Origin of the sequence: Paenibacillus sp. EKM10P, from assembly GCF_011800655.1 — a bacterium.
In the GTDB taxonomy this organism is placed as follows: Bacteria; Bacillota; Bacilli; order Paenibacillales; family Paenibacillaceae; genus Paenibacillus; species Paenibacillus polymyxa.
The window spans coordinates 1-115343 of sequence record NZ_JAALET010000014.1; the positions used below are offsets into that span (position 1 = coordinate 1).

Sequence of the window (115343 nt, forward strand, 5' to 3'; positions counted from 1 at the left end):
GTCAACCTGTTTCATCTTCATCCACTCCAAGGAGAAGAACCGAAGATAAAACAATATAGAAAGAGCGATTAGCTCATGTTGAAACTGACGAGATAAAATATCTCTCATTTCTGCTTCCATTTTATATAGCCAGATGGCATGTACCAAAATTTCAGCATTGGATTTTATAAACAAAATCCGTACTCACTCGTTGTTCAGTTTTCAAAGATCAACTCAACAGCCGTTTAACTGGCTGGATATATAATTTATCACGTGTATACCCATCAGGCAAGTTGTAATATTTACCAGTAAATGATTTGTGTTTCTACACAGTGTAATTTTTTACTGAACCACGCCTACACATAATGATTTGTCTATAACAACCGAAGGTATAAACGTTATAAATCATAAAACCAGAAGCTCTTTATTGATGGAACTGCTGCTTTCGCTTTTTTTACATAAAATCCTGAAATGATCGCTTAGCTTAAAGCTGTAGCTAGATCTTCTATTAAAAGTTCAGCAGGTTCATGCCCCACAGCCAAGCGTATTAGGGATTCAGGCATGTGTTGTTTTTTTAGACTCTGCTTATTGAACCCGTAGTTCGGTGAGATCACCTGGCTCTCCATAGCCCCCCACGATACACCGATCCGAATCAGTCTCAGTTTATTGATCACTCTGCATATATCCTCATAACCCGAATCTTTTAGTTCAAAGCTGAATAATCCGGCATACCCTTTAAGCTGTCTACATGCCAGCTCATGCTGTGGGTGAGAAGGAAGTCCAGGATGATTTACTTTAGAAATGGCCGGATGATCTGATAGAAAACGGGCAACCAACAGAGCATTCCTTTGATGGGCTTCCATACGGAGCGGGAGTGTTCTTAGCCCCCGTATGAGTAACCAGGCTTCAAAAGGGGCTAACGAACCGCCAATCAATTCATATTCTTCAGCATACATACGATTTATTATCTCTTTAGAAGCGATTACTGCCCCTGCAATTAAATCATTATGTCCCCCCAAGTACTTGGATGCGGAGTGAACGACGATATCAACGCCCCATTCTAATGGTTTTTGGAAAAGGGGTGTAGCCCATGAATTATCTATGATTGTGCGTATACCCTTCGCTTTGGAAAGTGAAGTTACCTCCTGAATATTTACCATATCGAATGTAAACGAGGTAGGAGACTCCATAAGAATAGCACGAGTCTGCGGTTGGATGGCATTAGCAACCGCTTCCGTAGAAGTCGAATGTACAATGGTGTAGTTTAAATCGAACTTCGTTAAGTATTTGGCTAGGCTGACGGAAGTTTCATATATATGTCCGACCAGAATCAGATGATCCCCTGCGGATAAGCTACACATTAGAGCGGCACTGATAGCAGCCATTCCAGAGGCAAAGCACTTACAGTCCTCCCCACCTTCTAGCGCAGCAATCATTTGTTCTGCAATCCGAACGGTAGGATTGGTTCCTCTCGAATAGACATAATGCTCCTTCTCATGATTAGCCGCTTCAGCATAGTCTTCGTAGGTATCAAAGAAAAATGGAGCAGTCTCATAAATAGGAGGAACAGCAGACTTAGCAAAACACCCTAGTTCGTCCTCAAATCGGAGACAGATAAGCTGATCATCCGAGAAACTCAAATCTGATCACCACTTTCTGAAATTTCAAAACCATAAGAGATAGTTTCCTCAATCCGGGACTCAAATATTCTATAAGTCAAATTGCTTTGGACCTGTGCTGTTTAATTTTCGAAGGAGTTATGAGGCTTCCAAATGTCTTTCACTAAGTATCCAATTCATAAAAATAGCGTATATTTTTGGGTTGCAGGGCAAAGATATGCTTTATCAATATAGAGGGGGTTTACTTGTGTTAACACGTTGGATTAGAAATGTTCTGAAGCCTGGAAAAAGATACACACAGGATATCGAAAAATCCAAACAGCAGGCCTCTTCAGAACCCATAAATCCATCATTAACACATACTCTATCTTTACTTAAATTAAAACTCGGGCAAAGCTCTGACTTTATTATTCGTGATTTCCCCGAAAATCCTGCTCATGCTGGCCATCTCGCCGTTTGTTATATTGAAGGACTGATTGACCAAAACTTGCTTTCCGATTTAATGGAGAGCTTGATTACAGAGATGGGCTCCGCAGATAATTTTATGTTTAAGGAAAATACTGCAGCTTCTTTGTTAAAAAACACAATTCCGTCTGGAAATATTCAAATGATACATTCGCAAAATGAAGTATATCAAGCCATCCTCTCCGGGAATGCCGTCATTGTCATCGACGGAAACAACTATGCTTTGGTAGTTTCCATCGCAGGCGGAGTAAGACGAGCTATTCAGGAACCCAGTACTCAAACCGTAGTGCGGGGTCCTAAAGAAGGATTTACGGAGGATATCTCAACCAACATCACACTGATCAGAAGAAAATTGCGGACACCTGACCTTAAATTTGATAGTCATATTATTGGGCGATATACACAAACCAAAGTCATGTTAGCTTACATTGAAAATGTCGCTAATCCAGAAGTAATACAGGAAATTACAAAACGGCTTCAATTTATTGATACAGACAGCATACTTGAAAGTGGCTATATCGAAGAATTTATACAGGATGAACCACTTAGTCTCTTTCCCACCATGCTAAACTCAGAGCGTCCGGATGCAGTCGCAGGTAGCCTTTTAGACGGACAAGTAGCTGTTCTGGTTGATGGGACACCATTCGCTCTGATTGCACCTGTAACCTTCTTTAATTTCTTTCAAACGGCCGAAGACTACTACCAGAGATATGACATTTCAACTTTTTTAAGGGCTCTTCGTGTGGTATCTTTTCTAGTCTCATTGTTGCTTCCCTCTCTATTTATAGCCTTGACGACTTTCCAACAGGAAATGATCCCCACCACGCTGTTAATTACGTTGATGGCTCAACGGGAAGGAACTCCTTTTCCTGCATTATTGGAAGCTTTAATGATGGAATTGATGTTTGAAGTGATTCGTGAAGCAGGTGTGCGAATGCCACGGGTCATCGGACCAGCCGTTTCCATTGTAGGAGCTTTGGTTATCGGGCAGGCAGCGGTGCAAGCCGGACTGGTCTCAGGTGCAATGGTTATCGTTGTTGCCTTCACTGCTATATCGAACTTTGTCATCCCGTATTTTGGTATGGCTTCAGCAGTCAGGTTGTTGCGTTTTGCACTTATGCTACTGGCAGGGGCTCTGGGCTTATTCGGTATTCTAATAGGAATTATCCCCCTTCTTGTTCATCTTGTATCTCTCAAATCATTCGGAGTTGATTATTTTGTGCCCTACAGCCCCACCTTTAAATCTAATATGAAGGACCTTATCATCAGAGCTCCGTGGTGGGCTATGAAAACCAGACCTAGCGAAAAAACGGGACATAACCAGACAAGACAGGCAGCTCACCAATACCCTGCTAGTTCGGATGAAATCAAAAATAATGACAAGTCTGATACCCAAAAATAGGAGAGATCAATGGTGCGGCAATTAAGAGTTAGTTATGTTCTGTTTATTGCAGGATTATTACTTACAGGGTGCGTAGATCGTACAGAATTGAACGAATTAGCCATCACAACAGCAACTGGAATTGATGGACATAAAGGCGACTGGATCAATACCTATCAAATTATAATTCCATCAGCCATGACGACTGGATCAGGTGGTTCTTCCACCGGGGCATCGCAAAGCGCTGTACATACCTTTTCTACACATGGAAAAACATTGAGAGAGACCGTTATGAAGAGTAGCCTGGAATACCCACGTAAACTATATTTCGCCCAAAATAATATACTCGTTATTGGAAAAAAAACAGCAGAACAAGGCATTGAAGAGATTATTGATATTTACCTCCGCAACCTTGATTCACGAGAAACTGTAAAAGTATTCATTGCCAACGGAGAGGCTCGTGATTTTTTGAGAAAGCTTGTACCACCAGAGAAAATTCCTGGTCAAGCTTTAGAAAAGATTATAGAAAGAGATAGCAAATTAGGATCAATTTACCCCGCAATATCCATGTATGAATTTATTTCGAAAATTAGCTCCGATAGTGCAGCCGGAGTTCCAGAAATATCTCTTGTGGGTTCCGAGCCGGAGAAACTAGATTCTGTTGATGTTTTCAAGGAAACCTCCGCCAAAAATAAACTCAAGTTATCGGGCTTAAGTATTTTTCAGAAAGACAAGAGAGTCGGCTTCCTAAATGAAAAGGAAAGTATGGGGGTTTCATGGTTAAACAACCAGATTAAAAACACTACTGTAAACTATGTGGATGGAAATGTTATGTCCGCTTTCCTCATCCGGAAAGCCAAGGTTAAGGTTACGCCAATCAAGAATTTAAATCATTATTACCTCAACGTTGACGTTAAAGCTACTGGTGATCTTCTGTCAGCCTCTTCGCAAAGAGAAATGAAAGATATGCAAAGTATACATCAATTGCAGATGCAAGCAGCGGAAATAATCAAATTACAAATTCAGGAAGGCTGGAAAGCCTTACAGCAAAAGAATATCGACCTTATTGGTGTTGGAAATAAAATTCATCACAAGTATCCAAAAGACTGGAAAAAAATAAAAGAGACATGGCCTGAAGAGTTCGCAAACATGGATATAAAAATAGGTGTGAAAATGAAGCTTGCACGTCCGGGATTATTCGAAAAATCTTTTAACGAACTGTTGAAAAATGAATAAGCAGGGAGAGGTGAATTGAAGCAATGCGTAAAAATACAATCCGAGTATCCGAGCTGATCATTTGTATGTCTTTGTTTGAGGTTGGAAGTACAACTTTGTTTTTAATGGGAGCTGAAGCAAAGCAAGATGCTTGGTTAGTTATGTTGGTAGGAGCTTTAGCAGGACTTCTTCTGCTAAAGCTCCATCTTGCTATTCACCATCAAGATCCTGATTTGGATTTGTTCATGTTGTTTCGCCGTTACACAGGGAAATATGTGGGTACAATCATTAACTTACTTTTTGTGATGTATTTTACATATGAAGCATCTCGAAACATACGCGATTTAGGCGAGGTAACAGTAATGACTTTGCTCCGCCAAACCCCTTTGTGGATCATCATCTTGATCACAATCGTGGTCGTATCCAACACGGTTCGTTACGGCTACAAAGCATTGTTCTTATTTTGCTTGTTCCTTTTCCCTTTTTTTGTACTTGGATACGCCATAATTAGTATATTAATTCCGGCAACTGGTCTCTTTCACTTGGAAAATTCTCTTCCGGTTTTAGAGGAAGGATGGAGACCCATATTTAAAGCCGCTATTCCTGAGCTTATCTCCTTTCCATTCGGACAAACTGTGTTATTTCTTGTATTTTATCCGCTTGTACATAAAGGCCGGAATCTCACAAAACCCGTTTTCTTTGCCTATATAATGACCGCACTTGCTCTAACATTTGTTAATCAATTGGATATTTTTGTTCTCGGACCCAAGATCGCCGCAAATAGCACACTTCCTCTTTTGGAGACCGTTCAGTTGATTGAATTAGCAGATCTGTTCGAACGAATGGATGCCCTTTTCACCTTGCTTCTTTTTCTTGGCTTGATCATCAAAATGTCTTTATTTTTTAATGGTGCTGTGATAGGACTAGAAAAAATAACTGGAGTCGGATTTAAAAAATGGATTCTTCCCCTGGCAGCACTTATTTATGGTCTTTCTTTTTTGTCCCCTAACTATATTCATCACATGGTAATCGGTCGAAAATTTGTTCTTAATTCCTGGTTTCCTATTTTTCAAATTTTCCTCCCTTTGTTACTATTTACCGTTATTGTTATTAAAAAAAGAAAAAAGACAAATAAACAGTCCTCTTCATAAGGATACGGTAGTTCAATACTCCGAAGTTATGCCTCTATCTCAGCAGCTACACCATACACGGTAAGAAGAGCAGAACTATAGTATGCCTATCATTCAAGTATTCAGCCTCTTTTATTGTGCTTTTTCTATTTCATCGGCACGATGTGAAGTGTCCCATCCTCGCTAAACTCTGCATAGGCAATCTCGTCGATACTATCATATCCCTGCTCTCGCACCCTTACTTTAATCTGTTCAATATCGATTGACTTCCCACGCATAGATTCGTTTAGCAACCTTCCCTTATCAATGACAGTAACAGAAAAAAGGTCAGGCTGTGCATCGATTCCCATATCCTGAGCAGCAGGTGGCTCGTATTCGGGTTTGCGCATGACTGACAATGAGCCGTTCGTCTCTAGAGTGGCGTACCAGACCTCACGCAGAGAAAAAATATTTTGCTGGCGTAGCATGGAGAGTAGCTGTGTAAATTCTATATCATATTTCTCCAGCATTTTTTGATTAACCTGTCCTTTATCTACGAGCAGCACTGTTCGACCTTCTGCCATATATCCAAATTTCACAAAATGGGTCGTCGCTTTCTCGAAAAAGTAGGCCAGCGCGCACCATAGTGCTAGAGCAAACAAAAGATGCCAGATCGTCACTTTATCGTCATATAACGTATTTCCTACAATTTCGCTTAATACCAATGATGTCAGAAAATCGAGCGGTGTTAACTGACTGAGTGTTTTCCGGCCTGTAATAAAAGTAATGATCCACAAGCCAAAAAAGCTGATGATCAATTTGACACCAATCGTAACAAATACCTCCATAAATAGACCTCCCGGAAGAAGTTGTTTTCCTTATGTGTTATTTACACCTGTCTATCTCAGCATAAACAGAGGGGTTATTCCCAAAAATTGTCCGATTAAAAAAGCCCGCTACCAACTAGAGGCAGCGAACTTTTTAATTACGGCTATTATATATTCTTTGTTTTCGTGTATTCACATAATTATCTACTTTTCACCAGTAGCTGAATTGCTTCTTTAACCAGCTTATCTGTATCTCCTCCAGCTTCTCGCTCTTCCAATATACAACGTTGCAGATTTTCTGCTACAATTTGGGCTATTGCTTTATCTGATGCGTTGCGTACAGCTGATAGCTGGCTGACTACATCCTTGCACGACTTTCCCTCATCCATTAAACGAAGCACCCCACGCACCTGGCCCTCAATCCTTCTCAAGCGCGTTTTCAGTTCATCACTGTAATTGTAATCCATAAGCAATGCACTCCTTTTCTGACTTACCATATACACGTATAGGTATATTATAAACCAAAAAAGTAAATAGAATACCCTAAATAAATAGATTCACCTTCCCCTGTGAAGCATCCCCCAAGTAGGCGGCCACTCCAGCATACTCCAGACCATCTATTAGCTCTGCTTGCTGCAGTCCTAATAGATCCATTGTCATGGTACAAGCAACGAGCTTGATGCCCTGCTCTCGTGCCAACTCTATAAGCTGCGGCAAGGAAAGCGCATTGTGCTTTTTCATGACATGCCTGATCATCTGTGGTCCCAGTCCGACGAAATTCATTTTGGAAAGTGCTAGCTTTTTCGGTCCACGAGGCATGATCCAGCCAAAGGCTTTTTCGAGCATTCCTTTATTGGAGCGTATGAGTTCATCCTTACGCAATATATTTAGTCCCCAAAATGTAAAGAAAATAGTTACTTCATGATCATATGCCGCCGCTCCATTCGCAATAATGAATGCAGCAAGTGCCTTATCCAGCTCGCCGCTGAATAATATAATCGTTGTTTTGGGCTGAGCTTGCTCTTGATTCTCTGCATAAGTTCCTGCTGCTGTACTCATATAGAATCGCTCCCCATTGTTTCTCCTGCCCAGTCGGATATGCCTGAAAGCACAGATTTGACGTTTTTAGCTCCTTTGTCTGCCAACAAGCGGCAGGCCCTTTCACTGCGTGCTCCAGCTTGGCAGATCACTGCGATCTCTTCTTCCAAGTTAAGTTCAGAAAGTCTGTTCTCCAGTTCGCCAAGAGGGATATGTTTAGATCCAGGGATATGTTTAAGCGCGAATTCGGCGGGTTCACGAACATCGAGCAAAATGAAGTTCTCTTTTAAAGAACATTTTGCTTGTAGCTCTTCATGGCTTATCGTAGAAGAAAATATTTGCTCCTTCATCACTTCAGCCGGATTTGCTTTGCGTAAATAATGTCGCATTACATCTCCTTCTTGGAGAGTGCCCAAATATTGATGTCCAGTGTTTTTAGCCCAGCTCTGAAAATCGGCTAATGAACCTTTGTCAGTCGCTTGAACCTCCATAATCTTTCCGGGAACGAGGTCATTCATAGCCTTTTTTGTTTTTACAATAGGCATAGGACAAGCTAGCCCTTTGCAATCAAGAATATGATCTGCTTGGATATTGTTAATTGATGACATTCTATAACCTCCGCCTTTTTTTGTGGGTTAGTCTAGCACTATTTTCTTTATACATATACCCCTATGGGTATAAGAATAACGAGACTCGCTTCCCTTGTCAACCTAGTTAGCTCCTTTCGCTCAGAAACTAACGAATTTATGCCTTGTACTAACTAAAAGCAAACAAAAAAAGCCGCACAAAAGCGCGACTCTACTGCATACATAAAATTAATCGTCTATTTTCATCAGTTCTGGTAGATCCAGCGACATCGAGATATTACATAGCATGCCTCTGGCGAGAAAAAGCATCGTTTTTTCCATGGCTTGTTCAATATCTGCCTGCCGGAAAGCATTATAGACCGTCGTATGGATCTCACGTAGCCCCTGTTGCATCACGGTTACAACCAGATCCTCACGGATCGTCTGCGCCTGCATTTGTAAGAGTATTTCATTGCGATAGTCCATCATAATTTGCGAATAGGCTGCAATCAGTTCTTGCTCTAACTGCTCAGACGAAGCCGAATGAATGACCTGGTGAAAAGAGTTTATGATGCGTGCAAATGAAACCTTCAACGCTTCAATAAGCAAAGCTTCCTTGGTAGCAAAAAAGCGGAAAACATAGGGCTGAGAAATATTGGCCCGTTCCGCAACTTTGGCCGTTGTAGCTCGATAGTAGCCCATCTCTGCAAAGACTTCGATAGCAGCAGATATGATTTCCTTTTGGCGATTTATTGATGTTGATGTAGCTTTAGCCATATTTTCTCATCCTTTGTTTGTTACATTTTCCTAGTAGTGATTAATCAATTACTAATTAGTATAAATGTCACACTCTAAAAATGCAATCGACCAAAAAAGTCGCCTCCCTAATCATGATGGAACGACTCCTTTGGCACACTCCATTATGGCGTCATCGTGTTAAAGTATAACCGAACATAATTGACCTTTTGCGTTTTGATTTGATAAGAAAATACTAAATAATAACTAAGATCTGACGTGTTGTTGATCGTATAATTAGCTTCTGCTGTGCCGGATGTGTCTTTAGAGGTGTCAATTGTTTCTGTGGGCTGGCCTAGTTCGCTAATAACTTGATTAATAAGCAACTTTTTATATTGTGGGTCGAAAGAAGTAATTTCTGTAACTTTGTCACTTCCATCCAGTATGAGATCTGTATGATATTTGGCGTAACTTCTCATAGGGCCTGTAGAACCAGAATCGGATTTCCCCCATAGCTCGAACAACAGATCGCTGCTCGTTCCTAGACCAAGACCTTTAGGCAGATGAGGCAACGTCCCCTGCTTGGCTGCGCTCATTATAGCAGTCGCGGAGCCGTGTTTACTGTCAGGTGTGGCTGTACTACTAGCAGGTTTCTGCTGTGTCGAGGTTAAACCTTGATCAGACTTTTTTCCAGGTTTCTTGGAATTTTCTGCATCCGCACTAGGCTTACTGATATCTGTATTCGTCTTGTTATTGGGAGTATCTTGCTCATTTGTATTGATGTCTGTGTTCTGATCTGTTGAATTACTGGCAGATGGTGTGGCTGATTTTGTTGTAGATGGAGCAATTGAGCTTGCTTCTCCACTATTGCCGCATCCTGTCATTACAGCAAAACCGATTGCTAATAAAGCGCTGGTAGTAACTAGCTTGCAAGCTAACTTTTTACGATTGCGAGACTGATGTATAGGTTTCATTATGAGATCACTCTTTCCTTGTTCTTGAGTACAAACCAAGTGTAACCGCACCTCGTTTCGAGAATACCTCTACTTGTATCCAACTTGTAAACAATAGCGTTATAAATTTCTAATACATCCTACCTGCGATCGTAAGCGCCTAGCTGTTGTTTAGAAAAGGCGTAAGGGGAGTCACTCTTCTTCAACCATATATTCCCTTTCACAATAAAAATGTATATAGCAAAAACAAAGTAGATTGTGCCTGCAATCCAGTCTATTGCCGTAGGAATGTCTCGCTTTACAATTTCATGGATATACCAGATTCCGACAGGGACATGCAGGAGAACTGCCGTACACAAACCGGGATTATATACAGTTTTTGCTTTGAGATTGACAACAATTCCGTGCCAGATGACCTGAAAAAATCCCATCAAAACAGGTGCGAGTCCAAGCCAGATTACGTGGGGAAACCAGACGGGGAGTAGATAAAATACATAGGCAATTGCCACATTAATGATCATCGCTGATTGAGTGTTCAAGGGGTAATGATCCGGGGCTTCACTTTTAAACAAAACATTGTTAAATAAACCCGCAAAATATCCGGGCCAGCGGTATTCTTCAAATTGGTGAAACAAAATTGCCACAAAGCTTAACCACAGTTTGCCTGATAGATCCGATAAGATGGCTGAATTCATAAGCAAAACAATACATACAGCCACTCCAATGATGCCTCCTGCATCTTGCCAATATTTTCTCAAAAATTCCATGGTATTCACCCCTGAGATTTATTTTTGATCAAAATATCTTTCAAACAGCAGGTTTAATTGTTCCTCTATTGTAGGCATTTCCACAACTGCTCCAGATTCAAGAATCGGACTCATCAGTGCAGGCAGAAAAATGGCTCCGAATACTTGCAGCATCATAGCTAACAACCGCTCTGGCTGTTGCTCACCTGTTAGCTCCTTGATTGTGTTCTGGACCTTTGGAAACCCCATCATGTTTAAAAATCTTCCGTATTCCTGTTGAGATGTAAAGGGCGTGCTGCCCATCACAATAATTCGTGACAGTAGCTCTGGATATTGGCGAATGACCTGTAAATAGTTAAGTAAAAATTGTTTCAGTCTATCTTGCGGGGGCATCGCTGTATTGTCCAAAACAGAAAATGTGTGCTGAAAGCTGTTTAGGATCACTTCGATAGCTTCGCTGAGCAAATTTTCTTTGGAGCCAAAATAATAATTAACTAGAGAAATATTAGTACCAGACAGGTCAGCAATTTTTCGGATTGTAACCGCCTCGAAACCTTTCTTTTGGATAAACTCCAGCGTAGACTGTAGAATTTTTTCTTTGGTCTGTTGTTTTTTGTCTGGGTGACTCATCTTTTTCCTCCTCCTGTTTAGTTTAATCCTAAAGGACAAATGAAACGGACTACTTTAAGCAAAACAACAATTTAAGCAAAAATTAAAACGATATTTAAAACACTGTTTAAATTATTGTTTGAACTTAGCTTAGCACTTTACATTTCACAAAACAAGTAAAGATATGAGAATTAGGCTATGAAAAAACCCGCAAAACGAATCAGATCGTTTGCGGGTTGAGTGAAGTGAGATTAAGAAAAGACTAAACTAAATTGCCCAATTTCCTTTGCGGAACACAGCCTCTGTGCTTCCGTCTTGCAGTTCACCATCAATATCCAGCTCGGCTGAGCCGATCATAAAGTCAACATGAGTCAGGCTGACATTGGCACCGTTCTCGAGTAACTCCTCCCGGTTCATTTGTGTCCCATTTTCGATATTAAATGGATACGCACTGCCTAGGGCCAAGTGACAGGAGGCATTTTCGTCGATACCTGTATTATAAAAGATGCGATTGAGATTGGAAATCGGTGAATCGTGCGGCACCAGGGCAACTTCTCCCAGATAGCAGGCCCCTTCATCTGTAGCGAGCAAATGAGTGAGATGCTGCTCGCCGGATTCTGCTGTATATTCGGTGACCTTACCGTCCTTAAAGGTAAACGTAATGCGATCTACCAGTTGCCCATTTAAATTAAGTGGCATGGTACTTGTGATGTGGCCGTTGACACCTGTACGCTTAGGCATTGTGAACACTTCTTCTGTCGGCATATTTGCCACGGTATAAATTCCTTGGGCGTTTTCGCCGCCGCCACCACGCCAAATATGTCTTTCGGCCAATTCAATTTTCAAATCTGTTCCTGGTGCACGATAATGGAGGCTTTTATAGTTTTTATGATTCAGCTTGTTTTGTAGCTGTTCGAGATTGTTTAAATGTCCCTGCCAATTTTGAATTGGATCGGAGCCGTCTACACGATTCATTTGGAAAATCGTATCCCACATGACACGAATTCGGTCCTCTTCTGCTATATCGGCAAATACTTTATCTGCCCAAGCCTTCGTCGGCGCTTTAATCAGGCACCAGCTAATCTTAGCATTCCGCGTATAGTGAGCATAGCCTTCTCTCGCCGTAGCCGCCGCCTTTGTTGCGCGTGAAACGTGTTCCGGGTCAATACCTTGATATAAATCCGGGTTCGGCACTTTAATCGTTAGCGTAGCTCCACCCTCTTCGGCGAATTTCTCCATCATCTCTGCCTTCCAAGCAGGGTAGTAATCAAAGCTGGCTTCGTCACCATGTTCAAAACGACTGCGTGTAATGGAATCGTCCTCAAACTCTACCTGTACATATTTAGCGCCTGCTTCATAGGCTTTGCTGACAATCAGACGTGTAAACTCAACAGTTTCCAGTGGTGCAGTTACCAACAACGCCTGTCCTGGCTGAATGTTGACCCCTACTCTTACGACCAGTTCTGCGTATTGCTCCAACAATGATTCAAATGTACTCATTTTTCCACGCTCCTGTTTCGTTTTAATAATATTGAATGGCTTCATCACTACAGTGCAGATTGCTTCTCCAAATCACGCAGCTCCACTCTCCGTATTTTTCCTGAGCTGGTTTTAGGGAGTTCCTGAATAAATTCTATTTTTCGTGGATATTTGTAAGGTGCCGTCCATGTTTTCACATGATGTTGCAGTTCCTTTACTAACTCCGGTGATCCTTCTACCCCGGCTTTGAGCACGATGAAAGCTTTCACAACATGTCCACGGATTTCATCCGGGCTGGCTACCGCTGCACATTCCTGCACAGAATCATGCTTCATCAGCGCTTCTTCTACTTCAAAAGGACCAATGGTATAGCCAGAACTGATAATGATATCATCACCGCGTCCTTCAAACCAAAAATATCCATCCTCATCCTTTCGAGCCCGGTCTCCTGTAACAAAATAATCTCCATGCACACTAGCTAATTTGCGTTCTGGATCATGATAATACGTATGAAACAATGCCGGCAGATCAGCACGCACTGCAATATCGCCCACTTGCCCTGGAGCCAGCGGAATACCATCCTCGTCTACGACCTCAACAAGTCCCGGTGCAATGGATTTGCCCATCGAGCCTGTGCGCAGAGGTGTGTCTCTTAGATTTCCAATAATTAACGTACTCTCGGTTTGGCCGTAGCCATCACGAATCGTAATGTTGAACTGCTCCTGAAACTTGTTGATAACCTCCTGATTGAGCGGCTCCCCCGCAGAAACTGCGCTGCGCAATAGGGATAGATCGTATTGATCCAAACCATCCATTTTTGCCATAATTCGATATTCAGTTGGCGTACAACATAACACTTGGACTCCGTATTGCTGCAGCAACTGCAAATAACGACCCGGACGGAACGAACCATTATATACGAATCCAGTCGCCCCATTTCCCAGTACCGATAAAAACGGACTCCAAATCCATTTTTGCCAGCCAGGTGCGGCTGTGGCCCATACTATGTCTGAAGCTTGAATGTCCAACCATGGTGATGTTATCCGCAGATGGGCATATCCCCAGCCATGGCTATGTACAACAGCTTTAGGATTTCCTGTGGTACCCGAAGTATAGGCCAGAATGGCCATGTCGTCACGGTGTGTCTTCACAGCTTCAAAAATATCTTCTTGTCCTTCCATCAGCTCATCCAGCACAAGCCAACCAGGTGCATTTGCTGTGTGGTCCCCGGGGACTACAATGCGGTGAGCCAAAGCAGGCAAATCATCACTTATTTTATCTACTTCACCTGTTACTCCGGTCCAGGCAATGACTGCACGCGCTTCCGAATGGCGAAGGCGATATGCAATATCCTTGGCCCGCAGCATTTCTGAAGATGGGATGACAGCAAGCCCCAGCTTCAAGCATGCCAGATAAATGACATATGCAATAATACGCCGTGGTACTACGACCAGAACTCTATCTCCTTTGTTAAATCCCAGACTTGCAAGTCCACCAGCCAGCCGATTTGCCTTTTTCAACAGCTCTCCGTAGGTGATTTCTTCGTATTCCCCTGTCTCACTTAACCACTTGAGTGCGGTCTTACCAGCCTCATGGTGTTCCATTTCCGAAGTCATATTGTAATATTCAGGCGCAAGCCATTGTTGCTGATCAGTCAAGTTATACCTTCCCCTTTATACATAAGATAAGAGCAACTTCCTTTATGTAGTATAACACGTCTTAGTACCAGGTTCTAATACCAGAATTAATTTATTTGGAAAAAAATAAAATTTGTAAAACAAACGACAAAAAGAAAGAGCCTGAATACAGACTCTTTTCTTTACTATTATTGTAATCTACAACTCAATGTCTACCACTGTAGAAGCCGCTTCCTGCCCGTTTACGAGCAGCACAATTCGGTGCGCTCCCGCATAATGACGACGAGTTGTCAGGTCTGCGAACCGGTGTGTTCGTGTACCCGTTAGACGGGTTCCTCCAGGGACCGTTTTGTCAGAAAGCAAAAACAGTTTGCGTGAAACTTGTCCTCTCGCCTTTACAAAGTCGATGCCATATTCGATGCGAACTCGTAAAGGTTCACCTTCTCGAAGCTGAAGCACATAGCTCAGTTCACTGTGATCCCCGATCTTTAATACGGCAGGGTCTGTGGTGAAAGAGGCTGCTGTGACCAGCGGCACCCCATCCGTATCATCCGCATAGCCGAACATGGCCATCACTTCAGGGATGGATTTGCGAATCAGGGATCGACAGCCATGACGCACAATCCAGTCGGTATCAGGATGTGCGCCCTTCCACCGTTGAGCCGTTGCGATGACAATATCGGGATGATCCTTGGCAATATCGTTCAGGTTGTTGGCTACACTTTTACGTACATACAATGATGGATCGGCCTTCAGCAGTTCCAATACGGCCAATACCGGAGCAGGATCACGTTTGAAGACAGGCAGCGCCTGTCCCCAAGGCAGCCGTGGACGACAACCTTCGCTGGCAAGACGGCGGACGTGTTCACTGGGGTGTCCCGCCCAGGTCATCATCTGCCGCATCATCCGTTCTGGTTCACGCAGGAGGAAGGGTCTCACAGCGAACTCCGCAGAGGATTTTAATGTAAATCGCTCCAGTGCATTCATGGACAGGTCCCAATGCTCTTCTCCCTGCCCATATACCTCTACGAAATCAGGGAAAAACAAGTACGGAAATCCGCTACAGTACTCATCAATGGCAAATAATATAGAAAGAGCTTCTTCATAACTACTGGGCAAAAACGCCCCTAATGTTAACGAAATACGCCGTATTCGTTCTTTTAGCTCCAGCTCTCCCCATTTTTTATCCATAACTTGATGGATAAATCCGTCAATGTCGAACGGACTGTATGCAGCCTGTACTCTTTCACCGAATAGACGAAGGAATTCCTCCGTGTACATATTTTTTAAGGGTTCAGCCATTGTATATCTCCTTTTAAATATGAATGTAAGCAAGAAGCGATGAACGAACAATATCTTCGTATATGATAACCGTAAATCGTGACCCAGCACCAGCACTAAATGGGGTTAAGAGAATGGATATAAGACACATTAAAAAATGCCAAGTCCTAAGATTAGGACCTGACATTTTTCCATAATCACTACAAATCGAATGAGACTTATATTTTGTGTTGGACAAACCAGTCGGTAATACGTTGCAGTCGTTCCACGCGAAGCTGTGGGTGCCCTTTACGTGAAAGCTCGTGACTCGAAGCTGGGAAACGGACAAATTGGGTGGGCTTTCCCAAACGACGCAATGCTGTAAACAGCTGCTCTCCCTGCTCAATAGGGCAACGTAGATCCTGCTCTCCATGTAATAAGAGCAGCGGTGTATTGATTTGCTGTACATAAGCCAACGGGGACTGCCTCCACAAAAGCTCAAAATCATCCCATGGATTCCCGCCAACTTCATCTTCCGTAAACGAGTACCCTATGTCACTCACCCCATACATTGACAGCCAGTTAGATATGGAACGCTGGGTCACAGCTGCGCGGAAACGATCCGTATGCCCGACAATCCAGTTTGTCATAAAGCCACCATAGCTGCCTCCCGTGACACCCAGTCTTTCTGGATCGATGAATGGGAATTTGCGTATAGCCTCGTCCACGGCGCTCAGTAGATCGGTGTAATCACGTCCGCCGTAATCTCCAAGGACAACATTGGTAAAAGACTGTCCATACCCTCGACTTCCTCCCGGGTTCGTATAGATGACTACATACCCCCGAGCCGCCAGCAACTGAAACTCATGAAAAAAGGAATTGGAATACATGGCATGGGGACCGCCGTGAATTTCCAAAATGGCAGGATAAGCCTCCCCCTCCTTAAAACCAGCAGGCTTCATCACCCATCCCTGCACGCGTCGACCATCCTCGACCTCCGTCCAGAAGCTCTCAGGTGCACTAATCTCAATCTCATCAAGCAGAGCATCATTCACTCGTGTTAGCCGTTCCTCGGTCCCTGAATGGATCGCAATCCGAAACAAATCGCCTGGTAAAGCGACATTGGTGGAAGCAGCAATGATATGCTGCTCATCCGAAGTAAGCTCGAATTGGTAAATTTCCCGTTCTCCTTGGGTTAAAATTTTAAAAGTTCCATCAAGCGCAAACTGATATACGTGCACATTTCCTTCAATGGTTACCAGCGTATACAGGGATTGACTGTCCGCACTGAAGCGTGGTGGTCCTACATGAAGATGTGAACGCATGTCGCTCATACCCGCATTACCGAGGTGAGCATCAAGTGTCTCACTAACGCATACTGCCGTCCCGCCACTGGAGGGAACCGTATACAGTCGAGTCTGAGTAGCGCCTTTGGCATGACGATCATGACCGTAAAAGGCAATCAATGTACCATCGGGAGAGAATGCAGCGCTCTCGATTTGAAGCTCGGAATGAGTCAGCTTAAACGGTACTGTCGCATTGCTATTAGAAGTCGCAGGAGCTACCGTAAACAAATCACTTTGCTTGCGTAAATCCGTATCCTCTTTGGAATGCTCCGCTATTCTAGCGACAAATAAAATCTGTTGGCCATTCGGTGACCAGACAGGCTCCGCGACATCATAAGCGCCGGATGTCAATTGAACCGTGTGCCCTGAAGTCACATCAGTTACATACAAGTGATCACGAGTATCATCCCACAGCCCATAGCCGTCGGATTTAGCTTTTGTTCGATTAACTACTCGTCCCTCAAGCTGTGTCTCCTGCTTTCCTGCGTCGCATGTAGGAGTTGGCTGGTTCTCAGCAGTTTTAGCTACAAACGATATGTAGGCTCCATCCGGCGACCAGGCTAATGAACGAACATTGTTCCCTACGTGCGTAAGTTGTCGAGCTTCCCCCCCGCGTGCTGGAATAATCCATACCTGACGCTTGCCGTCTGTCGAACGGAGAAAAGCAAGTTGTGACCCGTCCGGTGACCAGACAGGTGTTTCATCTTTCGGTCCATATGTAAAGGGTATTGGAGTTTTACCTTCGAACGGCAACAGCCAAATAGCCGAGTTGTAGTCTGTCCGTTCTTTATTAATATACTGCTCTACGTAAGCAATTTCGCCACTCGTGGGATGAACAGCTGGATCGCTAACCCAGTGAAATCGATATAAATCCTCAGCTGTTATACGGCGTTTGGTTGTGCCAGATTGCGAGTTGCTCAAATAAATCCCTCCTTAATATTGTCAGATTTGTACAACTTCACATTCAATTAATCCGATTAATTTTATATGAATTTAAATATACAATTACGTTACTCTTTTTATGTATCTCTGTCAATTTGTCCAAAACTCAAAGAACCCTCTCTCCGTCACAATGACTCGAAAACACCGCTGCTTCGGTTGCTTTCTTGAGAGAAGGTCATATTTGTTATCGTTCTTCTGTACCGTACGCATTAAAGCCTAGCTCCTCTGCAAGCACAGCCTGCCTGACGACATTTTGGAATTTTTGCTGTGAATAACTCAGGCTTCCCCAGTGATCGTGTCTAATTTCGGTTAGCAGTCTCGGCTTCATTCTTTTCATCGATGTAGGTGGAGAATAATTCAGGATTCACTACTTTACGCAGTAAATGCATCGTCCCGTCTCCTGTTCCATGGTCAAAAGCATGGATACGTTCATATCCCCAACGCTCGTACATAGATAATAAATAGGGATGTTTTTCCGCAGTGGCTAATGTCACTGCAGGAGCTCCAACCTGATCACGAATAATCGTTTGTTCTACCCAGTTCAGCAGTTTTTTTCCATATCCTTTGCCCTGAGCAGCCGGATCTACGGCAAACCACATCACAAACGGAAGATCGGTTATAAAATTAAGGGCTCTATTTTTTAGATGACTAACGGTAGCCTGGATGACACCATCGACTTCCAGCACATAGCAATCATTATTTTTAATGTTTTCTTGAATGAGAGCGACGTCTGCCTGAGCGGCAGGCCATTTAAGCTCCAACTGCCGAATTGTTTCATATGCCTCATACGTTATATACTGCAATCTTTCTGCATCCTCTTGACGTGCCAGACGATAGATCTCGCTCATAGTTCCCCGCCTCCCTATAGTATTGTAATAATGCGCATAATTTTTTTTAACTAATCCTATCTTTTTAATAAGAAATAAAAGTTAACATAACTGTAGCATGCTCACCATTCAGCGACAAATTAATTTTTTCTATACCTTCATTTAAAATAACAATATCCCTTGAGGGTTGGAAAGTCCGCAATTCAAATAAAAGCAAAAAAGCCCGAAAGCCGGGCTCCTTTACTTTCTAGACCAATAGAATGCTGTCCCTGTCTCTGGGGCATTCAAACCAACCTGTACGCTGTGTTATTCCGCAGGGGCAACAAAGCTGCGTTTGGCAAACTCGCTGTCCAGCATATAAAAGGCATTGCTGTCTCTTTCAATGCGCTTAAGCTTCTGGATAACACTATCGAACAGAGCTTCCTCTTCGACTTGCTCATCAATAAACCATTTCAAGAAATGGATCGTTGCATGCTCTCGTGCATCAAGGGCCAAGTCAGCCAAATGATAAAATTTTTGTGTGTTTTGCTGCTCATGCTTGTAGCCATGCTCAAATACGTCCAGCATGGAATCGTAGCTATTTTTGGGCTCCGGTAATGCTGCCAATGTAGCGCGTCCTCGACGGTCGTTAATGTATCTATACAGTTTCATGGCATGAAACCGTTCCTCCTCTGCTTGTACCAGGAAGAAGTTTGCAAACCCATCCAGACTTTCACTGGAGCAATAAGCAGCCATTGCCAGATATACGTGAGCGGAGTAAAATTCGAAGTTCATTTGCTCATTCAGAGCCTGTGCCAAATTGTCATTCATGTCTTAGGTCACCTCGGTCAGATATGTAATGATGTAACGTTCTTAGTGTACCATGAATTTGATCACAAAAAAACGGACGGAAGTGAATTCAGACACACTCACGTTCCGCCCGCCTTGCTCAACATTTAGTTCACAATCAAGGCTCCAGACCCCAGACACGTTTGTCGTTTATATACAAAGGTGTTTTGTCCCAATCTGTATAAGAGGTCTTGGTGGCATCATAGGAAAAATCGTCACTTTCGTTATAGTTGCTCCAATCCGTCTTGTTCATGCGAATCTGAATATCCCCCGTGTTTTCCCCTGCTGCCAGACTTCCCGCACCGGCTCCAAAGTAGATCTCCAAATAATAATCTGCCCCAGTTACGGCCTTATCCAGTTTCACAAACCGTCCCTGAACATTGCCGCTGCCCAATTGTGCATAATCACAGTGAAACTCCTGCCCCTTATCGCCATCTACAGTATAGTAGTATCTCAGCTTTACGTTTTTCAGATCAAGAGCCTCTTTACCCTTGTTTACGACACGGAAGAGTGGTCGAATCTGGTTATCTCCCGGGTTGGTGTCGCCCACACGGTATTGGGCAATTACATCTCCCTTCGCCGGAATCGGGGCTGCTGTTGGCTTGGCGCTGACCTCAGCAGAATCCGGGCTGGTTCCTAAGGAATTTGTTGCACTTGCTACATAATAATAAGTGGTTTCATTCACCACCCCTGTATCCTTGTAAGTGGCGTCAGTTACCGTTGCTATCGTGGTATACGGGCCACCACTGGCTGTGGAGCGCTTAACCGTGTAGCTATCAGCACCTGTCGCTTTGCTCCAGGTTAGTGTAACTTGTGCATCTCCTGCACTCGCCTTTACATTTGCCGGAGCTTTGGGAGCTGTAGGTTCGGCTGGTCCACTACCATTAATCAGACGGTCATACTCTGCATAAGCAGTTGCCATATCTACTTGGGACCAGAAACGGTGATACGTAAATTCTGGCGCACCTTTATCCCATTTTTTGGTCTGTTTGTTCCATGAAGTCGTGTATTTGTCTTTAAGATAAGACCATTGCGGATCTTTAGTGATATTAGGGCGGATGTCGCTATAGCTGGAATACGTACCATTCCCTCCCTTGGACGGATCAGACGGTGTAGCGTCTGTGCCTGGAATCGTGTTGCCTTGCCCAGTCTTACCACTCCATCCGCTCGGGATATATACTTCTTTAGTAAAATAACGATAATAATCCTCACGTGCTTCCTTCGTTGTAATTCCTATGCCGTCGTTATAGCCCCATGCTGCATCAAGCAAGGCTTTGGACAGATCTTTGGCTTCCTTGCCTAACTCGGTGTAGTCTCCTTTTTCAGCTTTTGTTCCGGCAGCAAAGAAGGTAAGCGCCTTCACATAACTGCCCAGCACTCCTGCATCCTGTCCTGGATTTTTGGTTACGACATGAAGATTGGCATTTCCTTTATGATTGGCAAATCCGCTCCAGGTTTCAGGCTTTCCACTCCATTCCAGATTGCTCGGCAGCCAGAACTCACCTTTAGCCGCTGTAGTGGCTACCTTCGGATTTTTGCCACCCAGAATACGCTTGCCTTGTGCATCCAAATAGTAACCCTCCGCATCAGTTACAGGCCGTTCGTTGGCAAATACATAGCTCTTGGACCAAGCGATCCAGTTTTCCGTCACTTGTTTAGCCATTTTAAACTGCTCAGACGAAGTGTCACCTTTCTTGGCCAAAATATAGTACAGCTCCGCAATCCGCTCGACAGGCCAAGCCTGCATGCCAAACCAGTTGTTGGACGGTGGATCTTGATATACAGGAGCCCCTGTATAAGCCATGCCATAAAAAGTGCTCGTACCAGATGGATACGCCTTGTAGGCACCATCCCAGCTATTCGTTGCTCCACCTGCAATGGCCCCCTCATCAGATTGCAGCCAAGTGTAAAATTCCAATTGGCGCTTGAGCGAGGTCGCCCAATCCTGTCCTGCCGTAGGTGAATTTGGTATCAATCCGCTATCCTTATCGGATAATGCATATGCAGCAACGACATTCTGGTAGCCCTGATGCGCATGGCTGGCACCAATCCGCCAAGCCCAGTTGCCGCTTTGGCCCAGTCCGCCGCCCCAAGCCGTATACCATGCCATTAGATAAAGACTGGCATCCTTGCCCATGCCAGCAATCGGACTTCCATTGGAAGCGCTTCCTACTTTCTGGAAGTATTTATCGTACATGCCGTAACGCAAGAAATCTCCCATCTTTTTCGCTTTGTCCAAATATACCTGGTTGTCATAACCGAGTTCTTTTGCCCAGTACATGGCTTGAACCGCCCGTGCGTCCGCATCCGTGGCATTCGTGTAGCGCCATTGCTGTGCAGGAGCATTATTTTCCTTGGTGAACAGGCTCATGAAACCTTCATTAGGCTTGCCAAACTTGTGATTATCCTGCGATGGATGCGGTACGGCCTCCCAGACCGATTCCTGTTCCCCGCGCTGGAAGGTGTTCACATAGGTCGCCGTATGTGACGGATTCAGCAGATTGCCAAAACCGTACCAATTGTCTACATCCAGCAACCAATGCATCAGGTAGGTCTGATTGTTGCCATAGGTTGCCTTCAGCTCAGAGTCCAGCGGGTCCTTGCCAGCACCATACTGACCACTCAGACGGCTTGGGTACTGATCCGGCTGTGGATATTCTGCGGCATAAGTGGCAGGGCTGTTCGGATTATAGTTACTCATTGTAGGCTGCTCTTCCTTACCGTCACCCTCATTAACAGGAATGATATATTTCTCCATGTTGTCCCATGCCGATTCCAAATGACCCCAATCCCCGGTATAATGACCATAGAGAACTTCTAGCCACATCCAATAGCTGTATGCTTCCGAGGTCGTTAAGTGTCCATAGTCAGGCGCCTCACTCATAAGAGTTTCAACGGAATGATAAGGGATACCTTCTTTAGAAAAGTAACCGCTAGCTGGGTCCTTCAGTTGTTTATACATTTGCAAAAAGCGTGTTGATTCAGGGGTTGCGGCTGATGCACGGTCGGGTTCGGCCTGAAATAAACCCAAGCTTAACGGAAGTACCAAAATGGCTGACATGACCATAGAGACAGATTTTCTGAACACAGATTTTCTACTGATCACTTTTGCATTCATCCTCTCCATTATCAATATTGGCTTTACTCAAAATTTGGTTCCGAAAAACGACAGCACAAAAAGACAGCGCCATCACCTCACTTTCCCGTTATAAAGGTGGAGGACACGCTGTCCATAGCTCCAAATGCTTCACATTGGCCCTGGCAAGAATATACCACACTAGTCGCCAAATGAGAGTCGAAAAATTCTATATGTTTAGAGTTGCACAAGGAAAATTGACGAAATCGATAGGAATCGGTACTATTTCACAAGGAGGCGTTAAAACATGAAAGTGTTGCTGTTGCTTGGCTGTATTGTGATGTTTTTAGCTGTAGCTCTGGGAGCATTCGGGGCGCATGCGTTGAAAAAAAGACTTTCCGCAGACATGATGAGCATATTCCAGACAGGAATTCAATATCAAATTGCTCACGGTTTGGGTTTGTTGCTGCTGGGAGTTCTTGCAGGCAACCTTGCCCATTCTTCTCTTATTGTAACCGCAGGTTGGGTTATGCTGGTAGGCATTCTTCTGTTTTCCGGCAGTCTGTATGTTCTTAGTGTGTCTGGTGTGAAAAAGCTTGGAGCCGTCACCCCGATTGGCGGGCTGGCTTTTTTGGCAAGCTGGGTCATTGTGATTGTGGCGGTAATACAAGGCTAAACAAATAAACAGAGACTTGGAAAAGTAGGCGCTTCCAAGTCTCCTGTATCATGGCCGATTTATTGATGAAGATGAACGCGTCTATGATTTCGTTTACACTTGCTGTGCTTTCTGAGCCGCGATCCGATGACCTTCGATATAGCGTTTGGATTGAGCCATTTCATGCTCCTGAGCAGCTTCCATAATAATATGGACCCCTGGCTTGTACTGCTCCAGCAGTTCCATATATAGAGCATAGTTCATGTCACCAAAACCCGGCGGTACGGTCTCGATCTCACCTGATGATGACAAACGTCGGTCTTTGGCATGTGCTGCGATAATCCGAGGTCCTAGCAGCTGAAAAGCTTCGCGGATGATCTCATCCTGTCGCGCCAGGTTTTCCGTTTTTAGCAAATTACCCGGATCAATCACAACACCAATGTGTGAAGACGGTACTTCCTCCAGAAAGGTAGCTAGCTCTGCTGCTGTTCCGACCAAATGATCGTTAGCAGCCTCTAATCCTACAAATACGCCCCACTTCTCCGCCTCATCTGCTAATTCTCGCACAACTTCTTTTACAACTCTCCAGTCTCGCTCCGAATAAGGGGTCCCATCCTCATTGCGTCCGACTTCAGCTGCAACCATTGGTGCTCCTAACAGACTTGCGTATCGGATCAGCTCTTTGAACCGCTCTACATTTTCACGTAACAATTCCTCATCCTGTACAAAAAAATGCAAATAGCACCCGAGCACTGATATGGATACTCCGTGCTTACGAAATTCCTCAGCGATAGACAATGCCAATCCAGGATTGAACTTGCCTGGTTTATTAAAATCGACATCACTGATCGCTCTCCACGGAGCGAGCTGAACATGAGTAAAGCCCGCTTCACCTACCTTTGCAGCCAACTCGCGATAAGGCAACTTGCCAAACAAATGTGCCAATACACCTACTGTCACTAAAAATCACCTCTTTTTATTTTTGTATTCTACTAATCGCCGTACTCAGCTCCAAGGACTCATTGATGATTTCTGTAATTCGTTCTACTTCATCATGAATAAAGAAGTGTCCTCCCTCAAAGGTAAACACACGAAATTGCTGATCCGTATGCTGTGCCCACGCCTCTGCATCTTGTAGGGCCACCGTGTTATCAGTCAGTCCTGTCAAGGCGGTGATAGGGCAATGTAAAGGCGTGGCTTTGCTCATATACTTATACATCTCGACTGCTTTGAAATCTGCTCTTAATACTGGCATAAAATAGTCATACAATTCCTGATTGTCAAAAATGGCTTCCGAAAGTTGACCATACCTCTGCAAATGCGTTCTGAATTGATCTGCAGGCAGATCATGTAACCACGGGAGATTTCTTGGGATATGCGGTGCCCGTCCACCCGAAACAAATAGATGAGCCGGCTGGCCATATCCTCCAGCCACCAGCTTATAATACAGCTCGAATGCAATCATCGTACCCATGCTGTGACCGTATATGGCATAAGGATCACCAGGGGCTAACTCATGGCTGATTTGATGCAGCAGATCCTCGCTCATCTCCTCAATACTATCCTTAAGCGGTTCCCCAGAACGAATACCTCTGCCCGCCAATTCCAAAGGGACAAGTTTAATCTGTGGAAGCAGCAGCTTTTTCCATTTGAAGCTGACTGATGCCGATCCGCCTGCATATGGGATGAAAAATAATGTGATAGGTACCATTCTTGCAACCTCCTGTGTTGCGGAATTCTAACTTTTTTATTTTAGCACAAAAAGGTATATTTACCCATTTCAAATATTTTGCAAATTCGAAAAAGAGGGTTGACGAATTCAAGCACATTTTGCATAAAGCAGGAAATGTATTTCTTAAGGAAGAACTGCTGTATGTTTGAATATAATCATGTGTTGGGTCTTTTATTTTTCCAATTTGAGAGGAGTCCTGCGCCATGAAGTATGGTTTCTTCGATGATGCCAACCAAGAATATGTCATCACCACCCCTCAAACTCCGTATCCCTGGATTAATTATTTAGGTAATGAACGATTTTTTGGACTCATCTCCAATACAGGCGGCGGCTATGCATTTTATCGAGATGCTCGCTTACGTCGCTTAACACGTTACCGGTACAACAATATTCCTGTCGATAGCGGTGGTCGCTATTTTTATATTTATGCTGATGGAGATTATTGGACTCCGGGCTGGATGCCGGTTAAAAGGGACCTGGAGCAGTATGAATGTCGTCATGGACTTGGATATACCTCAATTATGGGGGAACGCAGAGGGATTCGGGCTACGCAACTAGCTTTTGTGCCCCTATCTTTTGACGGCGAGGTCCACCAGGTCAAGCTTCAGAACACATCGTTACAAACTAAAAAGATCAAACTCTTTTCATTCGTCGAATTTTGCCTGTGGAACGCCTATGACGATATGACCAATTTTCAGCGTAACTTGAACACAGGCGAAGTTGAAATACAGGACTCTGTCATTTATCACAAGACAGAATACCGTGAGCGCCGCAATCATTATGCTTTTTTCTCTGCGAATCGTCCGCTGGCGGGCTATGACACAGACCGTGAAGCTTTTTTGGGTCTCTACAACGGACTGGATCAGCCCCACACCATCACCGCAGGGCAAGCGTCTAACTCGATAGCCAGCGGCTGGTCCCCTATCGGATCGCATTGCATTGAGATTACACTGGAGCCGGGCGAAGAAACAAGCTGTAACTTTGTACTCGGATATGTGGAAAACCCAGAGGAAGAAAAATGGGAGTCCCCCGGTATTATTAACAAAAAACAGGCTCATGCTATGATCGCGCAATTTGGGGATGAAACCGATGTGGAACGTGCGTTAAGTGAGCTGCGAAGTTATTGGAACAATCTGCTGTCCAAGTACACCCTTCAAAGTCACGATGATAAGCTGAACCGAATGGTGAACATATGGAACCCGTATCAATGTATGGTTACATTCAATATGTCACGTTCGGCTTCGTATTTTGAATCCGGTATTGGACGTGGTATGGGTTTTCGGGATTCAAATCAAGACTTGCTCGGCTTCGTCCACCAAATACCGGAGCGGGCAAGGGAACGGATTATCGACATCGCTTCTACTCAATTTGAAAATGGCTGGGCATATCATCAGTACCAACCGTTAACCAAAAAAGGAAATCACGAGGTTGGCGGTGGCTTTAACGACGATCCGCTGTGGCTTATTGTCGGTACCTCAGCATATATCAAAGAAACCGGAGACTTTGGCATACTGGATGAACAAGTTCCCTTTGACGGGAATATAGATCGTACCGCTTCGCTGTTTGAACATTTGAAGCGTTCTTTTTATCATGTTGTAGACAATCTCGGTCCGCATGGTCTTCCGCTCATTGGCCGGGCTGACTGGAACGACTGTCTGAATCTCAACTGTTTTTCTGCTACACCAGATGAGTCCTATCAGACGACACAGAATTTGGAGGGCCGCATAGCCGAATCTGTGTTTATCGCCGGACTATTCGTGTATACTGGACCGGATTTTATTGAGCTTTGCAAGCGCAGAGGTTTGAATGAAGAAGCAGTCACCGCTCAAGGACATGTGGATCGTATGCGGACAGCCACATTGGAGCATGGGTTTGACGGGGAATGGTTCTTGCGTGCGTACGACCATTATGGTAACAAAATAGGGAGCAAGGATTGTGAGGAAGGGCAAATTTTCATAGAGCCTCAAGGCTTCTGTGTAATGGCAGGAATTGGAATTGAAGAAGGCCTGGCTCATAAAGCTCTCGACTCTACACGTGATCGGCTGGAAACTCCCTACGGCATTGTACTACAACATCCGCCTTATTCCCGCTACTATATTAATCTGGGTGAAATCTCTTCTTACCCTCCTGGGTATAAGGAAAATGCAGGTATTTTCTGTCACAATAACCCCTGGATTATGATGGCAGAAGCTGTCATAGGACGCGGTGATCGCGCTTTCGAGCTGTATAGCAAAATTGCTCCCGCTTATCTAGAGGACATCAGCGACATTCATCGTACCGAGCCATATGTGTATGCTCAAATGATTGCGGGCAAGGATGCGGTTCGTGAAGGTGAAGCCAAAAATTCCTGGCTAACGGGTACTGCGGCTTGGAATTTTATAGCTATTACTCAATCCATCCTCGGTATTCAGCCGGAATGGGAGGGTCTGCGTATTGATCCGTGCATCCCCAAATCCTGGGGAGAATTCACAGTCACCCGTGTCTTCCGAGGCGACACCTATGTGATTCATATCACGAATCCACAGCACGTCTCCAAAGGTGTAGCTACAGTTACCGTAGATGGCACTGTTCTAACGAATAATATTCTGCCGGTTGCAGGAGATGGAACTATTCACCAGGTAAAAGTGTTACTGGGCTAACGAGTTCGTGCCCTTCAAAAAAATTAGCTTCAACTTCACCACATAGTATCTTATAATACGAGAATGGCTATAGATACATTAAGTGTGGTGACATCATGAACAAGACAAAACGGCTTACTCAAACCATGGATTACAGAACAAAGCAAGCCCGCTGGGTGCGCAAAATGTTATTACTTTACTGGATGATTATAACCGTACATTTTATCGTCCAGCTGGGCAGCTACTTATTCCTTGATTATTCCGCTTCGCCTTATGAATTTTACGTTGGGGTCCTTATTGTTCCCACACTAATCATGAGTGGATCCAACTTACTTGCAGAACTGGCACATTTTAAATTTAACAGGTATTCTTTTGTGATTCTGTTTATGGCAAGCACCGTCATTTGTTGGATGATTATTCGCCTTAACTATGACATTCGGATTATTCCAGCGTTGTGCTTGTTGCCTATTTTCTCTTCAATCTTGTTCTTCAATCGTCGCTTAATATGGCTTTCTTTTGTATTGCAAGTGATCGTCTTCTTTCTATTGCTAGCAATAGATGGATCATTCCGCAGCTATTTGTCAGACTTTGATATCGTGGCGATTCCGACATTTTTGATTATGTCCACCTTTATTGCCCTCATTATTCAGGCCAGCGGCCGCGATTTGTTAGTGGATTTATACAAAACAAAGCGTGCTCAGCAGGAATTAATGATCAGTAACGCGATTATTAGTAAAATGTCCATGACTGATGGTTTAACGAAGCTATACAATCATTTGTCTTTCCAAAACTTTTATGAAAAAGCACTGGAATATGCCGAACAAGGCGCGATCATCCATCTGGCGTTAGTGGATATTGATAATTTCAAGAAGATCAATGACACTTACGGGCATCAGTTTGGAGATAAAATTTTGGAAGGCATCTCGCAAATTATTACAGAGCAGATTACAGCAAATGACATTCCGGCCCGCTATGGCGGTGAGGAGTTTGCTATTTTGATGTTTGAGCATACTTTTGAGGAAGCTTATCAGATTGTAGAGAACATTCGGCGTGAAGTGGAGAAAATGACCTTTCAGGAGAAAATGCAAATCGTTTCTGTAACCGTAAGCATTGGATTAAAAAGCTATACCGAGGATATGAACAAAGACAAAGATGTATTTTTCCAGGAGACAGACGACTATTTGTATCAAGCCAAGCGCTCCGGTAAAAATAAAATTGTTGCTCTTAACCATATCGCTTAATGTAAAAATGCATTTAATGCAACTCCGGCATATAGTTGTCGGAGTTTTTTTGTATGTAGAAACTTAAAATTGAGAAGAGTTGACAATTTTATGGATTGCAAACTAAAATGGTTACACGCGGAATGGTTATTTACTTACGAAAAATAAGCTTTAAGGAGATGGTTTTACATGTCAACACTCGTTATTGTTGTTCACCCTGATCTTGCAGAGTCTCGCGTTAACAAAAGATGGATGCAAGAACTCAAGAAGCAATCCAGTGTGACCGTTCACAACCTGTATGAAATATATCCGGATGAGCAAATCAACGTTGCCCATGAGCAAAAACTGCTAGAGCAGCATGATCGTATCGTTCTGCAATTCCCTTTTTACTGGTATAGCAGTCCTCCCCTGCTGAAAAAATGGCTGGATAAGGTTTTAACCTACGGCTGGGCTTATGGAAGCGAAGGTGACAAGCTACAGGGCAAAGAGCTGTTGATCGCCTTGTCTGCTGCCAGCGTGGAGGAAAACTATCAACATGACGGACGAAACAGATATACGATCGAAGAGCTATTGAGACCTTTTGAAGCTACAGGCCTTCTGATTGGTGTCAAATTGCTCCCTTATTTCGTGCAGTATGGTGCCGGAGTTTTGACAGATGAGCAGTTGGAGCAATCTGCACAAAAATACGTACAGGCGGTTATTTCTTAATTTACACAAAATACCCCTTGGAAGGTGCCCACACCTGCTTGCCCTACAGCAGACGTTGGCTCCAACCAAGGGGCTTTGCTGATAGAATTACATTTACAGCGTAACCAAGTTACTCGTTACCTGAGCCATGCTTTCTTTAATAATATTGCAGCCCTTGCTCAAGTTCTCCATACTTATCGTCAACGCTGGCATAATTTTAAGTACCGTATCGTTACGCCCAGCTCGCTCAATAATAAGCCCCTTACTAAAGCAGAGAGTTGCAACCTCCTTGGCGAAAGCTTCTCCCAGATGGGTCACATCAATTCCCCAGATCAGTCCCAAGCCGCGGATTTCAATAAGTGGATCCATTGTTTGGATATGTTCACGCAAGAACTGCTGAACAAAAGCTTCTTTTTCCTTCACTTGGGCTTCCAACCCAACCGTGTCTCTGAACTCCAGCGCCGCCTTTGCTCCGACAAACGCTAGCTGATTTCCACGGAAGGTGCCGTTATGTTCACCAGGACTCCAAATATCCAGTTCTGGCTTAAGCAGCAACAAGGACATTGGCAGACCGTATCCACTGATCGACTTGGACAAGACAACCATATCAGGCACGATGCCTGCTCGCTCAAACGAGAAGAACGAACCAACTCGGCCGCAGCCGACCTGAATATCGTCAACAATGAGCAAAATATCATGATCATCGCAAAGCTGTCGCAAATCACGCAGCCATTCGTTATCTGCAATATTAATACCGCCTTCAGCCTGTATCGTTTCCAAAATAATCGCAGCAGGCTTCTCCACACCGGAATGAGTGTCTGTTAAAAGCTGTTCCATGTACAAAATGGTATCCATTCCGTTAAATGTGCTGTTATAAGGTATAAAGGTAACATTATTCAGTGGGACTCCTGCGCTCTCTCGCATGGAGTTATTGCTGGTAATCGATAAGCTACCGAGCGACATACCGTGGAACGCGCCCATAAAAGCAAAAACACCATTTCTTTTTTTTACCTTACGCGCAAGTTTCAGTGCTGCTTCCACCGCATTGGTTCCCGTCGGTCCGCAAAATTGAAGCTTATAATTCAAGCCCTTAGGCCGGAGAATACGCTCGGAAAAAGACTCTATAAACTCTTGCTTGGCCGTGGTGTACATATCCAGACCATGCATGATCCGATCGGAGGTTAAATAATCTAGTAACCGGTTTTTCATAAAGTCATTATTGTGCCCATAATTTAAAGCCCCTGCACCGGCGAAAAAGTCAATATATCCCTCTCCTGCCTCCGTGTACATAACATCGTTTTTTGCTTTGTTGAAAACAACTGGAAAACTCCTGCAATAAGACCTTACATTGGACTCCAGTGTTTCGAATGTGTTCATAAATATTCGTCCTCCCGCTGACCTGATTTTTGAAAAATACAAGCATGGAAAGCAAAAAAAGTGTAAATATGTAATCTAAAATGAGTAGACAGTCTGAATTCACAATGGGATATCCACACCATAAAATCTTGAGTACGATCACAAGAACATATAGAGTACAAAAGAATACAACAGAGATGCACATTGAGAGTAAGATGAATAGAAGATTAAATAGTGGGGTTTTCTAAGAGGTCTGTCAGAGGATGTCAACTCCTATGTAATAAAATACCATAATTTTCATTAAAGTCAATGCATGTTTCTGAGATCTTTTGTTAATTTATTGTAATTTTAGGACATTTCCTTGCAGTATATTGTTAAATAAATATGAAATATGACGTAATATAGTAATAAATCTCAAAAATAGTACATTTTCATATCAAATAGATATATATCTAGATCGTCCGGAGACTGGATTTCCATAATAAAGCTGAGCTTTTGACAGACTGACCAAAGGAGTTTACTCTATCAAAAGAACTTGCTAAATTTAAAAATAGATAAGGAAACACATCATGTCTAATGTTTTAATTATTGAAGATGATAATATGCTGGGTGACACTCTCTCCTTATATTTAACAGGGGAAGGCTACCACGTTACACGAGTGGAACAAGCGACTGAGGGTATTGCCCGACTCGATAGGGTACAGCCCGATATTATTTTACTAGATCTGTTGCTTCCAGATTTGGATGGCGTGAATCCCTGCCCACTGATACGCAAGCATACGGACGTACCAATCATCGTGATTTCTACAGAAAACGACATTTCAGAGCGCATTCGTACACTTACGTTGGGAGCAGATGATTATATTTGCAAGCCTTTTAGTATGCAAGAGCTAAAAGCACGGATCGAAGCTCTTTTCCGTCGGATCAAAATCACACGCTTGCAAGGAAGAGGCATTTCACCTGTAGCTGAACCTGAAACAGGCATTACTTTGGATCTGGCGAGAAGAATGGTTACCGTTAATGGTCAGATGGTAGAGATGACCTATTCGGAATTTGAGCTAATGAAACTTTTTTATACGAACCGAGGAATTGTATTTAGTAGATATGCCTTGATTCAGGCTCTCCGTGGCACAGACTCTTTTATTAATGAGAGGGCAGTGGACGTACATATTAACCATTTACGTAGAAAGATCGAAAAAGACCCCAAGAAACCGCAATTGATTAAGACCATTTGGGGAGTCGGTTACAAATTTATGCATTAACGCAGCTAGATCCAGGGAATGGATGATTTAATTTGATTAATCTCCTTTTGAACCCTACTCAGTTGCTCTCTCCAGTCTGGATACAGCTCTCCCCCTGAGGTTTCATTGCTGCGCTTCAATGCTTTCTCCAGCATTATCACCTTTGCCAGCAGATCAGTCGCACACAGATTCCCCGTTCCTCCCTTCAGCGAGTGAATTAATCGAAGAGCAGAAGACAACTGACCATTGTCCATTTTTCTCACAACTCTATTATCAAGATACTGGTATTCCTGTATCCATTTATGTAGGGCAAATTGAAAAATATACACCTTGCCATCCATACCGGCTATCGCTTTTTCCGCGTGAATACCATGTAATTCTTGCAGCCACGCTAAATGAATCCAGCTATTTAACATTCTTGTTGCGGTTAATTCATGTACAGGCTTGAGCAGCACATCATTAATGCCTGCACGAAGACAAACCTCCTGCTCAGGCTGCACAGCATCCGCGGTAAAAGCGATAATGGGGAGTCTGTTAAAAGCTCTGTTTCTTCGAATATGTCTGGCCGTCTCAAAACCATCCATTTCCGGCATATGCAGATCAAGCAGCACCATATCCCATGAGCACCGCTCCAGTAATTCTATAACTTCTCTTCCATTTGTGACTATCGTTACCTCAAAACCACGCTCTGCCAAAAACTCAGTGATCACTACTTGGCTAATCTCGTTATCCTCTGCTATGAGGATTTGATATTTTTGTGTTGAGACCCCAACTTCATATTGAAGGTCCATTGTTGCAACAGCTTCCAGACTATGATTATCTACAGACACTGGCTTTTCCTGCTCGGGTCTCAAGCGGAGCACCTCCAGAAGAGCGTTCCGGGTTACTGGCTTATACAAAAAGGCATCTACCCCCTGCTCTGTAGCTTCAGCGGCTACTTCTTCCAATTGGAACACGGTTGTAAGCCCAATGACCTGAGTCATTTGCTTATCCAGTATATGAAGCCAATGCCTGCGTGATTCAAGCTCTCTAAAGTCTTCCATCCCCATATCAATCATAACCAAATCAAAATGTTCACCCTTTTGAAAAGCGTCTGAATATTCCTGTAAGGATGAAACGGTGAGTGTTTGTAGCCCCAAATCTTGCAGTAGTTCGTTCAGGCTGTGGCTCACCAGTTCATGCTGTGCAATGATTAAGGCTTTGCCGTTGACTGGTTTTTCCAGCTGTGTGCTTCTCGCATTAAAATCCCCTATTTCAAGCTCCAGATTAAAGTAAAATTGACTATACTCTCCTAAACAGCTTTGCACTTCTACACTACCGCCCATAGCTTCAGCCAATTGTTTGCTAATAGCCAAACCCAGCCCGGAACCCCCATATCTGTGGGTTGATGTACTCACTTGCGTAAAAGGGACGAATAGCTTGTCCATTCCGGTCTTGGAAATGCCTATGCCCGTATCTTCTACCATAAAAGAGACACTCACTCGTCCGTCCTGCTGGCCTACCATTTTTACCTGTAACAATACATGTCCCTGGTCCGTGAACTTAATGGCGTTGGTCAGAAGATTTAAAAGCACCTGTTCCATTCGAAGCGGATCTCCCTTGAACCTTTTAGGTAATTTCGGGTCCACTATGAAAACGATCTCTACTTTTTTATGTTCCAGCAAAATCCCAACGGTATCTGCGAGATGCCGAAGCATGTTTTCCAGCTCAAATTCCGCCTTTTCCAGTTCTACCCTACGGGCCTCCATTTTAGAAAAATCCAAGACATTATTGAGCATGGACAAAAGAGTACGCGAGGAGGCGAGCAGCTTATGGAGGTAATCATGTTGAACGTCAGTCAGTTGAGTCTTACTCAACAGCTTTGAGAGGCCAATGATGCCATTCAGCGGCGTTCGAATTTCGTGGCTCATATGAGCTAGAAAAATACTTTTTGCATGGTTAGATTCACTCATCTCCTTTCTTTTCTGCTCGGAAGCTTTATACTCCGTAATATCCAATACATGACCGATGACATATCTGGTGAGCCCCTCGTCCCTGACAGGATGCAAGGTAATTAAAGCTGAATATTCCCAAAACTCCAATTCAAATACGGTCCGATCACCGAACCAAGCCTGTTTGTAGTATTCGGTAAGCTGCTCCAGTGTTTCAAAGGAAAGCTCCAAAATATCCCCGATACGCTTCACATGCTCCCATTTATTGAAATTGACTTGCAGATTCAGACCCATGCGCTCCAGCAATTCACCATCAAGCAGCATATAATAAAATTCATCCCCCCTTTTCTCCAACCTGAAGGTAAAGCCAGGTTGAACTCGAAGTAAAGTTAGCAGATCATGATTTTTGTCAATCGAACGCTGTCCATTTGTATACCTGGCGGGGATTAGTGCCTGCCCAAACAGAGTTATGAACAATAGACCAACCCCTATTTCCAACCCGCAGGTCAGCAGTGTTCCATCACTTATGCCAAAATATAAGAACAGAACTCCTGCCAGCCCGTATAAGACGCCCGTGAACGCCTGACGAATGAGCTGACGCTGAAAAATCAAAACTAATAATAATATCACGATCGTATATAGCAACAAATCTCGAACCAAGTGTTCGTCCTCCTTGTAATCTCCCATACGTTGCGAGAAGCTGTATCGGAAATATAAAAAAACTCAGGACAGATTCCTTATGCCATTAGGCTTAAAGAACTGTCCCGAGCATTCATTGTACTATAGATTCCATAAGGTTCAAGCTCGTTTTAATATTTGAAACGACTGATCATCACCTTCAAATCAGCAGCCATATTGGAAAGCAATTGAGCAGAGGCTGAAATTTCCTCCATGGAAGCCAATTGCTCTTCTGAGGAGGCGGCCACTTCTTCAGATGTAGCGGCATTACCGGTTGCAATCGTCGCCAGCTCATTGGCTGTCGCTGCAATCTCTTGTACACTGGCTGAGATTTGCTGGGCTATCGAAGCAACCTCCTCTACCTGAGGCGTGGTCTCTCGAATGCCTTCCATCGCATGATTCAGCTTCACAATGGTCGCTTTGGAAATCTGTAGCCCGTCCTTCACCTCAGTCGTAACCCTATCCATCGTCTCCACCGTAGTTTCGGTTTCATGTTGAATTTCGCCAATCAAGTTGGCAATCTGGGTGGCAGAACTCTGAGACTGTTCTGCCAGCTTACGCACCTCATCCGCGACGATGGCAAAGCCTTTACCATGATCACCTGCTCTGGCTGCCTCAATAGCTGCATTCAACGCCAACAGGTTCGTCTGATTGGAGATATCGCCAATGACCTTCGTAATTTCTCCAATTTCATGAGAGCGGGCTTGCAAGGTTTGAATCATCCGGTTGGAACGCTCTACTGACTCGTGAATGGAATTCATCTGCTCGCCTGTCTGCTCTACAGATTTTCGTCCTTCCTCAGCTTGCAAGGCAGATTGTCTGGCCAGATCCGCTACTGAAGTCGAGCGTTCAGCGATTCGAGTGATTCCATGTGCTATTTCATCCAGTGCCACCGAGTTATTTTCCAGCCCCATAGTCTGCTTCTCCGCACCGCTAGCAATTTCTTGCACGGCTTGGGACACCTGCTCGCTTGCAGCGCTGGTTTGTTCCGCGCTTACCGTCAGCTCATTCGAAGAAAGAGCGACGTGATCTGCACTGTTTCCTACATTCTGAATAACAGATCGCAAGTTGTTCTGCATATTCTGAAAAGCTACTCCTAATAGTCCAATTTCGTCTTTGCTCATGACTTGAATGTCCTGTGTCAGATCCCCGGCGCTCACATTTTCCGCCTGTTCTTTAAGTTTTATAATCGGTTTAATGATGGAACGGATCAGGAAATAAACGATGATAGCACCAATCACAAGACAACCAACAATGGTAAGCAAAGTGCTGATCAAAATCGGCTGAGCTGCTTCATCGACTTCAGATAAATAAAGCGTTCCGCCTATCTTCCAGCCTGTCAGCTTATTGGTCGCATAGTTCATATACTTGAGCTGACCTTCATATTCATATTCGTATTCACCAGTATCGCTTTGAAACATACGTGATTCAATATCTGTAATTTTGGTGCCTGCTGTCTTCGTTGGATGAACAATGTAAGTATGGTTGCTATCCAGCAATATGGCATAACCCTCGTGGCCTACTTTAATATTGTTCAATGTATCTTTAATACCACTAATTTTCAGGTCAATGCCAATAACACCCGATCCATCTGTCGTTGCTCTCGACACCGTAACCGTCATCTGCTTTGAATCTGCCGAAAGATAAGGTGAACTAATCGCTGTCTTTGTTGGTCCCTTTATCGCTTCATCATACCAAGGTCTGATACGTGGATCATAATTATCGGGTAATTGCTTTTGTGGATAGGTTGTAATTTTAGCATCTTTCGTACCATAATAGATGGATTCTGCTTCTGGGTGAAGTGCAGCATATTGCTTAAACAACTCTTCCAGTTTAGCTGCTTGTTCCTCCGTCTCGATCCGATTGCCTTTTAGTCTTTCTGCAAAATATTCTGCATCATGTATCTTGGGCTCAATGGCACTATCAATGATAAAATTTGTACGAATTATAGCCTGCTCGGCGCTCTCTTCAATCTGGTTTCGAATCTGCTGACTAGCGCTCACAAACGACAGAGCACCCACGATCATGGATGGTATGATCAAAAATGCAATAAAGGCCACCATTAGCTTTGTTTTGAAATTTTTACTGAGCATCCTCGACACCTTCCGTTTTTTTTCTGAAAACTTCTTCATTACTAAGCATCTCCATTTCATCGCCAGAATTTTGTAACCTATGGTGAACCGCTTCGTCTTATCGATGATGACAGGTCACCTGACAGATTCTCTCTCACGTTTTTTCACATCTCTTGCTGAAATGCTTCGATATAAAAAGATATAAACACGCTAGTTGAATAGGTATATGTACTTATTTTTGAGCGCCACAAGGCTGAACGGAACCGGTTCTTTGATATAATATACCTAAAAATTATTAAATAAAATGCAATGTAGATGTTAAGAAAATGTTAGTTTCCCCACACTATACCTACCTCTTTACATAAAATAATCCCCTTGAAGGTGGCACACATAGGCTCATTGATCGAAATCACCATATGCTACACCCGCAAGGGGATTAAATATGATTTATTCCATTCTATCCAGCAAAACCTTAAAATCGTCGAGATGGGTGACCGGTGCCTGACAAGCAAAATGCTCACACACATATACGGCTGGTTTGCCATTCACAAGATCGTAATCATGGATATAAGGAGCTATTTCTGCAATCTCTGGCTGTCCTTTATCCTTCAAAACAACAACCATATCCGGCCTAAAACCAGCTTGAACCACCTGAACGAACTGAGCAGTCTGCGGATCATCCCTTTGACCCACAATCACAATCTCTTTCGTCTTTCCCGTCGCATACAACAACGCGCTGAGCAGCGCTGAGTAGCCTGAGGGGTAATGAGCAACCATCCCGCCAAAAGCCTTAAACTGCTTGGCTGCATAGTCTTCCAATCGAGTTTCCCCCGTTAGCCGCGCAAGCCGCACAAAATTATGGGCCGCAATGCTGTTACCCGACGGAATCGCACCATCATAAATTTCTTTGGGTCTGGATATCAATTGTTCACTATCTGAACCGGTAAAGAATAATCCGTCCCGTTCTTCATCCCAAAACAGATCAATCATATCCTGATTAAGCGTCAGTGCCCGCCGCAGATACTGTACATCGAAGGTCGCCTGGTACAACTCAATCAAGCCCCACACATAAAAAGCATAATCATCTACATAGCCGGGGTAAGCTGCCTGACCATCCCGGTGCCGTGCCAATAGGCGTCCATCCTCCCGTCTCAAATGGTTCCACAAGAACGTCTCTGCCTTTCGAGCTTGCTCAGTATATCTGGTATCTCCAAAAGCTTGCCCCGCCTTGGCCAAAGCAGCAATCATCAACCCGTTCCACGAGGTCAAAATCTTGTCATCCTTTTGAGGATGAACCCGCTGCTCCCTAGCAGTAAACAGCTTGGCCCGTAGCTCACTGACCCGCTGCTCCAGCTCTGGCTCGGTCAAATCATGCTTGTTCGCATAGGCTTCCAGATTGATATCAATCAGGTTTGGAATATTGTGGCCTTCAAAATTACCGTAAGGTGTGATCCCGTACAAATCGTTGAAAAAAGCGGCATCCTCATCGCCCAGTACAGTCTTAATCTCGGAGTCGCTCCAAACGTAAAATCTACCCTCTTCTCCTTCAGAATCCGCGTCCTCTGCCGAATAAAAGGCACCTCCTGCATCCGTCATGTCTCTTGCAATATATGTAAAAATTTGTTCAGTGATTTGTCGATACAGTCTCTTGCCTGTCACCTGCCAAGCCTCTGTATACGTGATGGCCAACAAAGCGTTGTCATACAGCATTTTTTCAAAATGCGGCACCAACCATTTCTCGTCCACTGAGTACCTTGAGAATCCCATGCCTACATGGTCGTAGATTCCGCCCCGTGACATCGCATCCAGTGTCTTCTCTACCATTTCCAATGCCTTCTGATTCCCCGTATGTTGTGCATATCGCAGCAGAAAAGACAAGTTATGTGAAGAAGGAAACTTCGGTGCTTCTCCGAAGCCACCATATTCATGATCGAAGGTGTGGCTGTATTCATGGAAAGCTTTATTCAAGCACTGCTCATCCAGTTCTCCGCGATAACCTGCAAGCAAATCCTGTCGTTCATGCTCGGTAAGCACCTGCTCACTCAGCTCCATCAGCTCATCCGGCTGTTCTTTCCACCGGATTCCCACCTTACTTAGCAAATCCAAAAGTCCGACACGCCCAAACTTCTGCTCCTTGGGCAAATACGTACCCGCAAAAAAAGGTCTCTGATCCGGCGTCATCAAAATCGTCAGCGGCCAACCCCCATGCCCGGTCATCGTCTCGCAGATGGACATATAGATATGATCCACATCCGGACGTTCCTCTCGATCCACTTTAATGGATATGTAATCCCGGTTTAATACCTCAGCTACCTCTTCATCCTCGAAAGATTCTCTCTCCATTACATGGCACCAATGACAAGTCGAATAGCCAATCGACAAGAAAATAGGCTTGTTATCACGCTTAGCAATTTCAAAAGCTTCATCTGACCAAGGGAACCAGTTTACCGGATTGTAAGCATGTTGCAATAGATACGGTGACTTTTCCTTGGCTAATCTATTCGGTTTGCTGCTCGTTGACATGGGGCATCACCACTTCCGTAGTTGGATTTTATGCTCGGTATTATTTTACCCTAAATGGTTGGTAAAAGTCGGAAGAACAGAAAAAAGATAATGACCTTTTATCGAATCTATCAATTAATTGTTTATTCAGGTCATAAGTAGGTATGAAAAAGCACTGATGGGTATTCTCCAACAGTGCTTTGTTTACTGCAATCGTACCTTATTAGCCTTTAGCATTATACTCATTAGCGTTTATATCAAATATGTTCAGAGCTTTCAGTAAGGCGTATTCACTTGTTCTGGTCCCTTCTTTTGAAAAATGCGCATCTGGAAAAGCGGGGGACATATGATGGTACCCGGGATAAACATGTAATTCCACTAAGACACCATCAAAGACCAGTTGTTTAGCAAAAAATAAGGCTTCATCAATGAATAAATCAATGGTACCTATATTTATATAAGTCGGTGGTAACCCGGCCAATGACTTTGCACGGGCTGGCACATAATACTCACTTACCTCCTCAGAACCCGGTTCAATCCCCAATACAGATTTCCAGCCAAAATAATTACTTTGTTTTGTCCAAATAAACTCTCCTGCGTATGGATGCTCCGGTGCGATACTTGTGCGGTCATCTAGCATTGGCCTCATTAATCTTAGATGATGGATTTCGAATTCCTTCTGATCGCGAATGTACAAAGCTAAGCCAGCCGCCAAACCACCACCAGCGCTACTGCCCCCGACGGCAACTTTCTGAGTATCTATCTCTAACTCTTCCGCATGTTCAATACACCATTTTAGGCCCGAATAACAATCCTGTAACTGACTTGGCTGTACATGCTCTGGCGCTAGGCGATAGTACACAGATACACAACAGAAACCATGTTCTGCAGCAAGAGCTGCATTAGCAGGACGATCCACGACTGGACTTCCTAAGACCATTCCGCCTCCGTGTATAGAATAATATAGAGGCAACTTATTATGCTTTGATTGTTTAGGCTTAATGATTTCTATTTGAATATCTGGACCACTAAAATAACTTGGCACAATCTTTTTTTCTAATGTAACAGGGAACATCTGCGTTACATCTAATGGTTGCATCATTTGAGATTGGTTTTTACGTGCTTCCATTAGTGTAGATTTGGTAAGATCGGTTGTTGGTATTAAATCAACTGCACTGATAATTTCTGGATCAATCAGATGTCTACTTCTACTTTTTTGTTCCCCCATGGTAGTCGTTTCCCCACTTTCTTGTTTCAATGACAATAAATCAATACATGTTTCCTTTCATTTATTCAGAATCGGCACCGTTCCAAATCCGCTGTTGCTGTCGTTTATATTCATATTTTAAAGATTAAAATAAGCTTTATAAATGAAAACAACGAGTTAGAATCATTTTTGACATAAAAACAATAATGAAAAAATGAGGTGCAATCCAATCTTTTGCCAAACAAAAAAACGTGACCGGATTGGTTTTTCACCGCGATCATCCAGTCACGCCCTAATCTCACCATGTTATGAGCCAAAACTAAATTTATTGACGCGAGTATAGCACCACGCCACTTTGCAAATAGGTGTTTTTTATGTCCACTTCATGGGGTATCGATCGATATTCGCTGGCGTATCCCCCTACTTTTTATGTGAATACACAATTTTTTTAATGGTTTCGGTAGAGAGAAAAAACTCCTTAGCTAATTGCTCAATACTGCTACGATTTTGAAAAGCATTTCTGATCGCGGCATTTCGCTGTTCAAGCAACCTTCTCCCGCCACTCAAACTGCCCCAATCCATATATTCCGTTTTTGGCTTAGGAATATACAGAGTCTCCCCTTGAACATATTTTTGAATTTCCATAATTAGTTTTTGAGGTAAAACTTTTGTAGCATTCGTATATCTCAATTTTGCTCGCTCCTTATTTTGATTTTTTAAAATAAGGTGCAAAGCCAAAAATATTAAAAAAGCTTGTTCAGCGTTAAAAAATTGTTTCGCCCCATACAAAGTAACGCTTTCTCAATAATTGGCTTTGCATGAGTGTAAGAAGTCACAGACAATCCCAATAGATTCTCCATCAGTAGGCACCCCCTTTTACTTCGCAAGTATAGCATAACTCTGCTCACCTGATCTTCATCCATTTACGAGGTGCTGTCGGGACGCTTTTTTTGCTCGACTCTTGTTATTCGTAAGCCGATGTTTTATATTGACATAAGAGTAGGTCAAAAACAAAAGAGGTGAACGGACGAGATGTCTCCACGAACGAAGGAACAAAACGAAGAGATCCGGCTGCGGCGACTGGCACAAATCCGGAAAGCCGCTGCCGATGTGTTTTTGAATAAAGGGCCTTTACTGGAAATCCGCGATGTGGCCGTGCAGGCGGGACTCGGCTATGGCACGGTATACCATTATTACGGCAATAAGGGTGATCTGCTCCACGATCTGCTATGGGACGCGTTGGAGCGGTCCGGGGGATGGTTGGAGGCCCCGCGTGCTTCGGCTTCGGGGCAGGCGCCGGCGCGCGGGCATTTCGGCTTGGCTGTGGCGGCAGATATCGGGAACACGTCTGCCGCGGATTCCCAAAGCAAAAGCCGCGAAACGGCCGCTACCGCAGAGCTTGGCCCCGTCGCCGCCGCTGGCGTCCGGCTACTGCAGCTTTGGGCGGAGGACCACGCCCTGTACCTGCTGCATAAGCTGGCCGGTGAGGGCTTTGCCTCGCTGCCTGAAGCGCGCTCGGCCCCACTCTCGGCCGCTTTTCGCCGGGAGGTGCTCGCGCCGCTTGCCGCTTTGCTGGAGACTGGGCGTGCGGTGGACGAGGTTGCCGCTTCCGGCGAAAATACGGCAGAGTCGCCGTATCGGCTACACCACGCGGAAATGCTGCTGGCCGCCTTGGTCGGCTGCGCCTCGCTTTCGCTTCGTCGCGGAAAGCTGCACGAGGAGGCCAGGGATATCGCCCGGTTTTTAAAATTATAGAATGGATAAGGAGCGAATCATCAAAGATGATCATCTTAAAATCACCTAGAGAAATCGAAGAAATGAAACCGGCAAGCCAGATCGTTGCGGGCTGCTACCGAGAGGTGGTCAAACTGATCGAGCCTGGGATTACCACTCGGGAAATCAATGACTTTGTTGCCAGACACATCACCAAGCTAGGCGGCAAGCAGTTTACGAAAGGGTACAACGGTTTCCCCGCCGAAACCTGCATTTCGGTCAACGATGTGGTCGCCCACGGCATTCCTTCGAACCAGGTGCTTATGGACGGCGACTTGCTGAAGCTCGACATCGTCGTGGAATACGGCGGATGGTTCGGCGATTCGTGCTGGTGCTATGCGGTGGGCAATATCCGGCCGGAGGCGCAAAAATTAATGAAGGTGACAAAGGAATGCTTGGATTTAGGGATTGCCCGTGCACTCCCCGGGGGCCGGCTCGGCGACATAACGTCGGCGATTCAACAGCATGCGGAAGCAAACGGGTTTTCGGTCGTACGCGATTTGCTCGCGCACGGGATCGGACGGAGCCTGCACGAGGAGCCGAGCTACGAGCATATCGGCATCGCGGGTAAAGGCATTCGGTTAAAGGAAGGCATGGTGTTTACCATTGAACCGATGATCAACGAAGGTACATTTCGTATTACGATCGACGACGATCAATGGACGGCGAGAACGGCCGACGGCAAGTTGTCGGCACAATATGAGCATACGATCGCAGTTACACAGGACGGCCCACTGATTTTAACGGCCCAGTAAGAATAAAGACAAACAGTCGGGAATGCGTCATTTTAGGAATAAGTCGCCAAACCGGCCTGCTTGGTCCGGCGAAAGTTCGTAATCCGAAACGTGAAAAAGCGCTGGTCCTAGGCTGGAACCAGCGCCTTTTTACATGGTTTGTATCTTTACCGATTTACGAAAAACCATATTGTTATGCGGTTTTTTATTATGACTTTGGTATCATGTTACGGATTTACACTCTCTCTTGGCTAGCCTATCTTGCATGTATGTTTTTCATTGCATATCTTGCTATTGGCTGAGCAATCAATAGCTCAATCCAAAATGCTACACCAAAATTTCTAAACCAGCTGTGAAAGAAGTTCTGGAAAGGTTCTAGGCTTATTTGTTTCGTACCAACCAAGTTCCTATAATTGTGGTAGGCTACACGAGTCATGCTAATAATAGTAAAGTATAATCAAGCATAAAACTCATAAAGGAGTATATGAACAGTTGAGCAATTTTCTGAGTGAATTTGAGGAAAGATTTAGAGCAGGATTTTTGGAAGATCTCAAAAGCATACTGGAAGAAGTGAAGGATGAAAAAGTTTACGCTTGCGCGTTTGGCACAGACAGCGATTTTGTCACCTTATTTCTAGCTGTTAATACGGAGGAATCACTTGTTAGACATATCACAAACATGAAAGCCCAAGACCTGTGCAACAGCAAGGAAGATGAAATTTATTACAGATGGGGATTAAGCGAATATCAATATGGCGATACAACACACCTCAATCATATTAGCAAATTTCTGTATGCAACCGACAATGTGTTGGACTATAAAGATGAAATGATAAAAATTATGGCCAAGGTAGTTAAAGAAACCGACGATGTACTTTTTACTCAATTCGGCCAATCCAAAGAAGATATTATTTTTTTCGTGTCCATGACAGATGATGATATGGCCGAGGAACTGGAAGATCAGTCTGTAATTCAGATGACAAATGCCAAATTAGTTGATGGCTTCTTGCATCGTTATCAATAATACTAAATCATTCTCTTTCACATGGTTTAACTTTTTTCCAATCTCAAACACTCACTTACCAGCTACTTATTTGTAACCTTTTGAAGATAAATACGGCGCTGGAAGGTACGTTAAATGGGAAGCAGCGAGATAAACTCCTTGCTTCCCATATGCTTATTTTGCGGTTAAATGTTCTTTCAACCACTGTCTATAAAACTGTAGTTGCTCTTTGGTGTGAAAATAATGCTTTCCACGTTCCATCACTTTTAGCTGGCAATGAAATCGGCTTGCAAACGTAGATATGACGTCATATTCACACAAGTCATCTTCAGAGCCATAAAGTATGGCAGTTGGCTTATTCCATGTATCAATTGGATGCGATTTAACATAGCAGTAATAATCCCAATAAAGTGTTCGCCCAATGGGTGTAGATATTTCTTTTTCAACTTTTAATCTATCCTCACTTACACTGAACCATGTCATCATATTTTTGATTATTCTATCCATATCTAGCACCGGAGAAAGAAACAGACATTGTCTAAGTGGGAAATGATTATAAGCAAGCAAACTAAAATACGCACCCATGCTACAAGCGAAAGCACTAATGTCATACCATTGTCACCACCCCACAAAATTGCCGGGATGCCCTCGATTTTCAATTTTTGCTTTATCATTACTTTATCCTCGCTTAAAACAGCTTGTTGTTGTCTTCCTTATCATAATATTCTTTGTGATTCTATCCTATGATACTACGATGATAAGAAAACTACGCCGCCATCATACTTATGGTATCGAAATTCGCTTGTTTTGCTGAGATGTGACTCCAGAGCAACTTATTATTGACGATACTGATCATAACTTCTGGTTCTATTACATCCTGGTAGGAAAGCATAACCAAAGTTGCAATATCTCCCATCTGATATGCAGCCGTTAATGCCCTTAGAAAAGTTTTCGATTTTTCACTTTCTGGTAAGGATAATTCGCCTTTTAAGAGTTCCTCCTGAACTGCTCCTAGCGATTTTCGTGCCCGATGAAGTGCAACTTTTATCGCTCCCTCCGTTGTTTCAAGCATGTCGGATGTCTCACGAATCGAATATCCAAACACATCTCGCAGCAGGAAGACAGTTCTCTGAAGCGGTGATAGATGATTCATTAAGGACTGCAACGCTATCTCAATTTCATAAGTTCCATGATCCGGTTCAGTCACTTTCGCTTGTTCCCTATTCAATATCCGAGTGAAGACTGCTTTTCTCCGTATCTCATCAATCCAGGTGTTTTTAGCAATCCGCAGCAGAAGCGCTTTGGGATTGGTATGTTCGAAATTGTTTAACTTTCCTAATGCTTTTACCCAAGTATTCTGAGCCAATTCTTCCGCATCCCAATTTGATTTCGTAAGTGACAGACAGTAACGCTTCAGGACCGCCTGTAATTCGTCAAAGTTGTGGATGTTCACTGAATTGTCTGTCATCTGTATAGAATCATCTATGTTCATAGGCCTTCTCCTCTACGGTCATATTCTGCCCTCTGCTAAAGCAAAGCCATTTGCTACCTTCATTGTAAACGAACAAGGGGTTATAGAAGTTACACCATAACGCAAATCATTTTTCCCATTAAAACTCCGTATCTTTTTACGGTCTCGGTTCGTTTACAAGAAGAAATCAACTGAACCAAGAAAATGGGGGTATGAAAAATGAGTGTTTATGTTCCTTATGTTGTGGAGCAAACTGCTCAAGGTGAAAGATCGTACGATATCTATTCCAGATTGTTAAAGGATCGTATTGTGTTTGTAGGGGCAGCCATCGACGATCAATTGGCTAACAGTATTATTGCTCAATTGTTGTTCCTGGCGGCAGAAGATCCGGAAAAAGATATTTACATGTATATCAACAGCCCAGGTGGCTCTACTTCCGCAGGATTTGCCATTTATGATACGATGCAGTACATCAAGCCCGAGGTGCATACGATATGTACGGGATTTGCTGCTTCGTTTGGCGCGATCCTCTTGCTGGCTGGCACCAAAGGGAAACGTTCGGCACTACCGAATAGTGAAATTATGATCCATCAGCCGCACGGCGGCGCACAAGGGCAGGCCAGCGATATTGCGATCAGCGCCAAAAGAATTTTATTAACTCGTGAAAAGGCAACCCATGTCACAGCTGAACGGACTGGGCAACCTTTGGAAAAAGTCGAGAAAGACATGGACCGGGATTTTTTCATGTCTGCTCAGGAAGCACTGGAGTATGGCATCATCGATCAAGTGATAACTTCTTTGTAGAGTATGCACAAGACTTAATGATCCCCTGCTCTGGCCAAGAAACTACAAGAAAAATACGAGGTGATTTCATGTTAGCAAGTTTGCAAGGCAAGGAAGTAACTATTCATTTCATTGACGGAACATGTGCAAGCGACGGGGTATTGGACCAGATTGACGACAAGTATGTTAAATACCTTACGCAATATCAGACGCTTGTTATTCCAATTACGTCCATTCGCACCGTGACCATCGATATTAAAGAAAGACAACCTTACAGAGTTGGATTCGCCCCATAAATCTACCATAGTATCACAGGTAATCGCCGATCCCACAAGTTTAAGCCATCCTTCCATAGTTTGTGGAATCGGCAAGCCGCATGGGTGAAATTTCATTTTACGGAGGCATGGTATTATGGAAATCTCAAAGGGAGTGGAAATACTTCAACTAGATTTTCATGGGAACAGGATTCATCCCATTCTGTTGTGGGATCGAGAAATGGCAGTGTTAGTAGATACAGGATTTCCAGGACAAATTGAAGATTTACGTTCGGCTATGGAAAAGGTAGGCGTGTCGTTTGGCAAGCTAAAAGCTGTGATTTTGACACATCAGGATGTGGATCATATAGGTTGTCTTCCTGAGATTTTGCAGGAGTATGGCAACAATATTAAAGTATATGCGCACGAACTGGATAGGCCGTATATTCAAGGGGAACTCCCTCTTTTAAAAGAGGGACACCTTGAGAATCCTCCAAAGGGCCAAGTGGATGTTACCTTAATAGATGGTCAGGAGCTGCCGTTTTGCGTAACAGTTCGAGTCATCCATACTCCTGGGCATACCCCTGGTCATATCAGCCTTTATTTGAAGCAAAGTAAGATTCTCATTGCTGGTGATTCGATGTACAGCGAAAACGGGATTCTCAGAGGAATTCATGCTCCTACCACACCTAATATAAGTGAAGCTCGTCTCTCATTGAAAAAGTACTTGGATCTCGACATTGCATCGGTGGTTTGTTATCACGGGGGATTAAGTAATACTAATGTTAATGAGCAGATATTAGGACTTAGCAAAGGATTATAAAATTTACTCTTAGTTACGATATTAAAACCGGATTCCCTTGTAGACCGAAAGGGTCCGGTTTTTCCGTTACGTGAGATGCCTCCATGTAGCGACTAGCGCAAAAATTCAATAAGAATTAATGATTGCTGCTTCCGTTGGCGGTGAACAATACTATTAAGCAAATTTATATGGTTTCATTCTTTCTAGATCTTTCATAATACAATAAATTGATTAACCCTCGAGACTGTAAATATAAGACCCCACTTTAACAAGATCGGAAGATACTGATTTTCCAATGCATATGCCAATATTTTTCTTCTCAGCTATTGAAGTTGAAATTTGAACCGAGCTAACGCTTAACTCAATCAGGCGAGGTTCTGGAACTCGGGTGTGGTACAGGATTGACAACCATTCACTTATCAAAATAGGGATACATATAACAGGTACTGATATTTCTTCATCAATGCTTGAATATGCGCGGGTTAAAGCTCAAGGTTTGCCTGTGGATTTTATTGAAGCAGGTGCTCGTACATTCGATCCGAAAAGCGTTTTTCCATGATATATTCGACAGAAAATGCATTCCAGGCATTTTTGAGCGATGAGGGTCAACGAGCCTCACTCGAAACCGCCTACAAGCACCTAGAGCCAAATGGGTTGTTTGTTTTTGAAACCCGAACCCCCTTGAAAGTATATTTATCCAATCAAGAGGAAAGCATCTGGGGAAATTTTATCGATAAGGATGGAATTAAAGTCAAGGTTTCTGGGACACAGTTGTATGATTCAAGTAACCAGATCATGCACTGGGCGACGTTTCGTGATTGGGGATCGAAGAAAACAACTTCTCGAATTGCATGTCGCTTTACTGATAATGACACGCTTCAGCGTTTATTAACGAGCCCCGACTTTTGTATCGAAAATCAATATTCGGACTGGGATAAAACACCGTTCACACCTTTATCTCCTTCTATCATTAGTGTTTGTCGAAAAAAACATTGAGCCCAGAATGAATAATCCCGGGACGTTCATCCCAAGTGTTCGCCGACTGCGCGTATGCACCAATATTTCCTAATATCAAAAACTTATTTCTCCTCAGCGTTCGAGGTGAAATAAGTTTTGAACTGAGTACATTTATCTAGATGAACAGGAGACTTACCACTCGACTTCTTCAAACAGACGGAAAAGCATCTTTTTTTCGAATTCATCTAAAATTTCAAAACCAGTTATCTCATCTTCTTTTTCTCCAAGTTTTATCATAGTAGCGATTGCTAAGTCTCCCACCTTATAGGTACCTAAAAGCTTATCTTGAGGTTCCCTTTTTAAAGACAATTCATTTAATTTTTTTAATATTTCCTCTGCACGAATGCCTTCTTTTCCGATATGTGTCATTGCATGATATAAAACTATGGGGTTTTTTTCTTCTAGCAAATTTTCTAACTCATCTATTGAACATTTTCCTTCTTCTAATTTTTTTACTATATTCATTTTATTCCTCCTGAATTATTTTAAATGACTTGTTAGTAATTTTCTTTCTTGAATATAATTTTCAAATAACATATTTGCAATATCATTACGTCCCAAATCTTCGGCAATTTTTATTTCTCTCATATATGCATTTAATTCCATTTTCACACGATTTATTGTTTGAAAATGGTAACTCATTCCGGGGAATCCATGCTTTGAATCGTCCAGGTAATGAGTATACTCATGAATTAATGCTCCTATAGAAGCGTCTTCATCTATTATTAGTTGGCCGGGCCCACCTTTGCTAGGGGAATAAGCCATTGTGTTGCCTTTATATATAACTTCTACTCCCTCTGAATGTAATTCGTCAATAATTTTATTCCATTCTTGTGGATGTGACTCTCTTCCGGGTCCAATAACTTCTTTTAAAGGATCATCGGGATTTTTTCTAAATTCTTCACCAATATCTCTATAAAACTCTCTTCCAAGAGCAGGGTGCTGTTCACTATCTTTTAAGATATTGCTCGTACTTTTAGCGCCTTCATACTTAACGGATCCCTCCAAAAGATTTTTGGGCTTAATCAGTGCTTTGGTCGACGTAGAACCTATCATCAATCCTGCTGTACCAATCATATTAGCCCAGTGTTCCTTTGACCACGCATTGGTAGGATTGAATGCACCCTGAATCATGCCTGTTACTCCAAATGTACCGAAATTGAGCATGTCATTCCATGAATCGTTTTGTTTGGCTGCTCGTTCCATGTACCCTTGATACATTCCTTTTGGAATACCGTACGTCATATAATCCATGAAGCTCCAGAATGAATCAAATTTTTTCTCATATCGTTCTGAATTAGCTACTACAAAATCCTGGCCAAGCTCTGCTAAGCTATCCGCCGATTTTTGGAAAGCATTTCGAGTATCTGGAGCAGGAACAGAACATGAATTAGGTGGAGGTGGTAAACAACTGGCGTCAATATTACCTGTTTCCAATAAATCAGTTAATCTAAACTTATCTGCATGATGGCGCAATTCTTTTGCAACAGAATCTGTAAGTGTAACAAATTCATTCATATTCTTCTGGGATGTTTGAAATCTGTAATAGAATTGCTCTTTCGTTATGCCCTCCCAGAATCGTTCCATAAACGAGATATGCTGCGATAACTTACTATTCATCTGCATCACCGTTTGCAGCGCAAGCTCAAACTTCTTAGAGACAGCTATAAGTTGTTCGGGTGTCACTTTAATGGTTGTCATAATGTACCTCATTTTGAGTTCGTTAGGACATAATACCATTATTCTAATTTATGGAAAACCTGCTTCATTCCTAATTGTTATAAGAATCAGAAGACTTATTCCCTATGACCTCTGACTTATATTTATTCAAATACTTCTCTTTTGCTGTCCATTCCTAAAATACATCTTACTTAAGTTATATGATTCACCTTATAAAAATAAGCCGATACATTGAAAGCTCGATCTCTTAGTTTCGGTAGTTTATCCCATCATATCCCATCAATTATTTCAATTATCGTCAAAGCCCCTGCTTTGTACCCTGAAATATAATCTGAGGCAGATAATATAGAAATCAGTACATCATTTAAATTGGATAGTTCTTCGATTAATTCGTAATCTTGTTCCGACAATTTTGCTTTTAATGCTTTCATAGAAGCGGATATTTTCTGATGGACTAGCTCAAGCTCAGGGTTTTTAGGTTTGGTTCGTTCGCTTGGGTACCTTTTCCATAGTATAAATCCTCCAAGATACTCATATATTCATCTTCTTCTCCCTTTTAATAAGATTTTGTGTAAATTCCAGAATCGTAGATGCATTTTGTTCCCTGAAAATAGAATATCCCATTGTAATGTCAATGATGATGATTTAGCGAATATATCACTAGAAACCATTAAAAAGCCCTACCCCGTAGGATAGAGCTCTACTTTTCTAATGACAACTTTGACAAAGTTGCATTTTCTACTCTAATTTATCTGATCTAATTGTTCGGGTGATTAAACTAATTTGGCATCGAAGTGTGTTTTGAAATTGAATCGATAATTAAATCCCAGTCGTCATAGTGAATCTCATGTCCGGCACCTTCCAATGCCAGTAAAAACGCACCCGGAATTTCGTTAGCAAGATGTATTCCGTGTTCATAAGGGATAATCGGATCTTCAGTACCGTGTATAACCAGTGTAGGAACGTTTATTTCCCCTGTCCTAGCCAAATAGGATTCTCCACCTGACAGCATTGCGTGATTATTCATACTAGCCATATTATTGCTTCTTTTCCATTCTTCTTTTGCCAATTGATAAACCTTATTCTCATCGAAGGAATGCTTTGAACCTACTAGAATTCTTGATCTACCCACCACAAAATCAACCACCGATTGTTCGTTCGTCCAATCTATTGCTTCCATATTCGAGAAATAGTCCATAACCTTTTCCTCCATCGGTGGAAGATCGGGAGCAAAATTGGACGTGGCTAAAAGAGTCACCGTTAATACTCTGTCTGGATGTCGTAGAGCTATCATCTGAGTCAGCATTCCGCCCATAGACATCCCTACGATATGCGCTTGTTCAATCTTATAAGCATCCAAAACTCGAATCGCATCATCTGCCATGTCTTCAAAAGTATAGTCTGGTTGACCCGGTTCATAAGTTGTAGAACGTCCGACATCTCGGTTATCGTAACGAACGACAAAACGACCTGTATCAGCTAAACGCTGGCAGAATTCTTCCTCCCACCAGATCAGTGAGGATTGAGCGCCCATAATCAGTAATATTGCTGGGTGAACTCGCTCGCCGAAACTCTCACTACAGATTTCTATTCCATCGCTTTTTATAAGTAGTTCATTCATGTAGAATTCCTCCCTTCAATGATATATAACAAAAAAACACCGAATATTACCTTCATCACTTATCCTTATTAAGTACTTCCAGTGCCTCTGCCTTAGACAAACAGGAATAACCGATCTACTCGGTCGCTAGTTTAAGATATTTTGTTGCAAGAAATTTAGAAAATCTCTTTGCATAGAGCCAAGCGGAAGAATTTTTCTCATTATACTGAACCTCCAATGCTGCCCATTGATGTTAAATGACCATATTACAGAAGACAGGAGTCCAGAATAATATTTTTGCTCTTGTAAATCAGCTACTTCAAATTCAACTTTTTGTACTACTTTAGTGGAAAATAAATTGAGGAAAAGCATAATAATCCGATCATTATTTAGAAGTAATATAGCTCGACTTGTATAAGCCGAAAAGCTTTGTGGAGTTGAATAGCAGATAAGCATGTCAGATTCTCTATAAGGTTCTGCTAGCTTATCGATCAATTTTTTTGTAATGAATAGCATGATCAAATCCCTCTCTATCTGGATGTTTAAATGAATTGACAGTAAAGAATATCCGTCAAAAATATTATACTACACAAGCAAACTATTCCAAAAAAAGATAGTCATCTGTAGCCTGTTTGATTAATTGGATGAATTGAAATTTGGATAAATTAAACTCTTTACATAGTATTATTGCAGGTATTGTATCCTCCACCGTTAAAGATGTTATTAATCTTAACGAAATGAATAAATCATGGATTATTGTGGTATTATTTCGGATTATTGTTAATACTACGAATCTGAGGAGGGTAATAATGAAGTTACATACCAAATTTTCAAGACAATTATGCCGGAATATCGAGCTCATTTGTGACTTCATGGGAAACAGTTCGGATTTTGTTGTTCGTGAAATCACAGCTGGCCATAAACACGCCGCTCTTTTTTATTTGGACGGCATGACTGACATGCAAAAGGTACAGGACAACGTGATCCGCCCGTTGCATGATCGTGTCTCCTCTGATGAGATTACTTTACCGTTATTGAAAAACGCAATTTTGGACATTGGTGAAGCAAGCTTCACTCAAAACTTTGAAGATGCCTTGGAACAGATTCTCTCGGGTGGTCTTCTCCTACTACTGGACGATATGGATGAAGGTCTGGTCATTTCTTTGCCTGGATGGGAAGAACGCAGCATTTCGGACTCGAAGACACAGCCAGTGGTCAGAGGTCCGCAAGAAGCGTTTACAGAAACTTTACGTACGAATACGACTATGGTTCGTCGAAGGGTGAAGGATACAAGAGTACGTCTTACTGCGGTAAAAGTTGGCGAAAAAACTAAGACCGATATATCTGTCATGTATTTACATGGAGTCGCTGACCCAAAAAAGGTGCAGGACATGATATCCAAGTTAAAGAACATGCAAGTAGAAGGTGTGCTTGAAAGCGAATATTTGGAAGAATGTCTCCATGAAGATAAGCAATTCACGATATTTCCACTCTTTTATAATTCTGATCGCCCAGACTCCATTGCAGCAGGAATCATGGAGGGGAAAATTGCAATATTTGTGGATGGATCTCCCTTCGCCATCCTTGCACCTGCGGTGTTTGCAGATTTCCTCCAATCCGCAGAAGATTATTATCAGTCCTATGTTTACGGTAGTATCATTCGAATATTAAGGTACATCTGCCTAACAATCTGTATGTTGGCTCCGGCCATTTATGTCGCATTAACGACATTCCATCAGGATATGATTCCAACAGTTTTATTATTAAGCTTATCTGCGCAACGTGAAGGAGTTCCATTCCCAGCATTTATTGAGGCGATGATCATGGAAGTGGTTTTTGAAATTCTGAGGGAGGCAGGTCTCCGTATGCCACGGACGGTCGGTCAAGCCGTTTCTATTGTCGGGTCCATCGTGATTGGCCAGGCAGCTGTAGAAGCAAACATCGTTTCGGCTGTTATGGTCATTGTTGTTGCAATAACTGCCATTTCGAGCTTTGTCATTCCCTCGTACACCTTTGCTATTCCAATTCGGATATTACGTTTCGCTTTCATAGGCATAGCCGCTATGTTTGGTGTGTACGGATTGACTGTTGGTATTCTCATGCTCTTTGTGCATCTAAATGGGCTCCATTCATTCGGTGTACCGTATTTGAGTCCCTTTGCCAATTACAAATCGTCGGAGCAGAGGGACGCCATATTGCGTTTTCCATATAAAACTAAAAAACAACGCAAAAACTAAAGGAGTAGACCATCATGAACTCGTACCGATCCACCATTTTATTAATGTTTATGTGCATCTGGCTAATGGTGTTTCTTACGGGTTGCTGGAACAGTAAGGAATTGAGCGCAATTTCCGTCGTGATGGCTCTGGGCATTGACGCAGTTGATGACCAATATGAAGTCAGTTTACAAGTGGTTGACCCATCGAAAATGTCTCAGAATTCCCCCATGGAACGGACGCCAACGATCGTTTTTTCCAAACGCGCCGATACCATATTTGAAGCTATTCGAAAATTAACAACAGAATCGTCCCGAAAAATGTATATGTCTCACTTAAAATTTGTCATTTTTGATGAAAAAACAGCGAAAAAAGGAATCAAGGAGCCGCTGGACTTTCTATTCCGTGACCATGAAGTTCGGCCTGATTTCTATTTGGCCGTTGTCAGAGAAAACTCAGCAAAGGAGGCCGTTACTTTTGTAGCTCCAACCGAGGTCTTGCCTGCAATGGATATGTATAAGGCATTAAAGAACTCTGAAAAAGCATGGGCTCCAACTTCCGCAGTCAATGTAAAAGATCTTTTGCAGAAATTTACGAAGGATGGCATTGAACCAGTTCTCACCGGTATTCGACTGACAAACCTAGAAAAAGGTCTAACTATTGATAATGTGACAAAGTCGCCCCAACATGTTAAATATTTTTTCACTGGAATTGGTGTTTTCAAGGGCGATCGACTTATCGATTGGATGGATGATTCGCAAAGTAAAGCCTTTACCTATATATCCAACCGTGTTTCCAGTACCGTAGCTTCCATCAATTGTCCGAATTCCAAAGGAAAATTTGTTGTTGAAGTAATCCGTTCCAAAGTAAAAATACGCCCGGAAATAATAGACCATGAGCCACGCATTTCTCTTATTGTGGATACAGAATCCAATATCGGAACGGTCTCGTGCAATGCCAACCTTAAGAATGAAGAGACATTTAGAAATCTTCAAGAAACAGCTAAGGAGCATCTGGAACAGTCTTTGAAGGGAGGCATTCGAAACGCACAACAAATGGGTTCCGATATATTCGGATTTGGAGAAGCTTTTCACCGCAAGTTCCCGCATGAATGGCATAGATGGAAAGAGGATTGGCCACAAAAATTCCAAACTCTTAAAGTGGATATTCAGCTCAATTATCGTTTAGTTCGGTTCGGAGACATTACCAGTCCAATTGATATGGGAATACACAATCAGGAGTGAGTACATATGCTTTATGTTATTCTCGTAACTTCCATTTTAGCATCGTTGTATGAGTTTAAAAAATTTAAAGAGAAACAATACGTACGTGAAATTGTATTCAGCTCAATATTGTTGATTATAGGCGTCATATTGATTATCCTACGGATCGTCAGCATTAAACTGCCGACTCCACTGACGGGCATTCAAATCCTATTTCAACCGATAAGCCGGTTACTTACAGAAATGTTATCTTAAGGGGGTATTGGGATGAATTCCAACTTGACCGTTCGACAAGCTATTATGTGGTTTGCATTATATCAAATAGGAAGCGCATATCTGGTACTCCCAGCGGCAATTACCGCTACCGCAAAACAAGATGCCTGGCTCTCCATCCCAGTCTCCTTAGGGTTTCATCTGTTATTGATACCTTTATATGCCTCCATCGCTAGGCAAATACAGGGAAAATCTTTCGTAGAGCATCTCCGTTGCCTCTTCGGTCCTTTTTTGGGCGGGACAATCAGCATCGTTTTCATTTTTTTCTTTCCCTTTCTTGTGTTCATTATGACGCTTCGAAATCTGGGCGACTTTATCACGATAGCTATTATGCCTGAAACTCCCCCCGACGCGATATATTTCATCATGCTAATAGTCATTTATTTCGCCGTTCGATCAGGCCCTGCTGTAATTGGCCGTTGTGCGGAAATCCTGTTTTTTTTCCTTCTTGTTCTGTATCTTTTGGTCAGGATTACCCTTCTTCCTGAGAGCAACATAGATAATGTGCTCCCTATTTTTGAGTATGGTTTAAACCCTATCGTTCTCGCTTCGTTCAATTTGTTTGCCTTTCCCTATCTTGAGGCATTTCTGTATCTTTTTTTCGCACAGTACATCCCTGATCCAAAAAAGTGGAGAAAGACAGTGATAACATGTGCTTTGATTAGCGGCGGCATGTATTTTTTCATGGTTCTACAAATAATCGCAGTGATGAGTGAAGGTGTTGTATCTAATTTGACGTTTCCTACTTTTTTTATTAACCGAACAATCAGTAGCGGAGAGTTTCTTCAACGGTTTGAAATTTTTGTTGCCGTGTTTTGGTTTGTCACCATTTTTTTCCGACTCGCACTGCTTTTATATGTGTCAGCGCAAGGGCTTGCAAATGCTTTTCGCCTGCGGAGCGCTAACTCTCTCTTAATTCCTCTGATCCTAATTGCAATGGCAATGGTTCGTTCTATCTGGCCAAACATGCAGTTTATAACCATGTTTTTTTCAGTATGGCCTTTTTACGCCATGATTTTCGGTATTGTGTTTCCTATTGTGTTATGGCTGATGGGCAAGGTAGGCGGCTCGTTGAAATTACGTAAAAAGTATCACTAAAGTTGCGTTGGCTGTATAAACATACGGTCCTCAAATAAACTTTTGTTGTACTCATTATTGCAATTTAGCAAGAAGTAGCTCCAGTTCCTCCTTCTCAAGATGTCTCCATTGCCCACGTTCCAGATGATCCAAGGTAATATTCATAATTCGAACACGTTCCAGCTTTAGCACCCTGTAGCCCAAAGCCTTGCACATTCTACGAATTTGCAGATTCAATCCCTGTGTCAAAATAATACGAAACTCGTATTCGCTTATATGTTCAACCTTACACGGTTTGGTAATGACGTTCAATATTTCAACGCCGCGAGACATGGTCTGTGTAAATTCATCTGTAACAGGCTTGTCTACCCTCACCACGTATTCCTTCTCATGACCATGCTCGGAACGCATCATTTGGTTGACAATGCTTCCATCGTTGGTTAATAAAATGAGTCCCTCTGACGCCTTATCCAGTCTGCCAATGGCAAAAATACGTGAAGGATAATTGATATAACGAATAATATTGCCCTCCACTTGCTCCGCTGCCGTACATACAATGCCGATAGGCTTATTTAATGCCAAATATACGGGTTTACTACGGTTAACTGGGATAGTTTCCCCATCAATTAACACGATGTCCTGTGGCTCTACTTCCGCACCCGCTTCACATACGCTACCATTAATTGTAATCCGCCCTGCTGCAATCAGCCTGTTCGTTTCCCGACGTGAGCAGAATCCTGTCTCACTAATGTACTTGTTAATTCGCATGATTCACTTCCTTTACATTGTAGTATCAGATTTATAGATAACTATAGAGAGTAAATCTGTATTGTTTTATTAAAAAAACATCTGATTACATATGCATAATCAGATGTTCGACTTTGAAAACAACCCTATACATGCTCGGCTTACTTACTTCTGCCGCCTCGATTCCCATTTGGCTTGGCAGCAGCGCCTTTTGCAGCTCCGGTCGCTGTATTTCCCGGCGCACTTGCAGCAACGCTTTTCCGCCTTACTGGCTTCGCTGTTTTGTTCCAGCGTGTCCAGCCTTTACTTCCCGTACCTCTGCCGGTTCCGCCACCCTTACTTTTTCCACCCATATTATAATCACTCCATGACTAGTCGTTCAGATTTAACTAAGCTATCATACCATTACTTTGAACATAATGCCTGTTTGTTTTGAAAACAGAAGCAATGAATTGAAAATATTTATGTATATCAGTCCTGATCTACTATAAATCTGCGATAAGTAGCTTTACCGTTTGTTATAGTTGTATTTTTTTGGATTTTTAGATTTTAACTTCGCAAAAATTAGGTGTCAAAAAAAGGACAGCATAATCATGTGAAAGCTCACACATGTTAGTCTCTGGGCGAAAAAAATGTTTACTTAAATTCCTTTAAAGGATAATTTTATCCGAAGAAAGAGGGGTGTTAAATGAGTACTGATGTAAAGCTATATGTGGCTCGCCACGGTATTGGAACTGGTAACGAGCCAGATGCTCCACTCAGTTCAGATGGCTTTAATCAGGCGGAACAGTTAGCTGATTTTCTGTCCCAAATGGAAGATTTACATGTAGACCGTTTCATTTCAAGTCCATATACGCGAGCCTGGCAGACTGCGGAAATCATCGAAGAAAGATTAAAAATCAAACTTGGTCCACCTGGAAACCGCCTTAGAGAGCAAGGAGTAAGAGGCGTTACCGAAGAGGAATCAGATGAAATGGTTATCGCCCGAGTCACTTCCCTAACGGAAGAATTGCTGAAAAGCGATCAACACACCTTTCTGTTAGTCACTCATCGCTTGATCCTAACACTTCTGTTGCATCACTATGCTCCAGATTTTGTTCTGGAGGAGATAACAAATCCGGATCTCTATCTTTTAACGTTTCGTGATGGAAAGTGCCAGGTAAAGCGTTTGTGGAATACGATGCAGCCTGTTGTAGTTTAATTCAAAAAAACTGGGAGGTAAACTAATTATGCAAGGAATGCTGGAAAGAAATCGCATCACTACTGTTACCAAACCGGATGTATCCAACATGTCTCTTTGTATCGAAAATGTGAAGAAGGCTGTGCTCTCCAATCTTCAGGGACCGTCAGATCCTACAGACTATCATCAACTGATGGGAAGACTCCACGCGGCCAAAGCCAAGCTGCCTAAAATATATCAAGAAACGGTTGCAAGTCCGTTTATTAAAGAACTGGACGAGCTCGGGCAACAAGGCTTCACTGAAATTTTAATTCAGGACCCAAGCAGAACTAGAGCTGCCGGACTCATGCTGGATATTGCTCAGAGCATTTTGCAAAATGGAGAAGGCTACAGTGTCCTCGCGACCGATGCTTTTCAGGAAATTGTGAGCGACCTGTATGACGGTTTTCTTAGCGCAGAAGATCGCCAAGGAATAAAAGAACCAGATCTCAGTATCATTCCAGCTCTTGTAAAATGGGGAGCGCCGGAAAATGGCCCATACACATGGCCCGCTGACGCCACAGCCGCATTTAAAGTGCAAGCAGCTATAGTTAGCCTTCCTCCTGCACATGCGACAAACGGTCTAATGGCTTGGTCCAGCATCCCACATGAAGTATGTGGTCATGATATTTTGCATGCTGATCTGGGTCTACTTCAAGAGTTGGCCAATGTCGTCAGAAACAGATTAAACAGCGAAAATATTGGACAAGAGCTACCGGACTACTAGGCTTCTCGCATTGATGAAACCGCGTCTGATGTATTGGGTATCCTAAATTTGGGACCAGCAGCTGCCATTGGTTTAGTCGGTTATTTTCGGGGTATGAATGCCGCGTTTTCCGGCAGGGCTCAACTTCGAAATGAGGGACCTGCCCGTGATCCACACGCCTCAGATATTTTACGGGGATACTTGGGTGCCTACGCCACTGCACTGTTGGAATTTGACCAAGCTGGAGCATGGGCGGAAATCATTGAATCGGAAACCGACAAGGATTTGTCCAATATTAAACTTAACGGCAGAGCTATCGACGCTAACACAGCAAAACGTTCTGCACGTATTGTGGCAGAATCCATTATGAAGACTAAACTTGTAAGCCTCGAAAACCACAGTCTGGATGAAATCCAGAACTGGAGAAACGAGGATGAGAGCGTCGCCGCACATTTACGAACCTTGCTGCAAACTACAGGTTCGCTTACTGACGAGCACCGTTCCGGCTTCTACGCTGCGCATGTGGTAGCTGCTGCTATCACCGAGGGTCTTTCTCGCGAAGCGGATCTGCAAGTTATATTTAATCGGATGATATCGCTGTTAAAGCTGATGCACGACACCAATCCTGCTTGGGGACCACTTTTCGTACAGCATCCCGGCGACATTTCACGTCATCTGCTCTATCATCCAGCCTCTCCAAACTTGATTTCCATCTAGACAATCCATAATCATAACCCGCAAAAAGTTTGTTTAAGGGCAAGCATCCTTTTTGCGGGTTACTTTCCTTTAAAAGACGCTCCCCCTTAACGGCTACGTGTTAGCATGTCAGCAAGAGTGTATTTTTGCTTGTGCACAGGTTAATAATGAAAATAAGAAATTAGCCTGTAAAAAATCAGCCAAAAGGGAATGACGCAGATGTCAGTTGATGTTTATCTTAACTTTAATGGAAACTGTCGCGAGGCAGCAGAATTTTACGCACATGCTTTTGGGACTGAGAAACCAAAGATCATGACGTTCGGGGAAGCACCGCCCAACCCCGATTATCCTCTACCAGAAGAAGCCAAAAATCTGGTCATGCATACGCGGCTTCAAATTGATGGAAGTAATGTGATGTTTTCAGACGTTTTTCCTGGTATGCCTTTTGTTGCGGGAAACAACATTAGCCTCGCCATCGTCAATAAGGACGAGGAGAGAATTCGTTCGTACTTTCATAAGTTAAAAGAAGGCGCGACCGTAAACATGGAGCTTCAAGAAACATTCTGGAGCAAATGCTACGGTAGCCTTAAAGATAAGTTTGGAATTGAATGGCAATTAAGCTATGATAACGAAATGACCGGCAGATAGGCCTTTTATATTGTCATACGACAGTGGAGCCTTCGCAAGCTTTTCTGATTGAATGCTTTGTGAGGGCTTCATATCAATCGCAGCCTTGAAATTCTTCCAAAACCTTGGATTTGTCTCCATGGATCTTATCCAGGTGATTCTCTCCCCAATAGCATAAATGGTCTAGTGCGGGTTTTAATCCCCAGCCGTACTGCGTTAACTCATACTCCACTTTAGGTGGGATTTCATTATAAACCTCTCGTGTAACAATCTCATCCTTTTCCAGGCTTCTGAGCTGAGTGGTCAGCATTTTTTGAGTAATGCCGGGCATTAACCGACGAAACTCAGACGATCGTTTCCGTCCTGTCATCAGATGGTAGATAATTAAAGGCTTCCATTTTCCTCCCATTACCTCTAAAGCTGCTTCCACTCCAACTTGATACTTCTTTTGAACCCTATTTTTGGTCGGTTCATTCATTCCTTAATCCTCCTTTAGAAGGCTACGTTTGCTAAAAACAACCCATCACTTCAATTCGTGACTCAGGTCAATTTAGGTAATCTACCTAGGGCACTTCCATGTTCCTATGGCACCTGTATTATCCTATAGAACGTAAAAGTGCGTACTTCCAGATTATTTTCCTAATGTTTATAATAGCAGCAAGCATGGAGCATGCCTAGAAGTTAGCCTATTGAGAAAGGTAGTGAAAACATGAAAGTACTAGTCGTTGTTTCACACCCAAGAAAAGATTCCCTGACCTTTAAGGTTGCCGGTCGTTTCGTACAAGGTCTTGTCGATGCGGGCCACGATTATGAGATATTGGATTTGCATGGGATCGGTTTTGATCCTGTTTTAAAAGGAGTAGATGAACCGGATTGGTCCGTTGCGGAGCAGTCTTTTTCCCCTGAAGTAGAAATGGAAATAAGGCGGTTGAAGGAGCATGATACGTTGGCATTTATTTTTCCACTTTGGTGGTGGCATTTGCCAGCTATGCTGAAGGGTTATATTGACCGTGTATGGAACAATGGGTTTGCGTACGGTTCGAATCACCTTCATCATCAGCATATCTTGTGGATTGGCTTGTCCGGCGTTTCGAAAGAACAGCTGAAAAAGCGTAGCTATGATGAAATGATTACTCATTTGCTGAATGTGGGTATTGCAGATTATTGCGGTGTTTCCAACTCCAAGGTTGAATTCTTAGATGAGACTCTGGGTTCAAATTCTGCTCATTATGAAATATTGCTGGACCAAGCTTATCGCTTGGGTCTGAATTATGCCAAGGATTAGGCTTTATTTACAAGCCGCTAACCCATCCATAATTTCCGTGGAAGTGGGTTAGCGTTTTTTTCCTTCATTAAACATTAACTGGCCTTCGACAACAAATAGAGAAAATAAGGGGTAACCAAGATAGTGATTATGATTCCGGTTGGAATATCAGCACCAAAACTGATCGTGCGTGTAAGGGTATCAGCAATCAATATAACGAGCGAGCCAACCAATGCAGTAGTAGGTAACAGCAGCTTATGATTGGGTCCTACCAACCTGCGAGCCAAATGGGGACTAACCATGCCCACAAAAAAGAAATTCCCACCAAGTGCCACGCTACCAGAAGCCAGAGCCACTGCTGCGATCGTCAAGCCGATAAATTCCCTTTTAATGGCTACGCCAAGCCCCGATGCTGTCTGATTGCCCAAGTTCAGCGTATTGAGTGTGTTAGACCTGTAAAAAACATAAAAGCAGATGATCAGCACCCAGGGGAGCAGCACCATAATATAGCTCCAGTCATCCCCCCAAAGATCTCCAGCCTGCCAACGCAGAGCAAAATCATACTGTTGCTTGTCTAATCGGAGCGTCAGTAGCAGCGACAATGCGCTGTAGCCACTCCCCATAGCAACACCCGTTAAAATTAGGCCTGTAGGTGAAATGTCTCTTCCCCGCCTAAAAGCAAACATAAAAATCAAAAATGCTGCTGTGAGCCCGCCTGCAAAAGCCAGCCCTGGAAGAATAATAGGCGATAGTAATCCCTCACTAGCGAACAGCGTAATATATAAAAGCACGAATAACCCCGAGCCCGAGCTGATGCCTAGTGTCCCTGGACTGGCCATGTCGTTTTTGAGCAAGCTTTGCATAATACAACCCGATATCCCCATGCCAATACCCACTAATACGGAAAGCACAATACGTGGCAGTCGAAATTCAAATACGATCAGATTCTGCTTGCTCGTTCCTTCGCCGATGATGACCTTGAAAACTTCGAGTGGGGACAGATTCATTTTCCCGACATTCATGCTGAGTATGGCAACCAGCAGTGTCAACACGGTTAACAGTAAAATAATGCTTATACCCCTGCTATTGCGGGACAGATTCAACTAAACTCCCTCCTTTGCTTGCGCACAAGGTAGAGAAAATAGGGTACGCCGACCAAAGCAAAAATAATGCCTAGCGGCGTTTCATGAGGGCGATTAATCATTCGACCCAGCAAATCTGCTGCCAGTAGAAATACTGCTCCATACAACGCTGTGGCGGGAATAATATATCGATAATCTGTACCGACCAGATAGCGTATAATGTGTGGCACGATCAAACCTACAAACCCAACAGGACCGACTACAATAACCGATAACCCCGTTAAAATTAATACGATTAAGGTTGAAAATAGCTTGATTCTATTCGCTCGAATTCCTAGGCCTGATGCCACCTCCTCTCCAAAGCTCAAGATCGTAATGGAGGGAGACAGGGCGATAGCACAGACCAAGCCCACTACAAATAGTGGTGAAATGAAAGCCAGTTCACTCCACTTGGCACTGGCTGTCCCACCAGCAGACCAATAATCAAGTGCTTGACCAATCTCATACTTAATTGCGATAAAAGTGCTGAACGCACCAAAGAGCATAGAGATGGACATTCCTGCTAGCACTAAGCGCTGAGGCGTCATCCCCCATTTGCCTATAGACGCGATGTAGTACGTAATTCCTGTGGTGATTGCTGCGCCCAAGCAAGAATACAGCATGGTTTCACCATAGGTGCGCCCTGGCAAAAAGGCCATACATAGCGCAATAGCAAATGTCGAGCCTGAGCTTATACCAATGAGTCCCGAGTCGGCCAATGGATTGCGAGTCGTTCCCTGCATGATCGCCCCGCACACAGCTAGGCTACACCCAACAATGATGTCCGCCACAGTGCGTGGAAAACGCAATGTATGAATAATTTGGTGTTCCGTAATATTGGGATCAAATTGAAATACAGCCCCCCATGCCAGCTTCAAGCTCATTTCCGCAGCACCAAAGGTGATGGATGCTACGGAAACTATCATGAGCAGAAACACTCCCACAATCATGTAGCTTACAAAATGAAATATTCCTTTTTTATTTCGTTCTTTGTGAGTAGACATTGATTACACCCTTAGTTGGTCAATTATGCATCATTACTTCGTTTGTTCCAGTAATTTGCCAATAATATAATCTAGCTGTCCTGTCATACTAGCAACGTCCGAATAGTAGAACAATCCTGCATATTTCGCTGGAATTTCGATGATGTGCCCATTTTTTACGGCTGGAATACTGCTCCAGATTTTGGTTTTCGCATATTCGGATTCTTTGCCTTCCTGCTTAAACCACAGGACATAATCGCTAAAGTATTCAGCAGCTACCTCATAGGATAAAGAACCTCGACTCTCTCCGGAATTTTTAATCAGTGTGTTGAGCTTTTCCGGTTTGTGAAGTCCTAGATAATCGTAAATTAACGTTCCTCCACGTGAGCCTGTTTCATAATATATTCCGTAGGAGCCACTGCCCCAGTCCTCAAAAATGCTAAACGTTTTGTCTTTGAATATGTCGGAATTTAGTTTTTCTTTGGCCTCGCTCAACTTGCTTTCAAACTGTGAAATCACTTTATCCGCTTCTGCATCATGTCCTGTGGCTTGACCAAGGAATTTCATCCGTTCCACAGATGTCATTTTACCCTCAGGTATTACAAGAACAGGTGCAATTTTGGACAGCTTATCATAATCTTTTGTATCATATGTAATGATGAGATCTGGATCGTACTTCATAATTTCCTCGGTCTCCCATTTTTCAATGACAGGAATCCCGTTAAACTTATCGTAATAAGGCATGGTTTCTTGTTTCCAACCAAATACCGCAGCTGGCTTGATTCCCAGCGTGAATACATCGCCAATATACCAGTTCACCACTACCCGTTGGGGGTTAGCGGGCACCTTTACATCTCCTTTTATCGTAGAGACTGTACGTGTACCAGACTCACTGCTTGCCTCTTCCTTCGCCGAAGATGCAGGTTGAGCAGATGAATCTGAGGAACTGCCAGCATTTCCACACCCTGAAATAACGAAGATTATTACGAATAATGCACACAAAATCATGTAAAATTTCTTGCTCATCATATAATGCATGTTGTAAATTCTCCTTTAACATATTGTAATTGTAGAGCATACTTAAAATTAATGATATTGATAATCATTATCACTAATATAAAATTGTAAATTTCTCCTCCAAGATTGTCAACTGTTTCTTTAAGTTTTAGTTACTTTAATGGATTTTCCAACGTTGCCCTTCTATTCGCTTCATGCCATTCCTGATAGATTCCTCCAATTTCATAAAATGCTTTATTTATTGCAGTTGTCAGCTCCTTCATGATCTCCTTGGTATATTTTAGATGAGTATTTCGGTTATCTACTTTATATTTACGAAGCAGATTTAGGTGAGCAATGATATGAATCGTATCTTCGATGATCCAATACATCACATCCTCTACATCTTTCGTAAGCTTATTTAGTATCTGTACGCCTCTTTCATACATTTGGAGCGTGTATCCCTGTTTGCCAACTTTCACATGCGGACTCAGATCATCATAAAAACCTGTACGGAAAGGTCGACTTACATATTGCTCATACTGTTCTTCGTACATCGAAGTTTGTTCGAGCAGCTTAACGGTCATTTCTATGATTTCTTGTTCATTGTATATTTTTCTCATCCTATTTCATCTTCCTTTTCTATACTAAAATTTAAGTCATCATCATATTAGGTTATAAGTAATGCAATAAAATACTAAACTATTTTTTTACCAACCATTAACAATTCTTTTTACTGCAAACGATAATTAGAATAGAGGGATTTTCCTCGATATTTTAAATTGAAGGGGACAGGCAAATGAATAAAGTATGGGCGAAAGCATCGGCTATTTTATTGGTAGTGGTATCCCTAATCTTCAATGGAACGTACGCGCTCGCAGCTTCAGCAACATCCACGTATATCGTTACGTTTCAGCAAGCAACCCTGGTCTCGAATGACCATGTAGGCAACGATTGGGCCATCGCTGCCCAGGTGGCTGGTCAGTCCATTAGTGAAGGTAACAGCGTAAAAGTAAAAGCCAAGTCGGGTAGCAGCATTAAGCTGTATGCGTACGCTGAGGAACAAGACAAAATTCCTGATGTAGGCGAAATCACGAAAAATGTAAAGGTCACTTCGGTTTCTTCCAAAGGTTCTACCGTTAAGTTAAGAGTCACTATTACTGAAAATCGTGGACGATATTCAGGTCATCAAGCCGTTTGGGAATTCACCTATAAGATTAAGAAACAATCATAAAGCACTATAAATAAACCGTCACTCTCAGGAGCGGCGGTCTTCATATTTTACAAGTCAGGACAACTAGGTAGATACCATTTCGGGATATAGATTTGAAAGCAATCATATGCCTCCAAAACCTCTTCTGCTTGTTGTACCATATCGTCTACCTCTTCTTTGCCAAATGGAATGGCCCAGGGAATCGATGAAAGCTGATTGCTTGCAATATACAGTGCCATTAATCTAAAAAATAAATCCGGTACATCATTATGGAAATAACCGTGAATACGACCTGAAGCAAATAATGGGCTTAATCCTGCACACCAGGTAATACGGTTGAATTCTTCCCAGGGATCACCATAATCCAGCCTATTAAAATCAATGATCCCCAATTCACCAGATGGGGTAACCACCATATTACCGACATGATAATCCCCATGCTGAAATGTTTGGGGGCGATTTTCTAATAGATGACGGTTTTGTTCAATAAAGCTTATCGTTTGATCTGCTCCTTTTAAAACAATACCGCATGACTTAAAGTTTCTAATATATCTGTTGATTTTGGCATTATAATGTTCAGCCCATGGGACCAGGTCCTGCTCTGCATGAATCTCATGCAATTTAGCCAATACCTCTCCCGCCTGAACCCCGAGTTGATACTGTTGTTCGGCGTTTAACGATGGGATAACACCTTCAGCATCTTCCCCGTTGACCCAGGTAAATAAAGAGTATACCGACTGTCCGCTGTTGCATATCCCAAAATCAAGCGGACGGGACATTAGAATATTATCTATATGATGCAGCTTTTTTACGGATTCAAATTCTCGCTGTTTCTTGTCATATTGGGTGAAATCGGAAATTCTCAATAGTAACTCCCTACCGTCAGCGGTTTGAATATGATACTTGTTGTCACTGGACCAGCCCTTATGTATTTCTTGCACGTTGCTCCATGCGCTGGCACCCGGTATTTCACTAAAGAGTTGACTCACGCTCGCATCCCCCCACGCTAATAATAGCCTTGCTTGCTATGCCTTCCATAGTTTACCTTCAAAATGAGGGAGGAATCAATCTTCTTGCCAGCATAAACCCAAATAAAAAAGGCTGAAAAGACAAATTGTCTCTTCAACCTGACTATAAAATGAGTTGTTATCATAAATACCCATTATAATTACCTATCATAAGTACCTATCACTTATACCCTCAATTTAGTAAGCATAGGAAAACTCATTTTTAAATTCGTCTACTCGTTGAATGGTTTTCAGAATATTCCGACCTTCACGTGTACCATCAATAATACGACGCGCTTGTTTGCTGTCTCCGATGTTTACAACTTCCACTTGATGCTCTTTTCCATATTGAAGCAAGCTATCCATCAGCGGAGTGTATGAACGCATACCCAAACATACGAATCCGAGATCAAAAGGAATCTCAAACTCCTGTTCTCCACGCTTTACTTTGAAACGGTCGCTGCACACTTCCGTCAAAGCTGTCTCTGTATGGACGTTCACTTCTCGTTCCTCGACCATTTTCATCATTGAAATGCGGGTAATCATATCCAGGTCCTTACCCAATAAAGGCATCATTTCAATAATGGAAACTTCTTGAGCCCCGCGCTCTGCATAATATTCTACAACATCCAGTCCCACGGCTCCGCCACCCACTACAGCAATACGTTTGCCTTCAAACTCTTGAAAGTTCTCCATATTGTTCAACAGATCAAAGATAGAAAATACTTTTGTACCCGGTTTTCCTAGTTGATCGTGCAGACCTGCAATCGGTGGAAGCAGCGGTTTGGCCCCCGTTGCATTAACAATAATATCAGGGTTCAGAGCACTAATCATCGTCAGATCTGCTCGTGTGCCTGTGACAATATTCAGATTGGTTAATTGCTTGGTGCGCTGAATCAGATAATCTGGGAAGTCATTGATACGCGTTTTGTCTGGTAAGCGTGCAATATCACGCGCAAGGCCACCCAGTTCTGCCTTTTCTTCAAAGAGGGTTACTTGGCAGCCTACCTCAGCCGCTGTACAGGCCGCTTCCATTCCCGCGGTACCCCCACCGATCACAACGACTTGGACATTGTTTCTAACTCGTTGTTTCCGGTATTCAGCTTCCTTGAACAAATCTGGATTTACCGTACAGCAAATTGGTTTACTTTTGGAGATACGATGATCGGCACAACCAATGTTGCAGGAGATGCATTTTCTAAGCAAATGCTCGTAGCCGTTTTGCACTTTGAGTACCCAGTTCGGTTCTGCGATCAAGCCTCTGCCCATTGCCAAAAGATCAGCGTCACCTCTTTCCAATATGTCCTGCGCAGCCTGTGGGCTCCGTATATTACCTGAGGTCATCGTGACCTTTCCGAATTTATCTTTTACTGCTTTAGCCATATAAGAGCGCCAACCATCTGGCAGGTTCATCCCGTCAATCTGGTACTGAATGGAATCATTTAGAGCTGCAGAAACGTTCAAAATATCTACCTCATCATTGAGATACTCCAGTAACTCCAGTGTATCTTCCAAGGTATTCCCACCTTCTGTAAACTCCTCCGCACTAAAACGTAAGCAAATGGGGAAGAATGGACCCACCACTGAACGAATTTCATCAATGACTAATCTGGCAAAACGAGTACGGTTTTCTGCGCTGCCGCCAAATTCATCCGTACGTTTATTGTACACCGGCGAAAGAAACTGACTCAGCAAGTAGGAATGTCCCGCGTGAATTTCAACACAGTCAAATCCTGCTCGCTGTGCTCTTCCCGCTGCTTCTCCGTATTTACGCACAATGGCATAAATTTCTTCTTTTTGCAAAGGTCTTGGAATCGCTCCACCCTTTTTAGAAGGAATATTCGAAGAAGAAACGGGTTGAACTCCGTTCAGTCGTCCAGCATAAGCCGAAGCACCCGCATGGTTAATTTGTACAGAAACACATGCTCCGTAAGAGTGCAGAGCTTCTGTTAATCTAAACAGTCCAGGAATAAACTGATCATTATCCATCCGCAGCTGGGTTGTTCCGTTCGTACCCATAGGGAAATCCAAACAAACATTTTCTACTGTGATCAGGCCGGTCCCCCCTTTGGCCCGTTGTACGTAATAGTCAATATGATCCTGAACAAAGCTTCCATCCATGGCAGCAAAGTTGGTTCCCATCGGGGGCATTACAATCCGATTCTTCAAGGTCATACGCCGTATGGTCAGAGGTTCAAATATCGCAGGATAGTGGTTCATAGTTCTTCCTCCTTGCAGTTTTGCAAATTTCATTCATTTTCAAGTTTCATTACATAACTCATATATGTGATTTTTTTCACTTTAAAGAATATCGAAGTTTTATTGAGTACGATCATTCCTTATGACTTGATTTTATATTATTCGATCTATAAATTCTAATGCTATTTTATGCGCTGAATCATAGTTTCAGTCTATAGATAAAATATAGTGCTACATAAAAAAAGGAACCATCCTTTAAGAAATGTTCCTTTCAGCTCAAACCCAAATCATACTTTATTCGTTATTCACCTATGTATCCGTTCTTTTGAAACCGTAGGGCCTACGCTCCAATATACCTTCCCTAACATATCTGTCCAACAGTTCACACATTGTAGCATATCCATTTTTGCTAAATGAAGGTGTGTAGGCTTTGGCTTTAGGAGAGGTGTTCAGATATTGAAGGAAGAATCCCTCATCTATCACCTGCGTATCGTAAATATAAGCTTCAATCGATGTATGCCGTTCTGGGTGATGCTCCCCAATATTCACAAACAGACAATGATCACCATGTAAATCAGCTGACCATATTCCATCTATAATCAAGTCTGTTTCTCCTTGTTCCAGCCATTCAAACTGAGTTGGGAACGGAACGTACTCAGAAGGTCTCATTTGATGGGTTTCGGTAGCCATTCGTTCACATAAACGCTGCGCAGATAGCGTGTACTCGTCCCAAAAGCCCAAAATAGCCATATCTCTTGCGCGCGAGTATCCCCATTCTTGATTTTCTTCTGTCGAAGTTTTGAACTGTGCTAACGATTGGTCTATCCTCTTATGCCTCATTGCTGTTCTCCTTCCTCCGATCTATCACAAGATGTACTTCCATTTAGAAACCAAAAATCCCCCGCTCGAAAAGCCGTGTGAGTTCAAAAAAAGAAACATCACGGCTTAACGGCAAGGGAAATATATCTATCTGTATACAGATTATACTTTTAGATCACCATCATAGGTGGCAATCATTTTGTATAGTTCGGGACGACGATCACGGAAAATGCCCCATTCGATCCGTCCTACTTCCAGCTCGTCCAGATCAAATTCGGCGGTAAGCACTTCCTCATCGGTACGACCAGCCTCTGCTATCTTATTCCCTTGAGGGCCAGCGATAAAGGATGAGCCGTAGAAATTGATGCTGGATTCTTCATCGGTTTCCTTTCCGATACGGTTGGAAGCAATGACTGGAATCAGATTGGAAGCTGCATGACCTAGCATGCAAGTCTGCCAGTGATCCTTAGAGTCAATGGAGGAATCTTGTGGTTCTGAACCAATGGCTGTCGGGTAAAATAAAATTTCTGCGCCCATAAGCGCCATACAGCGGGCCGCCTCAGGATACCATTGATCCCAGCACACGCCTACTCCGATTTTGGCATAACGTGTATTCCACACTTTAAAACCGGTGTCGCCCGGATTAAAATAAAACTTTTCCTCATACCCAGGGCCGTCCGGGATGTGGCTTTTGCGGTATTTACCTAACACTTCACCATCTGCATCAATAACAGCAAGACTGTTGTAACGAGCATAGTTCTTCTTCTCGTAGAAGCTGATTGGCAGCACAACCTGCAATTCCTTGGCAATCTTCTTGAAATGGTTAACCGCTTTGTTGTGCTCCAGCTCAGTTGCATATACATAATAATCAGACTTTTCCTTCTGGCAGAAGTATGGAGTTTCGAACAATTCCTGCAGCAAAATAATTTGCGCGCCTTGGGCCGCCGCTTCACGTACCAACTTCTCTGCTTTGCTGATATTTTCTTCGATATTGGTAGAACAGCTCATTTGAGTTGCTGCCACTTTTACTTTTCTCACCTTAGTCCTCCTTATAAATGTTGTATCGTTCAACGCTTTACAGCAGGCATCTGCTGGGTTGTACAGTGTACGTTACCGCCTTCACGGATAACTGCCATACCATCTACAGTGCGGATCTTGCGATTCGGGAATACTTTTGACAGCACTTGCTGGGCTGCAAGATCACTCTCAGCAGCAGTTCCGCCAAACACAGGCAAAATAATGCCGCCATTCACAAAGTAGAAGTTAATATAGCTCAGTGTCAGTCGGCTGTCTTCATAATCCACACGCGGCGGTTGGCCGATTTGAATCACTTCCAGCTTACGACCTTTGGCATCCGTTGCTTGCTCTAGAATACGCAGATTTTCCTGCGTGATTTCATAATTTTCATCCTCAGGATCATCACATACTTGCATAATGACCTTGCCAGGAGCAGCAAAGCAAGCAATATTGTCCACATGACCATCCGTTTCGTCGCCACTGAGTCCACGTTTTAGCCAGATAATTTTCTCGGCACCTGTATATTCGCATACGTACCGTTCTATTTCTTCTCGGCTTAATTCCGGATTGCGGTTGGGATTGAGCAAGCACTCTTCGGTTGTAATTAGAGTACCTTCGCCATCTACATGCAGTGAGCCGCCTTCCATTACTAGCGGTGCATCTAACCGCGGAACTCCAAGTTTGTCCAGTATTTGCGGCGCAACCTGGTCATCCAGATCCCATGGAGCATATTTGCCGCCCCAAGCATTAAACTTCCAGTTAATACCTGCCAACTGACCCTGCTCATCCGTCAGAAAAGTTGGACCGTTATCACGTAGCCACGCATCGCTGTGCTCTATTGGTAACAGTTCTACCCGTTCCCCGAGCTCAAGCGCTTTAACGCTCTCCAGATCATCTGGATTTACGACTACGGTAACTGGTTCAAATTCCGCCATAGCACTTACGATTTCGGCATAACCCTTACATACCTCGGCATGCATATCGGGGTAAACCATTGAAGATTTTACAGGCCAGGAAATATACGTACGTTCATGTGGCACCCATTCAGGCGGCATCTTATAATGTGAATCCTTAATTTGCATGTATTGAAACTCTCTTTCTTTTCAGAATGTAGACTCCGCTCCTATCATACAATAATATGATCTTTGTCTCAATCGAAGCGGAAAAGTTTTAATAATTTACATTGAAATTTGAGAAATTACTTTGAAAAGGTGATTGCTTTCACCGTACTGCCATCAAAATCCTTCACGGTAAATTGTGCTCCCTCAAGCACACCATAAGAGGATGGATAATTTTCTTTTGGTAATGCGATTGAACCAGGGTTCAGTACAAAGACCCCATTTTCCACATCTGCTACCGGAATATGAGTGTGTCCTTGAATGAATACATCACCCGCTTCTAGTGGCGGTAAATTTCCGATACTAAAACCATGTCCATGCGTGATATAGATTCGCCGTCCTTCATGGTACAGTAAAGCATAATCACCCATCATCGGAAAATCCAGCAACATCTGATCCACTTCTGCATCGCAATTCCCGCGTACCGACACCGCAATGTGGGATTTATATTGGTTCAGCATAGCAGCCACTTCCGCCGGGTTATATCCTTCCGGTAACGGATTACGCGGTCCATGGTACATATAATCTCCAAGCAAGACAAGGCGGTCAGCTTTCTCCTGCCTAAACTTTTCCAGTGCCAATTGCAACCAATACAGTGAACCGTGAATATCTGATATAAACATTAATTTCATAGTTTTTCCTTCCTTTCTGAATAGGCCATAGTAATTTGGAAATATTCCTCTTACGTTCATTATTACATTATTCCCTGAACAAATCTGTGCAAAAATGTTTCTTTACGTTTGGTAGTTCTCTGTAAAGACGCAAAACTACAGTTCCAAATGAACTGTAGTTTTATGGTTAATTTCTTTTATACTTGTGCTTGTCATCTTCGGTAATTTTACGGATGACCTTGCAAGGGTTCCCTGCGGCAATCACACCAGAGGGAATATCTTTGGTAACAACGCTTCCTGCACCAATAATTGAATCATCCCCTATCGTGACGCCCGCCAGAACGCAAACATTACCACCGATCCAAACATTATTGCCCACAGTAATTGGAAATACAATTTCCAACCCTTCATTACGTTGTTCCACATCAAGAGGATGACCCGCAGTATAAAATCCGCAGTTAGGAGCAACAAATACATTATCACCGAACACTATTTTTGCCCCATCAAGCATGATCGTATTGTGGTTACTATAAAAGTTTTCACCGATTTCGATATTATACCCATAGTCACACACAAAAGGCTGCTCAATCAAGAATCTATCCGTTGTCTTTCCTAGTAAAGTTTTGATGAGTGTTTCTCGTTCTTCCATATTTCTAGGATGGAGCTGATTATATTCGTAGCAGAGACCTTTGGCGTATAGACGTTCCTCAATCAATTCTTCATCATAATTAGCATTGTATAGGAGTCCTAATTGTGATTTTTCTTTTTCTGTCATCGCTTGTCCACACTCCGTTTATGTAGTTAGATTCTCGTGGTAAATGACGCTCATAAAAAAATTGGCGACCGCTTCCCCCATAATAAAGCAGAGGCGGTCGCCACGTAAAAAACATCATTATGTTTTTTATAATTTAGTTACTGGTTTATTAATAAATTAGCGTTTCAAGCTTCCACCGTTTGTGGAAATAACCTCTTTGTACCAGTGGAACGATTTTTTCCGGTATCTTTCAAGTGTACCGCTGCCATCATCATGACGGTCAACATAAATGTAACCATAACGTTTTTTAAGCTGAGCAGTCGACGCGCTGACAAGGTCGATACAGCCCCAAGATGTATAGCCCAGAACCTCTACTCCATCTTCAATCGCTTCCCCAACTTGAACCAAATGATCATTCAGATAGTTGATCCGGTAGTCATCTTCAACCGTTTTTTCACCTTTTTCATTGGTGATAAGCTCGTCCACAGCGCCCAGACCATTTTCAACGATGAACAGTGGTTTTTGGAAACGATCATAGAATGTATTCAGCACATAGCGCAGACCTTGCGGATCAATTTGCCAGCCCCACTCACTTGCCTCGAGATGCGGATTGCTCACCCCACCGAGGATGTTACCTTCACCTTTGACTTTTTTAGCTTCGTCTGCAGTCTCACAAGTACTCATGTAATAGCTGAACGAGATAAAATCAACCGTATGCTTCAGATCTTCAGCATCACCTGGCTCAAAATGAATAGAGATTCCGTTTTCTTTGAAGAAACGTTTCATGTAACCTGGATATTGACCTCTTGCATGAATATCGGCAAATGCCATGTTTCTGTGATCAAATTCCATTGCTGCAATTACATCGTCTGGATTAGGTGTCAGCGGATAAGTAGGCATACTCAGTACCATACAACCAATTTTGAAATCAGGATTAATCTGATGACCGATTTTTACCGCTCTTGCACTCGCTACCAGCTCATGGTGAATCGCTTGATAAAGATCTTGTTCACTAAGTTGATCTTTTGGTGTGCTAATCCCGCCACTCATGAAGGGTGCTTCAAGAATGGAGTTGATTTCATTGAATGTCAACCAGTATTTTACTTTATCTTTGTAGCGATTAAATACAGTTGTTGCATAGCGCTCATAGAAATCAACAAGCTTACGGTTTACCCAACCATCGTATTCTCTGGACAAATGTAAAGGTGTTTCATAGTGAGATAATGTAACGAGTGGCTCAATGCCATATTTATGAAGTTCATCAAACAAATCATCATAAAATTGCAAGCCTTGTTCATTAGGTTCCAACTCGTCACCTTTAGGGAAGATACGTGACCAAGCTATGGAAGTACGGAACACTTTAAAGCCCATTTCCGCAAAAAGTTTAATATCTTCTTTATAATGATGGTAAAAATCAATACCGATCAACTTCATATTATCTTCTGTTGGTACATCCGTAACCGGCCCCCAGCCACCACGAGGAGTTACATCCTGAATGGACCAGCCTTTTCCGTCTTCTTGATAAGCGCCTTCGAGCTGATTAGCAGCAACTGCTCCGCCCCACAGGAAATCTTTTGGAAACTGTGTACTCATATTTTCTCCGCCTTTGCTGATGTTTTTTCATTAACTAGGACATAAACACGTTACCTCTACGCTAATGTTTATAAAGTACTTCTAATTGAATCTTAAGGTTTGTAACGCGTTTCATGTCAAGTATTATTTTAAAAACTTGCAGAGTCTATAATCGTATTATCTCCAATACTTACTTCCATATTTATAACAACGTCCCGACCCATCTATCCGTTAATTACCAATTGTAACTGGGTGAGCTATTCTTCAAAGCGGAAGGCTTCTATTTTCTTTTTTCCACCAATTGTAAATTGTAGGTCAGGCTTTCAAGGGTAACTGAAATCAACCCATACATGTATTCATCGTGCGTATCGTTTTTTACAAAAATCTCAGGCATATGTTCTTTGGGTACATCTTTAAGACAGCCGTTATAAATATCATCCAACAGTGCTGGCTTAGATAACTCTCCAGTCAAAGCGATCGATACAGGGTCTATAATCGCAATAATGGATGTTATCGTTTTGATCGCCAAAGGAACAAATTCCTGTGTGCTATTTAACTGTTTAAGCTGTTCCTCTCTCGTTATGCCAAAGGGTAAAAAGGAAACTTCCCCAGCAAATTTGGTATTTCCTTTTAACAAATGTCCATCGACAATAAAACCCGCTCCCGGAAAATTATCCTTGGGAAACGTAACAATAGCAAAGGTTTTGTCCTCATCATAATTTTGCATGTTATAAAATCCATAGACGGTCAGATGCATATCATTTTCAATGGTGACTTCTAACCCGTATTTATCTTGAAGGCGTGGTCCTACAGGGACTCCTATCAGCAGATCAAGGTCACAGACATCAATAACCCCTTGATGAACAACCCCCGGAATGCCAATACCAACGGCTTTGACGTTTCCATAGGTATGAATTAGCTCTCCGACTTGGTCATCTATAACTTCATAATCAATATGCGGCACAACGGATGTATTCTCTGCGATAATATCGCCAAGCATATTGGCCACAGCATAAGTAAGAGAATGTACTCCTCCTTCTGTTTTCACAGTTAAACAAATAATATAGGAATAATCAGCGTTATATTTGTACCGTCTAGCCGGGCGACCGCCACTCGACTCTTCCAATTCCATCTCTAATACTTCTCCGGTTTGAAGAAGCTCATTCAGAATATTCCCACAGGTTGCCACACTAAGTCCTGTAATACTGGCTATAGACGACTTGGTTGCAAATTCCTTGGATTTCAGTGTGTTTTTAACTAGCTCTACATTAATTCGTTTGACCCGAATGGTATTATTGGAGACTGGTTGTATTTGAATACACCCCTTTTGAAGTGATTATTAAAAGGTTAATAATAAGCTGTAATATAACGCCCGGTCTGCAATAAGTCAATTTGCACAACCCGTACGCAAGAATATGATTCTCCATTCGATTAGTCGATCATCATGATATACTATGGATAAGAGACAAAAATTTAGTGATAAAACTAACAAGAAAAGGGAGATTCTATTGGCAACTAGCGAATATGTAGCAATCATTGCGTTGATCCTCTCCGTCATACTTTTGTTCAAGGTCTACCGTCTTCAATCTCGACTTAATGATTTGAAATCCGATGTGGAGCGTCTTGAGAACCGTTCAGGACCAACGGAAACATCGATGTCAAGTACAATTACTCCCCCTCCTCCACATTTCCTAGACGCAGAAGCTTCAAAAGAAATCAATCAAAGGCTGCTTCTACTGATCAGGGAAGGAAATAAGATTCAAGCCATAAAAGAATTAAGAATCGCTAAGGATCTGTCTCTTAAGGATGCAAAAGATTATGTAGATCATTTGGAAAAGCTTTAAGAAAGGAAGAATTAAAATGAGTGTCAGCAAAACAAACGCCATGCGCATATTAGACGGGCAACACATCCACTACAATATTTTGAGTTATGACCATCAAGATGGAAAAATAGACGGTATGAACGTAGCCGAAAAGATCCAAAGAGCACCGGAATCCGTTTTTAAAACCTTGGTTGCACATAGCAAACAAAATCTGTTTGTTTTTGTGATTCCTGTACATAAAGAGCTTGATCTCAAAAAGGCTGCCAAATCTGCGGGAGAGAAAAAAATTGAAATGCTTCCTGTTAAGGAGTTGCAAAAGCATACAGGATATATTCGCGGTGGCTGCTCTCCCATAGGAATGAAAAAGCTCTACCCCACTTATATCGACCAGCCCGCAGTTGAACTGGAAACGATCGTTGTAAGCGGCGGGAAAATTGGAACTCAGCTGGAACTGAGTCCGCACGATTTGGCTCAAATCATTCAAGCACAGTTTACAGATCTATCGCACACGGTATAAAACTCATCATGTCATCATAAAATCTTTATGCGTATTTTCTCTTAATCCTATGCTTCATCATGCTTCAACCTAGAGAGGAAGATCAAATGATGCATAATGATTGCTCAAAGAAAGTCGGAATCCCCCAACCCATCAGAAGTGATGGTGCAGGGGGCATCGACAAGGGTCCACGTGATGTGATGAGGGATTTACAAAATCCGGATATGCTGGTTCCTCCCGTAACGGACAATGGTCTCATACCGAATATGCGGTTTTCTTTTTCAGATGCTCATATGCAGCTTAATCATGGTGGGTGGTCAAGAGAAGTTACAGTAAGGGAGTTACCCATTGCCACAACTCTTGCCGGAGTGAACATGAGTTTGACACCGGGCGGTGTCCGTGAGCTTCACTGGCATCAGCAGGCAGAATGGTCTTATATGCTGTTAGGAAGTGCACGTATTACGGCAGTTGACCAAGATGGACGTAATTTTATTGCTGATGTGGGCCCAGGCGATCTCTGGTACTTTCCACCAGGCATCCCGCATTCTATACAGGGCCTTGAAGAAGGCTGTGAGTTTTTGCTGGTTTTCGATGATGGCAGTTTTTCCGATCTGAACACCTTATCCATCTCAGATTGGTTCGCCCATACTCCCAAAGAGGTGATTTCTGCAAATTTCGGGATTCCAGAAACCGATTTTGCAGCCATTCCTCAAGACCAAGTCTACATCTATCAGGATTCCGTTCCCGGTTCAATCCAAAGTCAAGCGGTTCCCTCTCCCTATGGGACGTTGCCCCTATCCTTTAAGCATGAATTACTAGCTCAGCCCCCGATCAAAACACCGGGCGGAAGCGTACGGATCGTCGACTCCTCCAATTTTCCGATTTCCAAAACTATCGCAGCTGCCCTGGTTGAGATTGAGCCCGGAGCCATGCGAGAGATGCACTGGCACCCCAATAATGATGAATGGCAATACTACCTTGCAGGGCAAGGACGGATGACTGTCTTTGGCGGTAATGGTGCAGCCCGGACATTTGATTTTAGGGCCGGGGATGTTGGATATGTGCCTTTTGCTTATGGTCATTACATTCAAAATACTGGCTCCAGCACACTATGGTTTCTTGAAATGTTTAAAAGTGACCGTTTTGCAGATGTGTCCTTAAATCAATGGATGGCTCTGACACCTACAGAGTTGATTCAAAGTAATTTACACGTTGGTTCTGATGTAATCTCTAATTTACGAAAGGTCAAATGGCCCGTCGTCAAGTATCCTGGTTACTCTTATGACCCTAAAAATAAATAAAGGAATCACTTCGTCATGATGTCTTCCAGCTGTTTCTGTGGCTCAGAACAAACTGCTCAAATGAGACCGGACAGCGCCCAGTGACAAGCTTAACGGTATCGGTCACTTGATCTTCACTTCCGTTTTCACGTATCCTTCTATCCAATCCTGCCAGCATATCTGCATATTCTTCAGGCATTCCAGCGCGAACCATGCCCGCTTTCAACTCTTCATCAGACAAAGAGATATGCTGGATCGGTTGGACTGTTGATTTCCCAATAATTTCAGCCACTTCGTTATATGTTAGTGTTTGAGGTCCAGTGATGACATGAGCTGTGTTGTGTGGTTTATCGTCAATAAGAGCCCTCACTCCCACTTCTGCAATGTCATCTGCACTTACGAAGCCTATTCTCCCGTTTTGGGTTGCACTATAAATGGCCTTGTTGTTTTTGATCGTTTCCACATGCTGGCCTTCTGTGAAATTCTCCATAAAGTAGGATGGCTGTAATACAGCCCACTCTGGAGCTAATCTACGAAGTGCTTGATGCACAGGTCCAAATACTGGCCCGTCCTCAGGCACAGATGCGCTGCCTAAAAGCACGAATCTTTGCACTCCTTCTCTCAAGGCCCTCTCAATAAAAGGAATCATCACTTTGGCGGGATTGACGTCCAACACAGGTACTACCAAATAAATTTTATCTACATTCATCAGCGCCTGTGTATGTGTTGATTCATCATACCAATCAAAATATACATAATCTTCTTCTTCCCAATTGCCAGGTTTAGTACGCCCAGCCAAACGTACTGGATACTGAAGTTGCGTAAGTTTGGCAGCTACACGGCTGCCTGTTTTGCCGTTTGCTCCTGTAATCAACGTTATATTTCTGTCTTTCATAAAATTCAACTCCTATTTAAATTTTTTATCTTAGTCTAGATTTTCATATCTCCATGAGGCTTGAACTCTTTCATTCATGATTCCAAGGCTTCAAGAGCGACCAAAGGGTTCCAGTAATCTTTGTAGTGAGTAATGCTCCATATTTTCTTCTAACATGTTGCTCATAAATTTATGCATGACTGTTTGCGCTTGCTGTTTTGCTTTGTCGGTATTCGGATTGATTGTCATAGTAGACACCTCGCATAATTATTTTTAGTTCCTGCTTAAAACAAATTCAAGACAGAAATTAAACATAAGAATTCTAGATTGATCAGTCTATAATACTCAAAAAAATTTGACTAATCGGTCTAGAATATTCAAAAAATAAACGCTATTAAGCGTTTATAAAGATCACTCCAAAATCGACAGCGTCGTACGCACAATATCTCTAAGCACCTCAGGGCTTGCGCCTGTCTTGGCGGTAAATGTCAGCGATAATCGGGCATGATTTAGAAATCTGGCGATTGACAACAGTTCAGATTCCGTAGCATGAATCTCCCCCTCACTTTGGGCGCGGACTAGGGCGTTGTAAAAAGCAAGTTCAAGCTTTTCAGTGTTTTCAGTAATAAAAGCTTTGATCTCATGATGATGCGGAGCCTGTTCAATAGCACTGTTCATAATAAAGCATTCCTTCGACAGCCTCTTATCCATCAAGACTCTAACAGATTCATTAAAAATCATCGCTATTGCATCCTTAATGCTCCCAGGTTGACTGAGCAGATGTACTACGGCTTCGGTTTTGTCACGTATGTAAAGCTGAATAGCCGAAAAAAACAAATCATATTTCGTGCCGTAGGTATCATAAAGACTCTGCCGCGCTATACCCAGCTGATCCAGTAAAATGGTCAGAGAAGTTCCCTCATACCCATGCTCTCCAAATACAGCCATAGCTTTTCGCAGAACACTTTCAGTATCAAATTCTTTAGCTCTTCCCAAACCTCATGTTCACCTCCTTGCTTATGATTATAATTTTTTCAGACTGATCAGTCAAGAAAATAAAATTGATTTTATATAATTTTATTTACAAAAAAACCATCGTACCGAAATACGATGGTTTAGGTATGTTTATTTTATCCAAACGCTCAGGTGTAAATGATGCAATCTGACTATTCCTCAGAGTCTACGTTATGGTAAACCTGCTGAACATCCTCCAAATCTTCTAATGCATCAATCAATTTATCAAATTGAGCCTGTGCATCCTCTGGAAGAGTAATATCATTTTGGGCAAGCATGGTGAGCTCGGCAACGGTAAACTCCGTTACTCCTGCCTGCTTGAAAGCTTCCTGAACAGCATGGAATTGATCAGGTTCTGCATATACGATGACAGCTTCATCTTCTTCGATGATGTCACGAACCTCGACATCTGCCTCCATCAACAGCTCCAGCACTTCATCTGGAGTTTTACCCACCAGACCAATAACTGCTGTTGAATCAAACATATAGGCTACAGATCCGCTCACGCCCAGGCTACCGCCATTTTTAGTAAAAGCAGAACGCACATCTGATGCTGTACGGTTTACGTTATTGGTCAGTGCATCTACAATGACCATGGAACCGTTCGGTCCGAAACCTTCATAACGAAGCTCTACGTAGTTTTCATCGCCAGCACCTTTTGCTTTTTCAATAGCGCGGTCAATGATCGCTTTCGGTACATTGTACGTTTTTGCACGTTCTAACACGACTCTTAGGACCCGATTGGATTCAGGATCAGGCTCGCCCTGTTTGGCTGCCACATAAATTTCCACGCCAAATTTAGCATATATACGACTCGTATTAGCATCCTTGGATGCCTTCTTTTCTTTAATGTTATTCCACTTACGTCCCATAATATCCCGCTCTCTTCCTGTATGAATATACACAACGAACTTCATTATATCCTTGTATATTATATCTCCTAAAGGACATACGAACAAGTTCAAACACTCCGTTATGGAAAAATAAACAATTCTGCCTACAATCCTCCTCATCTATGGACAACAATCCTATGAATGTCTAAGATGAGGAGGAAGTCTGACTTGAAGGAGATTATTCACTTGGATGTCTTATATAAAAAGTTGAGCAATAACCATGAAATCACGGTATATGAAACCACGGAGCTGTATGGTGAAAAGGGGTTATTTCGTGTGATGGAATTTTCAAATGCGGCTGTCCAAGGTGCGCTAGATTTGAATCATCCGCAACGCATTCTGTTCGAATATCCCAGAGCAATCATCCATCTTATGGAGCTGAACGATCCGTCATTTGAAGACGTGTTTGTTATCGGGCATGGTATAGGCACGATTGCGGGTCACTTTACAGATAAACGTTTTAAGATTGCCGAGCTGGATTCGCAAGTAGTAGAATTCAGCCGAACATTCTTTGGGTACGACCAGAACAATGTGACTATTGGCGATGGACGTCGCATCCTGGAGAAGGAGGCCCCGGATGCTTATGACTATATTATATTGGACGCCTTCACGGAGCAGGGTACACCCTTGCATTTAGTATCCTGGGAATTTTTCAAGATGGCTAAAGAAAAGCTGGATTCCGAAGGATCGCTAATTATGAATGTAATGGGCAAAAGTGAACACGATCATCTAGTCCATGCCATTCACACAACGTTGCGTGAAGAATTCGCCTATGTCACAACATTCTCTCTACCATCGGAAGGCGTTGCCGACATTCAAAATATCATTATGATAGGTCGAGACAAGCCCATTCGTTTTCAGGCACGTCAGATGGCGGACTTTCATGAGATTACACTTGGAGAAGGTCATATTCTGCGGGATACAGATGCTTAGTGTTGTATGAGACTCAATATTCTTCTCTCTACATCATGGATATGAATCGACTCTTTGTTGCTGTTTCTTCGCTCTACGAATTCTACTTTTCCGTGTTCAGCATCTTTACCAACGACGATGCGCACGGGAATACCTACTAAATCTGAATCTTTAAATTTAACTCCTGGACGTTCGTCACGATCATCTAGCAGAACCTCTATACCGCGATCCTGTAGTTGGCTGTATAGCTCCTCGGCTATTTGCATCTGAAGCCTGTCTTTCACTGAAATCGGAATGATATGAACCTGAAACGGAGCCAGTGCGTGGGGCCATATCATTCCGTTCTGGTCATGATTCTGCTCTACAATGGCGGACAGGATTCGGGAAATGCCAATACCATAGCAGCCCATAATCATCGCTTGATTGGTTCCAGACGCATCTAGAAAGGTCGCCCCCAACTTCTCACTGTACTTGGTGCCCAGTTTAAATACATGTCCAATCTCAATTCCACGGTGGAGTACCAATTTCCCTTCGTCACATCGAGGACATCTATCCCCTTCTATAACATTACGTAAGTCTGCCACATGCCGAAGATCTAGATCGCGCCTTGGATTCACATGCCGATAATGGTAGTCCTGCTCGTTCGCGCCTGCGAAACCGCTGGACATTTGGACAACGGCGTAATCCACCCACACAGGGATTGTCAAGCCGCATGGACCTATGGACCCGGGTGGGGTTCCAGTTGCCTTTGTGACGGCATTTGCACTTGCTATTTCGAATTTTTCACTACCTAAAATTTGTTTAACTTTTACTTCGTTGACCTCATGATCTCCTCTGACAACTACCGCAATCGGCTGATCGTCAGCCATATAAATCAATGTTTTGATGATTTCTTTAGGCTCTATGTGAAGGGTATCAACCAGTTGATCTATGGTGCGTAGACCTGGAGTATACAGTTTTTCCATTTCATCTGTATCGATAGAAGGATGGCTGTCATGTTCATTTTCATCGAAGACAGAAGATATTCCTATGCTTCCCGTCGAACGCGGCTCCGCCTTCTCAAGATTGGCAGCATAATCACAGCAGGTACACGCCACTATGGTATCCTCTCCTATATCAGCCAGCGCCATAAATTCGTGGGTTTCACCTTCACCACCAATAGCACCAGCATCTGCTTCGACGGCGCGAAAATTTAGACTGCAGCGGGTGAAAATACGTTGGTATGCCTGGAACATGGCCCAATAAGTGTGATCTAGTCCCTCCCAATTGGCATCAAACGAATAGGCATCCTTCATCAAAAATTCTCTGCTGCGAAGCAACCCAAACCGAGGACGTCGTTCATCCCGAAACTTGGTTTGAATTTGATACAGTGTTACAGGCAATTTCCGATAGGAATTCACTTCATTTCGTATTAAAGACGTAATGACCTCTTCATGTGTAGGCCCTAATGCAAACTCCCGATCATGTCGATCTTGCAGACGCATCAGCTCTGAACCGTACACATCGTATCTCCCCGATTCTTGCCACAGTTCCGTTGGCTGTAATACAGGCATCAGCAATTCTCCAGCTCCTGCACGATCCATCTCATCTCGTACAATTTGTTCCACTTTTCTGAGTACCCGTCTGCCCAGTGGCATATAGGTATACATTCCAGCCGCCAATTGGCGGATAAATCCTGCCCGCAGCATAAGCTGATGACTAATCACTTCGGCCTCTGCAGGTGCTTCACGCAAGGTTGTCAGTAATAATTGGCTTTGGCGCATGTGTGGCTTCCTCCTTGTAAGAACGATAAAATGTACGCAAAAAAGACACATCCGTCAGGGACGAATGTGTCGTGGTACCACCCTTCATTTGACCGTAACCATATTCGGCACGGTCCTTCTTTAGATAACGGCATCTGGCCGGTAACGGTTTATCTTACGCACCGCTACAGCTCGCAAGGCAGGAAAACGTTCATTCGCGGCGAGAAACCTTTCAGCCCATGGGTTTCTTCTCTGTACAGCGGGTAATTGAACCTTTGATCCTTGGTCTACACTATTCCTATATATTACAATTTTCACCACTTTACTCGAAACGCAGATTCAAGTCAAGGAGATAATTGTCTATCTGGGCTCAGCCAAGGACATGAACGATATTTAGATTTTAAGATAATCAAATTCCTTTCATTACCATATTGCAAAATGAGCGGCCATATTTTAGGACGGATACGCCTGCGAAAACCCAGAACAAATCGGACAAACCGAGGTGAAATATCCCAAATACGAACGGCTTCTTGCTCTACTCCTTTGGGTAGCTCCTTGGAAAATAAAAAACGGTTAAGCGAACGCGTGATAACACCTGATATCGCCTCAATCGTGCTGACATCCATTACGATGATTGTGTCGGAACGCTGGAGTCGCTCGGTAAAATAACGTTCATGATAATTGCCTTCGATAATCCACTCTTCCCCTTGCAGGACTTCACCCAGCTGTTTATGAAATTGTTTGTCTGTACTCCGCTTCCACTCCGGTCCCCAATACAAATCATCCAACGAAATATACGGCAAATGAGTCCACATCGACAGTCGTTTGGCCAAAAAAGTCTTGCCGCTCCCCGGTGAGCCGATTACGATAATACGTTTAGCATGCTGCACAGCTAGAAGCTCGTCACTCACTTCCCCACGTAAGGTTAGCGTTGAATAGATCAGTCGATATAGAAATCCTACTGCCAAAGCCCCTCCCTTTAAAAGCAAATAAAGAAGAAACAGCGGCAGAAAAACAATAGCGTATTTCACACTGTCCATCAGACAACCTGCCCCTTTTATACATTCAATATTTGAGATCATTACATCTGTGAAGCTCTAAATACACGCTGTTGTAGGTTAAGTGTTCTCTTCTTTACTTATGTATTTTTCTTTTTAAAATACACACCCTTAAAAAATACAAAATTTTGCGAATGTGTGCCATACAGCTCCTGGAACCTAGAATGGAGTTTATTCACAGAAATGGTGTCTGAGACTGTCCGATCCGTTTGTATGGTTAAGTCGACACAACTGATTCCAAACTGGCACACTTGCTCCATAGGATAACCTTGGGTAATTCCATAAATCATCCCGGCAATAAACGCGTCATCTGCGCCTGTGACATCAATGACCTGTTGAACTGGAGGGATAGGGATTTGTCCATGAGTTCCATCCTGAGAAGCAAACAACACATGCTCAGCACCGCAGATAATAATGACATTTTGAACCCCTAGTTTGTGAAAAACTCGAGCTGCGTCCAATATCTGCTGGTCATCTTTAAGTTCCAGTCCCAAATAAGCTTCAGCCTCTTCCGGTTGGCATACCAGCCATTCCACCCCATGCAAATTTCGGGGAAGCTTTCTCATCTTGGAAGCTGACACCGATGAAACGACAAGCGGAACCTGATGTTCCTGACAGACATGTATGGTGGCCGCTATTACGTTCATAGAGAAATTAGTGTCCAGCAGAACAAGTCGGGACGAGGCGATTAAAGGAATATTTTCAAAAATTACTGAAGGACGAATCTGATCATAAATCTCCATTTCTGCTGTCGCTACAATCATCTCACCATGCTCGTTTAGCAAGGCAGTATAAACGCCAGTTGACGACTCACCTTTGACTTGAAGAGGAATCACATGCATGTAACGGCTAGACTGTTCGATGATAAATTCGCCTTCCGCATCATCTCCAACTGCGGTTAGCAGGCTGACCCGTCGGCTCAACCTCCCTAAATTTTCAGCTACATTCCGTGCTACCCCACCGCAAGATTGCAGCCTAGTGCTGCTCGGATTGGAGGTGTGAAGCTGAAATGTACCCTTAACCATGATTTTACGATCCAGATTTGCCCCTCCTATACACAGTATTTGTTCGCTAGAGGGCCAAGGCTCGTCCTGTTCATTTTTGTGAATTTTTTTTAATTTCATCATTTGACTCCTTTCTCGACTCTATTCGGCTAGAATGATTTAAATTTGTGCAGAAATAGGCACTCTATAAACCTAACATGTTCTAAATGTCAAATTCCCAAGAATCATGTCGAGTCCGTTAAAATATCAAAAAGTTACACATGCTAAAAAAGTCACCTCATCGTAAAGATACCCTCCACTTTACGATAAGATGACTAGAACTGAACTTGCAGCTTAGATCCTTCTTCCTAGCATCCTGTTATTTTATAGAGAATAGAGCAGCTCCATGAGGGGGTAAATCTGCGGACAGTTCCTGCACTATAACACCTAAATCCACATGGTTCCACAAGTCTCTGGCACTTGCCTGCCCTTCAATTCCAAGCTCCTGTAGGGATACACGGACTGTTGAAGCTTCATCTCCAACATTAAATAAAGCCGCATATACGTGACCTTCCTCATTGTGAGAAGTCCAAACGATATGTTCATCCTTTCTGTAGACCTGTCGCGCATTCACACCGTTGTGATGAACATCGAGCACTTCTTTGTTCGTCAGCAATGAAAGTGTCCATGCGTCATTATCACGCAGTTCTCCTCCGAACATCAGTGGAGACCGGAAAATGCTCCATAAGGTCATCATCGTCAGCTGCTCATCCTTCGTAAAGCGTGTCCAACGATCATGACTGCCAGAATCTACTGAATCTACCGAACGAATACCTAAATGTCCGAGCGGCAACATGTCGCAATCCGGCCAGTGACCTGGACCTACATGTTCCGCCCATTTCTCGCAGCGTTCGAACATACCATACAGTAAAGGCCATACATCCCAGAAATCATCAGTCATACGCCACATATTCGCATTTGCGATTAAATCAGATGCATGTTCCAGCGGTGCGGGACCAGGCGATAGACTTAACACCATCGGACGTCCGCATTGGGCGATAGCCCGCTTAATCATTTCGATTTCCGCCAAATGAATACCATAGAGACGTGATGCAGCAATGTCATCTACTTTGACAAAATCGACACCCCATTCCGCATACAGGTCAAACAAAGAATTATAATACTCCTGTGCGCCTTCCTTGGATGCATCTACCCCATACATATCTGTGTTCCAAGGACAAATAGAGTTAGGATGTGCAATTTGTCTGGCCGTAGCTGTAGTTCCCAAAATCGGGGTATCCTGATGAACCGCCTGTCTAGAGATGCCCCTCATAATATGTATCCCGAATTTCAATCCCAAACTATGCACATATTCTGCAAGAGCATGGAACCCACGACCGTCTGCTGCCGAAGGGAACCGATTCACCGCTGGAATCAGACGTGAAAATGAATCCATTTCCAATGAAACAAATGGTCGGTACTGTGAAGATACTGCTCCCGACTCATACCATTGAATATCCACCACTACATATTCCCATCCATACTCCTTCAGGTGCTCCGCTATATATTGAGCATTTCCCCGTACTTCCTCTTCCCTTACTGCTGCGCCATAGCAATCCCAGCTATTCCATCCCATAGGTGGTGTATGCGCTGTCAAAAGATGTTCCATTGAATTCATCCTTTCATCTGTTAGACCTTAACCTGTTACCGCAAATCTCATCAACCCCACAATACCATTATAATGTAACCCCTTACTTTTGTCGCTCGTCATCTTTTCCATTTCCACTTTTTATACATTTATGTTGACTAACTTAAAGAATGTGGTACATTTAAACTTGCTTGTTAAAAAACTTTGACTTGAATCAGAGGGTGATTTTACATGTGTGAACATGCTTATCGAATTTTGTTGTTTTACAAATATGTCAATATTGAAGATCCTGCCACCTTTACGGCAGAGCATCTGGCTTACTGCAAAGAGCTGGGCGTCAAGGGAAGAATCTTGATTGCTGAGGAAGGAATCAACGGAACACTGTCCGGTACAGTAGAGCAAACGGAGCAGTATATCCGTGATTTGCGCGCCAATCCGAAATTCCACGATATCGTTATTAAAATAGATGAATCTGACGGTCATGCGTTCAAGAAAATATTTGTACGTCATCGCCAGGAACTGGTTACGCTACGTCATGAGGACGAGCTGGACCCTAATGTAATTAGCGGCAAGCGTCTGTCACCAAAGGAGTTTTATGAACAGCTTCAAGATGAAGATGTCGTGGTTCTGGACGGTCGTAACGACTACGAATATGACATCGGTCATTTCCGCGGAGCCATTCGCCCCGAAGTTGAATCGTTCCGTGAATTTCCACAATGGATTCGCGATAATATGACTCAATTTAAGGATAAAAAAATCCTGACATACTGTACTGGAGGTATTCGTTGCGAAAAGCTGTCCGGTCTGCTGATTAAAGAAGGCTTTGACGATGTAGGCCAGTTGGATGGCGGCATTGTGACTTACAGCAAGGACCCTGAAGTACAAGGGCGTTTGTTTGACGGTAAATGCTATGTGTTTGACGAACGGATTTCGGTTCGGATCAACCATACGGATGAAGACGTTATTGTCGGTCAATGCTATCACTGTGAAACGCCAAACGATCATTATATTAACTGCCCGGTGTGCAATCTCCAACATATCGTGTGCCCAGACTGCGAAGAACAGCATCAACACTATTGTTCTGACGAATGCCGAACGAAAGCAAAAACCATGGCTTCTGCTTAAACCATTAGAATACTCGGTTTCACATAAAAGGGATGTTCCTACTAGCCGTTCAACATGGCTGTGGACATCCCTTTTGTTGTTCTCAGAATAAGTGCGTTAAGCTTCATAGTATATACCTATAACCTTAATTGTTTATCCATCTTGGACGGGCTCAAAAGTAGCGCCTTATAATGGAAAATGTCATTACAGAAAGGATGGGTGGAATTCATGATTCAAATCGTACTTTCAACTCTTTTATCCGTTATCGTTCCGCTGTCCATTCCGGTGATTGCCGGATTTTTACTCGGCAAATTCATGAAGCTGGAAACAAAACCGCTCTCGACTTTGTACTTATATTTTTTAAGTCCTGCTATGATTCTGGACACACTGCTCAAAGCGCAGCTTTCCTGGCATGATGTGACACAGACAGCCGCTTTTTCATTACTCAACCTGCTACTATTGTGGGGAATTGCACAATTAGCAGGGAAAATCTTTAGGCTGAGCGCCCCGGAAACGGCTGGGCTCACCTTAATCTCCACACTGACCAATAGTGCAAATTATGGGTTGCCGCTCATTTTACTTGCCTTTGGGCAGCTTGGTCTGGATAAAGCCTCTGTATATGTCGTCATCCAAATGATTATGGTCAATACTATTGGCGTTTATTTTGCAGCCCGCTCTGAATTTTCTGTTCAAAGTGCCGTGAAGTCGGTATTTTCTCTCCCTGCAATTTATGCGGCTCTTCTCGCACTGGGACTTCGAGCACTGGATTGGCATCTGCCCTCCGGCATTCAATCGAGCGTCTCAATGATTGCAGCTGCTTATTCTCCGGTTGTGCTGGCGATTCTGGGTACCCAAATGGCTTATGTGAAAATACTCAAGCTGGAGCCATCTATTAAAAAAGCCAGCTACGCAGGACTAACAATCCGACTTCTGCTTTCCCCGCTCGCGGCTTGTCTTGCCATGCTGATACTGGGAATTTCAGGTCTTTTGTTCTCCGTTCTCTTCATTCTGGCCTCGATGCCAGTGGCTGTGAATGCAGTCATTTTAGCCGAAAAATTTAATGCATCGCCAAAACTGGTTTCCACCTGCATCTTGTGGAGCACGCTTGCCTCATTCCTGGTTCTGCCCATTCTGATTATGCTGGTAGCAGGTTAGACAGACAAAAGGCTCTCTACACCATAGAGAGCCATGCACGATCCTGTCTCCAGTCTACTTGCACAGGTGTTTCAAAAAAAGTACTAAGCGTTTCACTGCTCAGGATATCAGTCGTTTTACCTTTGGCAAACACCGTACCCCGGCGAATCAGAATCGTATGTGTGTACATCGGTAAAATTTCTTCAATATGGTGTGTAACATACAATAAATTGGGAGAACCCGGCGTCTCGGACAGTTGACGAACGCTATCCAATAATGCTTCTCTAGAGAAAAAATCCAACCCGTTGCACGCCTCGTCCAAAATCAGCAGCTTGGGCGAGGCCATTAACGCGCGAGCAATAAGCACTTTTTGCTTTTCTCCCTGTGAGCATCCCTGATACAACCGATCGACGAGATGAGCACAGCCCAGTTGGCTCATAAGCTGAACGGCCTGTTCATAATCTATATCCGTCGTCTGGTCATACAGTCCAATGGAGGCAAATTTACCGCTGATGACGACATCCTGTGTACGCTGGCTTCCATTAATCCTTTCCTGTAAAGAGGAACTGACCCAACCAATAGATTTGCGCAATTCCCTCAGATCTACATCCCCAAAAGTATGACCCAATACACCGACACTACCTGTGGTTGGCCATATGTAGCCATTTATCATATTGAGCATCGTTGTTTTGCCTGATCCATTCAAGCCGAGTACAGCCCAATGCTCTCCCTCAGATACCTGCCAATTGATTTGATCCAGTATGGTACGGTTATCTCTCTTCCAGCTTACATTGTTAAGCTCAATGACAGAATTCATGGCTGTACATCCCTTCTATACATCGTATCATCAGATGTTTTTAGGCGTAATAATATATCACTTTTACTGCGTTAATCTTCACTTTCGTATAAGAATAGCACAGGGTTGCAGGTTGTTCAATTTTAAATTCACTATATTGCTTTCTACAAAACAATAGAAATAGAATCAAGTTCAATAGCCCGCTTAGGCTAACTTGGAATAAGGTAGTCTAAGCGGGCATTTTAGTTGTTTTAAGATTTAAGATTTCGAAGCGATGAAGACCGATTTATGAGGTAGTTTATGCGCTATTTCTCGAGGAAGGCTCAGATTCGTTGCCAATACATCAACAGGGTTGCCAGCCATCCACTCACTCAAATCAATGGCCTCGTAATGACCACTGTTAAAACCAATCAAAATACGGCATACGTCCGATCCGGTATTTTTAATATAATGCCCGGCTCCCATAGGTACATACCCTACATCTCCGGCCTCAAACTGCTCTGTCACTGCATTCCCTTCTGCCAGAAATACAGTCATTTCTGCTTTGCCGTCCAAATAGTACTGCCATTCATCCGCATTGGGATGCCAGTGCATTTCTCGCAATCCGCCCGGCTCCAGTTCAATTACAGATCCGGCCATCGTCGAAGAAATAGGAAAATCTTCTACTGTAACGGTCCGCTGAGTCCCTCCACCCGGTGCCAATCTGGGCTGTTTGGCCATTAAAGGATAGCGGTGTTTAGTAATCAGATCAGAAGAAATGCGCGGATATGCATCATGAGATGCGGTAGATGGGACAGGCCCTTTTGCAAAATAAGCTTCCTTCTTTGGCAAAAGAGCGAGCTCGTCGGCTGCAAATCCGAGATTCTGCATGACAACATCTGCGGGAGTCTGAGCGATAAAATCAGTAATGCTGAACGTATGGTCCTCCGAAAAATCACCATTATCGAAAATCAGGATAAAATGACACTCTCCAGGACCAAGACCTTGAATGGAGTGACCATAACCACGCGGGAAATACCATACATCACCGGGGTTAAAAATATCGACATAGGAAGTACCGTCTGGATGGATAACAGTTGTCCGACAGGAACCGCTAATCACATAGGCCCATTCAGCTGCATTGGCATGCCAGTGAAGCTCGCGCATTCCACCCGGCTCCAGACGCATCGAAACCCCTGCTATTCCTTCTGATACAGGGAAATCATGGACTGAAGCCCCACGTGTGATACCCCCTGGCCCGATTCTGGGTTCCTTTTTCTCCAAAGCATACTTAAATGATTTCATCGCGATTCCTCCTTAAAATCATTCTTCCCATATGTCTTTATTCACTTATTGATGCTGTGCAGGTCTATTATATACTTTTAATGTTAAAGAGATCAAATTTGTCCATTTTTTTCATCAAACTATGTCCGAATCGCCCCCTCGCGGTTAGGATTAGGGTAAATAGGCAAGAGAAAAAGGATGAATCATAAACAATTCATCCTTTTTTTGATTTAGTTTCTTTATTTGTATGATCAGCTTTATTTGCATTTTTATCTTTATTCTTGTCGTTATTCTTCTTATCCTTGCTTGGGACTGTAACTTTCTTTTTTTCATTAGCCAGTCGCCAATAGCTTATTACTTTTCGGTACATAGACTTATCTGTCAATTGGTTAAAAATGTATGGGTCTGGCTTCGTGTTCACCTCAATGATCCACGGGATAAAGCGATGATCCAATCCAATGTCCACACCAATTTGCCGGAAATTCGGATATGTTTTTTGTAGTTGTGTGGCAATGGTAATCCCCAGTTCATTGAGCTTCTTAACCAGCTCAGCCTGCTTACTTTGCGATAAATGGGATTTCAGTAGCTGTTCCAAGGCCATCGGCTTACCACCACTATGATAATTGGTCACGATTTTACGGGGATGGCCCAAGCGTCCAATAATTCCGGTAGATTCCCATGTCCCTTTTGCATTACGCTGCACCATGACCCGGATATCAAAATAACGATTTTGATGGCGCAGTAAATGAATTCCCTTTTGAATGAGATAACTTTTTTTACCCATGTGTTTCGATAGGCTGGTAATCAGTGCATCCAACTGTTTGAATTCCAGACGTTTTTCCTCATATTGGTAGGCGAAGCGCTGACCTGCCTCCTGTTCGACTTTCATCACACCTTTGCCAAAGGTACCTCGATCAGGCTTTACATAGACCATCCCATACTTCTCCAACATTGATTTCACAGTTATTTTGCTGTATTTACGGGTTTCAGGTACAAAAGGCTTGATACTGCCATGCTGGAGCAACAATTGGGTTTTATGCCATTTGCTACGCAACGCCTGCGCTTGTGAAGAATTCACTTGCCCCTCTCCTCTCTACTCTCAGGGTAGAACGCTCCTGTTAAAAAAGATCAATCTATCGTATGCGCCAAAACCCCATTCGAAGCTCCATTCGCCCTCTTCTACACAGAATTAGACAGTTGGCCTTGCCCGGTCGAAAGCGCCTGTCCAGGCATACAATAATATGAGATACCGGTAGCGTATATTTACACGTATAGGGAGTGAATAACATGTCTGCGCAATCCGATGGGCTACAGAAGGGTTCCCTCTCAATCGATGTTCTAATCCCCGCAATTGAAAAAGATCTGGCTACACTACCACTAGTAATTGACAGTCTGCGCCGTCACGTGCAGCACCGAATTGCAACCATCTATATCGTTTCACCGCAAAGCACCAAACTTCGCAGTCTATGTGCAAACAAGAAGTGCACATTTATAGACGAAAAAACGGTGTTGCCCATCACTAAAAAGCATATTCATTACGGAACAACGCGCTGGGATCGCTCAGGCTGGCTGTATCAGCAATTGCTCAAAATGAATGGCGACAAAATCAGTAAATCGTCTTTTTTTCTCGTCATAGATGCGGACACCATTTTGATTCGTCCACATACGTTCCGTAAAGACGGAAAAACAATTTTTTACTATCGCAGCTGGAGTCAACCTGAGTATTTTCGAACTTACCGTAAGCTGATGGGTGCTAAAGCTCCCTCACCAAAGTCCTTTGTCACTCACTATATGCTTTTTGAAAAAACACGGCTCACCCAGCTCAAGCAAATTATTGAGGCCAAGCATGGGAAACCTTGGTACAACGCCATTATTCAAAGTATAGACCGGACAAAACAGTTTGGATTTTCCGAATATGAAACGTATGCCAACTATCTATACAGCAATCAGCCCTCTCGGATGATTTTGCGCAAGTCATTAAATAAAGCGCTTCATAGTCGTGCTTCTTCGCTGTCACAAAAACAGTTGGATATCTATGCCCAAAGCTACCGCTCCTTATCTTTTCATCAACGCAAAGTGTACCAGCTAGCTTCAAAAACAAGGATTCAATCTTCATTGAAATAGTTCCTAAAATAGAAAATCCCGCAATTGTTGATGCAATCTAATGGATTTGCATTGAAGGAGGAAACGTCTGTGCGCATCGTATTGTTATGCGGTGGTGCCGGAAAACGGCTGTGGCCATTATCCAATGATATTCGGTCAAAGCTGTTTCTCCGGTTGTTGCCCGCTCCTGACGGGCAGCAGGAATCTATGCTCGGCCGGGTGTATCGTCAGCTTACCTTAGCCGGACTAGATTCCTCTGCCCTGCTTCTGGCTCATCAGAGTCAGGTAAATCTAGCCTTTCGCCATACAGAAGGTCGTCTGCCTGTTCTTGGCGAGCCGGCTAAACGGGGAACCTTCACAGCTGCTGCACTCGCTGCTGCTTATTTTCACACAAGAGGCATGGGGCTGGATGAAGTTCTCTGTATTGCTCCAGCAGATATGTTTGCAGGCGACGACTTCTTCCACAGCATAGCAGCGCTCTCCGGTCTATTGCTCGAGAGCGGAGCCGATCTAGCTATGCTTGGGACAAGGCCTACCCATGCCTCAGACCAATATGGCTATGTCGTTCCGGGTCTGCAAATGAGGCAGGAAGGGAAATCGGCTTATGCACAAGTTGCTCGCTTCACTGAAAAGCCGGATCTCTCTGGGGCGCAGCAGCTTATTAACCAAGGCGCACTGTGGAACTGCGGTATTTATGCTTTTACGTTACGATATATGCTGTCCTGTATGGAGCAAAGTCAATTGCCGCTGAACGATAAAGAACTGTGCGCAATGTATGATACCCTCCCGGTTCGCAGTTTCGATGAGGAGATTGCGGAGCGTACTGAACGGGCCGTTGTCCTGCCTTACGAGGGCGAATGGCACGACATCGGCAACTGGCAGACCTTAACAGAGCAGCTAGGAAGCCAAGTGATCGGGCGCGGACAAATCAGTGGTCAAACTCACGGCACACACATCGTCAATGAGCTGCCCTATCCACTTCATGTCATTGGTGTAGAGGATATTATTGCTGCTGCAAGCCTTGACGGTATTCTCATTGCATCCAAAAGCCATGCCCACGCGATCAAGGAACAGCTAGGCAAACTCCAACTTCACCCCATGCATGGTGAAACCTCTTGGGGCAGTTACCGGGTGCTGGACGAATTTGAGCACCGAAGCCCAAATGACATATTAGCTATACGACTGACGGTGTTGCCGGATCATCGCTTGAATGGACGTATTCACGGCAGCGGACTTAAAGTATGGACGATCGTATCCGGTCGGGGAGAGGTTATGCTGAACGGAGAACGCTTTGCTGCGGCAAGCGGCTCTGTATTTAGCATTCCGGTCGATACGTATCACACGATCCGCGCCGATCTGGATTCAAAACTGGAACTAATCGAGGTTCGCCTAGGTAACAGTTTGGTGAGCGCCTTCTATAAATCCGATTCCTGCAACACGGAGTTATAACATCTAAACAGATCGATTTCTGCACGAAGATCACACATCAAAAAAATCGCTCTTGAGCAAGGTGAGTAACATCCTTTGCTCATGAAGCGATTTTTTTTTGTAATATTACATCTCATAAGGAAACCGTTCTAACCTTGCCAGATAAATAAACCTTGTTGGCCTTAATCATCCCGGCCTCTCTTAAAAAGTGCTGCACGATCTTCATCTGATAGTGTATGCGTTCTTTCTGGGGCAGGCTCCACCCTGTTTCCACGGTTACCGCACGCGCCCCTAAAATACGGGCTGCAGCGGTACGAGAGGAACCTGGGAGCTCATGCAACCGCATGTTGAAATGGCGTTCTTTCACCTTGATCGAGCGATTCATTCGCTTAATAATCCGGCGCGTCGTGGGAATTATCGGATTGCCCTTATTGGAGATCAGCGTTTGGCCAAGCACCTTGGCATCCTTTTGTGATAATCCATTCGCCTCATGCAAGTCGAGATACCAATCAGGGTGATGCTTTTGTAATAATTTGAATAGAGCAGTGGAAAGCGGTTGTGTTGCCGCCTGCTTTTTCCGGCGCGGAAAGGTTCGATTCAGATCCGGTTTTCCTCTAATCTGCTTGCGATAAGCCTTTTGATTCACAATTGGCACAATAATAAGCTTGCCATGGCTGAATCTCAGCTTTTGCTCATTCAAAAGCTTTACCAGTTTCTCAGCCGCACGTATACTTGCTATTTCATTACCATGTATGCCTGCAACCACCATCGCACACGGACCTTGTTGTCCCTCTATGGCTACATAATAAGGAGTCGCCCAAGAAGAGCCCTTTCCAAGCATATATCGTTTGACCTGCATCCCCTTCACCTCCGTATAGGCTTTCGGTGTCCTCTCTTCTGTTCTCGCCGACGAATGATTTCACGGTATAGTCTCAAGTAGTTGCTGGTCATCTGTTTGTTGGTAAATCTTTGGCTAACATACAATCGAAGCTGCGCGGGTGACGGGTAATTCTTTTGCTGTGCCTTTCGTGCCATTTGTCCAACTGATTTGCAAATCAACTGCGGAAAGCCTGATAGCACCTCGGGAACAGAGCCATTTTTTAGTGCCAGCACCGGTGTTCCACAAGCCATAGCCTCTACCATTACAAGTCCGAACGGTTCTTCCCACAGTGATGGAAACAACAGACACTCTGCATGTTTCAGAAGCTTCTGTTTCCGATCACCCCCAACTGGTCCCACATAGCGTATATTCGGATTGCGCTGAATTCGTGTCTGAATCTCTCGGCGAAAAAATACAGGGGCTTTGATGGGACCCGCAATAAGCAGTCTTTTTCCTGTTCGCTCTGCAACCTGAATGGCCTGCAATACACCTTTATCCGGTATAATTCTGCCCATGAACAGCAAGTAGCTGCGCTTCTCACTGCTGAACTCGTATTCATGCGTGTTGATGCCGTTATAGATATAAAATCCTTTGCCCCCGCCCATCAGCTGACGTGCTCGTTTACTGACATATACCGGGTTTTTACCGTGTCTTCTCACTGGAAGATGAACGGTACACAATGATGAGCAAGGCAGCTTCCTACGCGCTACAGCAGAACGAAAAGTATGGTCATGAATGATATGTGTGCCGGAAGGCATATGCCGAAGTACATATTGGGGGATCTGACTATGTTTCAAACCCTTGGGATAAGTAATCAACCGCGCGCTGCTCCTGCTCCCACGGGCGGCAAAAAGAGATACATGATGCCCTCGTCTCACTAATTCCTCTGTTAATTCATGCACGACCTTTTCCGTTCCGCCCTTGATGGAGGGAACAGGCTGTGCATCGGGATAGTTGGATATGACCTGCACAATGGTTAAAGGTCGGTTTTTGAATGCTTTACTCTGCTTTGAAGCCATACGAATTCCCCTTCCTGACCGGAAATACGGTGTGATCTTTACGATGTCAACGGGAATCTGAGCATACTCCCGTGCAGGTTATAAATTGTAGTATATAGGTATGTATGTTTTGCATGATTGCTTGTGCCAATCGTCTGCAAGTCACTTTTTGTCATACGAGCCTAGTCATAAGGGGGCGTTATTTAATTTGTCAAGCTAAAGTTAAGGAGAAAATTCTCATCGTTTTCTAATAAAGCAGTGCAAAACGTTGGGGTAACAGGATTGTAACCATGAGTGGTAAATTCCGGATATTTTATTTGTGTTATTGTCATTTCAGGACATCAACACAATACGAATAACGGAGGAAATTATATATGAAACGTACTTCTAAAAAATTGTGGATGGGTATTTGCTTTACGATGACTTTGGCACTGAGCGCTGGGAGCTTCGTCGTTGGACCAGACACCACTCATGCCGCTTCGACAAGTAAAGCTGATCGGATTATCTCAAAAGGCTCCCAGTATATGGGCGTCCGTTATGAACATGGAGCTCCAGCTGGCAGTACAAGCTCTTTTGATTGCTCTTCGTTCACTCAGTATGTTTTTGCACAAAATGGAATCAAGCTTCCACGTTCGTCCAAACAGCAGTCAACTGTGGGCACTTATGTACCGCGTAGTCAGCTTAAAAAAGGTGATTTAGTCTTTTTCTATGCGCCAATTCATCATGTAGCCATTTACATGGGAGACGGGAAAATTCTGCATACGTTTGGTAAAGGCGGCGTAACGGTTACAGATCTAAATTCGGGATGGTGGAGCTCCCATTACACAACAGCACGTCGTGTCCTTTAGGATCATTTTGGATGATCTCCCATCCACCGAACGCATAACTTACAAATAACATTAAAAAGGCTGTTCCTTTGAGTAGAGATGTCTACTGGAGGGACAGCCTTTCCTGTTGTTTTTGAGGCAGCGTAACGATTACATCCGTCCCTTCGCCTTCTGCGCTTTCCATGCGTATCGTACCCTGGTGAGCATCTGTTATTGCCTTGGCAATTGGTAACCCAAGCCCGGTTCCTCCGGTTTTACGATGTCTGGAGCTGTCTACTCGATAAAATCGTTCAAAGACACGCTTGATCTCACTCTCAGGAATGCCAATTCCGTAATCCTTAACGCGGAGGTGAACATCTTTTTCATCTGTAGATAGCCATATTTCGATTTCTTCCGAGCTATACTTTAACGCATTATCCAGCAAGATGACTAGTAACTGCTTGATTTTTGCAAGATTAGCATCCAGCCAAATTTCCTTCTCTTCTGTAAAAATAGAAATTTGGCGCTCATGTACAGGCTTGAGATGTGCTACCACCTGTTGACAACAACCGACCAGCTCTACCCGCTCATACGGACCGGAATCTTGCTGCTGTGAGGAGGCCAATGTCAGCAATTGCTGTGTCATCGTACGCATTCGCTGAGTTTCTTCATAGATCGATTCAATCGATTCCTTGCGTATGTCCTCGTCACGCGTACCCCACCGCCGCAGCATGTTGGCATAGCCCTCAATAATCATCAATGTCGTATTCAGTTCATGTGAGGCGTCGGAAACAAACTGCTGCTGGCTCTGAAAGCTTTCTTCCAATCTCTCCATCATTCGATTAAAAGTAGCGGTCATTTGGGATAATTCATCTTGATTAGGACTGCCAGCAGGAATTTTTTTGAATTTCAAGCTTCTTTCGATTTCCTGCATCGTTTGAATACTACTGGCAATGGGCAGCAATATCGCATTTGCCAAAATCGTGCTGCCCACCAGACTGAGCAACATAGCTCCAACAGTCGATGTGATAAGAATTGTATTTAAGATATCGAGATTGTTTTCAAGCGCATCCCATTTTTCTACGATCTCCAGTGTCCCCTTTTGACTACCTTCTGGTGAAAGCACTGGAAGATGGATAATCAGGATTTTATGATCCTGTAGATCCGTTAGTTGAGAGCTTTGAGAAAGGTTAAAATGTATATCGTTCAGCTTAAAGCGGGACTGACGGCTTACTTCATACAAAAGACGAGATTGCTGATCAAATACCCTCAGAATGGTGTCCGCAGAAAGTTCATCTTTCAACTTGGACCCCCAAGCATTTTTCAGAATCATCGTAGCTCCTGTTTCGGCAATGATTTCGGTCCATTTATTTTGTAGCACTTCTCTTTCATTACGAGTAGCAATTTTGACAAATAATAGATGAACCGTGACGTCCACAAACAGGAGAATCGTCATCACTAAAATAGAACTAAGCAGGGTAATTTTGGTCCGCAGCTTCAATGGTCTTCCTCCCGGATACAGTACCCAACACCGCGAACGGTTTTAATCAGTTTCTTTTTGTATCCATGATCAATTTTTTTGCGAACATACCGGATATATACATCTACCACATTCGTATCACCGACAAAATCAAACCCCCACACATCCTGAATCATTTGATCCCGATGCAATACCTGATTTTTGTGCTCCATCAGATAGAGAAGCAGATCAAATTCTTTGGGCGTAAGTTCGATACGTTTTCCTTCCCTCACCACGGACCGCGTCTTGGGTTCCAACACCAGGCTATCGACTTGAAGTTTGGACTGCTGCTTTTCCTCTTTTTGCGAAGTAGTAGCTGCCGGCTCCAACTGATTCCTCATACTGGCCCGCATCCGCGCTAATAATTCCTCAATTTCAAAGGGCTTTGTAATGTAATCATTAGCTCCTTCATCCAGACCTGAAACTTTTTCAGGAGTCGTGTTACGTGCAGTGACCATAATTACCGGGGTATAATTGTCCACTTTTCGAATCTGCTTCAGCACCTCGACACCGTTCATCTCGGGCAGCATCACATCCAGTATGATAATATCCCATGTAAGGGATAGTGCTTTTTCCAATCCTTCTTTTCCCGTCTGTGCAATTTCAACCGCATATCCTTCGTGGGATAACTCCAGTTGAAGCAATCTGGATATCTTCGCTTCATCATCAATGACCAGCACCGACTTTTCCATTGCAAAACCACCTATTTTTTATAGAGAAAACTAATAAGCAATGCACATACCATCCATTTTTTATTTGATTTTAAGCTTTTATCCGTATAGTCGCTCTATAATATAACTTTGTAATTTAATTTTTTGAGGTTAAGGAGTAATTTATTCATGTTAATTAATGTAGACTTTGCTTTGTTTCACTGGATCAATGAATTGGCTAATCACCTCGCCTTTTTGAATGGAACTATGCGTTTCTTGGCGCAATATGCACCGTATTTATTTGGAGTGGCTTTACTGCTATACTGGTTCACCTTTAAAATGCCGCATCGGATGATGGTTTTAGAAGCCGTTATAACGGTTTGTATCGGTTTTACAATTAGCTGGTGTCTTGGACATTTGTTTTACAGAGATCGGCCTTTTGTCGGACACTCTGTCATTCAGCTGATTCATCATGATCCCAATGCTTCATTTCCGAGTAACCATGCACTTGGAGCTTTTGCTTTGGCAGCAATTCTATGGCTTCATCATCAAAAATATCGTGTCCTCTGGATTGTCTTGGCTGTGCTTATTGCGATATCCCGCGTATGGACCGGTGTGCATTATCCTTCAGATATTTTGGCAGGGGTGCTCATTGGGGCAGGTTGCGCAGTTGGTGTTCACAAATTCATTCGCAGTCGGAAGCTTCCAGGCATCTTCATCCAAGCAGCTATTATTTTTTATGAAAAATGGGAGCAGAAGCTAGGAATAAAGCATGTAGAACAGACGAGAACAAAGATGACCCAATCTACTTCCTCTGTGCAAATAAAAAGCAGACGCTAATGCGTCTGCTTTTTTTAGCCTCATGATTTATGCACTCATTATGCAGTCGATTTGGTACGAAGTGGTAGCATTCGTTCTTCATACCGCTGGTAGAACCAAATGCAAGCCGCCATCCAGCAACCACTCATGAAATAGCCACCCACAACGTCACTCGGATAATGAACACCCAAATAAATGCGGCTTGTCCCGATCGTTACAATTAGTAGGCTACTGAGCACAACAAGAAGGATACGACCTATCCTGGAAGGAACGTGCTTCCACAATAAAAACGTCAGCGCCGCATACATACTGAAAGCGGTCATGGAATGTCCGCTTGGAAAGCTATATCCATTCGCTTCGATAATACGGTTGATTTCAGGCCTCGCACGCCGAAATAGCATTTTTAGTACCGTATTCAACAGCACTGATCCCAGCACAGCAACCGCTAAAAAAAGCAATTCTCGTCGGTGTCCCAATACACTATAGAGCACGAACATGGCAATTAAAATGATGATTACCACTGGAAGCCCGCTGCCGATAATAGTGAAACATTTCATAAGACGTGTCATGAAAGGCGATTCCAGTTGTCCAATAGCCGTAATGATCTTGTGGTCAAAATGCCGTACTTGCTGGTCGCTAACCCATAATGCGATTAAGCCAAAACCAAGGGCACATACTATACATGTAAGTAGAGCCACGGAAATCGGTAGCTTTGTATATATTTGCTTCATTTTTTAGAGGTCCTCCATGAAATTCATCCCGTGATCAAACAAAACGTAGCATTCACATCGTCCATGTATTTACTTTACCCACTTTTCTTGTATCATTTCATAAAAAGATTAGCTTTTAGAATAAAGCATGGTTAGCTTTTTGGCAAAAGAACGAGGAGTCATCCTGTGATATGAAATCAATTCCCCATTACAGATCACGTGAAATACGCCATACGGTGTCGGAGACAGTTCCATGAGTTGTGAACGATCTCGTATATCAATAATCTCGGGTTGTATCCCCACAGTCTCAGCTGCTTCAATCACATTGTGCGTGGCTATTTCCAGATAAGGGCATTGATGAGTTCGTAAAATGGTTAAGCCTTCACTAAAATGATCCAGACGTTGAACCCAATTATTAGGGAAATAAGGATCTGAATGCTCTTGATTAAACTTATAAACATACAACTGAAAAGAATATGGAGCATCCTCCACATGCCGGAATCCGTTTTTCAGAAAAATTTCGGGACCTGGCGCCCAGGAGGTATCTATATTTGTAACGACTGCCACTCCCTTCTTCCCCAACGTAATAGCATCTTGAATGCAGCGTTGAATAAGCTGTGAGCCTAATCCCAAGCCGGTTACAGCAATCCAGATACAATGAATTACTAGATATCCATCCGCATGAACAGCTCTCCATGCTTGTTCACCCGATGCATACTCTATAAATCCTGCTGGTTTATTGTCTTTTCTCAATTGTATGTAAGTCAAATTTTGAGTGAATTCTTTTTCTGTCCAATTCATTTTTTGTACATATCCCGGTGCTTTTTGCATGCTTCTCATGCAAAAACAGCCGTCTTCCCTTATTTGATTTTCATACCATTCAATGGTTGTTGTTGAATTTTCCATTTAGTCTCTCCTAACTTTATGAATATTGATATAAGGATTTCATAATGATTACAAAACCGCAAGCGAAATATAGTTAAAAAAACAGCAAAAAAAAGACACCACTCAAGCCTTATTGGCTCGAATGGCATCTGTCATTGCATGTGAGACACTGCTAACACAATTCTATGTCAAACAAATAGCATCTTCTTATTAGGTTGGCGTGACTTCACCAAGTTTAATCTTATTCTCTGCTTCTTCAATTGGATAGCGTTTGCGGAACCACAGCGATTGAAGCAGCAAAAAGGTGCCGCTTACGGTCCAATATAAAGGCATGGCCGCAGGAGCGTTGAAGGAAAAGACCGCCATCATAATCGGTGAAAGATAACCCATAATAGCAAATTGCTTGCGCTGGTCAGCCGTCATCTGTTGCTGAGAAAGCTTAGCCTGTGCCAAGTATACAACTGCGACGACAATTGCCAGAATCCAGTCCGGCTGTCCGAGCCGGAACCATAAGAATGAATGTGACGCCAACTCCGGCGTGAGTCGGATGGCAGTATACATACCGCTTAAAATCGGGAGCTGAATGAGAATAGGCAGACAACCGATATTGAGCGGATTGAATTGATGCTCTTTGTACAGCGCCATCATTTCCTGCTGCATACTCTGCTGGCTGGTGGTATCTTTTTTATTCTCATACTTCTTTTTAATTCGGTCCAAGTCGGGCTGCATAGCGCTCATCTTGCGCTTCATACCCTGCTGGGCACGCGTTTGACGCATCATTAGCGGCAATAAGGCCAGACGGACAATGAATGTCAAAGTCATGATCGCCAGCCCAAAACTTCCACCAAACCATTCCGCCAAATGCTGAATGAGCCAAGAAAGTGGGAATACCACGTAATGATTAAAAAAACCAGGTGTCTGTGCATTAATCTCCGCAGCATTCGCACCACAACCAGACAGCAGCATGACCACCGCCAACGCTACGATTAAACCCAATATCCGTTCTTGTTTACCCCAAAAAGTGAATCCCTTGAATCGTTTCATATGTTCCTCCTCGTTGATTGGCTGTGCCATTTTTCAACAAGGGGGAACAATCGGAAGCATCTTCATCTGGCGCTTCCTTCCGCCGAATGTGACGTGCTAGCCGGACAGGCATGTCCTGTCCGCGGGCAGACATCGGCATCAGTGGAGAAGCATGCGAGCGAACGGGGCCGCCTTCGACCCAGCATTCAGCTACGCTGCCATGCAAATGAGCAAGATACGTATATGTCACTGTGCACAGCAAGCCGATCGTAAGCAAATAGGGGAGTAGGTCCTGAAGCTCAAACAAGGGATTCACCTCCTTCGGTATGTTGCTACAATTATAGCACGAAACCGGACAATCGACTAATCTTTAAATAGAGATAGAGATCGGATTACACAAAAAAGTACGCTCTACGTAACGGTAAAACTTAACGTATAGCAAGCATACGATTCAGTGCCTGTACAGCGTCCTGTCTGATCTGAGCATCCACCCGAATTACACCTACAGGCTCTCCCCGATCAATCTGTTCCATTGCCCACAGCAAATGCGGAAGATCGATCCGGTTCATGGTCAGACAAGGACACATATCGGGATTGAGCGATTCAATCTGCTGTTCAGGGTGCTGTTGTCTAATTCGTTGCACGAGATTCATCTCTGTGCCAACGGCCCAACGGGTTCCCGGCTCTGCCGCACGGATCGTATCGATGATGAATTTGGTGGAGCCAGCACAATCTGCGAGTTGTACAACCTCATAAGAGCATTCGGGATGAACGATGACTCGGATATTCTTATCGCGTTCACGGACGTTGCGAATATGATCTACCGTAAATTTTTCATGAACTGAACAATGCCCTTTCCATAAAATGATTTTTATGGTTGCCGGGTTTCGTTCAGTCTCCAACTGATCGGTCATAGGATTCCATACGGCCATTTCATCTAGCGGAATTCCAAGATCATGGGCGGTATTGCGTCCCAAATGTTGATCCGGCAAAAATAAAATACGTTCCTTTTGTTTCAGTGCCCAGTCTAGCACCTGCTTGGCATTCGAAGAAGTCACGGTAGCCCCGCCATGCCGTCCTACAAAGGCTTTAATCTCTGCTGTGGAATTTACATATGTTAACGGAATGATCGTATCACCAACCAACTCCTGCAAATGCTTCCACGCTCGTTCCGTCTGCTCCATATTCGCCATATCTGCCATTGAGCAGCCTGCGCGCATATCCGGCAGAACAACGGTTTGCCGGTCGGTAGTCAGCATATCCGCTGTCTCCGCCATAAAATGAACCCCGCAAAACACAATAAACTCCGCTTCCTGATTTTGTGCCGCCATTTGAGCAAGCTGTAGAGAATCTCCTGTTATATCAGCAAATTGGATAACCTCGTCTTTCTGATAGTGATGGCCCGGAATGAGCAGCTTTGAGCCCCATTTTTGTTTCAGCTCGGCTACGCGTTGCTCCATGTCAGCAACCGTCAGTGTTTTATAATGCTCTGGCATAAGTCCACGATTTCCTTGTAAAACGTCTAGCATAGACATTAGATTCCCTCCATATCGTTGCGGCTGACTGTCCCTCGCTCACGAATAGATAACCGCTATGTGTACAAAACATATTTACATGTGTCTTGACACCTATATTTACACATGCCTACAATAATCTCAAGAGTTTTTGGAATGGAATTATTTTTAAGCGGGGAGGATTTGCTGTGATTTACCTGGACTATGCCGCTTCCACACCCATGTGTGACGAAGCTTTGCATATATATAGCGTAATGAATAAGGAAATGTTCGGAAATGCCAGCAGCCTCCATGATGCGGGCGGTCAAGCAGCCTACACACTAGATTACAGCAGGCAACGAATGGCAAAAATGATTGGCGGGCAAAAGGAAGGCATCTATTTTACATCAGGGGGCACAGAATCCAATATGGTGGTCGTGCAATCAATCCTGAACGGGCTGCCGCCAGACAAAAAGCATTGGATTATGAGCGCTTTGGAACATCACTCGATGTACAATCTTGCTACTTTGCTAGAACATCAGGGCTATGAGCTAACTATTATACAACCGGATCAGGAAGGACGAATAACCCGTGAAGTTCTTGTACCCCATCTTAGAGACAACACCGGGCTTGTATCAATACAACACGCCAATTCAGAGACAGGGCTGATTCAGGATCTTGCTGCCTTGTCTCCCCTGCTCCACGAACGTGGTATTATGTTGCACAGTGATGCGGTACAAACATTTGGGAATGTTCACATAGATGTAGAAGCCATGGGAGTGGATGCACTCTCTATATCAAGCCATAAAGTATATGGCCCCAAAGGTGTCGGTGCTGCATATCTTAAACCCGGAACCCCATGGCGTCCGGTGTATCCTGATACACTGCATGAAAACGGATTTCGTCCTGGTACAGTTAATGTTCCTGGGATTGCAGCCTTTGTCGCAGCGGCAGAAATGATGACGGAACAGATGGAGATGCATCAGGAGCGATATGCTACCCTGCGAAGATACTTTATTACGAAAATTCAGGAAAGATCCATTCCATTACGTTGGGTGGTAGAGGAAAGCGAAAAAAAAGCAGTGCTTCATCATATTGTAGGATGTTTTTTTCACGGTTACGAGGGACAATATGTTATGCTGGAATGTAATCGCAGCGGTGTCTGTATATCTACCGGAAGCGCATGTGCCGCCGGACATCACGATCCTTCACCTGCCTTACAGGCACTTGGAGCATCTGAACGTGAAGCCTTACAATTTATCCGTATTTCTTTCGGCAGGACAACCACCATCGAGGAATTGAATGTACTGGTAGATATTTTGACAGACCTGACGCATCGACAAGAAAGGAGCTTATCCCGTTGACTGAATCTTTAAAACGGTCAGGTACGGATCGCCGCGAACAGCTGCTATTGTGGCTCAAAAGCGAGTCACCGCTGACCGGGAGCGAGCTGGCACGCAGGTCCTCCGTTTCCAGACAAGTAATTGTACAAGATATTTCCCTGTTAAAAGCAAGCCAAGAGCCTATACTTGCAACGAGTCAAGGATACATTTATATGGAACCTGCGGCTCAAGCCGCTCCCTTAGCCTCTCGTATTATTGTGTGTAATCACCGACCTGAACAAACAGAAGAAGAATTAAAGCTAATTGTAGACTACGGTGTCAGTGTGCAGGATGTTATAGTTGAACATCCAGTATATGGAGATCTGACTGCTCCAATACGGGTCGGAACTCGCAAAGAAGTGGACGATTTTATACGTAAGATCAGCTCCACCCAAGCCACTTATTTGTCCCAGCTGACCGGAGGCATCCACCTGCATACCTTGCATGCGTCGGATGAAGATAAAATTAATGATGCCTGTGCTGCATTGGAGCAAGCCGGCTTCCTAATGACAGATTAATCTTAATACGATAGCAAAGCAATAAAAATCCTTTCCAGTTTGTGGAGTGCAAATGCACTCCGCAGGGATGGTATGTAAATAGCGAGAAATGAAAAATCCCGGCCCCCTTATAAAGGGAATCGGGAATGGACTAAGCGAGCTTAATTTCTAGTAACTCATATTTGATTACAGCCATAGGTGCATCGACATGAATGATACTGCCCACTTCTTTCCCCAAAAGTGCCTTACCTAAAGGACTCTCATAGGAAATTTTGTTGTCCAGAACATCTGCCTCCGCAGGACTTACAACTTTGTATTCCACCTTCTCCGAGAATTCGATGTCATTCAGAATAACAGTAGAACCGATACTGACCGTTTTAAGATCCAGATTACTTTCATCCACTATCCGAGCTTTGGTCAACATTTTTTCCAAGACCATGATTCGTGTTTCCATAAACGCCTGATCGTCCTTGGCTGAGTGATATTCACTATTTTCCTTCAGATCTCCATAGCTGATGGCCAACTTGAGGCGTTCGGCTAGCTCCTTGCGTTTTACTGTCTTCAGTTCCTTGAGCTCTTCCTCCAGCTTGGCTAATCCCTCTTTAGTTAACAATACTTCTTCATTCGACATGGTCTTATTTCAACTCCTATTTCAGCACTTTGCATAATTCAAGTTCAATACTCGAAGGTACAATATATACGAGCTAAACCGTTAGGGTCCATCTATTGCTAATTGGATAAAGCTCCTGGAATTGATGCAAAATGCTCATTTAGCTTGCTTTATTGTAGTTTACTCTAAATTGGACCAACATGCGAAAAGAAATTCAGGAAATAGCAATCAGCTACCTTCGACCACTGTGATCCATATGGTAACCAAAGCTTTCTTGTTCGCATATCGTATGATCATAACGTATTTTAATGAGCACGTGCAGTGCCACTGCCCTTGTCCCAAATTTCATGCAAATCAGGCAGGAGCAGTGTATGGCGGGAGGAAGGATTCAATGGCTTCCTTAGGAAAGAATGGCAATGGGAACGGGAATCGCAAATCCAAATCCCCCCCTAACGGTCAAAAGAAAAATGGATTAAACAGTAATTCGGCTATCTTTTCAGCACTTCAAGGAAAAAATGTAGAGGTCCTAGTCGCAGCCCTCCTACTAACAGGAAAACTAAACGTCGATTCCGTGACTTTATACAGACAAGCAACATTATTTTTAGGTCTCACAGGAAAATACAAAACATTAGCATCTGCCCCTACTAATGTCGATAATATGGTGAAATTTTTAAATGATAACGGCAATATGACGTTGGATCAGGTGATACAAGCCTTTTCGCAGAAAATAAATAATTAACAGGTGGCGAAAGGAGATAGTTGTGGTGAGTGAGTTTGATGGAGAATCTTTTGCAGAGTTTATCATTATTGTGATTCTAGTTGCCATGATCTTCTATGGCTCCTCAGATATAGAGGGACTTTCCGCTTCGCCAACCCAATCCTAAAATGCTAATTCCCGCAAAAAAGAGCATCTATAGACTCTCGCGAGGTCAATAGATGCTCTTCCTTTTTAACGGCTCATTATTTCGAATTAACGTTCCTTCACTTCTACACTTATGGTTTGACTGGAAACCTCTCCTGCAGCATTGACTAACTCGGCCCGATACTCATATATACCCGGCTTTTGATTTTGGATGTTGGTCACAGCACTTTGGGCCTGCGGACTTTGGCTCGACAGATCCTGCGTGTCGATCAGCTCTCCATTTTCATACAGGTTGTATTGGGTTGCATTCGTACCCCACCACATGTTCATTGTCAGGGTATAGTTACCGTCACCATCCCAATTGTTATGAGACAACACCGGTATGCCAGGAGTAGCATCGATCACTTCGACAGTTAACGGGTCGCTGACCGTTTTACCGGAAGCGTTGATCAGCTCAGCAGTATACGTGTAGGTTCCATTGCTCTTGCCTGTAACAGAAATGACTGCATGCTGTGCTTCAGGGGAAGCCGCTTGCAAGGATTGGGTTGCAATCAGCTTGTCATTTTCATACAACTTGAGTTCATCACCATTCGTGCCCCACCACAGATTCATGGTGATGTTGTAGTCTCCATCCTTCAGTCCGGTGTCCTGACCGTTATCATGAGACAGCACCGGTTTACCCGGCACTTCACCTACAGTGTTTTTCTCGACTCTAACGGTTACTGGATTGGATACGACCGTTTTACCGTCCAAGGTGACGCTCGCTGTAATCTCGGCGCTCCCCTCTTTTAGGGCCCGAAGCTCTCCATACGTATCCAGTGCAACGGATTCATGGCTGCTGATATACTGAACAGAGGCATTACTTAAATCAGCTTGGCTGCCATCTGTGAGCGTACCCTTGAGATGTGTGGCTGCTGTATCCCCAACGTTAAATGTTGTTTGATCCAGTGAAAGCTCTACTTCCTGCAAAGCTGCGCCTGTCTGAGCTGAAAAATCATCTAGCCCGCGCGGCTTTAACTGATAATTTCCTTTGAAAACCGCCGAAATTCCCTTCAGCTTCACTTGCTGTCCTTCTTGATACGGAAAAGATGTCCGTGTTAAGCGTGTACGTGCATCAACTCGCACATGATGGCTAACCTCACCCGCTACTGCATCAAATTCAAACGAACCTACAGGAGTTGCATCTATTATATTACGAATAATGGCAGTAGGAAGCTCAACCAGCTGTCCTTGATTCGCATCGCTGAGCTCGGTGACTTGCACAGCTTGCGGAAGTTGTCCTTCTCCCGTTTTTTCCGTAGCCACTGCATCAGTCAACTCGACTTCACCATTGTACAGTGCCAAACTTGCTGTAATCTTTACTCGATCACCTTGGTGAAAGCCGCTTTGGTTTTGATATACATAAATGCCGCCACTTTCATCCTGCATGTAAAAGGCTTGACCGCCAAAAGCCCCTGGTTCTGTCGTCACAACACCCTCTAAGGTCACAACTTTGCCAGCCGAAAGATTCCGTGCTTCTGCGACACTGATTCGAGCCGGAATTGTATTGCCATCCTCAGGCAACGGCTGGGCTGGGACATCTGCCAGCACGACGGATTGGGTCAGCAGGTTGCTGCCGTTTTGTCTCAGCCTAAGATTAGCTGCACCACTGGTACCCGGCTTGATCCGCACCGTCAGGTCCCTATAGGCATGCCCCTTGCTGTCGGATTCCAGACTAAATGTTCCGCTATAACCGTAAGAGGTCGGCCAGCTTCCATCTGGATTTTGAATCTGGGCTACTTGGTTGCCACCCGCTACATAAATACCTGCGCTGAATCCGCTAATCGTACTATTTGGAGCCAGTTGGTCGGCAACTATGCGAATTTGAAAAGGCTGTGCATTCGGCAGTTGCTCCTGCCGAACGATGCTGTACACAGGCTGCGCACTGGCTGTAGGTCCGCCATAGGAGCCGGCCTTGAACGTTCGCTGATCCCACCATTTGTAGCCGGCTGCAGGAGCAGACCAAGGCTCGGCTTGCGGTTCCGTAGAAGCCTGAGGAGCTTCAAAAGACAGCAATGCCGTCGGCTGATCTAGCTGTAAGTTTTTTACATCCGACAGGCTGGTATACTCCTCCTTCTTGGACAACCAATCGACGATATTGACCAGTAACACAGCGTCATCCTGCTCCTTAAAACCATCATACGTTGTCTTCTTGGTTCCTGTCTCTTCACGCAGATATTTCGGCGTTGCATCTTCAACAGGAGATGAATCCCCAATGAAAGCAGCTTTGCCTAGACCTACTTTTGCTACAGCTGCATAAGGTCCTTCCGCTATACCACCTCCGTTATAAACGCCCTGATCTACTGCATTCCCCCAAGCCTGATTGGTTTTAGGCAGATATACGATCCCCTTGGCTTTGGTCGGGTCAATAATCGCCAATGTTGATCCTGCGTGCATTGCCACATTACTCACTCCTGCTGTAATGCCGAACGCCTGGGCAGGTTCAACAATCTGATTAGCCGTGATATCGCCTAATGCATTGTAGCGAAAGCGTATACCAAACTGGTTACCCAGCCAATCTGAGCTAACCACGCCCTGCATCGCTGCCGAGCTTTTTTCTTCCTCACTCATTCCCTTTGCAGGGTCTTCCCATGCACCACGACGGTACCCATTGATACTTTCCGATCCGTCCCAGCGATTCTTGTTGCGGTCGGCGTTATAATGATCACCAATGAAAAAAATGCTATTGCCTGCTTTAACATACTGTTCCATTGCGGCCTGTTCGCTTTGTTTAAAAGGAATATTCGGCTCCGCTGTCACAAATACATCATAATTCTTTAAATCATTATAAGTAATAGGTGTAGATTGGCGAAGCTCATGAACGTCGTAGCCATTGTTTGCAAGGGCTTGGCCAAAATCTGAAAATCCACCATCAATCACCCAATCTGCTGCGCCGGCTGTCTGTCCATGTGTATTATCGAACAACACTTTTTTACCAGCGTTTTCGTTGACCACTTTGGCTGCAATGAAAGGGGCCTGGTCTGCCGGACCTTCTGCGCGTGCCGGTTGCATGCCGCCCACAACACCGGCGTACAACGATAAAGTGAAAACCATAGCTGTTGCGTATTTGAAGCTGCGGGATGTAAAACGACGAAAGATTCCCATTCTATTCCTCCTGTTAATTGATTTAAGGCCCCTCTCAGAGGGGCACTAAATATAAATGTTAGCATTCATTTATGTGCGGACATGCGTTGTTTTGTAAATCTTTAGGAATAATGAAAAGGAAGGAAATTCCAATAAAAAAGATAGGCTGTATGCAGCAAAGTGAGTATCGCAAATACAATTTTCCCGGCAGCCCGGGCTCTTTTTTCCCCTGTAATCACCTTGGTGCCATTCACGATCAATACCCACACGGCAATGAGTGCTGAAATGAGCGGTAGCGTGCAAATTCCCCAGATATACCAGGCGGAATAGCCATACACCATCTGATTGTTACCATAGATGACCTGTACCCCGAGAAAAATCGTATTTAGTAACGCAATGTATGCCAGGTTGGACGAAATGTGATTATTCGTTTTGCGGATAGCTCTGATCACATATCTTATGATCCATATCAGTAGGGTTGTGACGAAAAATAAGGATGCGGCTGCATAGCTGACGAGTAGCGTCCAGGTACGGTGCCAAAGTGTCGTCTGCTTCATGGTCTTACTATCCGGGGCAATCATCATCCACGTACCCTTTTCCTGATACAGCAAAATTTTAAGCTGGCCCCCCTTTTCCACAAACAGCCCATCACCTGCTGCTTGAAAAACTTTGTCTGTTGCTTCATTCTGATCCGGGTATTTTCCTTTAACAATTAGCGTATGATCATCTTGAATATGAACGGTGTATTTAATGCTTCCCAGTATCCGAATCCATTTTCCCCACCCATGAACAGGAGTAGTATCCACCTGATATACGCCCTCGATCTCTGGCGAAAGCTTCACTTGCGTGACAGAACGAGCCAGTGACTGAGAAGCGGCCTGCGGCTTTGCGGGCAGCATTTGAGCTATCGTATTGATGACTTTTCCATGAAGCAGGGTGTCTGTGTCAGCTGAATTGATGGTCACAAAAATACCGATCTTTTGGGATGGAATCAGTACCATTTCGGAAATAAAATCATCAATTTCTCCAGTAGCCCACAACATGGGTACTCCCGTCTTCAGTTGACCACGGAAAAATCCGTAGCCCAAGCCATCTAGACGGGCATCCGCTGCAAATTGCTGTGCATGCATCACTTTTACCGTGGTTGGCTGGAGCACCGTTTTGCCCTCATACTCACCTTGGTTTAAATGAGTGATCAGATAATGGGAAAATTCGTTGGGTGTGACGTTCAACGCTCCTGCTCCCGGCAGATTGATATACGATAAGGGTTGTTTTACATAAGCTCCATGTTTCCACTGATACGATTGGGCCAGTTCTGGATGATTTAAGGGCAACTCCAGTGTCGCGCTGGGCATATTCATCGGCTGGAATAGATGTGTACGAAAGTAATCATTCAGTCCCTGACCGGTTACTTGCTCCACGATATTACCGATCAGACCGAAGGCGACATTACTGTATTCATACTGAATTCCAGGTTTGCGGATAGGTGGCTGATTTTGAAAATACGTGCTGAGATACTGCTCTGTAGGTAAAACGCCTGCGCGAGTTGAGCTGTTAATGTCGTATATCGCTTCATCTAATCCCGCAGTATGTGTCAGAAGCTGATGCAGATTGAAAGGGATATTTTGGTATTGCGAAGCTTTATAGCTGTGGAGATAGCTGTTCACGTCTTCATTCAAATCAAGCTTGTTTTGCTCGACCAGTTGCATTGTGGCACTTGCACTAAATGATTTGGTTAGCGAGCCAACACGAACAATGGTCTTTGCCGGGTCGAATACCATTTTCCGCTCCAGGTCTGCATATCCATATCCTTTACTAAAAAGAATTTGGTCTTCCTGGGTCACAACGACGGCCGCTCCCGGAATATGCAATTTTTCCAATTCTGTACTCATGATATCGTCCACTGCTTTTTCCACTGAATTAGGTGTTATACTATCTGCTGCCCATGCTGAATTAATGAGCAGATTCCAAAGAAACAACGTTGTTAAGAATGCGGATAGGTAGCCAATACCTCTATTCTTCATATTGAAGTACCCTCCTTACCTATGAAGTTGATTTCATGATTTAAACCGTGCGGTGATTGCATAGCGGAGCAGATATTTACACTCCGTATGGGAGCCATCAGCATGGCGCTATGGAATCATCGCACTTCCCTCGCGGGAGTGCGCATGATAAAGCGAATCCTGATCGAATCGCGTAAGCAGAAGGCTTCTTACCTGTTCGATCAGGATTCATACATTACAGATAAAATTAGTAATTCCAGTTAGTTAAATCATCGACTGTAAGTTTTCAAGAATTATGATGGGCCAATCCTTGTGTCACGTCTTTGCCCATGTTCCGGGTTATCTTGTGTATTGTGGCACGGATACATTTTACATTTTCTTCGATAAATCCGGGTTCCAGCAGTTCATAATGATTACCAATCAAGCTATGCTCTTCATAGCTTCCTTGTGTAGCATCTTTCCATAAAAGTTTATTATCTCCTGTGCCCTTCACCGTTTCCGATCCAGCGGCAACAAAGCCATGAATATTCGCCTGAACATTTTCTGTGTTCACAAGCTGGTTGCCATACACCGCATAAGCGATCATTTTACGCTGGTACGTTTCATTCAACAGCTCACGATAGGATTCGGGAACCTGTTCCAGCATGGCATGAATTTCCTGCTCTGTTTCTTCATCTGTGAAAGGCAGAGCTTCTGCCCTTTTGACCGAATCGAGCATTAAAATATCGGATACAGTATGACCTTGGTGCTCCAGTGTGCCGGCAACCTTATGCGCCAGATTCCCACCTATAGAATAACCAAGCAGCACATACGGACCTTGCGCCTGCGTGCTGATGATTAAATCAACATATCGTGCCAACATTGCCTGCTCATCCGTAACATCATCTACGAACTCTAATCCATACACAACTGCATCTTGGTCCAGTTGTTTTGCAAGCTCTGCGAACGACAGTCCGTATCCAAGCATAGGAGGAAAGCAGAAGATGGAAACCGGACCGTGTTCATTCAACCGAATGATTGGACTATCGACCTTGTAGTTCAGATCGGCTTTCAATAATGTGAGCGCCTGCTCTTCTATGGTTGGGAACTCCAGAACACTACGGATGGGCAGCTCAATATCTGTAGCAAGACGAACTTTGCGTATAAGCTCTAGTACTTTCAAGGAATGTCCACCCAACGTGAAAAAGTCATCGTGGATTCCCACTTGCGGGATTTCAAGCACCTCCTGCCAAATAGCTGCCAGCAACTGCTCCACATCGGTTCGTGGTGCGACATATTCTATCCCCGTGTGCAATGCTTTGTCCGGCACAGGTAAAGCTTTACGGTCAATTTTGCCGTTAGTCGTTAGCGGAAACCGATCCAGCTGTACAAAAGCGGACGGAATCATATAGCTCGGCAGACTGGCCGACATCACAGTTCGAA

The 115343-nt window shown here is 43.5% G+C and carries 110 protein-coding genes and 1 pseudogene (1 of these 111 running past the window's edge); 40 read left to right on the plus strand and 71 right to left on the minus strand.

Annotation, left to right across the window (positions count from 1 at the left end):
- Window positions 1–458: 458 nt before the first annotated feature.
- On the minus strand, window positions 459–1619 hold the full coding sequence (locus HFE01_RS22505) for a trans-sulfuration enzyme family protein (RefSeq protein WP_107735058.1): 1161 nt from the start codon (window positions 1617–1619) through the stop codon (window positions 459–461).
- Window positions 1620–1845: 226 nt separating this feature from the next.
- On the opposite strand from HFE01_RS22505, the gene HFE01_RS22510 reads away from it, so the two are divergent.
- From HFE01_RS22510 to HFE01_RS22520, 3 genes are read left to right on the plus strand one after another with little or no spacing between them, the layout of a single operon-like run.
- The gene (locus HFE01_RS22510; RefSeq protein ID WP_016819046.1) at window positions 1846–3465 is read left to right on the plus strand and encodes a spore germination protein; all 1620 of its coding nucleotides are present in this window, start codon (window positions 1846–1848) and stop codon (window positions 3463–3465) included.
- Between the two features lie 9 nt (window positions 3466–3474).
- Entirely contained in the window at window positions 3475–4680 is a 1206-nt protein-coding gene (locus HFE01_RS22515) for a Ger(x)C family spore germination protein (protein ID WP_107735057.1), read from the plus strand.
- 23 nt (window positions 4681–4703) lie between these two features.
- The gene (locus HFE01_RS22520) at window positions 4704–5810 is read left to right on the plus strand and encodes a GerAB/ArcD/ProY family transporter (RefSeq protein ID WP_107735056.1); all 1107 of its coding nucleotides are present in this window, start codon (window positions 4704–4706) and stop codon (window positions 5808–5810) included.
- Between the two features lie 125 nt (window positions 5811–5935).
- Here HFE01_RS22520 and HFE01_RS22525 read toward each other — a convergent pair whose 3' ends face one another.
- From HFE01_RS22525 to HFE01_RS22600, 16 genes are all read right to left on the minus strand, one after another.
- Window positions 5936–6616 (minus strand): YetF domain-containing protein, encoded by a 681-nt coding sequence (locus HFE01_RS22525; RefSeq protein WP_031463504.1) that lies wholly within the window; start codon window positions 6614–6616, stop codon window positions 5936–5938.
- A gap of 179 nt (window positions 6617–6795) precedes the next feature.
- Window positions 6796–7062 carry a metal-sensitive transcriptional regulator gene (locus HFE01_RS22530; protein WP_016819043.1) on the minus strand — a complete coding sequence of 89 codons (267 nt, stop codon included), beginning with the start codon at window positions 7060–7062 and terminating at the stop codon, window positions 6796–6798.
- Between the two features lie 76 nt (window positions 7063–7138).
- On the minus strand, window positions 7139–7654 hold the full coding sequence (locus HFE01_RS22535; RefSeq protein ID WP_107735055.1) for a DsrE/DsrF/DrsH-like family protein: 516 nt from the start codon (window positions 7652–7654) through the stop codon (window positions 7139–7141).
- On the minus strand, window positions 7651–8241 hold the full coding sequence (locus HFE01_RS22540; protein WP_107735054.1) for a sulfurtransferase TusA family protein: 591 nt from the start codon (window positions 8239–8241) through the stop codon (window positions 7651–7653). The genes HFE01_RS22535 and HFE01_RS22540 overlap by 4 nt, the downstream gene beginning before the upstream one ends.
- Window positions 8242–8448: 207 nt before the next feature.
- A complete protein-coding gene (locus HFE01_RS22545) occupies window positions 8449–8976 on the minus strand; it encodes a TetR/AcrR family transcriptional regulator (RefSeq protein ID WP_107735053.1) in 528 nt (175 codons plus the stop codon).
- A gap of 143 nt (window positions 8977–9119) precedes the next feature.
- Window positions 9120–9908, minus strand: a complete 789-nt coding sequence (locus HFE01_RS22550; protein WP_107735052.1) for a DUF4309 domain-containing protein — start codon at window positions 9906–9908, stop codon at window positions 9120–9122.
- A 119-nt stretch (window positions 9909–10027) separates the two neighbouring features.
- Window positions 10028–10654, minus strand: a complete 627-nt coding sequence (locus tag HFE01_RS22555; protein WP_107735051.1) for an HXXEE domain-containing protein — start codon at window positions 10652–10654, stop codon at window positions 10028–10030.
- A gap of 18 nt (window positions 10655–10672) precedes the next feature.
- Complete coding sequence (locus HFE01_RS22560) at window positions 10673–11263, minus strand: TetR/AcrR family transcriptional regulator (protein WP_107735050.1); 591 nt, start codon at window positions 11261–11263, stop codon at window positions 10673–10675.
- Window positions 11264–11509: 246 nt separating this feature from the next.
- Window positions 11510–12742, minus strand: coding sequence for an aminopeptidase (locus HFE01_RS22565; RefSeq protein ID WP_107735062.1), 1233 nt, complete (start codon window positions 12740–12742; stop codon window positions 11510–11512).
- Window positions 12743–12789: 47 nt separating this feature from the next.
- Window positions 12790–14379, minus strand: coding sequence for an acetate--CoA ligase (locus HFE01_RS22570; RefSeq protein WP_016819035.1), 1590 nt, complete (start codon window positions 14377–14379; stop codon window positions 12790–12792).
- 177 nt (window positions 14380–14556) lie between these two features.
- Window positions 14557–15660 (minus strand): DNA alkylation repair protein, encoded by a 1104-nt coding sequence (locus tag HFE01_RS22575; RefSeq protein ID WP_044786503.1) that lies wholly within the window; start codon window positions 15658–15660, stop codon window positions 14557–14559.
- A 197-nt stretch (window positions 15661–15857) separates the two neighbouring features.
- Window positions 15858–17885, minus strand: a complete 2028-nt coding sequence (locus HFE01_RS22580; protein ID WP_044786504.1) for a S9 family peptidase — start codon at window positions 17883–17885, stop codon at window positions 15858–15860.
- A 205-nt stretch (window positions 17886–18090) separates the two neighbouring features.
- On the minus strand, window positions 18091–18234 hold the full coding sequence (locus HFE01_RS22585) for an LLM class flavin-dependent oxidoreductase (protein WP_146169113.1): 144 nt from the start codon (window positions 18232–18234) through the stop codon (window positions 18091–18093).
- The gene (locus tag HFE01_RS22590; RefSeq protein ID WP_044786506.1) at window positions 18206–18754 is read right to left on the minus strand and encodes a GNAT family N-acetyltransferase; all 549 of its coding nucleotides are present in this window, start codon (window positions 18752–18754) and stop codon (window positions 18206–18208) included. Before HFE01_RS22590 ends, HFE01_RS22585 begins: the two co-directional genes overlap by 29 nt.
- A gap of 285 nt (window positions 18755–19039) precedes the next feature.
- Window positions 19040–19543, minus strand: coding sequence for a ferritin (locus HFE01_RS22595; protein WP_013371107.1), 504 nt, complete (start codon window positions 19541–19543; stop codon window positions 19040–19042).
- A gap of 136 nt (window positions 19544–19679) precedes the next feature.
- Entirely contained in the window at window positions 19680–22628 is a 2949-nt protein-coding gene (locus HFE01_RS22600; RefSeq protein ID WP_044786507.1) for a glycoside hydrolase family 48 protein, read from the minus strand.
- Window positions 22629–22944: 316 nt separating this feature from the next.
- Here HFE01_RS22600 and HFE01_RS22605 point away from each other — a divergent pair, with 316 nt between their 5' ends.
- A complete protein-coding gene (locus HFE01_RS22605; protein ID WP_017428559.1) occupies window positions 22945–23313 on the plus strand; it encodes a DUF423 domain-containing protein in 369 nt (122 codons plus the stop codon).
- A 93-nt stretch (window positions 23314–23406) separates the two neighbouring features.
- On the opposite strand, the gene HFE01_RS22610 is transcribed toward HFE01_RS22605, so the two are convergent.
- Both HFE01_RS22610 and HFE01_RS22615 read right to left on the minus strand, forming a co-directional pair.
- Entirely contained in the window at window positions 23407–24252 is an 846-nt protein-coding gene (locus tag HFE01_RS22610; protein ID WP_044786508.1) for a sugar phosphate isomerase/epimerase family protein, read from the minus strand.
- Window positions 24253–24268: 16 nt separating this feature from the next.
- A complete protein-coding gene (locus HFE01_RS22615) occupies window positions 24269–25003 on the minus strand; it encodes a thioesterase II family protein (RefSeq protein WP_016819027.1) in 735 nt (244 codons plus the stop codon).
- 224 nt (window positions 25004–25227) lie between these two features.
- Here HFE01_RS22615 and HFE01_RS22620 point away from each other — a divergent pair, with 224 nt between their 5' ends.
- The 3 genes from HFE01_RS22620 to HFE01_RS22630 all read left to right on the plus strand — a co-directional run bounded on the left by HFE01_RS22620 (window position 25228) and on the right by HFE01_RS22630 (window position 29570).
- The gene (locus HFE01_RS22620; RefSeq protein WP_044786509.1) at window positions 25228–27663 is read left to right on the plus strand and encodes a glycoside hydrolase family 94 protein; all 2436 of its coding nucleotides are present in this window, start codon (window positions 25228–25230) and stop codon (window positions 27661–27663) included.
- Window positions 27664–27758: 95 nt separating this feature from the next.
- Complete coding sequence (locus tag HFE01_RS22625) at window positions 27759–28883, plus strand: GGDEF domain-containing protein (RefSeq protein WP_044786511.1); 1125 nt, start codon at window positions 27759–27761, stop codon at window positions 28881–28883.
- A gap of 168 nt (window positions 28884–29051) precedes the next feature.
- Window positions 29052–29570 (plus strand): NAD(P)H-dependent oxidoreductase, encoded by a 519-nt coding sequence (locus HFE01_RS22630; protein WP_019687205.1) that lies wholly within the window; start codon window positions 29052–29054, stop codon window positions 29568–29570.
- A 93-nt stretch (window positions 29571–29663) separates the two neighbouring features.
- On the opposite strand, the gene ectB is transcribed toward HFE01_RS22630, so the two are convergent.
- Entirely contained in the window at window positions 29664–30926 is a 1263-nt protein-coding gene (gene ectB, locus HFE01_RS22635) for a diaminobutyrate--2-oxoglutarate transaminase (RefSeq protein WP_107735048.1), read from the minus strand.
- Between the two features lie 548 nt (window positions 30927–31474).
- On the opposite strand from ectB, the gene HFE01_RS22640 reads away from it, so the two are divergent.
- Complete coding sequence (locus tag HFE01_RS22640) at window positions 31475–32167, plus strand: response regulator transcription factor (RefSeq protein WP_107735047.1); 693 nt, start codon at window positions 31475–31477, stop codon at window positions 32165–32167.
- A 5-nt stretch (window positions 32168–32172) separates the two neighbouring features.
- Here HFE01_RS22640 and HFE01_RS22645 read toward each other — a convergent pair whose 3' ends face one another.
- The 5 genes from HFE01_RS22645 to HFE01_RS22665 all read right to left on the minus strand — a co-directional run bounded on the left by HFE01_RS22645 (window position 32173) and on the right by HFE01_RS22665 (window position 41226).
- On the minus strand, window positions 32173–34737 hold the full coding sequence (locus tag HFE01_RS22645; RefSeq protein ID WP_107735046.1) for a response regulator: 2565 nt from the start codon (window positions 34735–34737) through the stop codon (window positions 32173–32175).
- A 149-nt stretch (window positions 34738–34886) separates the two neighbouring features.
- The gene (locus HFE01_RS22650) at window positions 34887–36887 is read right to left on the minus strand and encodes a methyl-accepting chemotaxis protein (protein WP_107735045.1); all 2001 of its coding nucleotides are present in this window, start codon (window positions 36885–36887) and stop codon (window positions 34887–34889) included.
- Window positions 36888–37274: 387 nt separating this feature from the next.
- Window positions 37275–39350 (minus strand): thioredoxin domain-containing protein, encoded by a 2076-nt coding sequence (locus tag HFE01_RS22655; protein WP_107735044.1) that lies wholly within the window; start codon window positions 39348–39350, stop codon window positions 37275–37277.
- 202 nt (window positions 39351–39552) lie between these two features.
- Window positions 39553–40557: an alpha/beta hydrolase gene (locus HFE01_RS22660; RefSeq protein WP_107735043.1), complete on the minus strand. Its 1005-nt coding sequence runs from the start codon at window positions 40555–40557 to the stop codon at window positions 39553–39555.
- A gap of 399 nt (window positions 40558–40956) precedes the next feature.
- Window positions 40957–41226: a CD3324 family protein gene (locus HFE01_RS22665; RefSeq protein ID WP_025364821.1), complete on the minus strand. Its 270-nt coding sequence runs from the start codon at window positions 41224–41226 to the stop codon at window positions 40957–40959.
- Window positions 41227–41568: 342 nt separating this feature from the next.
- On the opposite strand from HFE01_RS22665, the gene HFE01_RS22670 reads away from it, so the two are divergent.
- The 3 genes from HFE01_RS22670 (at window position 41569) to HFE01_RS22680 (ending at window position 44066) form a co-directional block, all read left to right on the plus strand.
- Entirely contained in the window at window positions 41569–42291 is a 723-nt protein-coding gene (locus tag HFE01_RS22670; protein ID WP_039277256.1) for a TetR/AcrR family transcriptional regulator, read from the plus strand.
- Between the two features lie 26 nt (window positions 42292–42317).
- On the plus strand, window positions 42318–43064 hold the full coding sequence (map, locus tag HFE01_RS22675; RefSeq protein WP_167438689.1) for a type I methionyl aminopeptidase: 747 nt from the start codon (window positions 42318–42320) through the stop codon (window positions 43062–43064).
- A 471-nt stretch (window positions 43065–43535) separates the two neighbouring features.
- Window positions 43536–44066, plus strand: coding sequence for a DUF4303 domain-containing protein (locus HFE01_RS22680; protein WP_031463491.1), 531 nt, complete (start codon window positions 43536–43538; stop codon window positions 44064–44066).
- 153 nt (window positions 44067–44219) lie between these two features.
- Here the strand turns inward: HFE01_RS22680 and HFE01_RS22685 are convergent.
- Window positions 44220–44663 (minus strand): annotated as a pseudogene (locus HFE01_RS22685) (alpha/beta hydrolase); the annotation flags it as partial.
- Window positions 44664–44811: 148 nt separating this feature from the next.
- Window positions 44812–45537, minus strand: a complete 726-nt coding sequence (locus tag HFE01_RS22690) for an RNA polymerase sigma factor (RefSeq protein WP_044786520.1) — start codon at window positions 45535–45537, stop codon at window positions 44812–44814.
- A gap of 198 nt (window positions 45538–45735) precedes the next feature.
- Between HFE01_RS22690 and clpP the strand changes: the two genes are divergently transcribed.
- The 4 genes from clpP (at window position 45736) to HFE01_RS22710 (ending at window position 48351) form a co-directional block, all read left to right on the plus strand.
- Window positions 45736–46320, plus strand: coding sequence for an ATP-dependent Clp endopeptidase proteolytic subunit ClpP (gene clpP / locus HFE01_RS22695; RefSeq protein WP_044786522.1), 585 nt, complete (start codon window positions 45736–45738; stop codon window positions 46318–46320).
- Between the two features lie 68 nt (window positions 46321–46388).
- A complete protein-coding gene (locus tag HFE01_RS22700) occupies window positions 46389–46595 on the plus strand; it encodes a hypothetical protein (protein ID WP_044786524.1) in 207 nt (68 codons plus the stop codon).
- Window positions 46596–46710: 115 nt separating this feature from the next.
- Window positions 46711–47376: an MBL fold metallo-hydrolase gene (locus HFE01_RS22705; protein ID WP_044786525.1), complete on the plus strand. Its 666-nt coding sequence runs from the start codon at window positions 46711–46713 to the stop codon at window positions 47374–47376.
- A gap of 534 nt (window positions 47377–47910) precedes the next feature.
- Window positions 47911–48351: a hypothetical protein gene (locus HFE01_RS22710; protein WP_044786526.1), complete on the plus strand. Its 441-nt coding sequence runs from the start codon at window positions 47911–47913 to the stop codon at window positions 48349–48351.
- A 153-nt stretch (window positions 48352–48504) separates the two neighbouring features.
- Here the strand turns inward: HFE01_RS22710 and HFE01_RS22715 are convergent, their stop codons facing one another.
- From HFE01_RS22715 to HFE01_RS22740, 5 genes are all read right to left on the minus strand, one after another.
- The gene (locus tag HFE01_RS22715; RefSeq protein WP_017428546.1) at window positions 48505–48837 is read right to left on the minus strand and encodes a hypothetical protein; all 333 of its coding nucleotides are present in this window, start codon (window positions 48835–48837) and stop codon (window positions 48505–48507) included.
- A 15-nt stretch (window positions 48838–48852) separates the two neighbouring features.
- A complete protein-coding gene (locus tag HFE01_RS27420; RefSeq protein ID WP_243208239.1) occupies window positions 48853–50073 on the minus strand; it encodes a WXG100 family type VII secretion target in 1221 nt (406 codons plus the stop codon).
- A gap of 248 nt (window positions 50074–50321) precedes the next feature.
- Window positions 50322–50591, minus strand: coding sequence for a DUF6809 family protein (locus tag HFE01_RS27715; protein WP_323744158.1), 270 nt, complete (start codon window positions 50589–50591; stop codon window positions 50322–50324).
- A 239-nt stretch (window positions 50592–50830) separates the two neighbouring features.
- The gene (gene mle, locus HFE01_RS22735) at window positions 50831–51673 is read right to left on the minus strand and encodes an alpha/beta fold macrolide esterase (protein WP_025364815.1); all 843 of its coding nucleotides are present in this window, start codon (window positions 51671–51673) and stop codon (window positions 50831–50833) included.
- A gap of 126 nt (window positions 51674–51799) precedes the next feature.
- The gene (locus HFE01_RS22740) at window positions 51800–52168 is read right to left on the minus strand and encodes a hypothetical protein (RefSeq protein WP_044786529.1); all 369 of its coding nucleotides are present in this window, start codon (window positions 52166–52168) and stop codon (window positions 51800–51802) included.
- A 293-nt stretch (window positions 52169–52461) separates the two neighbouring features.
- Between HFE01_RS22740 and HFE01_RS22745 the strand changes: the two genes are divergently transcribed.
- The 4 genes from HFE01_RS22745 to HFE01_RS22760 are packed head-to-tail and all read left to right on the plus strand — an operon-like array spanning window position 52462 to window position 56462.
- Entirely contained in the window at window positions 52462–53889 is a 1428-nt protein-coding gene (locus HFE01_RS22745; protein ID WP_044786531.1) for a spore germination protein, read from the plus strand.
- A 44-nt stretch (window positions 53890–53933) separates the two neighbouring features.
- On the plus strand, window positions 53934–55112 hold the full coding sequence (locus HFE01_RS22750; protein WP_260631843.1) for a Ger(x)C family spore germination protein: 1179 nt from the start codon (window positions 53934–53936) through the stop codon (window positions 55110–55112).
- A gap of 6 nt (window positions 55113–55118) precedes the next feature.
- Window positions 55119–55346 (plus strand): hypothetical protein, encoded by a 228-nt coding sequence (locus tag HFE01_RS22755; protein ID WP_016819002.1) that lies wholly within the window; start codon window positions 55119–55121, stop codon window positions 55344–55346.
- A 12-nt stretch (window positions 55347–55358) separates the two neighbouring features.
- A complete protein-coding gene (locus HFE01_RS22760) occupies window positions 55359–56462 on the plus strand; it encodes a GerAB/ArcD/ProY family transporter (protein WP_044786533.1) in 1104 nt (367 codons plus the stop codon).
- Between the two features lie 54 nt (window positions 56463–56516).
- On the opposite strand, the gene HFE01_RS22765 is transcribed toward HFE01_RS22760, so the two are convergent.
- Both HFE01_RS22765 and HFE01_RS22770 read right to left on the minus strand, forming a co-directional pair.
- Window positions 56517–57209, minus strand: a complete 693-nt coding sequence (locus HFE01_RS22765) for a pseudouridine synthase (protein WP_031463481.1) — start codon at window positions 57207–57209, stop codon at window positions 56517–56519.
- A gap of 140 nt (window positions 57210–57349) precedes the next feature.
- Window positions 57350–57541: a DUF3934 family protein gene (locus HFE01_RS22770; protein WP_044786534.1), complete on the minus strand. Its 192-nt coding sequence runs from the start codon at window positions 57539–57541 to the stop codon at window positions 57350–57352.
- A gap of 335 nt (window positions 57542–57876) precedes the next feature.
- Between HFE01_RS22770 and HFE01_RS22775 the strand changes: the two genes are divergently transcribed.
- From HFE01_RS22775 to HFE01_RS22785, 4 genes are all read left to right on the plus strand, one after another.
- A complete protein-coding gene (locus HFE01_RS22775; protein WP_044786536.1) occupies window positions 57877–58389 on the plus strand; it encodes a histidine phosphatase family protein in 513 nt (170 codons plus the stop codon).
- Between the two features lie 28 nt (window positions 58390–58417).
- Window positions 58418–59134, plus strand: a complete 717-nt coding sequence (locus HFE01_RS27430) for a hypothetical protein (RefSeq protein ID WP_226888699.1) — start codon at window positions 58418–58420, stop codon at window positions 59132–59134.
- A 93-nt stretch (window positions 59135–59227) separates the two neighbouring features.
- Window positions 59228–59830: a hypothetical protein gene (locus HFE01_RS27435; RefSeq protein ID WP_243208241.1), complete on the plus strand. Its 603-nt coding sequence runs from the start codon at window positions 59228–59230 to the stop codon at window positions 59828–59830.
- A 198-nt stretch (window positions 59831–60028) separates the two neighbouring features.
- Entirely contained in the window at window positions 60029–60457 is a 429-nt protein-coding gene (locus HFE01_RS22785) for a VOC family protein (RefSeq protein WP_090891185.1), read from the plus strand.
- Between the two features lie 73 nt (window positions 60458–60530).
- On the opposite strand, the gene HFE01_RS22790 is transcribed toward HFE01_RS22785, so the two are convergent.
- Window positions 60531–60914, minus strand: coding sequence for a winged helix-turn-helix transcriptional regulator (locus HFE01_RS22790; RefSeq protein WP_016818995.1), 384 nt, complete (start codon window positions 60912–60914; stop codon window positions 60531–60533).
- 231 nt (window positions 60915–61145) lie between these two features.
- On the opposite strand from HFE01_RS22790, the gene HFE01_RS22795 reads away from it, so the two are divergent.
- The gene (locus HFE01_RS22795; protein WP_107735032.1) at window positions 61146–61721 is read left to right on the plus strand and encodes an NAD(P)H oxidoreductase; all 576 of its coding nucleotides are present in this window, start codon (window positions 61146–61148) and stop codon (window positions 61719–61721) included.
- Window positions 61722–61795: 74 nt separating this feature from the next.
- On the opposite strand, the gene HFE01_RS22800 is transcribed toward HFE01_RS22795, so the two are convergent.
- The 4 genes from HFE01_RS22800 to HFE01_RS22815 form a co-directional block, all read right to left on the minus strand.
- The gene (locus HFE01_RS22800; RefSeq protein ID WP_107735031.1) at window positions 61796–62803 is read right to left on the minus strand and encodes a FecCD family ABC transporter permease; all 1008 of its coding nucleotides are present in this window, start codon (window positions 62801–62803) and stop codon (window positions 61796–61798) included.
- The gene (locus HFE01_RS22805; RefSeq protein WP_107735030.1) at window positions 62800–63825 is read right to left on the minus strand and encodes a FecCD family ABC transporter permease; all 1026 of its coding nucleotides are present in this window, start codon (window positions 63823–63825) and stop codon (window positions 62800–62802) included. Before HFE01_RS22805 ends, HFE01_RS22800 begins: the two co-directional genes overlap by 4 nt.
- 33 nt (window positions 63826–63858) lie before the next feature.
- Entirely contained in the window at window positions 63859–64842 is a 984-nt protein-coding gene (locus HFE01_RS22810; RefSeq protein ID WP_167438690.1) for an ABC transporter substrate-binding protein, read from the minus strand.
- 131 nt (window positions 64843–64973) lie between these two features.
- Window positions 64974–65423 (minus strand): immunity 63 family protein, encoded by a 450-nt coding sequence (locus HFE01_RS22815; RefSeq protein WP_107735028.1) that lies wholly within the window; start codon window positions 65421–65423, stop codon window positions 64974–64976.
- 176 nt (window positions 65424–65599) lie between these two features.
- On the opposite strand from HFE01_RS22815, the gene HFE01_RS22820 reads away from it, so the two are divergent.
- On the plus strand, window positions 65600–66034 hold the full coding sequence (locus tag HFE01_RS22820) for a hypothetical protein (protein ID WP_090891189.1): 435 nt from the start codon (window positions 65600–65602) through the stop codon (window positions 66032–66034).
- Window positions 66035–66081: 47 nt separating this feature from the next.
- On the opposite strand, the gene HFE01_RS22825 is transcribed toward HFE01_RS22820, so the two are convergent.
- From HFE01_RS22825 to HFE01_RS22865, 9 genes are all read right to left on the minus strand, one after another.
- Window positions 66082–67002, minus strand: a complete 921-nt coding sequence (locus HFE01_RS22825) for an aminoglycoside phosphotransferase family protein (RefSeq protein ID WP_025364809.1) — start codon at window positions 67000–67002, stop codon at window positions 66082–66084.
- A 216-nt stretch (window positions 67003–67218) separates the two neighbouring features.
- Window positions 67219–69240 (minus strand): oxidoreductase, encoded by a 2022-nt coding sequence (locus tag HFE01_RS22830; protein ID WP_031463474.1) that lies wholly within the window; start codon window positions 69238–69240, stop codon window positions 67219–67221.
- Window positions 69241–69528: 288 nt separating this feature from the next.
- Entirely contained in the window at window positions 69529–70059 is a 531-nt protein-coding gene (locus tag HFE01_RS22835; RefSeq protein ID WP_019687171.1) for a hypothetical protein, read from the minus strand.
- Window positions 70060–70200: 141 nt separating this feature from the next.
- Complete coding sequence (gene aguB / locus HFE01_RS22840) at window positions 70201–71076, minus strand: N-carbamoylputrescine amidase (protein ID WP_016818981.1); 876 nt, start codon at window positions 71074–71076, stop codon at window positions 70201–70203.
- A 29-nt stretch (window positions 71077–71105) separates the two neighbouring features.
- A complete protein-coding gene (locus HFE01_RS22845) occupies window positions 71106–72137 on the minus strand; it encodes an agmatine deiminase family protein (RefSeq protein ID WP_107735027.1) in 1032 nt (343 codons plus the stop codon).
- A 116-nt stretch (window positions 72138–72253) separates the two neighbouring features.
- Window positions 72254–72805 (minus strand): phosphodiesterase, encoded by a 552-nt coding sequence (gene yfcE, locus HFE01_RS22850; protein WP_107735026.1) that lies wholly within the window; start codon window positions 72803–72805, stop codon window positions 72254–72256.
- A 166-nt stretch (window positions 72806–72971) separates the two neighbouring features.
- Complete coding sequence (locus tag HFE01_RS22855; RefSeq protein WP_019687167.1) at window positions 72972–73559, minus strand: sugar O-acetyltransferase; 588 nt, start codon at window positions 73557–73559, stop codon at window positions 72972–72974.
- A gap of 156 nt (window positions 73560–73715) precedes the next feature.
- Window positions 73716–75131, minus strand: a complete 1416-nt coding sequence (locus HFE01_RS22860) for a glycoside hydrolase family 1 protein (RefSeq protein WP_016818977.1) — start codon at window positions 75129–75131, stop codon at window positions 73716–73718.
- 259 nt (window positions 75132–75390) lie between these two features.
- Window positions 75391–76299, minus strand: a complete 909-nt coding sequence (locus tag HFE01_RS22865; RefSeq protein WP_031463469.1) for an ROK family protein — start codon at window positions 76297–76299, stop codon at window positions 75391–75393.
- A 319-nt stretch (window positions 76300–76618) separates the two neighbouring features.
- Here HFE01_RS22865 and HFE01_RS22870 point away from each other — a divergent pair, with 319 nt between their 5' ends.
- The 3 genes from HFE01_RS22870 (at window position 76619) to HFE01_RS22880 (ending at window position 78730) form a co-directional block, all read left to right on the plus strand.
- On the plus strand, window positions 76619–76954 hold the full coding sequence (locus HFE01_RS22870; protein ID WP_090891228.1) for a ribosomal protein L7/L12: 336 nt from the start codon (window positions 76619–76621) through the stop codon (window positions 76952–76954).
- A gap of 16 nt (window positions 76955–76970) precedes the next feature.
- Entirely contained in the window at window positions 76971–77450 is a 480-nt protein-coding gene (gene ybaK, locus HFE01_RS22875) for a Cys-tRNA(Pro) deacylase (protein WP_016818974.1), read from the plus strand.
- A gap of 89 nt (window positions 77451–77539) precedes the next feature.
- On the plus strand, window positions 77540–78730 hold the full coding sequence (locus HFE01_RS22880; protein WP_029514310.1) for an oxalate decarboxylase family bicupin: 1191 nt from the start codon (window positions 77540–77542) through the stop codon (window positions 78728–78730).
- A gap of 13 nt (window positions 78731–78743) precedes the next feature.
- Here the strand turns inward: HFE01_RS22880 and HFE01_RS22885 are convergent, their stop codons facing one another.
- From HFE01_RS22885 to HFE01_RS22900, 3 genes are all read right to left on the minus strand, one after another.
- Window positions 78744–79604: an NmrA family NAD(P)-binding protein gene (locus HFE01_RS22885; RefSeq protein WP_107735024.1), complete on the minus strand. Its 861-nt coding sequence runs from the start codon at window positions 79602–79604 to the stop codon at window positions 78744–78746.
- A 390-nt stretch (window positions 79605–79994) separates the two neighbouring features.
- On the minus strand, window positions 79995–80579 hold the full coding sequence (locus tag HFE01_RS22895) for a TetR/AcrR family transcriptional regulator (RefSeq protein ID WP_025364796.1): 585 nt from the start codon (window positions 80577–80579) through the stop codon (window positions 79995–79997).
- 170 nt (window positions 80580–80749) lie between these two features.
- Complete coding sequence (locus HFE01_RS22900) at window positions 80750–81469, minus strand: YebC/PmpR family DNA-binding transcriptional regulator (RefSeq protein ID WP_025364795.1); 720 nt, start codon at window positions 81467–81469, stop codon at window positions 80750–80752.
- A 189-nt stretch (window positions 81470–81658) separates the two neighbouring features.
- Between HFE01_RS22900 and HFE01_RS22905 the strand changes: the two genes are divergently transcribed.
- A complete protein-coding gene (locus HFE01_RS22905; RefSeq protein WP_031463465.1) occupies window positions 81659–82423 on the plus strand; it encodes a spermidine synthase in 765 nt (254 codons plus the stop codon).
- Here HFE01_RS22905 and HFE01_RS22910 read toward each other — a convergent pair.
- Entirely contained in the window at window positions 82420–84165 is a 1746-nt protein-coding gene (locus HFE01_RS22910; protein ID WP_107735023.1) for a proline--tRNA ligase, read from the minus strand. The genes HFE01_RS22905 and HFE01_RS22910 overlap by 4 nt on opposite strands.
- Window positions 84166–84195: 30 nt before the next feature.
- Here HFE01_RS22910 and HFE01_RS22915 point away from each other — a divergent pair, with 30 nt between their 5' ends.
- Window positions 84196–84411: a hypothetical protein gene (locus HFE01_RS22915; RefSeq protein WP_146169111.1), complete on the plus strand. Its 216-nt coding sequence runs from the start codon at window positions 84196–84198 to the stop codon at window positions 84409–84411.
- 77 nt (window positions 84412–84488) lie between these two features.
- Here HFE01_RS22915 and HFE01_RS22920 read toward each other — a convergent pair whose 3' ends face one another.
- The 3 genes from HFE01_RS22920 to HFE01_RS22930 all read right to left on the minus strand — a co-directional run bounded on the left by HFE01_RS22920 (window position 84489) and on the right by HFE01_RS22930 (window position 87854).
- Window positions 84489–85184 (minus strand): P-loop NTPase family protein, encoded by a 696-nt coding sequence (locus HFE01_RS22920; protein WP_017428508.1) that lies wholly within the window; start codon window positions 85182–85184, stop codon window positions 84489–84491.
- Between the two features lie 98 nt (window positions 85185–85282).
- A complete protein-coding gene (locus HFE01_RS22925; RefSeq protein ID WP_031463462.1) occupies window positions 85283–86326 on the minus strand; it encodes a carbohydrate kinase family protein in 1044 nt (347 codons plus the stop codon).
- A 238-nt stretch (window positions 86327–86564) separates the two neighbouring features.
- Window positions 86565–87854 (minus strand): glycoside hydrolase family 27 protein, encoded by a 1290-nt coding sequence (locus HFE01_RS22930; RefSeq protein ID WP_090891209.1) that lies wholly within the window; start codon window positions 87852–87854, stop codon window positions 86565–86567.
- Window positions 87855–88064: 210 nt separating this feature from the next.
- Between HFE01_RS22930 and trhO the strand changes: the two genes are divergently transcribed.
- A complete protein-coding gene (gene trhO / locus HFE01_RS22935) occupies window positions 88065–88958 on the plus strand; it encodes an oxygen-dependent tRNA uridine(34) hydroxylase TrhO (RefSeq protein WP_017428505.1) in 894 nt (297 codons plus the stop codon).
- Window positions 88959–89165: 207 nt separating this feature from the next.
- On the plus strand, window positions 89166–90092 hold the full coding sequence (locus HFE01_RS22940; RefSeq protein ID WP_025364789.1) for an AEC family transporter: 927 nt from the start codon (window positions 89166–89168) through the stop codon (window positions 90090–90092).
- Between the two features lie 16 nt (window positions 90093–90108).
- Here HFE01_RS22940 and HFE01_RS22945 read toward each other — a convergent pair whose 3' ends face one another.
- The 3 genes from HFE01_RS22945 to HFE01_RS22955 form a co-directional block, all read right to left on the minus strand.
- A complete protein-coding gene (locus HFE01_RS22945; RefSeq protein WP_017428504.1) occupies window positions 90109–90888 on the minus strand; it encodes an ABC transporter ATP-binding protein in 780 nt (259 codons plus the stop codon).
- 237 nt (window positions 90889–91125) lie between these two features.
- The gene (locus HFE01_RS22950) at window positions 91126–92151 is read right to left on the minus strand and encodes a cupin domain-containing protein (RefSeq protein ID WP_017428503.1); all 1026 of its coding nucleotides are present in this window, start codon (window positions 92149–92151) and stop codon (window positions 91126–91128) included.
- A gap of 193 nt (window positions 92152–92344) precedes the next feature.
- A complete protein-coding gene (locus HFE01_RS22955; protein WP_107735022.1) occupies window positions 92345–93208 on the minus strand; it encodes a YheC/YheD family protein in 864 nt (287 codons plus the stop codon).
- 209 nt (window positions 93209–93417) lie between these two features.
- Here HFE01_RS22955 and HFE01_RS22960 point away from each other — a divergent pair, with 209 nt between their 5' ends.
- Window positions 93418–94254 carry a DUF6492 family protein gene (locus HFE01_RS22960; protein ID WP_017428501.1) on the plus strand — a complete coding sequence of 279 codons (837 nt, stop codon included), beginning with the start codon at window positions 93418–93420 and terminating at the stop codon, window positions 94252–94254.
- Between the two features lie 69 nt (window positions 94255–94323).
- Window positions 94324–95682: a sugar phosphate nucleotidyltransferase gene (locus HFE01_RS22965; RefSeq protein WP_017428500.1), complete on the plus strand. Its 1359-nt coding sequence runs from the start codon at window positions 94324–94326 to the stop codon at window positions 95680–95682.
- Window positions 95683–95794: 112 nt separating this feature from the next.
- Here the strand turns inward: HFE01_RS22965 and HFE01_RS22970 are convergent, their stop codons facing one another.
- Window positions 95795–96520, minus strand: coding sequence for a succinylglutamate desuccinylase/aspartoacylase family protein (locus HFE01_RS22970; protein WP_017428499.1), 726 nt, complete (start codon window positions 96518–96520; stop codon window positions 95795–95797).
- A gap of 5 nt (window positions 96521–96525) precedes the next feature.
- Entirely contained in the window at window positions 96526–97560 is a 1035-nt protein-coding gene (locus HFE01_RS22975; protein ID WP_017428498.1) for a glycosyltransferase, read from the minus strand.
- Between the two features lie 353 nt (window positions 97561–97913).
- Between HFE01_RS22975 and HFE01_RS22980 the strand changes: the two genes are divergently transcribed.
- Window positions 97914–98387 (plus strand): C40 family peptidase, encoded by a 474-nt coding sequence (locus tag HFE01_RS22980; RefSeq protein WP_017428497.1) that lies wholly within the window; start codon window positions 97914–97916, stop codon window positions 98385–98387.
- A gap of 82 nt (window positions 98388–98469) precedes the next feature.
- On the opposite strand, the gene HFE01_RS22985 is transcribed toward HFE01_RS22980, so the two are convergent.
- On the minus strand, window positions 98470–99846 hold the full coding sequence (locus tag HFE01_RS22985; RefSeq protein ID WP_044786570.1) for a sensor histidine kinase: 1377 nt from the start codon (window positions 99844–99846) through the stop codon (window positions 98470–98472).
- A complete protein-coding gene (locus HFE01_RS22990) occupies window positions 99843–100556 on the minus strand; it encodes a response regulator transcription factor (protein ID WP_107735020.1) in 714 nt (237 codons plus the stop codon). Before HFE01_RS22990 ends, HFE01_RS22985 begins: the two co-directional genes overlap by 4 nt.
- Window positions 100557–100703: 147 nt before the next feature.
- Here HFE01_RS22990 and HFE01_RS22995 point away from each other — a divergent pair, with 147 nt between their 5' ends.
- A complete protein-coding gene (locus HFE01_RS22995) occupies window positions 100704–101354 on the plus strand; it encodes an undecaprenyl-diphosphatase (RefSeq protein WP_016818951.1) in 651 nt (216 codons plus the stop codon).
- A gap of 38 nt (window positions 101355–101392) precedes the next feature.
- Here the strand turns inward: HFE01_RS22995 and HFE01_RS23000 are convergent, their stop codons facing one another.
- The 5 genes from HFE01_RS23000 to nadA form a co-directional block, all read right to left on the minus strand.
- The gene (locus HFE01_RS23000) at window positions 101393–102064 is read right to left on the minus strand and encodes a phosphatase PAP2 family protein (RefSeq protein WP_016818950.1); all 672 of its coding nucleotides are present in this window, start codon (window positions 102062–102064) and stop codon (window positions 101393–101395) included.
- A gap of 108 nt (window positions 102065–102172) precedes the next feature.
- On the minus strand, window positions 102173–102949 hold the full coding sequence (locus tag HFE01_RS23005) for a GNAT family N-acetyltransferase (RefSeq protein WP_107735019.1): 777 nt from the start codon (window positions 102947–102949) through the stop codon (window positions 102173–102175).
- Between the two features lie 189 nt (window positions 102950–103138).
- Window positions 103139–103972: a membrane protein insertase YidC gene (gene yidC, locus HFE01_RS23010; protein ID WP_016818947.1), complete on the minus strand. Its 834-nt coding sequence runs from the start codon at window positions 103970–103972 to the stop codon at window positions 103139–103141.
- On the minus strand, window positions 103938–104258 hold the full coding sequence (locus HFE01_RS23015; RefSeq protein ID WP_017428493.1) for a hypothetical protein: 321 nt from the start codon (window positions 104256–104258) through the stop codon (window positions 103938–103940). Before HFE01_RS23015 ends, yidC begins: the two co-directional genes overlap by 35 nt.
- A 121-nt stretch (window positions 104259–104379) precedes the next feature.
- Complete coding sequence (nadA, locus tag HFE01_RS23020; protein WP_107735018.1) at window positions 104380–105486, minus strand: quinolinate synthase NadA; 1107 nt, start codon at window positions 105484–105486, stop codon at window positions 104380–104382.
- A 167-nt stretch (window positions 105487–105653) separates the two neighbouring features.
- Between nadA and HFE01_RS23025 the strand changes: the two genes are divergently transcribed.
- Together HFE01_RS23025 and HFE01_RS23030 are read left to right on the plus strand one after the other, a co-directional pair.
- A complete protein-coding gene (locus HFE01_RS23025) occupies window positions 105654–106808 on the plus strand; it encodes an IscS subfamily cysteine desulfurase (RefSeq protein ID WP_107735017.1) in 1155 nt (384 codons plus the stop codon).
- A complete protein-coding gene (locus tag HFE01_RS23030; RefSeq protein ID WP_016818943.1) occupies window positions 106805–107344 on the plus strand; it encodes a transcription repressor NadR in 540 nt (179 codons plus the stop codon). Before HFE01_RS23025 ends, HFE01_RS23030 begins: the two co-directional genes overlap by 4 nt.
- Window positions 107345–107474: 130 nt before the next feature.
- Here the strand turns inward: HFE01_RS23030 and greA are convergent, their stop codons facing one another.
- Window positions 107475–107954 carry a transcription elongation factor GreA gene (gene greA / locus HFE01_RS23035; RefSeq protein WP_016818942.1) on the minus strand — a complete coding sequence of 160 codons (480 nt, stop codon included), beginning with the start codon at window positions 107952–107954 and terminating at the stop codon, window positions 107475–107477.
- A gap of 370 nt (window positions 107955–108324) precedes the next feature.
- Between greA and HFE01_RS23040 the strand changes: the two genes are divergently transcribed.
- Window positions 108325–108672: a hypothetical protein gene (locus tag HFE01_RS23040; protein ID WP_016818941.1), complete on the plus strand. Its 348-nt coding sequence runs from the start codon at window positions 108325–108327 to the stop codon at window positions 108670–108672.
- Window positions 108673–108903: 231 nt separating this feature from the next.
- Here the strand turns inward: HFE01_RS23040 and HFE01_RS23045 are convergent, their stop codons facing one another.
- Both HFE01_RS23045 and HFE01_RS23050 read right to left on the minus strand, forming a co-directional pair.
- Window positions 108904–111939 (minus strand): chitinase N-terminal domain-containing protein, encoded by a 3036-nt coding sequence (locus tag HFE01_RS23045; protein ID WP_107735016.1) that lies wholly within the window; start codon window positions 111937–111939, stop codon window positions 108904–108906.
- 101 nt (window positions 111940–112040) lie between these two features.
- Window positions 112041–113942, minus strand: a complete 1902-nt coding sequence (locus HFE01_RS23050) for a serine hydrolase domain-containing protein (protein ID WP_107735015.1) — start codon at window positions 113940–113942, stop codon at window positions 112041–112043.
- A 102-nt stretch (window positions 113943–114044) separates the two neighbouring features.
- On the opposite strand from HFE01_RS23050, the gene HFE01_RS23055 reads away from it, so the two are divergent.
- Window positions 114045–114185 (plus strand): hypothetical protein, encoded by a 141-nt coding sequence (locus HFE01_RS23055; RefSeq protein WP_016818937.1) that lies wholly within the window; start codon window positions 114045–114047, stop codon window positions 114183–114185.
- A 22-nt stretch (window positions 114186–114207) separates the two neighbouring features.
- Here the strand turns inward: HFE01_RS23055 and HFE01_RS23060 are convergent, their stop codons facing one another.
- Window positions 114208–115343: the 3' portion of a non-ribosomal peptide synthetase gene (locus tag HFE01_RS23060; protein ID WP_044786581.1), read on the minus strand. It continues 10045 nt past the right edge of the window; 1136 of the gene's 11181 nt are visible here — the last part of the coding sequence; its start codon lies off the right edge, out of view; the stop codon is at window positions 114208–114210.

What these genes read in the sequence shown, in the direction of transcription:
- HFE01_RS22820 (WP_090891189.1), top strand. Translation starts at nt 65,600, where the DNA reads ATGAATAAAGTATGGGCGAAAGCATCGGCTATTTTATTGGTAGTGGTA.
- HFE01_RS27430 (WP_226888699.1), top strand. Translation starts at nt 58,418, where the DNA reads ATGCAAGGAATGCTGGAAAGAAATCGCATCACTACTGTTACCAAACCG.
- HFE01_RS22625 (WP_044786511.1), top strand. Translation starts at nt 27,759, where the DNA reads ATGAACAAGACAAAACGGCTTACTCAAACCATGGATTACAGAACAAAG.
- HFE01_RS22585 (WP_146169113.1), bottom strand. Translation starts at nt 18,234, where the DNA reads ATGAAGCCGAGACTGCTAACCGAAATTAGACACGATCACTGGGGAAGC.
- HFE01_RS22530 (WP_016819043.1), bottom strand. Translation starts at nt 7,062, where the DNA reads ATGGATTACAATTACAGTGATGAACTGAAAACGCGCTTGAGAAGGATT.
- HFE01_RS22945 (WP_017428504.1), bottom strand. Translation starts at nt 90,888, where the DNA reads ATGAATTCTGTCATTGAGCTTAACAATGTAAGCTGGAAGAGAGATAAC.
- HFE01_RS22640 (WP_107735047.1), top strand. Translation starts at nt 31,475, where the DNA reads ATGTCTAATGTTTTAATTATTGAAGATGATAATATGCTGGGTGACACT.
- yidC (WP_016818947.1), bottom strand. Translation starts at nt 103,972, where the DNA reads ATGAAACGATTCAAGGGATTCACTTTTTGGGGTAAACAAGAACGGATA.
- HFE01_RS22615 (WP_016819027.1), bottom strand. Translation starts at nt 25,003, where the DNA reads ATGGTACCTATCACATTATTTTTCATCCCATATGCAGGCGGATCGGCA.
- HFE01_RS22565 (WP_107735062.1), bottom strand. Translation starts at nt 12,742, where the DNA reads ATGAGTACATTTGAATCATTGTTGGAGCAATACGCAGAACTGGTCGTA.
- HFE01_RS22630 (WP_019687205.1), top strand. Translation starts at nt 29,052, where the DNA reads ATGTCAACACTCGTTATTGTTGTTCACCCTGATCTTGCAGAGTCTCGC.
- HFE01_RS22915 (WP_146169111.1), top strand. Translation starts at nt 84,196, where the DNA reads ATGTACGCAAAAAAGACACATCCGTCAGGGACGAATGTGTCGTGGTAC.
- HFE01_RS22845 (WP_107735027.1), bottom strand. Translation starts at nt 72,137, where the DNA reads ATGCAAATTAAGGATTCACATTATAAGATGCCGCCTGAATGGGTGCCA.
- HFE01_RS22745 (WP_044786531.1), top strand. Translation starts at nt 52,462, where the DNA reads ATGAAGTTACATACCAAATTTTCAAGACAATTATGCCGGAATATCGAG.
- HFE01_RS22595 (WP_013371107.1), bottom strand. Translation starts at nt 19,543, where the DNA reads ATGAATGACAATTTGGCACAGGCTCTGAATGAGCAAATGAACTTCGAA.
- HFE01_RS22600 (WP_044786507.1), bottom strand. Translation starts at nt 22,628, where the DNA reads ATGGTCATGTCAGCCATTTTGGTACTTCCGTTAAGCTTGGGTTTATTT.
- HFE01_RS22860 (WP_016818977.1), bottom strand. Translation starts at nt 75,131, where the DNA reads ATGAGTACACAGTTTCCAAAAGATTTCCTGTGGGGCGGAGCAGTTGCT.
- HFE01_RS22575 (WP_044786503.1), bottom strand. Translation starts at nt 15,660, where the DNA reads ATGGCTGAACCCTTAAAAAATATGTACACGGAGGAATTCCTTCGTCTA.
- HFE01_RS22990 (WP_107735020.1), bottom strand. Translation starts at nt 100,556, where the DNA reads ATGGAAAAGTCGGTGCTGGTCATTGATGATGAAGCGAAGATATCCAGA.
- HFE01_RS22555 (WP_107735051.1), bottom strand. Translation starts at nt 10,654, where the DNA reads ATGGAATTTTTGAGAAAATATTGGCAAGATGCAGGAGGCATCATTGGA.
- HFE01_RS22715 (WP_017428546.1), bottom strand. Translation starts at nt 48,837, where the DNA reads ATGAATATAGTAAAAAAATTAGAAGAAGGAAAATGTTCAATAGATGAG.
- HFE01_RS22770 (WP_044786534.1), bottom strand. Translation starts at nt 57,541, where the DNA reads ATGGGTGGAAAAAGTAAGGGTGGCGGAACCGGCAGAGGTACGGGAAGT.
- HFE01_RS22980 (WP_017428497.1), top strand. Translation starts at nt 97,914, where the DNA reads ATGAAACGTACTTCTAAAAAATTGTGGATGGGTATTTGCTTTACGATG.
- HFE01_RS23050 (WP_107735015.1), bottom strand. Translation starts at nt 113,942, where the DNA reads ATGAAGAATAGAGGTATTGGCTACCTATCCGCATTCTTAACAACGTTG.
- HFE01_RS22950 (WP_017428503.1), bottom strand. Translation starts at nt 92,151, where the DNA reads ATGAAATCATTTAAGTATGCTTTGGAGAAAAAGGAACCCAGAATCGGG.
- HFE01_RS22655 (WP_107735044.1), bottom strand. Translation starts at nt 39,350, where the DNA reads ATGTCAACGAGCAGCAAACCGAATAGATTAGCCAAGGAAAAGTCACCG.
- HFE01_RS23055 (WP_016818937.1), top strand. Translation starts at nt 114,045, where the DNA reads ATGGCGCTATGGAATCATCGCACTTCCCTCGCGGGAGTGCGCATGATA.
- yfcE (WP_107735026.1), bottom strand. Translation starts at nt 72,805, where the DNA reads ATGAAATTAATGTTTATATCAGATATTCACGGTTCACTGTATTGGTTG.
- HFE01_RS22815 (WP_107735028.1), bottom strand. Translation starts at nt 65,423, where the DNA reads ATGAGAAAAATATACAATGAACAAGAAATCATAGAAATGACCGTTAAG.
- HFE01_RS22880 (WP_029514310.1), top strand. Translation starts at nt 77,540, where the DNA reads ATGCATAATGATTGCTCAAAGAAAGTCGGAATCCCCCAACCCATCAGA.
- HFE01_RS22550 (WP_107735052.1), bottom strand. Translation starts at nt 9,908, where the DNA reads ATGAAACCTATACATCAGTCTCGCAATCGTAAAAAGTTAGCTTGCAAG.
- HFE01_RS22760 (WP_044786533.1), top strand. Translation starts at nt 55,359, where the DNA reads ATGAATTCCAACTTGACCGTTCGACAAGCTATTATGTGGTTTGCATTA.
- HFE01_RS22765 (WP_031463481.1), bottom strand. Translation starts at nt 57,209, where the DNA reads ATGCGAATTAACAAGTACATTAGTGAGACAGGATTCTGCTCACGTCGG.
- HFE01_RS22940 (WP_025364789.1), top strand. Translation starts at nt 89,166, where the DNA reads ATGATTCAAATCGTACTTTCAACTCTTTTATCCGTTATCGTTCCGCTG.
- nadA (WP_107735018.1), bottom strand. Translation starts at nt 105,486, where the DNA reads ATGTCTATGCTAGACGTTTTACAAGGAAATCGTGGACTTATGCCAGAG.
- HFE01_RS22855 (WP_019687167.1), bottom strand. Translation starts at nt 73,559, where the DNA reads ATGACAGAAAAAGAAAAATCACAATTAGGACTCCTATACAATGCTAAT.
- map (WP_167438689.1), top strand. Translation starts at nt 42,318, where the DNA reads ATGATCATCTTAAAATCACCTAGAGAAATCGAAGAAATGAAACCGGCA.
- clpP (WP_044786522.1), top strand. Translation starts at nt 45,736, where the DNA reads ATGAGTGTTTATGTTCCTTATGTTGTGGAGCAAACTGCTCAAGGTGAA.
- HFE01_RS22885 (WP_107735024.1), bottom strand. Translation starts at nt 79,604, where the DNA reads ATGAAAGACAGAAATATAACGTTGATTACAGGAGCAAACGGCAAAACA.
- HFE01_RS22900 (WP_025364795.1), bottom strand. Translation starts at nt 81,469, where the DNA reads ATGGGACGTAAGTGGAATAACATTAAAGAAAAGAAGGCATCCAAGGAT.
- HFE01_RS22930 (WP_090891209.1), bottom strand. Translation starts at nt 87,854, where the DNA reads ATGGAACATCTTTTGACAGCGCATACACCACCTATGGGATGGAATAGC.
- HFE01_RS22830 (WP_031463474.1), bottom strand. Translation starts at nt 69,240, where the DNA reads ATGAACCACTATCCTGCGATATTTGAACCTCTGACCATACGGCGTATG.
- HFE01_RS22705 (WP_044786525.1), top strand. Translation starts at nt 46,711, where the DNA reads ATGGAAATCTCAAAGGGAGTGGAAATACTTCAACTAGATTTTCATGGG.
- HFE01_RS22960 (WP_017428501.1), top strand. Translation starts at nt 93,418, where the DNA reads ATGTCTGCGCAATCCGATGGGCTACAGAAGGGTTCCCTCTCAATCGAT.
- HFE01_RS22650 (WP_107735045.1), bottom strand. Translation starts at nt 36,887, where the DNA reads ATGAAGAAGTTTTCAGAAAAAAAACGGAAGGTGTCGAGGATGCTCAGT.
- HFE01_RS23045 (WP_107735016.1), bottom strand. Translation starts at nt 111,939, where the DNA reads ATGGGAATCTTTCGTCGTTTTACATCCCGCAGCTTCAAATACGCAACA.
- HFE01_RS22970 (WP_017428499.1), bottom strand. Translation starts at nt 96,520, where the DNA reads ATGCAGGTCAAACGATATATGCTTGGAAAGGGCTCTTCTTGGGCGACT.
- HFE01_RS22835 (WP_019687171.1), bottom strand. Translation starts at nt 70,059, where the DNA reads ATGAGGCATAAGAGGATAGACCAATCGTTAGCACAGTTCAAAACTTCG.
- trhO (WP_017428505.1), top strand. Translation starts at nt 88,065, where the DNA reads ATGTGTGAACATGCTTATCGAATTTTGTTGTTTTACAAATATGTCAAT.
- HFE01_RS22795 (WP_107735032.1), top strand. Translation starts at nt 61,146, where the DNA reads ATGAAAGTACTAGTCGTTGTTTCACACCCAAGAAAAGATTCCCTGACC.
- HFE01_RS22755 (WP_016819002.1), top strand. Translation starts at nt 55,119, where the DNA reads ATGCTTTATGTTATTCTCGTAACTTCCATTTTAGCATCGTTGTATGAG.
- HFE01_RS23000 (WP_016818950.1), bottom strand. Translation starts at nt 102,064, where the DNA reads ATGAAGCAAATATATACAAAGCTACCGATTTCCGTGGCTCTACTTACA.
- HFE01_RS23040 (WP_016818941.1), top strand. Translation starts at nt 108,325, where the DNA reads ATGGCTTCCTTAGGAAAGAATGGCAATGGGAACGGGAATCGCAAATCC.
- HFE01_RS22810 (WP_167438690.1), bottom strand. Translation starts at nt 64,842, where the DNA reads ATGCATTATATGATGAGCAAGAAATTTTACATGATTTTGTGTGCATTA.
- greA (WP_016818942.1), bottom strand. Translation starts at nt 107,954, where the DNA reads ATGTCGAATGAAGAAGTATTGTTAACTAAAGAGGGATTAGCCAAGCTG.
- ybaK (WP_016818974.1), top strand. Translation starts at nt 76,971, where the DNA reads ATGAGTGTCAGCAAAACAAACGCCATGCGCATATTAGACGGGCAACAC.
- HFE01_RS22515 (WP_107735057.1), top strand. Translation starts at nt 3,475, where the DNA reads ATGGTGCGGCAATTAAGAGTTAGTTATGTTCTGTTTATTGCAGGATTA.
- HFE01_RS22750 (WP_260631843.1), top strand. Translation starts at nt 53,934, where the DNA reads ATGTTTATGTGCATCTGGCTAATGGTGTTTCTTACGGGTTGCTGGAAC.
- HFE01_RS22620 (WP_044786509.1), top strand. Translation starts at nt 25,228, where the DNA reads ATGAAGTATGGTTTCTTCGATGATGCCAACCAAGAATATGTCATCACC.
- mle (WP_025364815.1), bottom strand. Translation starts at nt 51,673, where the DNA reads ATGAATGAACTACTTATAAAAAGCGATGGAATAGAAATCTGTAGTGAG.
- HFE01_RS22925 (WP_031463462.1), bottom strand. Translation starts at nt 86,326, where the DNA reads ATGAAATTAAAAAAAATTCACAAAAATGAACAGGACGAGCCTTGGCCC.
- HFE01_RS22545 (WP_107735053.1), bottom strand. Translation starts at nt 8,976, where the DNA reads ATGGCTAAAGCTACATCAACATCAATAAATCGCCAAAAGGAAATCATA.
- HFE01_RS22700 (WP_044786524.1), top strand. Translation starts at nt 46,389, where the DNA reads ATGTTAGCAAGTTTGCAAGGCAAGGAAGTAACTATTCATTTCATTGAC.
- HFE01_RS22975 (WP_017428498.1), bottom strand. Translation starts at nt 97,560, where the DNA reads ATGGCTTCAAAGCAGAGTAAAGCATTCAAAAACCGACCTTTAACCATT.
- HFE01_RS22660 (WP_107735043.1), bottom strand. Translation starts at nt 40,557, where the DNA reads ATGGGGGAACAAAAAAGTAGAAGTAGACATCTGATTGATCCAGAAATT.
- HFE01_RS22540 (WP_107735054.1), bottom strand. Translation starts at nt 8,241, where the DNA reads ATGTCATCAATTAACAATATCCAAGCAGATCATATTCTTGATTGCAAA.
- HFE01_RS27420 (WP_243208239.1), bottom strand. Translation starts at nt 50,073, where the DNA reads ATGACAACCATTAAAGTGACACCCGAACAACTTATAGCTGTCTCTAAG.
- HFE01_RS22710 (WP_044786526.1), top strand. Translation starts at nt 47,911, where the DNA reads ATGATATATTCGACAGAAAATGCATTCCAGGCATTTTTGAGCGATGAG.
- HFE01_RS22590 (WP_044786506.1), bottom strand. Translation starts at nt 18,754, where the DNA reads ATGAGCGAGATCTATCGTCTGGCACGTCAAGAGGATGCAGAAAGATTG.
- HFE01_RS22920 (WP_017428508.1), bottom strand. Translation starts at nt 85,184, where the DNA reads ATGGACAGTGTGAAATACGCTATTGTTTTTCTGCCGCTGTTTCTTCTT.
- HFE01_RS22520 (WP_107735056.1), top strand. Translation starts at nt 4,704, where the DNA reads ATGCGTAAAAATACAATCCGAGTATCCGAGCTGATCATTTGTATGTCT.
- ectB (WP_107735048.1), bottom strand. Translation starts at nt 30,926, where the DNA reads ATGAACACATTCGAAACACTGGAGTCCAATGTAAGGTCTTATTGCAGG.
- HFE01_RS22805 (WP_107735030.1), bottom strand. Translation starts at nt 63,825, where the DNA reads ATGTCTACTCACAAAGAACGAAATAAAAAAGGAATATTTCATTTTGTA.
- HFE01_RS22775 (WP_044786536.1), top strand. Translation starts at nt 57,877, where the DNA reads ATGAGTACTGATGTAAAGCTATATGTGGCTCGCCACGGTATTGGAACT.
- HFE01_RS22525 (WP_031463504.1), bottom strand. Translation starts at nt 6,616, where the DNA reads ATGGAGGTATTTGTTACGATTGGTGTCAAATTGATCATCAGCTTTTTT.
- HFE01_RS23005 (WP_107735019.1), bottom strand. Translation starts at nt 102,949, where the DNA reads ATGGAAAATTCAACAACAACCATTGAATGGTATGAAAATCAAATAAGG.
- HFE01_RS22670 (WP_039277256.1), top strand. Translation starts at nt 41,569, where the DNA reads ATGTCTCCACGAACGAAGGAACAAAACGAAGAGATCCGGCTGCGGCGA.
- HFE01_RS22740 (WP_044786529.1), bottom strand. Translation starts at nt 52,168, where the DNA reads ATGCTATTCATTACAAAAAAATTGATCGATAAGCTAGCAGAACCTTAT.
- HFE01_RS22690 (WP_044786520.1), bottom strand. Translation starts at nt 45,537, where the DNA reads ATGAACATAGATGATTCTATACAGATGACAGACAATTCAGTGAACATC.
- HFE01_RS22560 (WP_107735050.1), bottom strand. Translation starts at nt 11,263, where the DNA reads ATGAGTCACCCAGACAAAAAACAACAGACCAAAGAAAAAATTCTACAG.
- HFE01_RS22535 (WP_107735055.1), bottom strand. Translation starts at nt 7,654, where the DNA reads ATGAGTACAGCAGCAGGAACTTATGCAGAGAATCAAGAGCAAGCTCAG.
- HFE01_RS22995 (WP_016818951.1), top strand. Translation starts at nt 100,704, where the DNA reads ATGTTAATTAATGTAGACTTTGCTTTGTTTCACTGGATCAATGAATTG.
- HFE01_RS22785 (WP_090891185.1), top strand. Translation starts at nt 60,029, where the DNA reads ATGTCAGTTGATGTTTATCTTAACTTTAATGGAAACTGTCGCGAGGCA.
- HFE01_RS22910 (WP_107735023.1), bottom strand. Translation starts at nt 84,165, where the DNA reads ATGCGCCAAAGCCAATTATTACTGACAACCTTGCGTGAAGCACCTGCA.
- HFE01_RS27435 (WP_243208241.1), top strand. Translation starts at nt 59,228, where the DNA reads ATGAATGCCGCGTTTTCCGGCAGGGCTCAACTTCGAAATGAGGGACCT.
- HFE01_RS22605 (WP_017428559.1), top strand. Translation starts at nt 22,945, where the DNA reads ATGAAAGTGTTGCTGTTGCTTGGCTGTATTGTGATGTTTTTAGCTGTA.
- HFE01_RS22790 (WP_016818995.1), bottom strand. Translation starts at nt 60,914, where the DNA reads ATGAATGAACCGACCAAAAATAGGGTTCAAAAGAAGTATCAAGTTGGA.